Source organism: Salinimicrobium sp. WS361 (assembly GCF_050750585.1).
Lineage (GTDB): Bacteria > Bacteroidota > Bacteroidia > Flavobacteriales > Flavobacteriaceae > Salinimicrobium.
Genome location: NZ_JBOJLM010000002.1, coordinates 1 through 115,343 on the forward strand (window position 1 = coordinate 1; position 115,343 = coordinate 115,343).

Genomic DNA, 115,343 nt, shown 5'->3' on the forward strand with positions numbered 1-115,343 from the left:
TAAAGGAGAATCATTAAGAAAGGGAGTTCTGAAAAACGAGTAACATTATTTTTTTATATAATTGCATGATCTTTCAAAGTGGCACTGTTTGAACCGAAATAGGTGGCACGGTCACTCCGAAATAGCCAGTATTAAACAGAATTATCTTTCTGTAGGATTTAAAGCGGACTTGACTTCAAAGATGTAGATGGGAATGGAGTTTGACCGCTTCCCGATTTTTCTCGGGAAAGGGCGGACAAGTGGAATGGAAATCGGAAGCTTTGGAGTTGGGTTCAAGACCTTTGTAATGAAGCGCTTTTCCCGGAATGTAGCTTTTCGCGAAATGCAGGGGAATGTGCTAAATGGATAATGACTCGATTAATTCACTTCAATTAGAATTACGCCATAAATCAAATATGTCTACCGAAATTTATCCTTGGGATTTTAACAAACCATCTGTAACATTTCTCCATTTGTCAGGAAAATAAGGTGTATGAAAATAGAAATGTGCCAAATCTTTCAGAAAAGCATATCCTGCTTTATCAGTACGATATTCATAGATAAATTCATCTTTTCTTTTCTTTATCTTTTCCTTAAACTCTTCAAAAGGCAATTCGTCTATTAAATTTTTTGTAAGTCTTGTATCCACTTGATATCCATCTCGCAGAGGTTTCGAAAATAACTGTTCTTCGAGGTCGTTTTCTTTATCCTCAATGAGGTTTTCAGACACTGAATTTTTGCTGTGATGAGGAATAAAAAGTCCCAAAGTGATATCGTGTTTTTTGACGAAAATTCTCAATTGGTTATATTCTTCCTCCAAACCAAAAAGAGCAATATACTCTAATAAAACTGCCAACAAAGGCGAGGTGGAATCCGAATAATAAACTGGTTTAGTTCCTGTAACCGTATATTTAATAACATTTTGAATACTATTGTTGGCATCCGGTAGCATTCCAGATTTTTCCTTTCTATATTTTATTGTAGCAAGTATACTTTTAAGATATGCTTTCGCTGCATCAACATCATCTGTCTGTATAAAAAGTTCTATGGTATTGACGATGACCAATGAGTGAATATCCAGCAAAGGTCGCTTAGAAACCGAGTTGTGCTGAACAACATTGTAAACTCCAGTTCTAGCATCTAGTAAGTCGTAGTCTGGGAAACAAGCTTTCTCCATATTTATTAGAATCAACAAATAAGCCAAGTAGTCGAAAGTTCTTTGGGTATAACCCACCTGTTCAGACATACCACCATTTTCTGCGTAAAGTCCATCTTTTGTTTGTACTATGGAAAGAGTCCTATCAAAATACTGTTGCAATACTTCATAGAAAAACAGCATTACCTGATTAAAGTGCTTGAGCACCTTTTTATTATTTTCCAGGTTATTCTTCAAAACCCAGTACCAATATCGTAATACCAAATGAGTAAGGTAGCGTTTTGCAATGTCAAGGTTGTTATATTCTTTAGACTCCGTGTAAATTATGAATGAAATTAGTTTTAAGGATTCAAAAAGTAATTGCCATTTTCTTGGAATTTTAGTTTTATAGCCTTTCCATTCAATCTTTTCAAATAATGAATCGATAAGTTTTATAAAGTCTCGTGAAACCCCATCGGATGTATCCAAATTAACCAAAACTCTATTGAAAAGTTTTGTGGTGGAAGAATCAGTAAGTAGGTATGCCCCGAAAAGGTTTTCAGAGAACATAGCGGTTAAACGTGCAATATCCCAACGTTCAAAAACCGTGTTATCTACAGGTTTACTTATTTTGACCAAAAAGTTTTCGAAGGTTTTTTGCAGGCCGCCTTCAATAACCCCATTGTGCACAATTACAACTTTTAAGGGTAGTTCTTGGAATTTTGGGTACGCCGATACAAATGGCGTATAAGTTGCTTCGGTAATTGATTCCTGTATTCCATCTTTACCGTAAAAGTTCCTCGTAGTGATATTTCTGTCCGCTCCACCCTTTAGTTCAAAATAGAATCGCTTTTTAACTTTATCTTCGTCAATCCCAACAGCCACAATGTCTTTGCCATATTCTTGCAAACCCAAATATTCGGTCGGTTTAGACAAAATCTCAAATCCCATACTTTCCAATAAAAGAGGGAAAATACGATTTAGCTCGTCTTTCTCTGTTAAAGATTCCAGATAGTCCTTAACCACTAGTTGCTTAATATTCATCTCTTATCGTAGGTATTTAAAATATACTCTTGCAGGTCGGGATTTTTGAACAATCTGGCGTCAAGTATAAAACTGGATTCTACTTTCCCTAATGGCATCACTTTATCTTCAAGTTCTTGCTTCCAACTGTTGCCCCTAACTATTATTGTACTCCTCCCCACAGCCGCAAGAATACCATTGGGATTCTCATTAATATCTTGCATCATTTTGGCTCTATTCTCGTGTTCTAGACTATAATACAAATCCATTAAATCCCGTTCATTTTCATAGGGGTTTAGGTCATTTATAGATTTCTTTTTTGATACAATAGATTCATAATTTTTATAGGCTTCCCTTAACGGTCGTACAAATGCTTTATCTTCTTTAGATTCATCTAATAGGTTTTCTATGTCGTCCAGTAAAGACCTATGGTAGGCATCATATATCAGTTCAGAGAGTTTTATCTGAAGAAACTTTACAACTTCCGGATAAGGCGAACGTCTTAATGGAAGAACTATTGGAAGTAATTTGTCAAAAGTATGTGGAAACAAGGTAATAGCTTCAATCGCCTTTGCCTGCTCCTGTTTTGTGTCCAATTTCAGCAAATCTATTGGAAGTGCCCCAAAACTTCCAGTCATTATAATTTCTACCGGAAGCAAACCAAACTTGTCCTCAGGCTTAAAAAGTTCAAGGATATGTTTTTCTGTTTCTTGTATATTATTACTCCAAAAATGGAAAATGGAACTTTCAAATCGGTTGATGGAACCTCTTTGCCATCCAGCTAGGTAAAACATTTTCATTAGGTGAAATAAATGCTCGGGATGCTCATAGTTATAGAAAAAGCTTTCTATAACGGAAATATCCTGCGTATTTTCAAAATAAATGTGGAGCAATTTGTATTTCTCAGCCTCAAAAGACTTAAGATTATAGATTATTCTGTGAAAGGCAATTTTAACAAGTTCCTTATTTTCTTTTTGAAGATAGGTGGTAATTAAATTAAAACAACCCTTCCGCAGTTCTTCACTTACTTTTGGATTGTCGATTAAACCGCAAATAACTTGAGTTTTACTACCAATAGATTCTGGTAAATAATCATTATGGACTAATTCGAATATCGAATTATTTTGCTCGTCTGAAAGGTTTTGTAACGAATTTAAAACGTGATAGCCCTGTTGCGGATGCTTGTTTTGTAGCTCAAATGCCTTTTCAAATACCCCTTCAAATCCATTATTGTGAAGTCCTATTAAAAGGCTAGCTATGAAAAATGTATCATTGGGTTGTTCTGACCTGATGGCAATAGAATAAATATTTTTTGCTAAATCAAAATTGTTGAACGGTAGCTTACGGGCAAATTCATCCACGTAATATCGGTCGTCAAAAGCAAGTGTTCGCTGACATATCTCCCAAATATCTTTTGCTGAATATTTTGAATATGGAAGGAATCTATAAAGGTGCTGTTCAAATAAGAAGAGTTCCTTCTCTCTTTCTCCTTTAGGCTTCAATTTGTCTAAAAAATATCCTTTGACATCAAATCCATCTGAATGCAGTCTATGTAAAATATAACCTTGTAATCCCTTAATCAAACTGCCGTAACCATTGATTACATTTTTGGCAATTCCATTTTCCTCTTTTAATTTTTCCTGAAAATCTTCTACAAAACCAAAAGCTCCCACAATATTCTTAGGCATTTCTCTTTCAAGTTTAACTTCAGCTTCTTTAAGTAGGGCTTCGTTAAATTCAATAGAATTTGGGTTGAGCTTAATAAATTCAGGATTTGATTCCATTTGTAGGACGATTTCTTTTTTCAACAGTAGGCCACAATTAGCTGTTTCCACTTTAGGAAATTCTATTTTTTTTGTGTTTATACACTTTTGGATTAAAGTGTTAATCTGTCTATCAATCTTGACCATCGGATTAAATGTTTACTTAAAAAAGTTCAATCATCTCAAACTCTGAATATAAGCCCGTAAAAGTTGATTTTCATTTTAGCTTAATGATACCAAATGAAATCATTTTTAATGAGTTCATTAAATATACTTAAATGTTGTACCTATGTTGTACCTGAGCATAAAAAAAGCCGAGATTTTCATCTCAGCTCTTTTTCGTACCGAAGGCGGGAATCGAACCCGCACGCCTTATCAGCAATGGATTTTGAATCCATCGTGTCTACCAATTCCACCACTTCGGCCTAACATTTTACGCTCTTTTAAGTTTGGATTTTGAATCCAGCGCGTCTACCAATTCCGCCACCAAGGCTTCATTTTAATTTATATTACTTCTAAAGTTTCCTTAGCTTTTCTTTTCCTATGCCAGATTTCCAGTACTTTTCCCGAATTCTGGCCTCTGTTCGAGAACTGCAAATTTCGGAAAAAATTAGCTTAAATGGTCTAAATTTTCTCGTTGTCCTTTCTTTTCCAGAATTATGTTGTTCAAATCTTCTGTTTAAATCTGAAGTCAAACTTACATAAATATAATTCTCTTTAAGACTAGAGAGAGCATAAACATAAAACATTTAAAGAACTTTTCCAGCGCGCCTGCCTGCCGGCAGGCAGGTCTACCAATTCCGCCACCAAGGCAAACGGGAGGCAAAAGTAATAATTTTTGGTTTAAGTAAATAGATTTCTGGTAAAAAAGTTGCAGGCAAAAAACTGTATTGGTGAAAATTGAACAGCCAGGTACTCTAAAATGCCATTTTGAGAGCAGGTTTTTTAGTTTTTCAGAAAGAATTCGCGAGAACAACCGCGAAAATATGCTCTTAAAATTGTGACCAAGGAATTTTTTTTGAAAATAATACGCAACCTTTTAGAAAATGAAGGTCATAAGGGTAAATAACAATTAAAAACACAAAACATGAAAAAATTTCTTTTCTTATTCATTGCAGCTTTATCGTTAACCGCTTGTGAAATTGATGACGACGGTCCCGGAACTGTACAGGTTATTGCTGAAGTAGTTGACACCACGCTTCCCGAGTCTTTTGAAGAAGGCAAACTCTATGATTTCAAGATAACCTATCTACTTCCAGATGCCTGCCATACAGGAATTGGTGTTCAGGCAATGAGAGAAGGGAGCGGAGAAGTTGAAAGAAGGAAAATTTACGTGGCAGGTGTGGCCTCGCGCCCTGCAAATCAAACTACCTGTAACCTCGAAGATGATGATCTTGAAGTAGAAGGTTCCTTTTCCATGAGAATTGAAGGTGATGAACCTTATACTTTTTATCTTTGGACAGGGGTTGATGTAGACGGTAAAAGCGTATATAATGAGGTAGTTGTGCCTGTTGGCGAAGAAGAGCCTACCACTCCCGAGGAATAAATTTGAGCATTAAAGAACCAACATAAATCTCCTGTGGGTCTAAAGGAACTAGTTCGGCTTTGTAAACAACAGGATAGAAAGGCGCAGGAGGAGCTTTACCGTACTTACTCGGAACAGCTCTTCGTGCTCTGCCTTAAATATTCCGGGAATTACGAGCAGGCAAAAGACCTGCTGCAGGATAGCTTTGTGAAAATTTTCCAGAAAATCGACCAGTTTAGTGGGAGGGGCAGTTTTGAAGGCTGGATGACGCGACTGGTCATTAACACTGCCATCAAAAAGAGCAAAAAAAACGGGGTGCATCTAAGTATAACGGGTGAAATTTCTGAAGAAGTTGAAGAAGAACTTGATGACCAAAACCTGTCACTGGATTTCCTGATCAAAATAATCCAGGAACTGCCCGAAGCATACCGGCTTGTCTTTAACCTTTACGTCATGGAAGAACATTCTCACAAGGAGATCGCTAAAATGTTGGGGATTTCTGAAGGAACTTCAAAATCGAACCTTGCGCGTGCCCGCTACAAATTGAGAGAGAGTATTAAGCGCCACAATCGAATGAACTTCCTTAAATCAATATGAAAATGGAAAAGGACATCGACAAAATTTACCGGCGTCGCTTTGAGGGGGCAAAAATGCCTCCGCCCGAAGATTCTTGGGAAAATATTCTATCACAGCTCCCGCCAAAAAAGGCAAAAAGAAGGCTGGTTCCCATTTGGGTGCAGCTTGGCGGAGTGGCAGCGGCGGTAGCACTCCTTTTGACCCTTTATTCGAAAAGTTCCTTTTTTACTGAAGAAGAAAAAAGCGTGCAGGTTGTTTTTGAATCCGGGAAATTCAATTTTGAACCTGAAGATGCTTCAGTAACATTTCAGGAGGTCATGAAGGAATCTCAAATCCTTTTGCAGGCCTTGATCTTACAGCATGAGCTTCAGGATAAACAGAAGAATATTGCTGAAATAAATTCTGAAGTTAAAGCTGAAATAAAAAAAGAAGCTTCAGGAAAAAACGCAATTCCTGGTCCGCAGTTACGGAAGATGGAAAAGGCTGAAATTGTTGAAAGAACCGGTAGTGAAGAAAGTTCTGATGATAATATTTCCGAAGAAATTTCAGGCTCTGGTACATCTGAAGAATTAGCTTCGGCGCTGGCTTTAGCTCAAAAAGAAGAACCTGCTGCACCTCCCAAAAGTGAAGATTTTCAGCAGAAATTTAAGCTGAGCACGAGGATAGCACCTGTATATTTCAACAACTTTGGGAATGGCAATGTGGTGAACAAAGGCTTTTCAGAAAAAGAGGCCTCGGGGGAAGTTACCTTTTCTTACGGGGTAAGTGTGGCTTATGCGGTCACCAAAAATATCAACCTAAGGGGCGGAATCAATAAGGTGAACCTTGAATACAATACCCGGCAGGTTTCTTTTAATGAGGTAGCAGGAATTTCTTCTTATGGCATGAAAATGATGAATGCCACAACGCTTGCTTCGCCATCAGACGGAACGCTGCAGCAAAAAATGGGCTTTTTGGAGGTTCCCCTGGAGCTTGAATATCTTTTGGTAGATAAGGATTTTTCGCTAGGCATTATTGGCGGTGGAAGTGTGCTTTTTCTTGAAGAAAATGACCTTTCATTAGCACTTCCGGGTGAAGAAGCCGATCTTGGAGGGGCAAACCGAATGAATAAACTCAGCTACACCACAAATATTGGCCTGGGCTTGGGATATAACCTGTCTAAGCAGCTTCAACTGAGCGTAGAGCCCGTAGTTAAATTTCAAATGAACACTTTTAAAGACAGTGGCGGGCAAAAACCTTACTTTTTAGGATTGTATGCTGGTTTCAGTTATAGATTCTAATCGGTCCTTAATAGTTGTCTGCTCAAAAACTTCCCTTCAAAAATGCCATTTTTGAAGGGAAGTTTTTTTTCAATCTTTCCCTCGTGAAAACCTTCTTCAATATTTCTCAAAAAGTAATTTTGCTGGTTCTCACCCACGAATTAATTTCTAAATTTGCAAGGCAACAACAAACAACACAACATGCCTGAAGTTTCTACCGCAGTAAAAATCTTTTCCTGTAATCAAAGCCGTGATTTGGCTGAAAAAATAGCCGAATCCTACGGCTCTAAATTAGGGAATGTTATCACTTCAACTTACAGTGATGGCGAATTTCAACCTTCTTTTGAAGAATCTGTAAGAGGATCAAGAGTTTTTATTATCGGGTCTACTCACCCGGGGTCTGATCACCTTATGGAGCTTTTACTTATGCTCGATGCTGCCAAAAGAGCATCTGCAAGGCATATTACAGCAGTTATTCCTTATTACGGATGGGCCAGGCAGGATAGAAAAGATAAGCCGCGGGTGCCTATTGCGGCAAAACTTATTGCCAAAATGCTGGAAACTGCCGGAGCTACGAGAATTATCACCATGGATCTTCATGCCGATCAAATTCAGGGATTTTTTGAAAAACCTGTAGATCATCTGTTTGCATCTACCGTGTTTTTGCCTTACCTGCGTAGCCTTAACCTTGACAACCTTACTATTGCCTCACCCGATATGGGAGGCTCCAAGAGAGCTTATGCCTATTCCAAGACCATGGAGAGCGATGTAGTGATTTGTTACAAACAAAGGGTAAAAGCCAATGTTATTTCCCACATGGAATTGATTGGAAATGTTGAAGGGCGTAATGTGGTACTCGTAGATGATATGGTAGATACCGCAGGTACATTGAGCAAAGCGGCCGATTTAATGATGGAAAGAGGGGCACTTAGTGTAAGAGCCATTTGTACACATCCTGTACTTTCTGGAGAAGCCTATGAACGCATTGAGAATTCAAAACTGCTCGAACTCATTGTTACTGATTCAATTCCGCTAAAGAAAAAAAGCGATAAGATACGTGTAGTTACCTGTGCCGATTTGTTTGCAGATGTAATGAATCGTGTACACAACAACAGGTCCATCAGTTCAAAATTCATTATGTAAGCGGAAGTTAGATTTTAGAAGGTAGAAGTGCGAACGTTTTTTTGGAGGTTCAAAAGTCTTGACTCTTGTCTTAACTCCCAACTCCCAACTTCTGTCTATTGACATCCGGCTTTTGCTGCCAAAAATCTGTCGCTATAAATAATTAGGACCTAAGCTTTTATTAGCTGAAAAAAAAGATTTACTTTTGCAGCCTAAAATTTTTAACAATGAAATCAATTACGATCAACGGATCTAAAAGAGAAAGCGTAGGCAAGAAAGCTACAAAAGCCTTACGTAATGCTGGACAGGTTCCTTGCGTATTATACGGGGGAGACGAGCCATTACATTTTTCAGCAGAAGAGATTGCCTTTAAAGACCTGGTTTACACCCCAGATGTTCACACTGTAGAGATTAAGCTAAAGGGAGGTGATGTATTTAATGCTGTATTGCAGGATATCCAGTTTCACCCAGTAACCGATGCAATTTTGCATATCGATTTCTACCAGATCTTTGAAGACAAAGAAATTACTATGGAAATTCCTGTACATGCTACAGGTGTTGCACGTGGTGTGAAGAATGGTGGGGTGTTGAGATTTAACCTTCGCCGCATGAGAGTAAAAGGTCTTCCAGGAAATCTTCCAGATTTTATCGAAGCCGATATTACTTCACTTAAAATTGGTAACAAATTATATGTTACTGCTTTACAAAGTGATGAGTTCAAGATCATGCACCCAGATAACACAGTAGTTTGCCAGGTTAGAACTTCTCGTAATGTCATCGCAGATACCGATGATGAAGAAGAAGAAACTGCAGCAGATGAAGTGCCTGCAACCGAAGTTAACGAAACTGAATAAGCTTCAGGATTTCTTATCCAAATATAAAGCATCCCAAATCGGGATGCTTTTTTTATTTTTACCAAAAAGTCACGCATGCTATCTTTTTTTGGAAGATTGTTAGCTAAAACACCTAAAGAAGAAATTTCTCCTATGAAAAAATTTCTCATTGTGGGTCTGGGAAATATTGGCCCCAAGTACCACAATACCCGCCATAACATTGGGTTTAAGATACTCGATTTCCTGGCAGAAAAAGAAGACCTTACTTTCGAATCCCAAAAGCTGGGCGATGTAGCTACCTATAAATTTAAGGGCCGCACCTTTATACTGCTCAAGCCTTCAACTTTTATGAACCTTAGCGGGAAAGCTGTAAATTACTGGTTGCAGAAAGAAAAGGTGCCCTTAGAGCACTTAATGGTAATTACAGATGATCTCAATCTTGCTTTTGGCACCATAAGGGTAAAGACCAAGGGCAGCGATGGCGGCCATAATGGTTTAAAAGATATCCAGGCCCAATTGGGAACAACAAATTATAATCGCTTTCGCTTCGGAATAAGTGACTCATTTTCTCATGGCAGGCAGGTAGATTACGTGCTGGGCGAATGGGATGAAGAGGAAAATAAAAAGTTGCCCGAGAGACTTGAAAAATCGGCTGAAGTGATAAGATCCTTCGGTACGGCGGGCATAAATAATACAATGAATACCTTTAACGGGAAATAGCAGTAGTCTTGAAAGAACACAAAGGAGCACATGCTTTCAACAGCAACCATCATACGGTAGTCACTATAGGTACTTTTGACGGGGTGCATATTGGGCATCAAAAAATTATTCAAAGGCTGGTAAATACAGCAAAGGCCGGCAATCTGGAATCGGCCATTCTCACTTTTTTTCCGCATCCAAGGATGGTGCTTCAAAAAGATGCCGATATAAAGCTTATCAATACAATTGAAGAGCGTAAGAATATCCTGGAGCAAAGCGGGATCGACCATCTTATTATCCATCCGTTCACGCAGCAGTTTTCCAGGCTTTCGGCCCGGGAATTTGTGAGAGACGTGCTCGTAAATAAACTCAAAGCCAAAAAGGTGATTATTGGGTATGACCATCGGTTTGGACGCAACAGGACAGCAGATATTAATGATCTGAGAGCCTTTGGGGAAGAATATGACTTTGAGGTAGAAGAAATATCAAAACAGGATGTTGAAGATGTAGCTGTAAGTTCTACTAAAATAAGGAATGCCTTGCGGGAAGGTAGGGTAGAAAAGGCCAATCGTTACCTTAGCTATCCATTTTCCCTGGCAGGAACTGTGGTGAGAGGGAAAGGCCTTGGAAAAGAATTTTCTTTTCCTACTGCCAATCTTGAAGTTAAAGAAGGCTACAAGCTTATTCCTAAAAATGGGGTTTATGTAGTAAGATCTGTGATTGATGGAGAAATGGTGTACGGGATGATGAGCATTGGCACCAATCCTACTGTAGGCGGTACCGAAAAAACCATTGAGACCAACTTTTTCAACTTTGATAAAGACCTGTATGGGCAACAGCTTTCTATAGAAATGCTTATGCGCATTAGGGATGAAAAGAAATTTGAGTCGGTAGAGGCATTAAAGCTGGCTATGAAACAGGACGAAGCGATAAGCTTCCAATTTATACGTGATAATTATGCTCAATAAATGGCTTTTTACCCGCATAGATAATTCTGCACTTATTGTTTTTAGAATACTCTTTGGGGTATTGCTTGCTATGGAGGCTTTTGGTGCAATCTTTACTGGTTGGGTAAAAAGGGTGTTTATTGAACCCGCTTTCACTTTTAATTTTATTGGTTTCGAATTTTTGCAGCCTTTGCCGGGTAATGGTATGCTCTGGTATTACGCTGTTATGGGCTTGTTTGGCATCTTCGTGATGCTGGGTTTTAAATACAGGTTCAGCATTTTTATGTACACGATAATGTGGGCTGCTGTTTACCTGATGCAGAAATCTTCCTATAACAATCACTACTACCTCTTAATGCTGCTGTGCTTTCTCATGATCCTTCTTCCGGCGCACAGGTACGCCTCGGTTGACGCCTGGAAGAACCCCGGGTTAAAGAAGCTGAGTATGCCACGGTGGGTTTGGGTCTTGCTTGTTGTGCAAATGTTTATCGTTTATACCTATGCCGCCGTTGCCAAAATTTACCCCGACTGGTTTGATGCCACGCTCCCGGGAATATTAATGGATGCCCGAAAAGACTACTGGTTGGTAGGAGATTTTCTTCAGCAGCCCTGGGTGCACCATACCATCGCCTGGTTCGGATTCTTTTTTGACCTGTTGATCATTCCTTTACTGCTCTGGAAACGCACCCGGATTTTCGCATTTTTGGCTGCCGTATTTTTCCATCTCTTCAACAGCTTCATTTTCCATATAGGGATTTTCCCCTATCTGGCTCTTGCTTTCACCATCTTCTTTTTTTCTACGGAAAATATCAACAGGTATTTTTTGTGGAAAAAGCCACATTATTCCGCAGCTGAAGTAGAAGTTCCCAAAAACCGGAATTTGATTATAGGTTTTATGGCAATTTGGCTGCTGGTGCAGGCGGCGCTGCCTGTAAGGCACTGGTTCTTCAAAGATGATGTACTGTGGACCGAAGAAGGTCATCGTCTTAGCTGGCGTATGATGTTGAGGTCAAAGGCTGGACATATCCGCTACAAGGTGGTAGACAAAGCCAATCCCAGCGATACCACTTACGTACAAACCAATAAATACCTTTCTTCAAAGCAACAGCGGGCTTTAGCCTCAAAACCCGATATGATCTGGCAGTTTGCCCAGCGGCTCGAAAAAAAATATGAACTTGAAGGGAAAGAGGTGGAGATCTATGTAGATAGTAAGGTGAGCGTAAACAGAAGGCCTTATAAACAATTTATTGATCCCACTGTCGACCTTGCAGCCGAAGAATGGAATCACTTTGGGCATCATGACTGGATATTGCCTTTTGTTGATGATAAAGAGTAAGGTGCTTTCCTGCGCAGGTAATTAAAATAAAATTTGATCTGCCATTAAAATAACCGGAGCTCACAAGGTGAACTCAGTGGCTCCGGTAAATATTTCAGATTTATTTTATATTAAGCAGATACAGATTCTCTGATCAAGGCAGCTAGTTCTTTCTGAATTTCCAGACCTTTGTTAGAGTTGTACCACTGCTGAATTTCCTCTTTTATTTTATCTGCTTCGGCGTTTTCAGCTTTTAACCTTTCAAACAATTTTACGCATTCCACGGGTCGTGGGCCCCAGATGTTAAGATCTTCGCCATGCTCATCTTTAATGATAAGCTTAGGGATAGAGAGCGTGCCGTTGGTGCGGTAATTTTCAATCCTGTGAGGCGCACTGTCCCTTAGTTCGTACGAGACGCTTACAAGAGGATTTTCACGGCCTGCTAGTTCAAGAAACGGGGTGATGTGTGCCGCGTCTCCACACCAGGGTTCAGTGATAACAATCCATTGCTGGGGCTCATAGATTTGCTGAAGTGCATTCCTCAACTCTTCTGTTATTTCTCCCGTTTTTAACCATCGGTTCATGCGAGACCAGTTCAGTTTAGTGTAATTGAGATAATCGGGGTTATCGTAAGGCGCATTCTGCTGCTCTAAAGGCGTATTTTTTATAGTTTCAAAATAACTGCGGTATTGCTTAAAGTCCATATTTTCAGGCGTATATTAAGATGATTTCAATTTAATTTACAGGTCGATTCCCGTGACTAAAAGATACTAAAATTAATAGGTGGGTTTGTAAAAGAACGGGGAATGATTTAAACAGAATTGCATTTTTTTCCAGGCCTGGCAGGGGCTCCATTTATTTCTGTGGAGACAGCGAACATTTTTGTCATCTCTCTGGCGGGAAGATCAATTGTTTACAGGGCTTTTGTTACTTTTGCTTTTATGGCGGAAGAAATACACTTGCGCAAATCCAAATATTAGATCTATGTTACAGGTAGCCAATATCAGGGCCAACAAGGAGGCATATGTAAAAGCCTTGAAAAAGAGAAATTTTGATGCTGAAGAAGTTTTTTCTGAAGTGCTTGAACTGGACGAGACCCGCCGTTCCACTCAGGCAGAGCTGGATGAGAAGTTAGCCGAATCGAACAGGCTTTCAAAGGAAATTGGAATGCTTTTCAAGACCGGTGAACATCTGAAGGCAAACCAGCTGAAGCAACAAACTTCAGATTTGAAGGAGACTACTAAAGAACTTTCCGAAAAGCTGGCGGCTACCACCATGGCCCTCAACAAACAGCTGTATAATATTCCCAATATTCCGAATGAACTCGTGCCGGCTGGTGCTTCCGAAGAAGATAATGTTGAGGTCTTTAAAGAAGGAGAAGTGCCGCAGCTTGATTCAGATGCTTTGCCGCACTGGGAACTGGCAAAAAAATATGACATCATAGATTTTGAACTTGGTAACAAAATTACCGGCGCCGGATTTCCTGTGTACAAAGGAAAAGGTGCACGCCTGCAACGGGCATTAATCGCGTACTTTTTAGACAAAAACGTGGCGGCAGGATATACCGAGTACCAAATGCCGCTTATGGTAAATGAAGCTTCGGGATATGGCACAGGTCAGCTGCCCGATAAAGAAGGGCAAATGTACCATGTCACAGAAGATAATCTATACCTTATTCCAACGGCCGAAGTTCCTATTACGAATATGTTTAGGGATGAAATGCTTTCAGAAAATGATCTTCCCATTGCCTGTACGGGTTATACGCCGTGCTTTAGAAGGGAAGCAGGTTCTTACGGGGCACACGTGCGCGGTCTTAACCGCCTGCACCAGTTCGATAAAGTGGAGATTGTAAGGATCGAAAAACCTGAAAATTCTTTTGCTGCACTAGATCAAATGGTAGAGCAGATCAAGGATATCCTAAGGGATCTAAAGTTGCCTTACCGCATTCTTAGGTTGTGTGGTGGCGATCTTGGGTTTACATCGGTGCTGACTTACGACTTTGAAGTATTTTCAACCGCACAGGATCGCTGGCTGGAGATAAGCTCTTGTTCAAATTTTGAGACTTTCCAGGCCAACCGGTTAAAGTTGAGGTATAAATCGGCCGATGGCTCCAAGCGACTGGCGCATACCCTTAACGGTAGTGCCCTTGCCTTACCTCGTGTACTGGCGGGAATTCTTGAAAACTATCAGACCCCTGCAGGAATAAAGGTGCCCGATGTATTGGTGCCTTATACCGGTTTTGACATGATTAATTAAAAGAAGTGTTCATAATATTATGAGACCTCACAGGTTTTTGAAACCTGTGAGGTCTTTGCTTTTAATAGAATAAATCCCTCACTTTCAGGTGCTAAAAAAGGCATTTTCTTATCTTTACTCAAAACAGTTGCGGATGCGTTTCCTTTATTTTCTTCTCATCCTTCTTTGCGCCCATTTTTCAGGTTTTGCACAATCTGAGCAGTTGGCGCGCAATTATTTTGACAGGGGCGAATTTGAAAAAGCAGAGAATATCTATGAGAAACTCCTCGATTTGGAGCCGCAAAATGCATCCTTTTTCTACGGACTCATTGCCACATATCAGCAACTTGAAAAATATTCAGAAGCAGAAAGGCTGCTGAAAGAAAAGGTGAACAACACGGCCAATGCGCCTCATTATCTTGTGGAGCTGGGCCACAATCTTGAATTGCAGGGAAAATCATCTCAAGCCCTTAAATTCTATGAAGAAGCTTTAAGAGCTATTGAGTCGAGACCTAACTATGCTTTTCCTATTGCCCGTGCTTTTGAAAAGTACAGCAAACTCGATAAGGCTGTCACAGCTTATGAGCTTGGCATGAAGATGAATCCCAATGCCGAATACAACATCCAGCTCGCCCGACTTTACGGCGAACAGGGTGAGATTGAAAAGATGTTTAGTAACTATATTGATGTACTGGGCAACAACCCCGATTTGCTGCCGGGTGTGAGCCGTATTTACGGGGAGTTCATTACCGATGATCCCGCTAATGTGGCCAACATCACCTTCAGGAAATTACTGCTGAAAAAACTTCAGGAAGATCAGAATATCCTTTTCAACAACATGTTGAGCTGGTTGTTCATTCAGCAAAAAGAGTATCAGAAGGCTTTTCAGCAGGAGAAAGCCATCTATCGCAGGTCAAATGAAGGTTTAGGGGCTATCTTAAGGCTTACAGTGATGGCCAGGGAAGAAGGAGAACTCGAAACAGCACTTGAAGTACTCGATTTTATTATTGCTGAAGCCCCAAACCAGGACTTAAAACTTCAGGCGTATCAACTGCGGTTAAACATTCTTCAGGAGACACTTCCGAAGAAAAGATATTCCGAAATAGATGAGGCTTATAATGCCCTTTTTGACACCTATGGGAGTGGACCGGCAATGTTGTCGCTGTTCATAGATTACGCTAATTTTCTTGCATTTAAACAGGCTGAGGTCGCAAAAGCAGAAAAGGTACTCCGGGATTTTCTAGATAGTGACCTGAAGAAGTTTGAAGAAGCCGCCTTAAAAATGGCCCTGGCCGATATTCTCGTGCTCGATGAGAAGTTTAATCAGGCTTTGATCTATTACTCACAGGTTCAAAACCTGATAGAAAATGATGTCATTGCACAAATGGCAAGGTTTAAAGTGGCAAAAACCAGCTACTACAAAGGAGATTTTGAATGGGCTACCATTCAGCTGGATGTTCTAAAATCGGCTACTTCGCAATTAATTGCAAATGACGCTATGGAACTTAGCCTTTTAATTAGTGAAAACTCACTGGAAGATTCTACACAGGCTGCACTCAAAAAATATGCCCGGGCCGATTTACTGGCTTATCAGGAACGGGAAGAAAAGGCCATTCAGTTGTTAGACACTGTTTTAATCGGTCATAAAGGCGAGGATATAGAAGATGATGCCCTTTTAAAGCAGGCGAAATTGTATGAACAAACGGCACAGTACCAAAAAGCCGAAGAAAATTACCTTAACCTTATAGCGCATTACCAGAATGGGGTTTTGGGGGATAATGCCCATTACTACCTGGCCGAACTCTACGCCCAAAAGCTGGACCAGCCCGAAAAGGCGCAGGAGTTTTATGAAAAAATTATCTTTAATTACGCCGATAGTATTTACTTTGTAGATGCCCGAAAAAAATTCAGGCAACTTCGGGGAGATGAAATTGAATAAGGCTTTTATTAAGGCCACAATCCTCCCTTTTTTCTAAAGAAGCTACAGTATATGTATATCTACAATGTCACAATAAATGTTCAGGAAGATGTTCACCAGCAGTGGGTAAAATGGATGAAAGAAGAACACATCCCCGAAATGCTCAACACCGGTAAATTCACAAAAGCGCTTATGACCAGGGTGTTGGTGAACGAAGAAATGGGAGGCATCACTTATTCAGTTCAGTTTACCGCTCAAACCCGGAAAATGCTACAGCGTTATTACGAAGAAGATGCCGAAAGATTGAGAAGAAAATCTGCCATTTTTGAAGGGAAATTTGTCGTCTTCAGGACCGAGCTCGAGGTAATAAGCGAGCAGTAGAAACCACAGTATCCATGAAAAAGAATTATAGTAAGAAAGGTGGAAACCGCCACAATACCTCTTTGCCCGGCCATCAGGAAGGCGATGTAAAGGCTAAAAAACACCTGGGGCAGCATTTTTTGACCGATGAAAGTGTGGCCGAAAGAATTGCAGATACCCTTAGTTATACCGGTTATCCCCATGTGCTGGAGATAGGCCCGGGGATGGGTGTGCTCACAAAATATCTCCTGAAAAAAGACACAGACCTTCACGTAATAGAGATAGACACCGAGAGTGTTGCGTATTTAAATGAACACTATCCTGCTCTTGAAGGTAAGGTGCATGAAAAGGACTTTTTGAGGTACGATATTGGTGAGGTCTTTAAGCAGGAGCAGTTTGCCATAATAGGCAATTTCCCATACAACATCTCCACCCAGATCGTTTTTAAAATGCTCGAACTACGGGATTTTATTCCTGAATTTTCGGGTATGTTCCAAAAAGAAGTAGCACAACGTATTTGCGAAAAGGAAGGTAACAAGACCTACGGAATACTTTCCGTGCTGGTCCAGGCTTTTTATGAAGCCGAGTATCTCTTTACCGTGCCGCCTTCAGTGTTTAATCCGCCGCCAAAAGTAGACAGCGGCGTGCTGAGATTTACCCGAAAAGAAGATTTTTCCCTGCCCGTAGACGAGAAGTTGTTTTTTAGGGTGGTAAAGACAGCTTTTCAGCAGCGAAGAAAGACACTGAGAAACAGTCTTAAGATCTTTGACCTGCCCGAAAATATTAAAGAAGATGCTATCTTTGGGCTACGTCCCGAGCAGCTAAGTACAGCCAGGTTTATTGAACTTACACAAAAGATCCAGCCTTATGCAATTTGAGGTAACCGAAGAATATATTGAGCACATTCAGCTTCTTATTGAAGAGCATCGGGATACCGAGCTCTTGCAGCTGCTGGAAGAGGTTCACCCTGCCGATATTGCCGAGATTATCCACGAGCTGGAACTCGATGAGGCTACCTATATCATAAAGCTGCTTGACAGTACCAAAACTTCCGAAGCTCTTATGGAGCTTGAAGAAGACCTGAGGGAACGCATTCTCGATAATCTTTCGGCCAAAGAAATCGCCGAGGAGCTCGAGAATATGGATACCGATGATGCTGCCGACATCATGTCTGAACTTTCTGAAGAACGAAAGCAGGAAGTTATCCAGGAGATCTCTGATGAAGAACACGCCGAGCATATTGTAGAGCTGTTGCGTTATGATGAGAATTCTGCCGGTGGTCTTATGGCTAAAGAGCTTGTTAAGGTAAATGAGAACTGGAGTGTAACCGGCTCTCTCGCCGAAATGAAGGCCCAGGGCGAGAACGTGACCCGTGTGCATTCCATTTATGTAGTGGATGATAAGGGGAAACTAAAGGGGAGATTGTCTCTAAAAGATCTTCTTACAGCTTCCAGCAAGGCAAATATCAGCGACGTTTATATAGATAAAGTAGATTACGTTACAGTTCATACCAAAGGCGAGGAAGTAGCCCGAATCATGCAGAAGTATGACCTCGAGGCCATACCCGTTGTTGATGAGATGGGCCGGCTCGTGGGGCGGGTAACCATTGATGATATTGTAGATTTTATAAGAGACGAAGCCGAAAGGGATTACCAGCTGGCAGCCGGTATTTCTGAAGATGTTGAGGCCGATGATTCCATCCTGCGGCTCACCCGGGCGAGATTGCCCTGGCTCATCCTCGCACTTTTTGGCGGTTTTGTTTCTGTAACAGTTTTGGGCACTTTCGATGCTGCGATGCAAGAGCACGCTGCCCTGTTCTTTTTTGTGCCGCTTATAGCGGCAATGGCAGGTAACGTGGGCGTACAATCGTCGGCCATTGTGTTACAGGGTCTGGCAAATCAAAGCCTTAGCGGGTCGTTGTTAAACCGCCTTATTAAAGAAATTCTTTTAAGCCTTTTAAACGGTACCGCCCTTGCACTTCTACTTATCATTGGGGGTATCTTTCTGCTGGGCTTCGACTTCTGGTTTGGGGTTACCGTGGGCATTTCCTTGATCTCGGTAATTGTCATTGCTTCCCTCATAGGAACCTTTGTACCCATTATCCTGGACAAATTCGGTATAGATCCCGCAATGGCCACAGGGCCTTTCATCACTACCAGTAATGACATTTTTGGGATACTTATCTATTTTACCATCGCAAAACTTATCCTGGGCTTTTAAAGTCAGCTCCAATAGTTCCAGGGTTGAAATTTAAAAATTGATTTTTGGAATTGTTTTTGGTGCTTGGGATTTGAATTTTGGTACTTGTAATTTTAATTATGGGTGCTGCTGCGCACCGGGCCTGCCTGCCGGTAGGCAGGCTTTCCGCTGTATTTTTTTACCCTCCAAAAAAGGTAAAAAAGATGCCGCTTCAATCCCTGCCCCTGCTTAATTTATTAATTTAGATGCTTCAGAAAAAAAGTTGTTCAAATGGCAATTATAAAAGCAATTGATCCCCGGGAAAAGTTGACCCGCTTCAGTAATCACTGGCATCCGCGGCAAATAGGTGTTGTAAATGATATGCAGGTGCTCGTGGCAAAGGTCAAAGACGAGTTTGTGTGGCACCAGCATGATGACGAAGATGAACTCTTCCAGATCATAAAAGGGACTTTATATCTTCAGTTTGAAGATCGTACCGAAACCGTAAATGAAGGTGAGATCATTATAGTTCCAAAAGGAGTAAAACACTGCCCCATGACCAAAAACGGGGAGGAAGTGCATATCATGCTTTTTGAAAAGCTAACTACAAAACACACCGGAAATGTAGAAGACAGCCTCACCCAATCTGACTATCCTAAAATCTGATCTTTAATGACCATTCTTCACGCCGACTCCAATCACCCTGTTCTTTTACAGCAACTCGAAGCAGCAGGACACCAGAATATTGAAGCCTATAACCAAAGTGAGCAGGAGATCCTGGAAAATCAGCATCTATATGATGGAATCGTCATAAGAAGCCGGTTTAAAATAGACAAAGCCTTTCTCGATGCCGCTCCCAATCTCAAGTTCATTGCCCGTGTGGGCGCAGGGCTCGAGAGCATTGATGTGGAATATGCTGAAAAACGCGGAGTAAAACTTTTTTCTGCCCCCGAAGGAAATAGAAATGCCGTGGGAGAACATGCACTTGGAATGCTGCTGTCGCTGTTCAATAAGCTCAATCAGGCAGACCGCCAGGTGCGGGAAGGTTTGTGGTATCGCGAAGCCAACCGCGGAGTGGAGTTGGAAGGAAAAACTGTCGGGATCATTGGCTACGGAAATATGGGTAAATCTTTTGCGAAAAAACTTCAGGGTTTTGATGTAAAGGTGCTCTGTTTTGACATTTTAGAGGGGGTAGGTGATGAATATGCACAGCAGGTGGGCATAGAGGAATTCCGAAGGAAATGTGACGTGGTGAGTCTGCACACACCCTGGACCCCCGAAACCAACCAAATGATCGATACTGCTTTTATTGAAGCCTTTAAAAAGCCATTTTGGCTGCTCAACACCGCCCGCGGAAAAAGTGTCGTGACCGAAGATCTGGTTGCAGCCTTACATAACAAAAAGATCCTGGGTGCAGGGCTGGATGTACTGGAGTACGAAAAAGGCTCTTTTGAAAGCCTTTTTTCTGAAGCTACAGAAATGCCAAAAGCCCTGCAGGAATTACTGGTGATGCCAAATGTGATGCTTAGCCCGCATGTGGCAGGCTGGACGGTAGAATCTCACAAAAAGCTCGCAGATACAATAGCACATAAGATCATAGATCATTTCAAGGATCTATGATCGTACAGACAACCTATGGGTTGTCTTCATAATTCACATTAAGAGACATCTTATGGAAAAAAGAGTAACAGGCATAGGCGGGATCTTCTTCAAAAGTAAGGACCCAAAAGCAACAAAAGACTGGTACAACAAACATCTCGGACTCAATACAGATCAATGGGGCTCCACTTTTTGGTGGAAAGATAAGGAAGGTAACGACTGCTCCACCCAATGGAGTCCCATGGATGAGAAGAGTGGACATTTTAAGCCTTCAGAAAAACAATTCATGATCAACTACCGGGTTGAGAACCTGGAAGAGCTATTAAAATTGCTTAAAGAAGAAGGCGTGGAAGTGCTTGATGAGATCCAGGTAGCTGAAGAAGGTAAATTCGGTTGGATCATGGATTCCGACGGTAATAAGATCGAGTTGTGGGAACCAAATGACAAAGCTTTTTTGTAGAGATAACCTCAAGGCAGATTAATAAATGGTTTCTTGAATTTAATGGCCAACTCTGCAGACTTTAAATTGCGAAAACCTTTTATTTTAAAAATTTCCTAAAGAGCAGCTAACTTTTTCCCTACGGGAATAAGGCCTTACCTTTGCAGGCTCAAAAAAGGCATTTTGAAAGACTATTTTTATTTCCTTAAAGGTAATTTTAGAACCGTAGGCTTCGGCTGGGTGCTCACGTTGTTGTCAGGCTTTGGGCAAACCTTCCTGATTTCCCTCTACGTGCCCGAGATCATCAGGTCTTTTCAGATTTCTGAAGGTGCTTTTGGAGCTATCTATGCAGGCTGCACCATCGCAGCCTCTTTCATCATGCTGTCAGTGGGGCATACTGTAGATCATAAACCGGTAAAGAAGGTCACGGCTTATACCGTTGCGGGGCTCGCCATATCCAATATCCTACTGGGGCTTTCCCAGAATATCCTTTTACTTATAGTAGCAATAACAGGGCTGCGACTGGCGGGGCAGGGGCTGCTTACCCATATTAGCATGACCATCATGTCCAAACAATTTGTAGCCGATCGTGGCAAGGCCCTGAGTTTTTCATCTCTGGGTTTTTCCGTAGGGGAAGCTATTTTCCCGCTGATCATAGCTTTCCTAATCAGCTGGTTCGACTGGCGCATCGCAGCAATTGCAAGTGGAGGGGCATTACTGCTCTATCTCATCCGACTAAGATTCAACCGGCTCGAAAATTTTGATGAGAAGCTTTCCCGGGAGGGAAGTCCTTCCCCCTGGTCACTTTTAAAGGATTACAAAACTGTGGTTTTTGACAGGAGATTTGGTGTTATGATGCCGGCGAGTTTTATCCTCAGTTTCTCGGCAACAGCCATTTTCTTTTATCAATACGTGTTCGTTGAGAACAAAGGCTGGTCTGTGCAGCTTTATGCTACTTTTTTTACGGTATATGCTATTACCCGCTTTCTCTTCTCTTTATTTGGAGGGGTTTGGGTAGATAAATTTACTGCCCGAAAGCTCTTCCGGTATTACCTCATTCCGGTTAATATCGGTCTTCTTCCTTTTGCCTTTATGGATGGTATCCTGGGCGCACTAATATTCCTGATCACCGCCGGAATCACCATGGGTGTTTCGGGAACGGTAAAGACCGCCCTCATAGCCGAGCTATATGGCACCGGAAAAATGGGGGTGATAAGAAGTGTCTTTACAATGTTCTCGGTAATTAGCACCGCTTTAGGGCCACTGGTAGTGGGACTGCTTATGGATGCAGGGGTAAGCTTTGAAAACATTATGGCCGGAATTTTTGTCTTAATGGCTTTGATCATCCTGAATTCGCAGCGCATCAAAACCTACCAGAACCAACCCTCTAAATAACAGTTCACTGTTAATTGATAATTGTTTATTGCTCTTAGAGAATTAAGCGAGAGTATCCTCGATCTTCTGAACTCTACCTACTTCGCCGGTTTCGAGCCTCACTTTAATTCCGTGAGGGTGTATGGGAGATTTTGTGAGTATATCAGCCACGTAGCCATAGGTCAGCCTGCCCGATCGTTGATCCTGCTTCTGAACTATGGCTACCCGGCTTCCGGGAGTAATATCCTTTCTTGGAGGTTTCATATTTTTAATTAAGATTGCCCGGAGTATCTTTATACAAAGACTTGTTTTTCACCTCCTGCATCAAATGCTGATTTCGTACTTCTAAAATAGTACTTCTAACTCCCTAATTTCCCTGACTTAATTCTATCATAGCCGATTTAATTGGCTCTTTTCCTTCAATAGCTTCAAAGGTCATATTTTTCACAAGAGGATCTGCAAGAGACATGATGAGCAGAAAAGCCACATCATCCCGTGGTATTTCACCCTGGCCATCAAGTTTCTGGGACAGTTCAACTTTTCCTGTCCCCAGGTCATCTGTAAGTGCACCCGGTCTTAAAATGGTGTAATCGAGTCCGCTGTCGCGTAGGTGTTTGTCTGCTGTTGCTTTCGCATTTAGGTAGTGTTCCAGTTTTGGGTGTTTTGAAGGTTCATCGGCACCCATTGAACTAAGCATGATGAATTTTTTTACTTTGCCATTTTTAGCGGCATCAATGATCTTTATCGCTCCTTCTTCATCCACTTCTGTGGTCTTCTCAGGGCCTGTGTCCCCGCCAGAACCTGCGGCGAAAATTACCTTGTCAATGCCTTTCATCACCGGGTGAAGATCGTCCTGCTCCAGGTCGCCATGTACCCACTGCACCTCCATATCTTCAAAAATGCTCTTTTGCTCTTCCTTCCTTATCATGGCTACGGGTTCAAAACTCTGACTGTTATTCAGAATTTCAATGATCCTTTTTCCGGTACTTCCGGTAGCTCCAACTATTAAAATCTTTTCCATTTTTCGTTTTTTGTTTCTCAAACAGCAAGGTAAGCATCAAAAAAGCCAATTCCAACCGGCTTCGGGCATTTAGGCTATTCCTGGTTACGCTGCTGTTCCTTTTTTCGCATTTCGGTAACCTTGCGTTCCAGCTCCTGTTGAAATTCTTCCATCACCGGCCGCACGGTACTTTCCGGCAGGTCGGCTATGCGAATATACATGAGTCCGTCAACTGCGTCATTAAACAACGGGTCTACATTAAACGCCACAACTTTTGCATTTTGCTTGATGTACTTTTTAATAAGTACCGGAAGTCTAAGGCTTCCCGGCTCTACTTCGTCTATGATCTTGTCAAACTTGTTGAGGTCGGCCTGGGTTTCGTCAAAGACAAAATCTTTGTCCGCATCTTTTAATTTCACCCTAAATTCCTTCTTCGGCCTAATGTACTGCGCTACATAAGGATCGTAATAATGCGACCTCATGAATTCGATCATCAGCGATTTTGAGAAATTCGAGAACTTATTGCTTATGCTTACGCCGCCAATCAGGTACTTGTGCTTCGGAAATCGCAGAGTGCAGTGTACAATACCTTTCCATAAGAGGAATAACGGCATGGGCCGCTGTTGATATTCCGCAGTAATGAACGCCCGACCCATTTCAATAGATTCGCTCATCATTTTATGCAGTTCGGGTTCAAACCTAAAAAGGTCCTGCAGGTAAAACCCCGAAATTCCGTGTTCTTCATAGATCTCGGCCCCCATTCCCATTCGATAGGCACCTGCAATCTTGTTGGCCTCGTGATCCCATAAGAACATGTGGTAGTAATAATCGTCAAACTTGTCAAGATCTGTAGACATGTTTGTGCCTTCCCCAATAGCTCTAAAGGTGATTTCCCGCAACCGCCCTATTTCCTTCAGGATGTTTGGGATGATCTCCTTTTTTGCCAGAAAAACCTCATAATTCTTGCTTTCCAGCAAACGCTTGTCGAGTTTCCGGCAGGTCTCCACTTCAGCCATCATCAAATCCAGTTGCGTCTCTTCCACAATTTTTTTTGGAGGCTTCTGAATTTTAAAATTCTTCGGAATACCTTTCAAAAATGGCTTTTTTTCGAAGGCATTCGCCAGCATGTAAGTTTTCCGGCGTAAAAAGGCTGTAAGGGATTCAACGCTTGAGATCTCCTGTATATCCTGCGGCTGAATGGCATTACCAATCCTCACCTTTATTTTTCGCTTCTTTTGAGATAGCATCTCGCTAGGCAGCTTGGCGGTTCTAAGAATATCACTTATTGATGCAAGCCTGTAAAAGAAAGTGCTGTTCTTCGCATGAAAATATATGGGGATCACCGGGACTTTGGCTTTTTGTATAAGCTTCATGGCAGCAGGATCCCACGGCCGGTCTACAATCATCCTGTGGTCGCGATAGGTAGAAACCTCGCCCGCAGGAAAAATTCCCAGTGGCTTCCCGTCCCGCAGGTGCAAAATAGCCTCTTTGATGCCTTTTGTGCTGCTCTGTGCTTCCTTGTGTTCTTCAAAAGGGTTCACAGGCATGATGTAAGGCTGTAATGGATCAATGCGCTGCAACAGGAAATTGGCAATTACCTTAAAATCCTCCCGCTTTGAAAGCAATAGCTTCAGAAGTATCATTCCGTCTATACCTCCCAGGGGATGATTGGAAATGGTAATAAAAGGACCCGATTTTGGAATACGCTTCAGGTCTTCTTCGGGAATCTCAAAGTTAATCTCGAATGCCTTCAGAAGGGAATCAATGAATTGCGGTGCGGTCATATCTTTCCGCTTGTCGTATTCTTTATTGATCACCGAGAGCTTGGTGGTTTTAAGAACTATCCATCCCATAGAAGTTCCCAAAAATCCGAATTTTTCTAAATTCATCACTTTGGCAACTTCTTTTGCACTTACAATTCCCATTTAATTTTTATTAAAAGTTAAAAAACTAGGGTATGGCTACAAGCTGAACCGTTTCCCGGGTAATTTGCTTAAGAAGCACTTTTTTGTCTTTCTCCAGCCCGGCCACTGCTTTCTCATCAAAATGCCGGATGGTATAAAGCGAGACACCCGTGTTATAATTCACCCTAAAGGTTGCCTTTAAATGGCTTAACAACTTTTCTAAGTTATTAAATTTATTGTCAATACAAACCGAAAAGCTGATGGCAGAATTCTGAATAAGATCAACTTTGATCTGATATTTATGGAAAAGGCTGAAGATCTCACTGATATTTTTTTCCAGGATAAATGAAAAATCGAGAGAAGATAAAGAGATAAGCACCTGATTCTTTTTGACGATAAAACAGGGTATCTTCGGAAGGATTGGCTGGCCTTTCTTTACTGCGGTTCCGGGATTTACGGGATTCAGAAATGACTTCACGTAGAGCGGAATTTCCTTGCGCTGCAATGGCTGAAGTGTTTTTGGATGGATCACCGAAGCCCCGTAAAATGCCAGTTCAATAGCTTCTTCATAAGAGATGTGTTCCAGCAGCTGCGCATTCTCAAACACCCGCGGATCGGCATTGAGCACCCCCGGCACATCTTTCCAGATGGTCACACTTTCGGCATTAAGGCAGTAGGCGAAAATTCCGGCTGTGTAATCACTGCCTTCACGCCCAAGCGTGGTTGAGAAATTATTGGGATCGGCCCCAATAAAACCCTGGGTGATAGAAAGGTTTTCCCGGCGCACCAGCGAAGTAATTTGTGCCTGAGTTTCTTCCCACTGCACCTGTGCATCGCGGTAAGTATTGTCTGTACAAATACAGTTCCTGGCATCGAGCAGGTCGTTCTTAATTCCGCAGGAAGAAAGGTATGAGCTCACAATGGTAGTAGAAAGCAGCTCCCCGTAGATCACCACCTGGTCATACACAAAATCGTAGTTGGTAGAGCGGTTGTGACGGAGAAAATTCTCGAGCGCCTCAAATAATTGTCGTACTGCAACAAAAGCAGGATGTTCCCTGTTCTCGAACAGTCCCAGCATAATTTCCCGGTGGAATTCCTTTACAGGCTGAAGCGCATCATTAAAATCCCCTTTTTGAAGGTAATCATTTACAACAACTTCAAGTGCATTGGTCATCTTTCCCATGGCCGAAATTACCACGAGTTTTTCAGCGGTTCCTTCGGCTTCTAATACCTGCAGCACATTTTTTACTCCGCCGGCATCCTTTACAGATGCACCTCCAAATTTGAAAACTTTCATGCGTTGGTCTCTACATATTTAGTAATTCCGTTCTCATCCATCTGCACGGTATACCAGTCCTTCAATATATTGGCGCCGCTGCGGGCGTAAAAATCTATCGCATGCTGGTTCCAGTCCAACACCACCCATTCAACCCGCTTTAGGCCCTGGGCTTTTGCATACTCGATCACCTTTTTGTACAAGGCATTTCCCAGGCCTGTACCGCGTTTTTCTTCACGAACAACAAGGTCTTCGAGATGCAGGGTACGGCCTTTCCAGGTAGAGAAACGGTAGTACACCAAAGCCATTCCTTCAATTGTGCCATCTACTTCGGCTACAAAAACATGAAAGAGCGGATGCTCTCCAAAACCTTCGTTTTCAAGAGTTTCTACTGTGGTGATTACCGCATCGGGTTCTTTTTCAAAGGCTGCAAGTTCCTTGATCAACTCCAGCACTGCCGGCATATCTTCTTTTCTTGCGTCTCGAATAATGGTGTTCATAGTTGCAGTTTGATTGCAAAAGTAGAGATTTGATTTTAAGATTAAATTACGAAAACGTTGTAGTGACTTAAAATTATTTACTTTAGTTTTGTTTGATAAAGCACATTTTCTACTTCAATGGTCAAGAAAAATCAGACGTTAGGCGAATTCATAATTGAAAATCAGGCAGAATTTCCCTTTTCTTCGGGAGAACTTTCAAGATTGATTAACTCTATCAGGCTTGCCGCAAAAGTGGTGAATCACGAGGTGAATAAAGCCGGACTCGTAGATATTACCGGGGCAGCAGGAGAGACCAACGTGCAGGGGGAAGATCAGCAAAAACTGGATGTTTATGCCAACGAGAAATTCATCCAAACCCTTACTAACAGGGAGATCGTCTGCGGAATTGCTTCCGAAGAATCTGAAGATTTCATCACCATTTCAGGCCAGAACAATGATCATAAGAACAAATATGTGGTGTTGATGGATCCGTTAGATGGCAGTTCGAATATTAATGTGAATGTTTCCGTAGGAACAATATTTTCCATTTACCGGCGCATTAGCCCAATTGGGACGCCCGTGCAGATGGAAGATTTCTTACAGCCGGGCAATAAACAGGTGGCTGCGGGTTATATCGTTTATGGAACTTCTACCATGCTTGTGTATACCACAGGCCACGGCGTGAATGGCTTTACCCTCAACCCGGCCCTGGGGTCATGGTATCTTTCTCATCCCGATATGAAATTTCCCGAAAAAGGCAGTATCTATTCAGTGAATGAGGGGAATTACGTACATTTCCCAAAAGGGGTGAAGAACTACATCAAATATTGCCAGGAAGAAAAGGAGGACAGGCCTTACACCTCCAGGTATATAGGTTCGCTGGTGTCCGATTTTCACCGCAATATGATCAAAGGCGGAATTTACTTTTATCCCACTACTTCCCATGCGCCTCAGGGAAAATTGAGGTTGCTTTATGAGTGCAACCCTATGGCTTTTATCGCTGAACAGGCCGGTGGTAAAGCCAGCAACGGCTTTAGCCGGGTTATGGATGTGGAACCTACAGAGTTACACCAAAGGGTTCCCTTCTTCTGCGGAAACAAAGAAATGGTTGAAAAAGTGGAAGAATTCATGGCCAAAAATCCCGAATAACAGCAGCCTCAAAAATGCCATTTTTAAGGGGGCTTTTCCAGAACCAAGAGTCTTGCCTTTAAATTATTTCTCCCTGTTAAGCAGGTAGCGGTAGTCGTCAAAGCTCATCCCGCTAAAGATCTCCATAGAGCGTTTAATGATGTCTTGAGCCGCTTTTTGGGAGAAACCTATGCCAATGGCATATTTTTTCAGAAGGTCCACTTCCTGCTCTTCAATATCATGATCGGAATATATGATTTTAAATAGGTCATAAAGTCGCTCCAGCCGTCCTTCAACCGAGTTATTGGGGTGAATGGGAAAAGCGTTTGGGTTTTGCAGCACCTTCATGTATTCCTCTTCCGCAATATCCAGTTTGGTCGCAAAACGCTTTAACTGCGCCTCTTCTTTGGCATTAATTGGCCCATCGGCGGCAGCAAGGTTGACAATAGCGGCAAAATGCCCAAGATTCCTGAGGTGTTCCCCGGTTCCAAAAAGATCTGAAAATGACATAGCACAATATTTTACTCAAATATAGCAATTTACTCTTATTCTTATCATTAGGGGTTTCCCCGCCTAAAAGGGCGGGGGCCACGCCTGCCTGCCGGCAGGCTTTCCGCTCATAGTCCCTCGCCTTTGCAGGCTTCGGGAGCTATCCGCCGCAATTGCTAACCCTTCAAAAATGGCATTTTCAGTTCTAATTTTTTCCTAATGCCACAGCTGCCCTGCACAAAAAATCCTAACTTGAATTCATGCCGCTTAAAAATCAGAAAAAACCGCTGCTTTGTTTTGATAAAAAAGGGATCTACTGCGAACCTGCAGGGGTATATCTCGATCCGTGGAAGCCGGTAGACAAGGCGATCATCACCCACGGCCACGCCGATCATTCCCGGTGGGGGCATAAGCAGTATATCACCCACCACACCAATGTTCCCATTATAAAACACCGACTTGGAGAAATAGAGGTTTCCGGAAAGGAATACGGGGAGACATTCGTCATTAACAACGTGAAATTTTCGCTTTTTCCGGCCGGTCATATTATTGGCTCTTCCCAGGTGAGGGTAGAACATAAAGGGGAAGTGTGGGTGTTTAGCGGCGATTACAAAACCGAAGACGATGGTCTCGCAGTTCCATATGAGCCGGTGAAGTGCGATGCTTTTATCACCGAATGCACTTTCGGACTTCCGGCTTTCAAATGGCTGCCACAGGAGCAGGTGATGAATGATATTAATACCTGGTGGCAACAAAATCAAAGTGAAGGAAAGACTTCGGTGCTGTTTGGCTATTCCCTCGGAAAAGCACAGCGATTGCTGAAGTTTTTGGATCCGTCTATAGGAAGGATCTTCACCCATGGCGCCATTGAAAATATGACTGAAGTAGTGCGACCCTTCGCCCATCTTCCTGAAACCATCAGGATCACGAGGGAGACAAAAAAGGAAGAGCTAAGAGGCGGAATGGTGCTGGCACCGCCCAGCACTCACGGTAGTACGTGGATAAGGAAGATGGTACCCTTTGAAACCGGAATGGCCAGTGGCTGGATGGCCTTTAGGGGTGCACGCCGCCGGAGAGCCGTCGACCGCGGATTCGTACTTTCTGACCATTGCGACTGGCAGGGATTGTTGGCTTCAATTAAAGCTACAGGTTGCGATCGGGTGATCTGCACCCACGGCTACTCCGAGATCTTTAGCCGATTTTTAAATGAGCAGGGCTACGACGCCCGCACCGCCGAAACTCAATATGAAGGGGAGTTGGCAGAGATGAACTCTAAATCAGAAGAAAATGATGAAAATTAAACTAGACCTCAAAGGTTTTCAAAACCTGTGAGGTCTTGGATTGGGTTACCGGATAATGGATATTTTAAAAGAAGTGATTAGTGGTCGGTAGTCAGTAGTCAGAAAATAGACAGGAAAAATAATCAATTAGCAGTAAATAGTAAACAGTAAAGAACAAACAATAAACAATTTTCCAATTAACCAATCACCAATCACTAACGTGAACGAATTCGCAGCACTTATAAGGGAACTTGACAGCACCAACAAAACAACGGTGAAGGTGGCGGCATTGACACGCTATTTTCAGCGGGTGCAGAATAAAGATAAGGTGTGGGCGATAGCAATTCTCTCGCACCGCCGTCCGCCGCGACCCGTGAACACCACTTTGCTGCGGACATTTGCTGCCGAGCTAGCTAATATTCCGTTATGGCTCTTTGAAGAATCTTACCATATCGTGGGAGATTTAGCTGAAACTATAGCGCTGGTAATTCCCCCGGCAGAAGAATCCAGCGAGAAAAGCCTCACACAATACCTTCAGGAAATAATTGACCTCAAAGCAGCCACTGAATCAGATAAGAAAGCATACCTGCATGAGAACTGGGTCGCTCTCAATTATTACGAGCGTTTCGTTTTCACGAAGCTCATTACCGGAAGTTTCAGGATTGGCGTGAGTCAGAAGCTCATGACCCGTGCCCTCTCAAAAGCTACAGAAATAGATGAAGATGTGCTGGCATATAAGCTGATGGGCGATTGGGATCCTCAAAAAATCACTTTTCAAAAGCTCATTTTAGAGGAGAATGAAGAAGATTTTCTTTCCAAGCCATACCCGTTCTACCTGGCATACGCTATTGAAGGAGCTCCCGAAGATCTTGGTGATCCTTCCGACTGGTCGGCTGAACATAAATGGGACGGAATAAGGTCGCAGGTAGTGATTCGCAATAGAGAGATCTTTGTGTGGAGCCGGGGAGAGGAACTGGTAACCGATAAATACCCTGAGTTTTCTGTATTTTTGAAAGTCATACCGGACGGGACTGTAATAGATGGTGAAATTTTGCCCTTTCCTGAAGGTGGCATTGGCACATTCAATGACTTGCAAACCCGCATTGGCCGAAAAACTGTTTCCAAAGCCCTGCTGAAAAAGACCCCGGTGATCCTGAAAGCCTACGATTTGCTGGAATGGGAGGGAAAAGACATCCGGAATTTGCCATTTTTGGAACGCAGGCAGATCCTCGAGAAACTCCATTCCACGGTGAAAACTGAAGCACTGCCTTTTCATCTTTCAGAAACCATTTCCTTTAACAAATGGGAAGAAGCAACTGCCGAACGGGAGCGGGCCAGGGAGGTGAAGAGCGAAGGCCTTATGCTCAAACGTTGGGATTCGCCTTACCTGGTGGGGCGCAAAAAGGGAGATTGGTGGAAGTGGAAAGTAGCACCTTTAACCGTTGATGCCGTGCTCACCTACGCCATGCGCGGCCACGGGCGCCGTTCCAATCTCTTTACCGATTACACTTTCGCCCTGTGGCAGGATGATGAGCTGGTAACTTTCGCCAAAGCCTATTCCGGACTCACAGATGCTGAATTCCGCCAGGTGGATGCCTGGATAAAAAAGAACACCCTGGAACGTTTTGGACCAGTGCGTTCAGTAAAACCTGAACTGGTTTTCGAAATAGCTTTCGAGGGTATAGCCGAATCTAAAAGACATAAAAGCGGAGTCGCCACAAGGTTCCCGCGAATTTTAAGATGGAGACAGGACAAAAAAATAGAAGAAGCGAATACCATAGAAGAATTGAAGCAGTTGATCCCGAAGTGAGATTGTGGTGCGATGGACCACCCCGTCTCCGCTCCCGCGGATCCACCCCTCCTTAAAAAAAGGAGGGGAGCCTTTAGGAATAGCTTTGCTGTTCTGCGTGAGAAATTGGGGTTAGAAAATTATGAAGTGTAGTAGAATCAAAAATAGTAGCACAAATAGCTCCTTCCCTTGCTAAGGGAAGGTGGATCCGGCGAATAGCCGGAGACGGAAGGGTCCCCTGGGAACACGAATCACTCTTTGAACCACTGAAAACCAAAGACGCAAAGCTCCAACCACGCAGAATCATGAATAAGAGAGAACTCATAAAACTCGCCAACGACTGGTTCAAATCCCAATCCTGGAAATCCTTTGCCTTTCAAAAGGAATCCTGGAACTCATTTTTAGACGGGAAGCACGGACTCCTCAACGCCCCCACCGGAAGTGGAAAGACCTACGCCCTCTGGATTCCTATCGTGCTAGATTACATCAGGCAAAATCCAGATTATAGAACCAAACATAAACCCGGACTGAAAGCTATCTGGATCACACCGCTGCGGGCACTATCGGTGGAAATAGAGCAGGCGGCAAATCGCTTTGCGCAGGACATTGGCAGCGGACTCACAGTTGGAATCCGAACTGGTGATACTTCCCAGAAACTGAGGGCGGCCCAGAAGAAGCAAATGCCCGACCTCCTTATCACTACACCCGAGAGTCTGCAGCTGTTGTTGTCCTCCAAAGGCTATGAAAAAACATTTAAAGATCTCAATGCCATCGTAATTGATGAGTGGCATGAACTGTTGGGCACCAAACGTGGAGTCCAGATTGAGCTGGCGCTTTCCAGACTCAAAACTGTGGCTCCAAAAATGAAGATATGGGGGATCTCTGCCACTATTGGAAATTTACAGGAGGCAAGGGAAGTGCTTCTAGGACCGGAGTCAGAAGCTTTCGAAAATTCTGTTTTGATACGCGCTGATATTAAGAAAAAGATCACGGTAAAGTCCATTATTCCGGAGAAGATGGAGACTTTTCCCTGGCGGGGACACCTGGGATTACATCTTATTGATGAGGTGGTGCCGATTATTAGGAATTCAAGAACCACTTTACTTTTTACCAACACACGATCCCAGTGCGAGATCTGGTTCCAGCGGATACTTCAGAAGTACCCTGAATTTGCGGGAGAACTGGCCATGCATCACGGTAGTATAAATAAAGATACACGGCTGTGGGTCGAGCAGGCGATAAGGGATGAGCAGCTTAAGGCGGTGGTGGCAACTTCCAGTCTTGACCTCGGAGTGGATTTTGCGCCGGTTGAGACCATCATCCAGATCGGCGGACCAAAAGGAGTGGCGCGATTTCTTCAGCGGGCGGGACGAAGCGGACACCAGCCGGGCAAGGAAAGTGTGATCTACTTTTTACCTACCCATGCGATGGAGCTTATTGAGGCTTCAGCTTTACAAAAAGCTGTAAAAAATACTGTGGTGGAAGATCGGATCCCTTATTTGAATTCATTCGATGTTTTAGTTCAGTATTTAACCACTTTGGCAGTGTCTGACGGATTTTTTCCGCAGGAGATCTGGCCCGAAGTCAAATCAACTTTCTGCTATCAGGCGCTTTCCGAAGAGCAGTGGGAATGGCTGCTCAACTTCATCACTCAGGGGAGTCAGACGCTGCAGGCCTACGATGAATACAAAAAGGTGGAGATCGAGGAAAATGGTTTATTTAAAGTCAATAACCGGGCTATTGCTATGCGGCACCGGCTGCAGATAGGTACGATCGTGAGTGATGCTGTATTGGCAGTGAAATATTTGGGCGGCGGCTACATTGGGACTATTGAAGAGTGGTTCATTTCCAAATTAAATCCGGGAGACGTCTTCACCTTCGCAGGTAAGAACCTGGAGCTGTACCAGATCAAGAACATGCAGGTGATCGTGAAGAAGTCAAAGGTGAAAAATTCCCGTTTCCCGAGTTGGGCAGGGGGGAGAATGTCATTTTCTGCACAAATGAGTGAGCTGCTGCGGGAGGAAATGTTTGTGGCTTCTGAACTCGATGTCACCCCGAGCGAAGTCGAGGGGTCTCTCGCCGCGAAGAATCAAACTTCTATTGAGCTTGAGGCGATGCACAACATTTTTCAGAGGCAAAAGAGAGAATCCATTATTCCGAAAAAAGATGAATTCCTGATTGAAACCTTCAAAACCCGCGAAGGTTACCATGCTATTTTTTACCCTTTTGAAGGCCGCTTCGTTCATGAAGCCATGGCCAGTCTGCTCGCCTACAGGATTAGTTTGCTATCGCCCATCACTTTCTCCCTTGCCTTCAATGACTACGGCTTTGAGCTGTTGTCTGACCAGCAAATTGATATGCAGCAGGTCTTTGATAACGACCTTTTTTCTGCGGAATACCTCATGGATGACCTGCAAACAAGTTTAAATGCCACCGAGATGGCAAGAAGAAAATTCAGGGACATTGCAGTAATCGCCGGAATGGTGTTTACGGGCTTTCCGAATAAGATGATCAAGACAAAGCATCTTCAGTCAAATTCGCAGCTGTTTTTCAGTGTTTTTAGGGATTACGAGCCGGACAATTTATTGTTTCAGCAGGCGTTTAGGGAAACATTCGAGCATCAGTTGGAAGAGGGCAGGTTGAGAATGGCTATGGAGCGCATTTCGGAACAAAAATTGGTTTGGAAACAATGCGAAAAACCCACACCTTTCGCATTTCCGATCATCACCGACAGGATGCGCGAGAAATTGTCTTCAGAAAAACTGGAGGATCGAATTAAAAAAATGATGGCACAATGGGGTGACCTGTAGCTTCAAAAATGACAAAAACGCTTAGTCTTTATAATCAGAATTTTACTTTACATCCATCCGGAGCCATGTTCTGGGAGGAGGAAGACCTGCTGGTGATAAGTGATGTGCACCTGGGGAAGGTGTCGCATTTCCGGAAGTTTGGTAGCGCAGTACCCCAAAATGCAATTGCAGGGAACTTTCAGAAAATGAATGAGGTCATTGCCTTTTTTAAACCCTCAAAAATAGCATTTTTGGGAGATCTTTTCCACAGCTCCCTGAATAAGGAATGGCTGTTATTTGAGCACTGGCTCGAAAATATGTCTGCTGAAGTTATTCTGGTGGAAGGAAACCACGATATTATTTCACCGCTTAAATATGAGGCACTGGGAGTTTTTGTCACCCCAGAAATTGTGCTGAAAAACTTCCTCTTCACCCATCATCCCGAAGAAAGACCCGGATTCTTCAACTTTTCGGGACACATTCACCCCGGAGTCAAAATTAGAGGTCGCGGCAGGCAGCAGCTTAAACTGTCCTGCTTCTTTAAATCTAAAGATCAATTGATCCTGCCCGCCTTCGGCGAATTCACAGGAAAGCACATCCTCATTCCGCAGGGTGATGATGAGGTTTACGTGGTGACGAAGGAGGAAGTGATTTGTCTCAATGATTAAGGATTAATAGAATACAGAATCAAAGCCAGATTAGATTTTTCAGGTGCTCAAACCAAAAAGAATGGCACCGGAATGAAAAGCCAATTTTTCACCCCAACCCTAAAGGGAGAAATTGGCTTTTCATTCCAATTAAAATTTCAAAGGCTTTTTTGCCACCCTTTAGTCCCGATAGGTATCGGGAGGGGTAAAGCAAAAAAGAAATCAGAAAGGGATATTGGTATCTTGAAATTAAATTACCTGAAAATGCTGAACAAGGAAAAAGTAAAAGCGCAAATTGAGAATTTTCCTAATGAATTTTCTATAGATGATCTTATGGAGAGGTTGATCTTTATGGAAAAGATGGAAAAGGGAATTCTCCAGTCGGAGGGGGGTGAGGTGATTCCAGATACCGAGTTGGAAAAGGAGATGGGAACCTGGTGAAAAGCCAATTTTTTACCCCAACCCTAAAGGGAGAAATTGGCTTTTCATTTCCAACAAAAAAATGGAAATACTTTTTTGCCAATCTTTAAGGCAGGGGAAGGCAAAAAAGAGTATGATCTAATCTGCAAAATCAGCGAAATCAGCGGGGAATATTACTGAACTAACGCCTAATAGCCAACGGCCAATAGATTAAACTCATAACTCTGAACTTTCTAACTCATAACTGTATTTTAACTTCTGTTTAAAACTCACCTCCTTTAGCCTTTGAGCATTAAGCTTTATCTTTGCAAAAAATAAATTTTTTGAGTAAAAATTCTATTGCCCAAAGCTTTGCACAGTCGGCTCAACAGCTTGAACTGGGGAAAGCGCTTGCCCTGCCGCGAACTCACGTGCAGTTAAAAGGCCTCGTAGGCTCTGCACTATCTTTTGTCATTGCCAATGCTTTTGAAGAAGCTGAAAAGCCTTTTTTGCTGATCTTCAATGACAAGGAAGAAGCTGCCTACTACCTGAATGACTTTGAGCAACTACTGGGTGATAAGAATGTACTGTTCTACCCCGGAAGTTACCGCAGACCTTACCAGCTGGAAGAAACCGACAACGCCAATGTGCTGCTTAGGGCAGAGGTGCTCAACCGCATCAATTCCAGGAAGAAACCTGCAATAATAATTACCTACCCGGATGCCCTTTTTGAGAAGGTAGTAACGCGGAAGGAACTTGAAAAAAATACGCTGAAGATCAAGGTCAGCGATGAACTTTCTATAGATTTCGTGAATGAGATCATGTTCGAATACAAGTTCAAAAGAGTGGATTTTGTCACCGAACCCGGAGAGTTTTCAGTTCGAGGGGGAATCCTGGATGTGTTTTCTTTCAGTAATGATGAGCCGTACAGGATTGAATTCTTTGGCGATGAGGTGGAAAGCATCAGGACCTTTGATGTGGAGGCCCAGCTATCTACAGATCAGGTGAAGAAGATTACTGTAATCCCGAATGTGGAGCATAAGCGGCTTCAGGAGGTGCGGGAAAGTTTTTTAAAGTACATTTCAGATCAAACGGTGATCTTCAGTCAGGATCCTGACTTGCTGTATGATCGAATTGACAAGCTCTTCAGCAAAGCCAAAGAAGCTTTCAAGAACCTTTCCGAAGAAATAAAACATAACGAACCGGAAGAATTGTTCTGTAATTCGGCACTGTTGAAGGGGCAGATGCAGGAATATTCGCTGGTGGTGACCAATTCCCATCAACCAGAGGATATTGCTGAAACAATTACCTTCAACACCAAACCCCAGCCATCGTTCAACAAGAATTTTGAACTGCTTATTCAGAATTTTAGGGAGAACAGCGAAGACGGTTTTACCAATTATATTTTTTGCGTAAGTGAACAGCAGGCGAAGCGTTTTCATGACATTTTTGATGATGTTGACCAGGAGGTGAAATATAAAACTGTGGTGCTTTCAATGTACCAGGGTTTTGTTGCTGAAGGCCAAAAAATGGTGTGCTACACAGATCACCAGATCTTTGAACGTTACCACAAATTCCATTTAAAAAATGGGTACGCCAAGAAACAGGCGATTACTCTAAAGGAGCTTACAAATCTTGAAGTCGGCGATTATGTGACGCATATTGACCACGGAATTGGGAAATTCGGCGGACTCCAAAAAATCGATGTGGAGGGCAAAAAGCAGGAAGCGATCAAGCTCATCTATGGCGAGCGCGACATCCTGTACCTGAGTATACATTCGCTGCACAAGATCTCAAAATACAACGGTAAGGATGGAAAGCCACCAAAGATCTATAAACTAGGCAGCAACGCCTGGAAAAACCTGAAACAAAAGACCAAAGCACGTGTCAAGCACATTGCCTTTAATCTTATTGAACTATATGCCAAGCGCAGGCTGCAGAAAGGCTTTGCCTATGGTCCCGATTCCTATTTACAGCACGAGCTGGAGGCCTCATTCCTCTACGAAGACACGCCCGATCAAAGCACCGCAACATCTGATGTTAAAGCCGATATGGAGAACGAGCGTCCCATGGACCGACTCGTGTGCGGGGACGTGGGCTTCGGAAAGACGGAAGTTGCCATTAGAGCTGCTTTTAAAGCAGTAGACAATGGAAAACAGGTTGCAGTGCTGGTGCCCACGACAATTCTCGCATTTCAGCATTACAAGACTTTTACTGAGCGCCTGAAGGATTTTCCCGTGACTGTGGATTACCTGAACCGTTTCAGGACAGCGAAGGAAAGAAAAACCACCCTGGAAGAGCTGGAGAACGGAAAGGTGGATATTGTTATTGGAACCCATCAGCTGGTGAACAAGGCGGTGAAGTTTAAAGATCTCGGTCTCCTGGTTGTGGATGAGGAGCAGAAATTCGGAGTAGCTGTAAAAGATAAGCTGAAGACCATCAAGGAAAATGTCGATACGCTTACTCTCACGGCAACACCGATACCGCGTACGCTGCAATTCAGTTTAATGGCGGCACGGGATCTTTCTACGATAACTACTGCTCCGCCAAACAGATATCCGATTGAGTCGCACGTGATAAGATTTTCAGAAGAGACCATTCGTGATGCAGTATCTTATGAGATTCAGCGGGGTGGGCAGGTATTCTTTATTCACAACCGGGTAGAGAACATTAAAGAAGTCGCCGGAATGATACAGAGGCTGGTGCCTGATGCGAAGATCGGTATCGGTCATGGGCAAATGGAAGGTAAAAAGCTGGAACAGCTTATGCTGAAGTTCATGAACGGGGAATTCGATGTGCTGGTTTCTACCACCATAGTGGAAAGTGGACTTGACGTGCCGAATGCCAACACAATCTTTATCAACAATGCAAATAACTTCGGACTTTCAGACCTGCACCAGATGCGCGGGCGTGTAGGCCGAAGCAACAAAAAAGCATTTTGTTATTTCATCACTCCGCCATATTCTGCCATGACCGATGATGCCCGGAAAAGAATCACTGCCCTGGAGCAGTTCAGTGAACTCGGCAGCGGCTTTAATATTGCAATGAAGGATCTGGAAATTCGTGGTGCAGGTGACCTTTTAGGAGGGGAACAAAGCGGGTTCATCAACGAAATTGGTTTTGATACTTACCAGAAGATCCTGAACGAAGCTATAGAGGAACTGAAGGAAAATGAATTCAGGGATCTTTACCAGGAGCAGGAGAAAGAGGACAAGGAGTATGTGAAGGACACGCAGATCGATACAGATTTCGAATTGCTGTTCCCCGATGATTATATCAACAACATTTCTGAAAGACTTAATCTTTACACCCAACTCAACAACCTGAAAACGGAAGAAGAACTTCAAAAATTTGAAGCCGAACTGGTAGACCGATTTGGAGAACTACCAACTCAGGCCGAAGATCTCCTGAACAGCGTCCGCATCAAATGGATTGCCTCAAAAATTGGAGTCGAGAAAATAATAATGAAGCAGGGGAAACTGATAGGCTATTTCATTGCCGACCAGCAGTCGCGTTTCTACCAGAGCAAAGCCTTTACAAGAGTACTGCAATACGTGCAAACGCATCCGCAGAGCTGTACGATGAAAGAAAAGAAAACCCGCAGCGGGTTGAGGTTATTACTTACGTTTGAGAAAGTGACTTCGGTAGACAAAGCTTTAAAAGTACTGCAGCCGCTGGATGTGAAGACAATGGTTGAGGTGGAGGAAGAATAAAACCTCTCAAAAATGACATTTTTGAGAGGTGGTGTTCTAATTATAGTACACTGGAATTAGGACATTGATAAGCCTTTAGAGTCCACAATAGTCCATTTATCACTAATCCTCCGAAAAAAATATATTGCTGTAAAGGAGGCCAATCTACTTGTTCCTACACTGGCGATGACAGCCGCTTCATTTCCTGCTTCATTAAAAGAGATTCTGGAAAAGGATAGTAATTTATTTATTTGATAATAATCTGCTGAGAATTCTCTTAGATGCTGTTCTCCAAATTCTACGACAGAATCGCTTCTTAATGTTCTTAATTCTGCAATATTCAGAGGTTTTTGATCTTGCAAAGAATTGAGGCGGTGAATTAATTCTCTCTTACTAAAATTAAAATCCATAATATCCAACCTGGATTCTAAGGGTTGCATGTTTGGGATTATACCCACTATCTGCTTGCCAGCCTTCAATGAATCTATGATGGAAGTGTACTGGTTTAAAATTCTTAAGGAATCTTTTTTGTCCATGCCTTGAAAATTTGGCGGTGGGGGCGGTATTTTTTTTGCCAGGGAATCATATAACACGGATATAATTTCCTGCTCCGCCAAATTTTTATTCTTAGTTAAATTATCTTGACAAGCCGCCAGGAAGGTTAAAAGAATAAGGAGCAGGTAAATTTTCTTCATGACTTAATTTTTAGAAGTTTATTTAAAAACCTGCATTTAAGGTAGCGAGGCAGTGTCCTGCTGCGACAAAAATGCAATGCTCCAAATTAAGAAGTTTTTTTTTGTATTTTCTATTAAACAAACTTCTTCGTGAGGAGCTGCAATATGTGCAAACGCATTCGCAGAGCTGCACGATGAAAGAAAAGAAAACCCGTAGCGGTTGAGGTTGTTGCTGACATTTGAAAAAGTGACACGGTAGATAAAGCTTTAAAAGTGCTGCAGAAGGCGAAAGTGGAAATGGAGGGAAAATAAAACCTCTCAAAAAATGATTTTTTGGAGAGGTTGTTCAATAACTAAGGAAGAAATTTTTATTCAATTAATAAGGTAGAGCCAAAATAAAATTCCCAGCCTGCCGGTAGCTTTTTGTATACCTCTAAACCTTCAAATCCAGGCATAGTTACAAAAATAATTGCCAATTGGTGGTCTTTTGTGAAAATAGGAATTGAAGCTTTAATGGCCTTTTTTGACTTGGTAAGATGGAGCGGCGTTAAAGCTATCTTCTTCCATTTAATATTTTTTTGTTCTATTTGGGATAACATATAATACCTATCATCTTCTGTAAATAATTTTTCAGTGTTGATTTTAAATTTTTCATTAATTATAGTGACAGCACTATCTCTTTTGTGAGATGCAACAAGATTGGTTAATGAATCGATTTTTTTCAACCATCGTTGCATATAATTCTCACTATAATTATCAATAATCAAACTCCCTGGTTTTTCAATAAATTTTTTTCGAGATATATCAGGGTTATTAGGACTTATGTTGACCGATTTAAAATAAAGTCCTGATGGTATTGAGTGCTTTTCATTAAAGGCTTTCAAAACATTAGTAATTTCTCCGGAATTCTTGATACTTCTTACTGTGCTGCAAGAAAGAAATAAGATTCCTAATAATATTGTTAATTTTATTCTATTCATATTTAAGGACATTTCTCACCTTTTGCATTGGTTGTTGCTTTATTTATTGCATCTCCCTCAGCTTTATTAGCTTCTTTAATTAATTCTTGAAAATCCTCATCCAATTTGTCAAAGGCGGTAGTTTTTAACATATCACCAGACCAACCTAATGCTTCATAATAATTTAAAATGTGGTCCAAGGAATGATTGTCCCATGATGCCAAAGAAGCGCCTATGGCTTCTGTAAATTGTGTCATAAACTCATGTTCACCTAATTTACTTTTTTCTGTTCGATATCTATTTAGTTTTTGCATGAAAGTTGTCGTGGGATCATCTTGGTATAAATAACCTAGATAAGCATGAAGACTTTCATGAATGATCGTACGTGCAATGGCAAGTTGACTAGCGTTTTCAATATAACCTTGGTCTAAAGTTATGGTAAACGTAAATTCTCCTAAACGATTGGAGCTTGGAGAAGTATATGCATTACGCGCATGCCCATTAGCGTTAGTTGCATCTCCAATTTTAAAATTTAAATGATATTCATTAGATGTTTTGAAAAGATCTAGAATAATTTGTGAAAGATGGCTTACTTCAGTACCTAAGTCAGGAATAACTGACAATTGAGAGTCTTTCACCTGTAATTTTTCTATAATACCTTCTACACAATCATTATTCAAATTGTCTGTATTGATTTTATCCTCTTCCTCTGTGGGCTTCTCTATTTCTCCAAAACAGTTTCCATTACTATCCATAATACATTCTGTGTTGGTTGGGTCCTCCTCCTTTTCTTCCAGTATAGGGCTTGTGGTAGTACCTCCACTGCTTGTACCTCCACCTCCACCAGAGTATGATCCCTCACTACCATCATCAATTGACTCATTTGTTCTTTCTTCTGGTGTGTAAGTTGTTGTGCAGCTTTCGGAATAAGTAATAAGACATCTTTCTGTAGAACCTGAACCTGAACAAATCTCATTTCCAAATGTATATGTGCAGGTGGTAGAAAAACCTTTTTGAATTGATTTTGTATGAATTTGTTTCCCGTTTTCTAATTCCATTTCCCCGATTTTTTCTCCCTCAATAGTATAAAATTCGATTAATCCTGAATAGGGTAGAAGTTTATCTTTTGAAAGGAGCCATTTTGGATCGGGTTTATATCTTAAAATTCTCATGGTGAATTCCTTACTATTTAATTCATTAATCACCAGGTTATCAAAATAGGTCTCATTTATTATCTCTGTTGAGACCTTGCTTAATGGAACGGTATAGCTAAAAAATCCATAATTATTTTTTATTTTTTTACTAGGCACATTGGTTTTGGCACTCCCGAAACCTGTATGGGAATCAGATTTTTTAGTTGCTGTTTTTCCCTTAATATTTAAAAAGCTCTTGTGGACGTATGAAGGTAATTCTTTATAGTCTATTTCTTCAACACTATAGTTGATTTCGTCGTTTGATGCGGTTAGAATTTCTTCTTTCTCACAGCTAATTAATATTACAATCGATAAGAGCAGGTAAATTTTCTTCATTTCATAATTTTTAGAAGATTATTTAAAACCTGCATTTAAGGTAGGGGGGCAGAGTCGTGCTGCGACAAAAATGCAATAGATAGGGCAATCTCTCTTTTTTTTTGAATTAGGCAAGAAAAATTTTATAAAAGTGGTCTTTGTGATTTTTTCATTCTAAAAGCTGCGCACCATGAAAGAAAAGAAAACCCGCAGCGGGTTGAGGTTATTACTGACGTTTGAGAAAGTAACTTCGGTAGACAAAGCGCTGAAAGTATTACAGCCCCTGGATGTGAAGGCGACCGTGGAAGCCTCCTAACCCTGAAGGGAAAGTAATATGGAGCAGACCTCACAGGTTTTCAAAACCTGTGAGGTCTTATAAATTATAAAAAAACTACTCTTTATAAGCTTCGGCATAAGGAGACCAGATCTCATAGATAGGGTCGCCTTTAGAGCTTTTACCGCTGTGATGCCATTCTCCATCTTTCACTTTGTAATCAAAATTCAGGCTGGCGCCAACGCGGTTGTCATCTCTTGAGAAGAATTCAATATTTTCTGTGTATTTGCCGTCTTCAGCTGTGTATGTGCCGCCTCCGGTTCCCGAGAAATCTCCCGTTTCGGAATTAAATGCCACCCATTGAAAGCGGTCGCCGCCAAGTATCTTTATGGTTCTCCTGGCGCCGGGCGTACTGCGGTTAAGTTCCCCGTCGCGTTGTCTGCCTGTGATCACCCAGTTTCCGGAGAGGTCGTTGGTGTCGTCTGATATTCTTCTCCAGGTATAGGTAGTGCCATCTTCAGCCGTAAGGTTGAGCAGGTTCTTCTGAATTTCAACCGGTTCATACTGTCGGGTTTCTCCTAAAGTCGTGATATCTTCGGTATTGAAATCGTAGGTTTCGGTATAGAGGTCGTCTAAGGTATATTCCCCGCCCGCAGCGCTAATGAATTTATTTGTACCGGCTTCTTTGGTGCCCTGTGCAAAATAATTGTCCATATAGATCCTTACCGTCTCCCGGTCATTAACAGGCTGATGATCTCTTTCTACAAGAACCCATGAACCCTCCAGGTTCTGGGCAGTTGCCATACTGAAAAACATCAGCAAGGGCAGGAATAGTAATTTTTTCATGTTCAGAGAATTAGCTCCTCTAAAATACTGAATTTTTCAGAAATTATTCCTCTTCGTCTGTATAGGTATCGTATTCAGGATAAAGGAAATTGTTGTAAGGAAAACGGGTGATGTGAATCTCTCTTACTGCCTCATAAACCTTTTTCCTGAACTCTTCCATATTCTCCTTGTTGAGGGCCGAAATGAACAGCACATTATCGCCAAGACGGTTCATCCAGGTGTTTTCCCATTCTGCCAAAGTGTAGTGGGAGCTTGTTTTTTCGGTCATCAGGTCATCTTCCTCGATCTTTTCGGCTTCATAAGCATCAATTTTATTGAAGACCATCAAAGTCGGTTTTTCACCACTTTTGATCTCGGCCATAATCTGGTTAACCGAAGCAATATGATCCTCGAACTGCGGATGGGAAATATCTACCACATGCAGCAAAAGATCGGCTTCGCGTACCTCATCAAGCGTAGATTTAAATGATTCTACCAACTGTGTCGGTAATTTTCTAATGAACCCAACAGTATCTGTCAGTAAAAAAGGGAGATTGCGGATTACCACTTTTCGAACCGTAGTATCGAGGGTGGCAAAAAGCTTGTTTTCAGCAAAGACCTTACTCTTGCTAATCACATTCATCAATGTAGATTTTCCAACGTTGGTGTAACCTACCAAAGCCACTCTCACCAGTTGTCCGCGGTTTCCACGCTGCACTTCCATTTGTTTGTCAATGGTCTCCAGCTTTTTCTTGAGAAGGGCGATCTTGTCACGTACAATTCGGCGGTCAGTTTCAATCTCGGTTTCCCCGGGACCTCTCATTCCAATACCCCCACGCTGGCGTTCCAGGTGAGTCCACATCCCGGCAAGTCTTGGAAGAAGATATTGGTACTGCGCAAGCTCTACCTGTGTGCGGGCGTAGCTTGTTGTGGCTCTCTGGGCAAAAATGTCAAGAATAAGGTTCGTTCTGTCCAGCACCTTGCAGTTAAGTATCTTTTCGATATTTTTTTGCTGCGCAGGAGAGAGTTCGTCGTCAAAAATGGCAGTTCCTATCTCATTTTCAGAAACAAAGAGACGCACTTCTTCCATCTTCCCCGTACCTATAAAGGTTTTTGGGTTGGGCATGTCCATTTTCTGCGTAAAACGCTTTTTGACCTCGCCTCCCGCAGTGTAAGTCAGGAATGCAAGTTCGTCAAGGTATTCTTCGAGTTTTTCTTCGTTCTGCTCGCGGGTGACGATCCCAATGAGCACAACTTTTTCGTATTCTAAATCGTTTTTTTCTAACATACAAGCTGAGCTATGGAAACAAAGTTACACAAATGATTTTTACAAGCCGAAGCCGCGAACTGCGAGAGCTCTTAAACATTAGCTAAATTTAAGGCTGAAAAATTTCTTCTGAAAATGCCTTTTTTAGAAGGTATAGGTGAATCCTGCTCCAAAAACTTCCCTTACCTGAAATGCGCCTACAATATTATCATCGTAAATGGCCTGAAAGATCAAGTTAGCCGAAAGATATTTGTTGATCCCCATATCGAGGTTGAGTAGGTAATCAATATCAATATTTTCGGGTTGGTCGAGATAATTGGAGTACAGGCTAAGATTATGCTCCATGGTAACATTGGTCATCACCTCATATTTGAAATAAGAACTTACCGAAGCCCCCAGTTCAAAGCGGCTACTTTTGTTGGTATCAACACCGTAGTAGGAGCCGTCAACATATCCGGGAGTTGAAGTAAAATCTGGGTCTACAAAGATAAACCTTGCTGTGGCAGGTGCCAGGTTAAACCAAAAATCCTCACTTTTTTTCCACATCATACCTGGCCCAAACTGAAGGTAGGCTGGAGAAATGAAATGCGTGGTTTCACGGCGGACAGGCAGCCCGGTTTCCTGATCCTGAGAATACACATAACCTTTGCTGAACTGCGTTCTAAAATTGGTGAAAAAGGAGTAATACCAGTTGGAGTTTTCCATTTGTTTCCCCAAGATACTGTTGATCTCGAGACGGTCGCTGGTTTTGCGGGTAAATTCATCCCCCTTCAGTTTTGTAAGACCGTAGTTGGCAAGGAATTTATTGTCCCAGGTCAAATTCCCTTTTCTATAATTCAGGCTGTAATCAAGCACCAGGTTTGCAGCCATACTCGAAGTTCCGCCGCCGGTCCATTCCGCATTAAAAGCCGACTGGTTAAAGAGTAGCTGGAATTTTCCTTCGGAAGACCAACCATCAGGCGGAGTGTCATTCTTGTCGTTATTTTCGTCCTGGGCGTTTGCCACAAATCCGAATAAAATAAAAGTATAAAGTAAAAATTTCTTCATGTACTACTTTTTAAACAGCGGTACAGATGAACAGGCTTCGCCATACATGATGCTTTTTGCTACCGGCTGAAGTTTATTAATAAGTTGCAGATATGCATTTTGAGGTACAGGGCGGCGCGAGCAGCCTTTTATAATTACCGGCAGCCCTTCATATTTAGAAACATCAAGGTTTTGCAGGATCTCTGTATAAAGTACTGTTTCGAGCATTGACAGGTCTCCCGTAACCACTTTTTTGGCATATGGAGCAAGGTAGGTACTGAGCAGCATATAAGCCCAGCCCGGAATAATGGCATCACTGGAACAGGTAAGGGCAACGTACTTATTGCTGTACTGCGACCAGTCGTGTTCTTTTGCAGTAGCCCTAAAGTCTTTTTCCCTAAGCACAAAACCTTCCAGAAGCCAGTCTTTTATGTCAAAGATTACCCGCTCGCCTGCAGGATAAAGTTCCTCCAGGTCAACAGTTACAAGTTTGCTGTTTGCTACGCGGTTTATAATTTCTTCAGCCATAAAAATTTAAAAGATAGTTCTGTTTATTAAAGCATTCCCAGTTCAAGCTTTGCTTCTTCGCTCATGAGGTCCTGGTTCCATGGCGGGTCAAAAGTGATCTCTACTTCACAGTCTTTTACCTCGTCCATAGATTTTACCTTCTCTTCTACTTCCATAGGAAGAGATTCGGCTACAGGGCAGTTGGGAGTAGTTAGGGTCATAAGGATCTTGATCTCGTTGTCTTCATTGACCATTACGTCATAGATCAACCCCAGTTCATATATATCTACCGGAATTTCGGGATCGTAAATGGTTTTCAAAACCCTTACGATCTTTTCTCCTAAAACTTCGGAATTTTGTGCGTGTTCCATCTTAATTTAATTGGGTTTGATATGCTACTGCATACATTTTTAACTGCTTTATCATGCTCACAAGACCATTGGCCCGGGTAGGGGACAAATGTTCTTTTAAGCCAATCTCATCGATAAAAGCAGTATCAGCTTCTATAATATCTTTGGGATGCTGGTTAGAATAGGCGCGAATGAGAATAGCGATGATGCCTTTGGTAATAATGGCATCACTATCGGCTGTAAAAACAAGCCTGTCTCCTTCCAGTTCGGCATGAACCCACACTTTACTCTGGCAGCCTTTAATAAGGTTGTCTTCTGTCTTGTACTTTTCTTCTATGAGCGGCAGAGACTTTCCAAGCTCGATCATGTGTTCGTAGCGTTGCATCCAGTCATCAAACATCTCGAATTCATCTACAATCTCGTCCTGTATTTCTTTTATGTTGCTCACTACTGTTCTATTTTAATTAAAGTCATTAAAGGTACATCATTGTTGGAATAAATAACAAATTCATTGCCAGTGTGATCCAGTTTTGAGACCTTCTCGAAGGAAGACAGAATTTGTCTTTCTACCTCCATTTTTCCCTTGCAGTACTTTCTTGTATTCATAGGGGTGGAAAATTCCAGATTGTTCCCCTGCTGATTGTAATGCGCTGAAAAATCATTACAACCCGTATTTCCCGAAAGTTTACTTGCCATAGGATTAAAGTTGAAAACAATATCTCGGGGCAGAGATTCGTGGCCGGGAATTGTTATCACCCTGTAATTGCCATCAAGAATTTCTTCTGTAACAGTGTCTATGGTATTAGCACATGAAAGGGAAATTACAGAAAGTATTAAAAGCAGTATTTTCTTCATTTACCGTAATTTAAGACAGCATTTGTTTTGCTTTTTTTACTGCTTCAACAAATGTATCTATTTCTTCTTTAGTGTTATAAAAAGAGAAAGAAGCTCTTACTGTACCGGGTATCCTGAAGAAATCCATTACCGGTTGAGCGCAATGATGGCCTGTTCTTACGGCAATTCCCAATTTGTCTATAATGGTGCCAATGTCGTAAGGATGGATCTCTCCAATGTTGAAAGAGATGACCGCTGTTTTGTCTGAAGAAGTTCCGTAAATTTTCAAATCTTCTATTTCCAGCAGCTTTTGGGTAGCGTATTCCAGGAGCTCATGTTCATAGGCAGCAATCTTTTCAAAACCTATATTGTTCATGTAGTCAAGGGCCGCTCCAAAGGCTATCCCGCCGCAAATATCGGGTGTTCCGGCTTCGAATTTGTGTGGCAAATCGGCATAGGTGGTTTTTTCAAAGGTCACCGTGGCAATCATTTCGCCTCCTCCCTGGTAAGGCGGAAGTTTTTTAAGCCATTCCTCTTTTCCGTAGAGCATACCTACTCCCGTGGGGCCGCACATTTTATGAGCAGAAACTACGTAAAAATCCACATCGAGCTTCTGTACATCTGCTTTGATGTGAGGTGCCGCCTGTGCGCCATCTAAAAGCACTGCTGCACCTACAGCATGAGCCTTCTGGATGATCTCTTCAACCGGGTTCACAGTTCCCAAAGCATTAGAAACATGATTGACAAATACCAGCTTCGTTTTTTCAGAAAGCAGTTTTTTGTACTCCTCCATTTTAAGCATCCCTTCATCATTCATAGGGATTACCTTCAGCTTTGCACCGGTTTTCTCACATAACATTTGCCAGGGTACAATATTGCTGTGATGTTCTAAAGCTGAAACGATGACCTCATCGTCTTTCTTTAGAAGGGAAGCAAATCCACTTGCCACAAGGTTTATAGCGTGGGTAGTACCCGAAGTGAGAATTATTTCGTGGGCCTTAGCTGCATTAAAATGCTCCTGAATTTTTATCCGTGCCTGCTCATAAGCATCAGTAGCTTCCTGAGACAGGGTGTGAACTCCGCGGTGAATGTTCGCATTGTATCGCGTGTAATAGTCAACAATAGCATCAATTACCTGCTGCGGAGTTTGGGAAGTTGCCGCATTGTCAAAATAAACCAGCGGTTTTCCATTCACCTCCCGGGAGAGGATGGGAAAATCTTTTCTTATGGCTTCCACATCAAAGTGGGTTTTGGTAGAGGCAACTTTCATGAGTAAGTTTTTTGTTTCGGGTTACAGGCTGTAGCCCACATTCACCCCAAGTTTCAGGGCAATGATATTGGTGATCCTTGCTTTAAGCTCCGGAATTTTTACACTTTCAAGTACATTATTGGCAAAGGCGTACATTAAAAGTGCTCTTGCTTCTTTTAGCGGAATTCCGCGTGAGCGCAGGTAAAATAAAGCTTCATCGTCTAATTGACCAATAGTACAGCCGTGGCTACATTTTACGTCATCGGCAAAGATCTCCAGCTGTGGCTTGGAATTAATTGTCGCTTTATCGTCCAGCAATATGTTATTATTCGCCTGAAAAGCATTTGTTTTCTGAGCCTCTTTATTAACCACGATCTTTCCATTAAAGACACCTGTAGAAGACTCGGCGAATACGCCTTTGTAATCCTGATGGCTCTCACAGTTTGGTTCGGTGTGATGCACTAAGGTATTATGGTCTACGTGTTGCTTGCCGCCAATTACCGTAATCCCTTTTAAAGTGGAGTCTATGCGCTCTCCTTTTTGGTAGTAATTAAGGTTGTTTCGGGTAAGGTTTCCACCAAAAGAAAAGGTATGTACAGAACAGTGGCTTTCCCTGTGCTGTTCAATAAAAGTATTGTCAATTAAAGAAGCATTGTGATTGTCGTTCTGAATTTTGTAATAGTCAACAATCGCTCTTTTATCGGCAAAGATCTCAGTAACCGAGTTGGTTAACACAGGTTGATCTGTAAGACTTTGATGCCTTTCAATAATTTGCACATGCGAATTCTCCCCAACAACAATAAGGTTTCTTGGCTGCACCAGTAAGGCCGATTCATTACCGGTAGAGAAATTCAGCACCTGTATGGGCTTATCGGCCATTGTATTCTTCGGAATATTGATGAAAGCACCTTCTCTCGAAAAAGCAGTGTTTAAAGAGGTAAGACTTTCTTTTGGGGCCACCGTATTGAAGTAGTTATCAATAATTGGCTTGTATTTCGAATTGTTCAATGCCGAAGACATCAGGCAGGCATCGATTTTTTCGTGTGTTGTAGCCGAAAGGTGTGAAGAATAGATCCCATCGATGAACACGATCTTATAGGTATCAATGTCATCTATGAAATACTGCTCAACATCGCGGTAATCAATGGTGTCATGTTTTTTTGGAAATACGGTGTAATCGTGCTTCAAAACCTTGTTCAGGGAAGTGTATTTCCAGGCTTCCTGTTTTCTTGTGGGGAAGCCCATCTCTTCAAAATCCTTAATGGCCCGGCTTCTTATGTCGTGAATATCACTATTCATGTTCACGTTCTCTTCAAAAGCCAGAAATGAGGATAATAATTTATCTTTTAGCTCCATTGTTCTTTTTTCTTACTCCCCAAAAAGGGGAAAATTAAAGGGCCTTCTGGCGCCTTACGCTCCTACTTCTTCCTTAACCCAGTCGTAACCTTTTTCTTCCAGCTCGTAAGCAAGTTCTTTTCCTCCAGATTTTACGATCTTTCCGTCAAGCATCACGTGTACATAGTCTGGGATGATATAATCGAGCAATCTCTGGTAGTGAGTGATCACAAGTGTAGCATTATCTGGTCTTCTCAGCTTGTTAACACCGTTAGCCACGATACGCAGGGCATCAATATCCAATCCTGAATCTGTCTCATCGAGAATAGCCAGTTTTGGTTCCAGCATAGCCATCTGGAAAATTTCATTTCGCTTCTTTTCTCCTCCCGAAAAGCCTTCGTTAAGGGAACGGGAAAGGAATTTACGGTCTATTTCAAGTAGTTCAGACTTATCACGGATCATCTTCAGCATTTCATTAGCCGGCATGTCTTTAAGGCCTTTCGCCTGCCTGTTCGCATTGATCACTGTTCGCATGAAGTTGGTCACGGTAACCCCGGGAATTTCCACCGGATACTGGAAAGATAGAAATACGCCTTTATGCGCCCTTTCTTCAGCATCAAACTCTGTAAGCTCTTCTCCTTCAAAATTGATCTCTCCGCGGGTTACTTCATACTCTTCTTTTCCGGCAATTACCGAAGAAAGTGTACTTTTTCCTGAACCGTTGGGCCCCATAATAGCATGGATCTCTCCTGCATTTATAGTGAGGTCTATGCCTTTTAATATTTTAAGGCCTTCTACTTTGGCGTGTAAATTCTTTATTTTAAGCATAATTTCAATATTTCCTGAATCCTCAGGGTTTTTCGATGTCTTTTTTAATTCTTGGCGCAGCTGAAGTATCGGTCTCTTTAGTCGAGATTTCTAGGATCTCTTTTATCTCTACCAGTTCTTCCCAACCTTCCTGTCGCGGATTTTTAATGATGCGGGCTTTAACTGTAACCGGCACCATGTCAAAATCATCTTGTTTGAAGTTCGCAACACTGTCGGCCAGTTCGCGACTCAATGAATCTATTTGTACTCCATAAATGAAATCTTTACCCTTAAGCACTGCAGCATCTGCAAGAAAGATAAATTCTCCTTTTATGGTTGGTATGCTGTCTTTTGCTACTACAACCTGTGGCTCAACCTCTGTGGGTTCAGAATCTTCCCCGCAGCTATTGAGCATGAACAGCCCTGCCAGTAATGCAAAATATATTTTTTTCATAATTGTTATCCTACAGATCCTTCCAGGGAGATCTCCAGTAATTTTTGAGCTTCAACCGCAAATTCCATTGGAAGTTTGTTTAGTACTTCTTTGCTAAACCCGTTTACAATAAGGGCTATCGCTTTTTCGGTATCAATTCCTCTCTGGTTACAGTAGAAAATCTGGTCTTCCCCTATTTTGCTTGTTGTAGCCTCGTGTTCAACTTTTGCTGTCTTGTTCTTCGCTTCAATATATGGGAAGGTGTGGGCTCCACATTTATTCCCCATTAGCAAAGAGTCACACTGAGAGAAATTTCGGGCATTTTCAGCCTTACTGTTTATTTGCACGAGTCCGCGGTAGCTGTTCTGGCTTCTTCCGGCCGAGATCCCTTTAGAAATAATTGTACTCCTGGTATTCTTTCCAATATGGATCATTTTAGTTCCTGTATCGGCCTGCTGAAAATCATTGGTAACCGCGATAGAGTAGAATTCTCCTACCGAATTATCTCCCTTCAATATACAACTTGGATATTTCCAGGTCACAGCCGAACCGGTTTCTACCTGCGTCCAGCTTATCTTGGCGTTCTTTTCACAAATTCCGCGTTTGGTCACGAAGTTATAAACTCCACCTTTTCCTTCTTTATCCCCTGGATACCAGTTCTGTACGGTTGAGTACTTGATTTCGGCATCATCTAAAGCGATAAGCTCCACAACTGCAGCGTGCAATTGATTCTCATCCCTTGATGGCGCAGTACAACCTTCCAGATAACTCACATAACTACCTTCATCGGCAACCACAAGAGTTCTTTCAAACTGCCCTGTTCCGGCCTGGTTTATTCTGAAATAGGTAGACAACTCCATAGGGCAACGCACTCCTTTTGGAATATAACAGAAAGAACCATCACTAAATACTGCGGAATTCAATGCAGCATAGAAATTGTCTTTTTGAGGCACTACAGTACCAAGGTATTTTTTTACTAATTCGGGATGCTCCTGAATGGCTTCACTTATAGAACAAAATATGATCCCTTTTTCTGCCAGGGTTTTTTTGAAGGTCGTGGTTACAGAAACAGAATCCATTACCACATCTACTGCTACCCCTGCAAGTTTTTTCTGCTCATCAAGAGAGATTCCCAGTCTTTTAAAGGTATCCAGCAATTCGGGGTCAACTTCATCAAGACTGTCATATTTTGGCTTTTTTGAAGGCGCAGAATAATAAGAAATGTCCTGAAAGTTGGGTTTTTTATAATGCACATTTGCCCATTCTGGCTCGATCATTTCCTGCCAGGCCCTAAAAGCTTCAAGGCGCCAGTTGGTCATCCATTCCGGCTCATTTTTCTTGAGGGAGATTGCCCGCACAATGTCTTCATTGAGTCCCACAGGAAAAGTTTCAGATTCAATGTCGGTGTAGAATCCGTACTTATACTCTTTATTGTCGAGCTCCTTTTTTAAATCATCTTCTGTATATGCCATCTTTCTGAGTTCCTGGTTTAAGGTTTAAAGTTCAAGGTTCTACCCTTTGAACTTTGTTCCTTTTAATTCGCTTTTTTGCAGATAGTTAATAAAAGAGCTTATCTGCTTGCTCAATAAAATCAATTTAGTGTAGAGGAGGTCGAATTCCTCTTTGGGAAGGTAATTTCTGTCAAGTGCACGATGTAATTGAGATCGTGTTTCTCCACAAGAAGCTTTCGCTATGGCCAGAAATTGAATAAATTCCCTATTACCATTCCTTTCAAATCCTTCAGCAATATTATCCATAACAGATCCTGAAGAGCCGTTCATTTGGTCGTAAAGTTTATAATCAGATTTCAGGTCGGAATTTTGTCTGATCTTAAAGATATCATTGCATATACCACGTGCACTTTTCCAAATCTCCAGATCTTCAAAATTACTTACTGTGCCCATCAACCTTAAACTTTAAACCTTGAACTATGAACCTACAGCGAGAATGATTCTCCACATCCGCAAGTACGCTGGGCATTGGGATTGTTGAATACAAATCCTTTACCGTTGAGGCCGCCCGAATATTCAAGGATGGTTCCCGCCAGGTATAAGACGCTCTTTTTATCGACAACAATTTTAATATCGTTGTCTTCAAAAAGCTTGTCGCCTTCTGCCTTTGAATGATCAAATTTAAGGTCATAGGACAGGCCCGAACATCCACCGCTCTTCACGCCCACCCGAACAAAATCCTGCATGGCATCAAAACCATCTTCCTGCATAAGGGAGGTTATTCTCTTTTTGGCGTTTTCACTTACCTTTATCATCGCTATAAAGATTAATTCTAAATTAAATGCAAATATAATACAAACAATAGGTTTTACCATGGTAAAAGCTATCAGAAAAAAGAATTCGGGCATTGGCATCGGCTATTTACCAGACTTCACTAATTTCTTCGGATTATTTGTGTAACTTTTTCATTTTCAGAATTAAAGAAAAATATTTTTAATTCTTCTCCTTCCAAAAATGGCTTTTTGAAGACATCTTTCTTTAAATGAACATTTAAGCCTTAATTTTGCCAAAACTCATGTAACAGGATTATGTTTGAAAACAGTAACGAAAGCAGAACAAGCCTTTCAGAATATGGTGAATTTGGACTTATTGATCACCTAACCCGTAACTTCGGGATCACCCCCGAAAATACTATTAAAGGCATTGGGGATGATGCGGCAGTGCTAGATTTTAAAGATGAGAAAGTAGTGGTTACTACCGATTTTCTGGTGGAAGGTGTGCATTTTGACCTTGCTTACATGCCGCTGAAGCATTTGGGTTACAAGGCGGTAATGGTCAATTTGTCTGACTTGTATGCGATGAATGCAAAAGCCCGTCAAATAACCATTTCTATTGCTGTTTCTAATCGTTTTCCTGTAGAAGCTCTTGAAGAACTTTATTCGGGCATTGAGCTCGCTGCAAAACTATATAAAGTAGACGTGGTAGGAGGCGATACTACTTCTTCAAATTCGGGGATGGTGATTAGCGTTACTGCACTGGGTGCCGCAAAGGAAGAAGAGGTGGTGTACAGGAGTGGAGCCAAAGAGAATGACCTTTTGGTGGTTACAGGAGATCTTGGTGCCGCATATATGGGCTTGCAGGTGCTCGAAAGGGAAAAGCAGGTCTTTAAGGTGAACCCTAATTCACAGCCCGATCTTGATCCTTATACTTACCTTATTGAACGCCAGCTTAAACCTGAAGCCCGACAGGACATCCCGCCTTTGTTCAAAGCGCTTGACCTTCAGCCGACTTCAATGATAGATATTAGCGATGGTCTTTCTTCTGAAACCATTCATTTGTGTAAAAACTCCGGAACAGGAGTTAATTTATTTGAAGAGAAAATTCCGTTAGATCCGGCGGTGATTTCTGTGTGTGAAGAATTTCAGCTAGACAGTACCACCATTGCTTTAAGTGGTGGCGAAGATTATGAGCTGCTGTTTACTATAGATCAAAAAGACTACGACAAGATCAAGGGGAATCCTAATTTTACAGTGATTGGGCATATGACCCAACAAAGTGAAGGAATGCATCTGGTCACCCGTGCCAACCAGAAGATCGAGTTGATTGCCCGGGGCTGGAATGCCATGGATAAGAAGGACTAAGAAGCCCTGGAAAGGTCTTTTTCAGTAAAAATTTTTCTCGAACACCTACGCTTGTGGATCTTTGCGATGTAAGCATTGGTTTCCCGGAATTTAGGAGTGAGTTTAGCGATAAAGCCGTGGGCGGTATCGGTCATTTCCTGTCCGCAACGGGTGCATTTGTACTCTTTGATATGGTCGGTTATTCTTTGTGAAACCGTGAAGTTATGGCTAAAGACAGCACATATTCAGGCGTTGGGAGAAAACAAACGAGGGATTTTATTTTCCATTTATAGGGTTTATCAGGGTAATTTCAAAGTAGGAATGTAATAAAACTTTCCTAAAAATCAGTTAAATACCTCATTTTTTCGATGAAATGCACAATTTCCTGAATTGCTCTTTATTCTCGATGTAAGAAAGATGGCCTCCCGAAAACAGGAAAAATTTGCAGCCACAGTCTTCCGCAAGATTTCTTAATTCAGAAATGTCAACCAGGGGGTCTTCGCTGCCGGCTACTATTATTTTTTGTCCGCTGTAATTTTTAAGAACTTCAATTTTTTCTGAACGTATTTTCATGCCTTTTAGAGCTGCAGTGATTCCTTCTGTTGGAAAACTCATAGCTTTATCTTTGAGTTCGTCAATTTCTTCGGAAAATGATGCAGTGTTGAGAGGGGATAACAGGTTGTTGATAGCCATGCTGATGTACGCATGTTTATTTCGCTGTACCAGTTCAACAGAGCGATCCCTGATCTCTTTTTTCTCTTCGCTGTCGGACTGCGGGGTAGAATTGAGCAGCATAAGATCCTGAACCATTTCAGGATGTTGCTCCAGGAACGCCAAAGCCACATAGCCGCCCATAGAATGACCTATAAAATTGCCCTTTTTGACACCTGTGGCTTGCAGTACGGCATAAACGGCCTGAGCCATTAATTCCATGCTGTGGACTTCAGAAATTACACCCGATTTCCCATGTCCCGGGAGATCAATCGTAATGATCTTTCCATACCGTGAAAAATCCGGCAGGAATTCCTCCCAAATATTTGAAGATTCCAAAAAGCCGTGAAGCAGGACCGTGGTTTCTCCTTCCCCAACTACCGAGTAATGGATTTCTGCTCCCTGAAAGTTAATTTGCATACTTCAATTTTAAATAACCTATTGGTTAGTGGCAAATTGTTGATAGTCAATTTGGTGATAAAAAAGAGCCGCGAATGCATAAAATATTTAGGCAGTCGCGGCATAACTCATAATTCTAAACTCATAACTTATTTAGCTGTTCATGATCTCTTCAATCTCATCGGCTTCTATCGGGATGTTGCCCATAAGGTTGAAAGGTTCTCCTTTTTCCTGGATCACCACATCGTCTTCAAGACGTATTCCGAAGCCTTCATCTGGGATATAAATTCCGGGTTCTACGGTAAAGACCATGTTTGCTTGCATGGGCTCATAAAGTAATCCGTAGTCATGCGTGTCAAGACCGATATTATGAGAAGTACCGTGCATGAAATATTTCTTGTATGCCGGCCATTCAGGATCTTCATTTTGAACATCGGCTTTATCAAGTAACCCTAGGCCAAGTAATTCAGATGTCATGAGCTTACCAACTTCTTTGTGGTATTCGGCCCAATCGGCGCCGGGAACAAGCATTTTTGTGGCGTCGTTCTTAACGCGGTTTACGGCGTTGTAAACTTCTTTTTGGCGTTTTGTATACCTTCCAGAAACAGGAATGGTCCTGGTAAGGTCGCTTGCATAATTCGCGTATTCGGCACCTGTGTCCAGAAGAATCAGTTCCCCTTCCTTACACTGCTGGTTGTTCTCGATGTAGTGGAGCACATTGGCGTTATTTCCGCTGGCAATAATTGGGGTGTAGGCGAAACCTTTAGAGCGGTTGCGAATCATCTCGTGCCAGTATTCGGCTTCAATCTCATATTCCCAAACCCCCGGTTTTACGAAATTAAGCACCCTGCGGAAGGCTTTTTCAGTAATATCACAGGCCGTTTGCATCAGTTCAAGCTCAATAGGATCTTTAACCGAACGCAGCCGTTGCAGGATAGGGTTACTTTTTGCCACCTGGTGAGCAGGAAATTGCTGCTTGCACCACTTTATAAACCTGGCTTCGCGGGTTTCTGTCTCCACATTAGCCCGGTAATGTTCGTTGGTATTGAAATACACAGTGTCACATTGGGTCATTACTTCAAAGAATACTTTTTCAAAATCTTTGAGCCAAAAGACATTTTTGATACCTGATACTTCAAAAGCCTTTTCTTTGGTAAGTTTCTCGCCTTCCCACACTGCAATGTGATCATTGGTTTCGGTGAGGAAGAGCATTTCCCGGTGCTTTTCTGAAGGCGCATCGGGAAAAATCACAAGTATGCTTTTGTCCTGGTCTACCCCGCTAAGGTAGAAAAGGTCTCTGGCCTGCTGAAAGGGCATGGTGCTGTCTGCCCCAATTGGGTAAATGTCGTTGGAGTTGAAAACAGCAAGGCTTTTAGGTTGCATCTTTTCAGCAAAATTCTTCCTGTTTTTTATGAATAGTTTGCGGTCTATTTGGTGATATTTCATGGGTATTATTTAGTGTGTGCAACAAATTTAAAAAATTTAAACCGAGCAGCGGTGGAAAACACGGCCGACTCGTTGATTTGATCAATTCATTTTAGGGCAAAATTGCTTATAGTTTTAAAAAAACGTTTGAGCTCCTGTCGCTGTAGTAGGGTTTTAGGTATTCATTCCTTTAAATAACAGCCTTTTGCAGCTTCTTTATATTTGTTCTAAATAAAGCGTAATTGGAGGTGAATGTTTGCTAATGAAGTGAAAGAGCGTATTTTTGCTTTTACTTTATTAAAAATAATCACAAATTTTATGGCAAAATCTGCGCTATTAAAGTCATCGCTTGCTAAAAAGTACTGGATGGCTTTCACAGGCCTGTTTCTATGTTTATTCCTGGTAGGCCACCTTGCGGGAAACCTGCAGCTGTTGGCTACGGGAGAGGGTGCGAGAGATCAATTCAATGAATACGCGCTTTTCATGACCACCAATCCTATCGTTAGGGTGCTGTCTATAGTAACTTTTGCGAGTATACTTTTTCACGTCATTGATGGGATCGTTCTTACAGTGAATAACCGCAAAGCACGCCCTCAGGGTTACGCGAGCTTTAAACCGGCTACAAACTCAAAATGGTCTTCAAGAAACATGGGAGTTCTTGGAACAGTGATCCTTGCGTTCATCGTGATCCACTTAATCAACTTTTGGGGAGAAATGAAATTTGGAGGTTTGGATGACACTGTTTATCAAACTGCCAATGGGGAGACTGTGAAAGACCTTTACACGCTTACGATCATGACCTTTCAGGATGCTGAAATGGGTCTTATCTGGGCTATTATTTACCTTATTTCCATGATTGCTATCGGTTTCCACCTGTATCACGGGTTTGGCAGCGGATTCCAGTCTTTGGGAGTAAATCACCCCAAGTACAATAATTTTGTACGGAAGACCGGAGTGGCCTTTTCTGTTATAGTGCCACTGTTGTTCGCTATCATTCCGTTTTACATCTATTTTGTACTCGAAAAAATATAAGCTATGGGAGTATTAGATTCTAAAGTACCACAGGGGCCGTTGGCCGATAAGTGGGTCAATCATAAAAATAAGATCAATCTTGTCAATCCCGCCAACAAACGGAATATTGACATCATTGTAGTTGGTACAGGTCTTGCCGGGGGTAGCGCAGCCGCTACTTTAGCAGAGCTGGGATATAACGTAAAGACATTCTGCTATCAGGATTCTCCACGCCGTGCGCACTCTATTGCCGCACAGGGAGGAATTAACGCAGCAAAGAACTATCAGGGAGACGGGGATTCAGATTACCGTCTTTTCTACGATACTGTTAAAGGAGGAGATTACCGTGCCCGGGAATCGAACGTTTATCGTTTGGCTGAAGTTTCCGGTAACATTATCGACCAGTGTGTAGCTCAAGGGGTTCCCTTTGCACGTGAATACGGTGGATTGCTCGATAACCGCTCTTTTGGGGGGGTACTGGTTTCCCGTACTTTTTACGCAAAAGGTCAAACCGGGCAGCAGTTACTTTTAGGGTGTTATTCGGCCATGAACCGCCAAATTAACCGCGGAAAAATTCAATCTTACACCCGTCATGAAATGCTTGATGTGGTGCTTGTAGGTGGAAAAGCCCGTGGTATCATTGCCCGTGACCTGGTGACCGGCGAAATTGAAAGACACAGTGCACATGCTGTGGTAATTGCTTCAGGAGGATACGGTAACGTGTTTTACCTTTCTACCAATGCGATGGGAAGTAACGTTACTGCCGCCTGGAAAGTGCACAAAAAAGGAGCTTTCTTTGCCAACCCTTGTTTCACGCAAATCCACCCAACCTGTATTCCGGTTTCCGGAGATCATCAGTCTAAATTAACCCTGATGTCTGAATCCCTTCGGAATGATGGTAGGATATGGGTTCCGAAAAAACTGGAAGATGCAAAGGCCATTAGGGAAGGAAGGCTGAAGCCCACCCAACTGGCCGAAGAAGACAGAGATTACTACCTGGAAAGACGTTATCCTGCGTTTGGTAACCTGGTACCTCGAGATGTGGCTTCAAGAGCTGCAAAAGAGCGTTGTGATGCCGGTTTCGGAGTAAATAAAACAGGAGAAGCTGTTTATCTTGACTTTAGCGCTGCTTTTATGCGCTACGGAAGAGAGGCGGTTTCTACACAAAAAATAGAGAATGCTTCCGAAGAGCAGATTCGGGAGCTTGGAAAAGCTGTGGTTGAAGCTAAATACGGAAACCTTTTCCAAATGTACGAGAAGATCGTAGATGAGAATCCGTACGAAACCCCAATGAAGATCTATCCTGCCGTTCACTATACAATGGGAGGTCTTTGGGTAGATTATAACTTACAAACTACAGTTCCCGGACTTTATGCTGCAGGGGAAGCAAACTTCTCCGATCACGGTGCTAACCGACTTGGAGCTTCGGCTTTGATGCAGGGGCTTGCAGATGGATATTTTGTACTTCCATACACCATGGGAGATTATCTCGCCAACGACATTAGAACCGGAAGAATTCCAACCGATTCTCCCGAGTTTGATGAAGCCGAGAGAAAGATCCGTGAGCAACTTGAGCGTTTTGTGAATACCAAAGGAACAAAGTCGGTTGACTATTTCCACAAGCGTCTTGGAAAGATCATGTGGGATAAAGTTGGTATGTCTAGAAATGCTACCGGATTGAAAGAAGCTATTTCAGAAATTAAAGCTTTGAGAGAAGAATTCTGGAAAGATGTACGTGTTCCGGGAATCGTTGACGGCATGAACCCCGAGCTTGAAAAAGCCGGAAGGGTAGCCGATTTCCTTGAACTGGGAGAACTTTTCGCCAAAGATGCACTTCACAGGGAAGAGTCTTGTGGAGGCCACTTTAGGGAAGAATTCCAGACCGAAGAGGGGGAAGCCCTTCGTGACGATGAGAACTTTATGTATGTAGCCGCCTGGGAATACACGGGAGAGCCTGCAGATGCAGTTTTACATAAAGAAGACCTGGTCTACGAAAATATTGAAGTTAAAACGAGAAGCTATAAATAATTTGAAAATTTGAAAATGAGGGAATTTGAAAATTAACTCATCATCAAATCTTCAAATCTTCAAATTAAAAATATGAATCTTACACTAAAAATATGGCGTCAAAAAGATGCCACTTCAAAAGGGGCAATCCAAACCTACCAATTGGGAGGGGTTGAACCCGATATGTCTTTTCTGGAGATGCTCGATGTTCTAAATCAGGAGTTGATTGACAAAGGAGAAGAGCCGGTGGTCTTTGATCACGATTGCCGTGAAGGGATCTGCGGAACCTGTAGCTTGCAAATCAATGGAGAGCCTCATGGGCCAGACAGGGGTGTTACTACCTGCCAGTTGCACATGAGAATGTTCAAAGATGGAGATACCATCACTATTGAACCTTTCCGTGCAAAGGCCTTTCCTGTGATCAAAGATTTGGTTGTAGACCGCACTTCTTTTGAAAGAATTCAGCAGGCAGGAGGATATATTTCAGTAAATACCTCCGGAAATACGCAGGATGCGAACTCTATTCCAATTGCAAAAGATAAAGCAGATGCAGCATTTTATGCGGCTACCTGTATTGGATGCGGGGCCTGTGTGGCAGCATGTAAAAATGCCAGCGCCATGTTATTCACTTCGGCCAAGGTAAGCCAGATGGCTTTATTGCCTCAGGGAGAAGTAGAGGCCGATCGTCGTGTGCTCGCTATGGTGGAGCAAATGGACAAAGAAGGATTTGGTAACTGTACCAACACCGGGGCTTGTGAAATAGAATGCCCTAAAGGAATATCTCTTGAGAACATTGCCCGTATGAACAGGGAGTACTTAAGAGCCAGCGTAAAATAGCGTTTTTGACAACTTATATTTCTGAAGATCCCGGACTTTGCAGTTCGGGATTTTTTTTGGAACTTATTGAAAAAACTAATGGCAGGAGTCAGCAATATATCTTCCAAACTTCCGAAGCATAAAACCAGTATTTTTTCTGTGATGTCAAAAATGGCATTTGAACATGATGCTGTCAACCTCTCGCAGGGTTACCCCAATTTTGAAACCGACAGGCAGCTCAAAGAGCTTGTTTATAATGCCATGCTCGATGGGTATAACCAATATGCGCCGCTTGCAGGAATTACGCCACTCCGGGAGCAGATTGCCGATAAGATCGAGAGCCTGCACGGTAAAAAGTATGATAAAAATACAGAGATTACGGTAACCGATGGGGCTACCCAGGCTTTATTCCTGGCTATTACAGCCTTTGTGAACCCCGGCGATGAAGTTATAGTGCTTAAACCGGCTTATGATTCTTACGAACCCGCTATTAAGCTGAATGGAGGTATTCCGGTACTGGTACAGCTCGAAGGAAAAGGGTATAAGCTCAATGTTGATGAGATCAAACAGAAGATCACTCCAAAGACCCGGATGCTCATTATCAACACGCCTCACAATCCCAGCGGAAATGTCTTCAGCAAAGAAGAAATGCAACAGTTGGAAGCTCTTTTAGAGGGTACAGATATTATTATTCTGAGTGATGAGGTCTATGAGCATATCATTTTTGATGAAGCTAAACATTACAGCGCCTCGGCTTTTCCTAACCTCTCAAAAAGGGCAATTGTGTGTGCCTCTTTTGGAAAGACTTTTCACAACACCGGCTGGAAGATGGGTTATTGTGTAGCGCCCGAAGAACTTATGGCCGAAATATGGAAGGTGATGGAAGTTAACGTCTTCTGCGTACATCATCCTACCCAGAGAGCGTTCGCCGAATACCTCAAAACACCCCAGCATTACCTCGGGCTCAGAGATTTTTATCAGGAGAAAAGGGATAAATTTCTGCACCTCATTAAAGACACTGCTTTTAAAGCTGTTCCTTCAAAAGGAACTTACTTTCAGCTTCTGGATTATTCAGAAATAACAAATGAGCCCGACGTGGATTTCTCCCGCAGGCTCATTAAGGAATTTGGTGTTGCAAGTATCCCGGTTTCAGTTTTTAACAAAGGGAAAGAAGATCACCGGCAGTTGAGATTCTGCTTTGCCAAGACCGATGACACCCTGGTAAAGGCAGCAGAAATCCTCAAAAAGGTCAAATAGGGTCTATTCTTCCTGGTGTTTTCTAAGGCTGTCATTGATATAAGACCGCACAATTTCTGTAGTTACCCCAAAAACCACATGGGCAATTAGCTCATGTGCCTGTGTCTTAAAAGGTACTTTTTCGGGACTCTCGTCAAGGCCCATAAGCGGTAAGCTTGTTTCGTGGGTTGACGCCCATGTGGTAGCACCTAAAATTGCACCGTCAAGCATGTTCATCTGGTCTTTGTCCCTTTTTCCGTAGCCATAAATGGCACCTACAGTGGCTCCCAGGGGCAGGTTGACCAGTTGTTCCACAATACCTTCATTTTCGAGCTTTATAGGAGAGCCTATCAGTTTTGTCGAGAACTTATCCATCACCTTGATCTGGGCCGAACGTTGATCGATCTTTCGTACCTCCAGGAAGCGTTCTACGCCTGCTTTTACAGCAGTTCCTACAAGTCCGGCCACGAAACCGGCAAGGATTCCGCGTGAGGTGTTCGATGGAAATGAATCTTTTTCAAAAAATGATTGTAAACTCATAGCTTTAATTTTTTCTTTTTAAAACTATTCAACTTCACCCGTCAATGCAACCATTTAACATGCATTTAGCAGGGGAAAAAGCATTTTTTATACCTTTACATATGGCAGAAATTTTAAACACCGCACTCCTTCAGGCGAACCTGGAATGGGAGAAAATCGAAGACAATAAAGCCCTTTTTGAGAGGAAAATAAAAGAACTTCCGCAGGAAACCGATCTTATTATCCTGCCCGAAATGTTCTCTACCGGCTTCTCTATGAATGCCGAAAACCTTGCTGAACCCGACAAGGGGCCCACCTTTAAATGGATGCAAAAAATGGCTTCAGAAAAAGATGCAGCTGTTACCGGTAGCCTTATCATTTCTGACGGAGGCAATTTCTACAACCGCCTGTATTTTGTTTATCCTGATGGTGCTTCTCAAAAATATGATAAGCGGCATACCTTCACCCTGGCCAAAGAGGACGAAACTTATGCGTTTGGGCGTGAAAGGCTTATTGTTGAGTACAAGGGTTGGAAGATTTGTCCGCTGGTGTGCTATGATCTTCGCTTTCCTGTGTGGGCTCGCAATACCGAAGATTATGACTTACTTATTTACGTTGCTAACTGGCCTGCAGCCCGGGTTGTAGCCTGGGATGCTCTTTTAAAAGCCCGGGCCATTGAAAATATGAGCTACTGCATTGGTCTTAACCGCGTAGGCCGGGATGGGAGCGACCTCAATTACGTGGGGCACTCGGCTGTTTACGATTGCCTCGGAAAACAGATCTCTTCAAACCTGCAGGAAACTGAATTCACCGAGCTCGTAAAGCTCAATAAGCAGGATTTAATAGAGACCCGTTCCCAGCTGAAGTTCTTACAGGATCGCGACCGGTTTACTATTACAGATCTGGAGGAGGAATAATTGCTACAGGACTGGCATCAAAGGTATAGTTGTCATCCCAGTTTGCCCTTACGTTTATAGGCTCGGGGTAATACACTACAGTTTCGGGCTGCTTCCTTTTTAAGAAACTTCCTGTATCCCAAATATTATTTTCATTGCGGTCGTAGATGAGCCTTAACAGGTAATTCCCGGGTTTAAGGTTGTTGAAGTTGATTACATTAGTGCCGGTAGAATACTTTTCGGCAATGACTTCTCCTTTTTCTGTCGTGACCTGCACGATAACCGGAAAAGCTTCAACTCCTGTGAGGTTGACAATAAGATTTCCGCGATCGGCCAGGGCAGGAGTTCCCGTCTGGGCCGTAATGGTGTCGTTCTGCCTTCCGAAGAAATCTGTGAAAGCACCGGGCAGCGCTGTGAGTTGGTATTTTTGTTTTTCAGCTTTTTCAAAAGAAAGTCTGTAGACATTATTCCACTTGTCGTAGGTGCCGGTAAAGGGAACGGGAATAGTATCGCTCCTGGTAAGGTTTATAAGGGAGTCCTTTACCTCTTCGAGGGGCACCGTGGGAATTATTTTTAGATCTTCCTGAAAACCGAGCGTCGACTGGGGTTCTACACTAAAAAGTAGGGTATCCCTTTTTGCATTTCTCAGGCGGGCAATAATTGTATCGCTCACCCGTGGGGTCTCTACAAGGAATTTAAGCGTGTCGCGTTCTGCAAAAGGTTTGTACCAATAATGCAGCGTGTCAGTCACAGGATCTTTTGTGATCCTGTCTTCAAAATCGGCAGGTACATCAAATGGTGTAATTGAGATACTGTCGGCCACTACTAATCCTGTATATCCAAAAATGAGGTGCTGTTGTGCCTTTACCTGGGGTCTTTCAAATTTTCCTTCGAGTATTTCGGAAAACAGCGTGAGGTCGAATTCCTCATCTGTGGGAATCGTGATGTATTCATCTGCAAATGCAACCTTGTCTGTACGCGGTTCAAAAGTGTAATTGTTGTTCACATCACGCATGGCCACCAGTTGATAAGTGCCCTGCTTAAGATTGTTTAGTTGAAAAGTGGTGGCACTGTCAAGGGTATTGGTAACATATCGTGGCACCCGGGTGTAGATCACAGAATCTGAATAAGTCGAATCTACTTCATAAAGCATCACCGAGATAAATGGATCGGGCGCCCGAAGAATTGCATCCTTCACGCTGCCTCGAAGGGAAAGGGAATCAATATAAGGGCCCGTAGAAAAGGCGTAGGTGAAAAAACTGAGGGGGTTAGACTCATTGTTGTCTGTAATGCTTCTTCCGAAGTTAATAGTATAGGTAGTGCGTGGTTCTAAAGTGTCATTAATTTTTATGCGGATAGATTTGCTGGCCGTTCCCAAAGGAGTGATCTCGGGCCGCGGATCCATTGGCGGCGAAATAATTATTTGTTGCTGTGGGTTTGACAGCTTGATGTATTCGTTGAAATATATCCTGATTTCATCAGAATTAAAACTGGTGGTAAAATTCTCCGGCTTTGCCCTCACATATCTGGGAGGCTCCATATCACGCGGGCCGCCATCGGGCGTACCTCTTTTAGCACAGGCCGCAAAGGCGATAATAATAGTAAGGATGAGCAGGAAGTTTACACCGGCACGTTTCATAAAACGAAATTTGTTACAAAGAAACAATTTATTCTTTTAATCCTGAAGCCGCTAATGTGTAACGGCCATAGTGGCTATGCTAATTCTCAAGTTGGGAACCTGGAGCAGTTTATGAGCACAGGCCTCAAGAGTGGCACCGGTGGTGACAAGGTCATCTACCAGCAGCACGTGAGCATTTTGTAGTGAAGATGGGTTTTGCACAACCAAGGTTTCATCTATTGTGCCCCAGCGGGCAATCCTCTTTTTTATGGTTTGTGTTTCTGTAGAGGTGATCTTTAGTAACAGGTCATCACGATAAGGAATATCAAGTGCTTTGGCGATTTCCCGGCCAAATCCCTCTACCTGATTAAATCCTCTTATTTTAAGTTTTTTGCGGTGGAGTGGTACAGGAATGACCATGCTGGTTTGCTGCCATTGCGGTAATTCTTTGAGCTCATTCCCCAGCCAGGCACCCAAATAGGGGCCTATTTCTTCATGGCCGCGATATTTCAGGTTGTGAATAAGCTTTTGCACCACTCCTTTCTTTTCAAATAACAGGAGGGAAGTGGCATTTTCAACAGGAATCCTTCCGTAGAAAATCTTTTCAACCACATTGTCTTTTTCCAGGTGATGATTGGTCACCGGTAAGCCGTGAAGGCAGGACGTACAGAGGATATACTCATTAGCCCGCAGGCCAGATTCACATCCATAACAGAGTTTGGGATAAAGAAGGTTAAGGAAATCGTGAAACATTTGTTAACAAATTGGTCTTGGCCTGATTAAAACTCCTAAATTTACAAAACTAAACCGTTAAAAATCATTTGTTATGTCAGACCAGAAGAGTAATAATGCCTTAAAGATCCTTACCGGGGTTTTGGCAGTCGCTTTGGTTGCACTGGGTATTTATACCATTAAATTTTATAATGACGAAAAGGAGAACCAGGAATTACTACAGCAGGAAAAAGCTGTGATAGAAGGAGAGCTTAACGATTTAATTGTGAAATACGATGAGGCGATCGCTGAAAATGAAGGTCTTGATTCTGAGTTAAATGCAGCGAGAAACAGGATATTAGCCCTGCGCGATTCTGTACAGGTTATGGAAGCCAACCTGGCTCTTATCTCACGCTACCGTCGTGAAGTGAGCAATCTTAAAGCCGAAAAGGAACAATTGTTTAGAGTGGTAGACAGTTTGAGTAATCAAAACCAAAGGCTTATTACTGAAATTGACAGTACCAACAATATGCTGCTGGAGAGAACAAGAATTTCTGATTCGCTTCAGGTTCAAACTCAGACTATGGCCTCAAAGATCGATAAGGCTGCTCAACTGAAGTTAAGTAATCTAAGAGGGGAAGGTGTTATTGAAAGAAACAGCGGCAGGCTGGTAGAAAATGACCGCACCCGAAGAGTAGATAAAATTAGAACCTGTTTCACCATTACGCCAAACACGCTGGCTGCGGCAGGAGATAAGAATATTTATGTGCAGGTATACAATCCCAACAATGAACTGGTAGGAGATCAAATTGCCGTGCAGCATGACGGCGGGGTGATGGTCTATAGTGCTGCCACTAAAGTCTACTATGAAAATGAAGAACTTGATGTGTGTCTTTTAGCCAATACAAGTTCAGATCGCCTTATTGAAGGTGCTTATAAAGTGCTGGTTTATGAAGGCGCTAATTTGATAGGCGCTACAGGATTTAGTCTCAGGTAAAACAAAAAATTAATTAATCCTACCGCCCTGGCCTGAATCGGGGCGGTTTTTTTATTTTTGCTTTATGGCAAAACAAGAAGACCTTTTTAAAAATGTAATATCCCATGCCAAAGAGTATGGGTATATTTTTGCATCATCCGAGATTTACGACGGCCTTAGCGCAGTCTATGACTACGGTCAAAACGGAGCAGAACTAAAAAAGAATATCAGGGAATACTGGTGGAAAAGCATGGTGCAGCTGCACCAGGAAATAGTAGGCATAGATGCCGCGATTCTCATGCATCCTACTACCTGGAAGGCATCAGGCCACGTTGATGCTTTTAATGATCCTCTTATTGACAATAAAGATTCTAAGAAGCGATACCGGGCCGATGTTCTGGTTGAAGATCATGCTGAAAAAATTCTTCAGAAGGCACAAAAGGAGATCGAAAAAGCGCGCAAACGCTTTGGGGAAGCTTTTGATGAAGAGCAATTTGTCAATACAAACGACCGGGTACAGCGGTATTTGAACGAAAGAAAGGAAATCCTGGAACGCCTTGGCCGCTCCCTTACCAATGAAGATCTAAAGGATGTAAAAGCTTTAATTGAAGAGCTGGACATTGCCGATCCTGAAACCGGATCCAGGAACTGGACCGATGTTAGGCAATTCAACCTTATGTTTGGTACCAAACTGGGAGCTTCTTCTGAAACGGCATCAAACCTCTACCTGAGACCTGAAACCGCGCAGGGAATTTTCGTGAACTTTTCTAATGTTCAGAAAACCGGAAGGATGAAAGTTCCTTTTGGAATAGCACAAACAGGAAAAGCCTTTAGAAATGAGATCGTGGCGAGACAGTTCATTTTTAGAATGAGGGAGTTCGAACAAATGGAGATGCAGTATTTTGTAAGGCCGGGAGAAGAACTCAAGTGGTATGAGCACTGGAAAGAAGTGCGTCAAAAATGGCATTTTTCACTAGGCCTTGGGGAAGAGAACTATCGTTTCCACGATCATGAAAAACTGGCTCATTATGCCAACGCCGCAACAGATATTGAGTTTAATTTCCCGTTTGGTTTCAAGGAACTTGAAGGTATACATTCCCGTACAGATTTTGACCTGAAAGCGCATGAAGAATTCTCTGGGCGCAAGCTTCGGTTTTACGATCCAGAACTTAAGGAAAATTATGTGCCTTATGTAATAGAAACTTCAATAGGGCTGGACAGGATGTTCCTGGCTGTACTTTCAGCCTCCCTAAAAGAAGAAGAACTTAAAGATGGCAGTTCGCGTACTGTTCTTAAACTACCAGCAATACTTGCGCCTGTCAAGGCAGCTGTGTTGCCACTGGTGAAAAAAGACGGTTTGCCCGAGCTGGCACAGGAGATCATTGAAGACCTGAAGTGGGATTTCAATGTGCAATATGACGAAAAAGATGCTATTGGGCGTAGGTACAGGAGGCAGGATGCTTCGGGTACGCCGCTGTGTATTACCGTAGATCACGATTCTCTTGAAGATCGCACGGTGACAGTGAGGTACAGAGATAGCATGGAGCAAAAAAGGATCCCTATTGCTGAGATCTCCAAATTGATCTCAGAAGAGACCGACTTTAAACACTGGATGAAAAAGTAGCTTTTTTCCTATCTAAATATGAGTTAAAAAAAAGAGCAATTCTCTCCGAATTGTTCTTTTTTTTGTTTCTGCTCATCCTAAATCATTACATTTATTGGTCAAAGCTTGCTTTATGGTGAAGAACTATTTTCTTTTTTTTCTGGTCCTGTTCCTGAGTTTAGATGTTTCTGCCCAGGAGAAAGAGCTATTGGGGCCCGTTTCACAGGGAGTGGCAAAACCATCTGTTTCTGCACCTCTCTCTGCCAAAGAATTGATCCCGGCCATAAGTGAAAGAAAAGAAGTAAATCCCAAGAACCGCACCGCCAACAGGGTAGTGCCGGGAAAAGGATATCCTAAAGGTGCAGACGCAGCTTTGCAGGAAAAGAAGGGAACTATTCCCGTGAAACAGGCCATTCTCTCTTTTGATGCCGCCAACCTTTTTCATACGCCTACAGATCCTACCGGAGCTGCCGGGCCAAATCACTACGTTAACGCTTATAATTCGGGTTTTTCAGTTTTTGACAAGCAGGGAAATGTGCTTCTGCCGCCTACCGATATAGCTTCCCTGGGAGGGGAATTTTCAGGAGAAAGGCTGGGAGATCCCATTGTGCTTTATGATCAATTTGCCGATAGGTTCATCATCACACAATTTGCCGGTTGCCCTTATAATCCTACCCAGGGTTGCCCGAATAAAGTTGATCCAACCAATGCACTGCTCGTAGCTATTTCGAGAGGTCCCGATCCCGTTAATGACGGATGGTACACTTACAGGTTTGCTACAGGTACTTTTCCCGATTATCCAAAATTCTTTGTTTGGAGTGATGGTTATTATGTCACTACAAATCAGGATTTGGATGACCCGGAAATCAGTGAAGTAGTATTTGTGTTGGAAAGGGAGAAAATGATAAGAGGAGAGGTAGCCAGGCATGTGGGCTTTCCACTTCCGGGGGTGAGGAACAACGGCTTTTACAGTCCGGCAGCTTTTAATGCAACCGGTAGTGAACCGCCGCCACCGGGAAATATGCCGGTAATTTATTTTCAGGATGATTCCTGGATGGGGATTAACGTAGATCATCTTAAAATATGGCTTGTCAATGTAGACTGGAATAACATAGGAAATTCAACCATAAGGGAAGCACAGGAAATAACACCTTCGGAAGGGCTCACTCCTTTTAAAAGCACTTTTGACGGGGGAGGCTTTTCCAATTTATCTCAACCTTTTAGTAAACCCGAACTTGATGCCTTGCAGGGCGCCCTGATGTATCCAACTTCATACAGAAGGTTTGCCACTCATAATTCTGTAGTCTTCAATTTTGTGGTAGATGTAGATCCCGGCATTGCAGAACACGCAGGGATAAGGTGGTACGAACTTAGGCAGGATGGAGAAAACCAGGCGTGGCAGATACATCAGGAGGGAACTTATGCGCCCGATGATAGCGACCGCTGGTGTGGAAGCATGAACATCGATAAACATGGAAATATTGGAATGGGATTTACTTTGGTGAACGACAGTCCCGAATCGCCCATACTACCCACTTTAAAATTTACAGGAAGATATTTTAACGATCCGCTCAACAAAATGACGCTACAGGAGGTGACCCTTGTGGAAAGTACTTCAGCTAGTGAAAGTAACCGGTATGGAGACTATGCCCATACCAGTATTGACCCTGTTGATAATGAAACATTTTGGTACAATGCAGAATATTTTCAGCCAGGCTCGCGTCTAAACAGGGTGGGTGTCTTTAAACTGGCACCTCAATTTGCAAAAGATGTGGGGATAACTGCAATCACGTCTCCTGTCTCTTCAAGCCTTTCCGCTAGCGAAGACCTCACTGTTACCATAAGGAATTTTGGTACTGAAGCTCAATCAAATTTTCCTGTGATTTTCCAGGTGAACGATGACGAGGTAGTGACAGAAACCTTCAGCGGTACCATTCCTTCAACAGAGCAGGTGGAATTCACTTTTTCAGAAAAAATAGACTTTTCCATTTCCGGAGAAACATATGAGCTTTTTGTAAGTACAGCTCTGGAAGGGGATATGAACCCCGAAAATGATTCTTTAAAAGTTGAAATTACTAACCTGCCGCCCAATGATATTGGGATCACACAAATTGTACATCCCGAAACCGGCTCAAACCTTGCCACTGAAAATATTACTGTAGTAATTGAGAATTTTGGAGGAGAAGCGCAAACCGGTTTTGAAGTTGGTTATACGGTAAACGGCGGAACTCCAGTGACCGAAACTATAAACGAAACTTTGGAAGTAGATTCTCAAATCACGTATTCTTTCAATAATCCGTACGATTTTTCAGCAAACGGGAGGTACACTATAGTAGCGTCTACTTTTCTCGAAAACGACAGTGATACTGCCAATGATGCGACTGTGGAGACCATTGCTCAACTCGATTGTATTCCCCAGGGTTCTTCCTGCGCTTTTGGAGATGGTATTAACAGCTTCTATTTGGAAGAGATCGTCAATGAAAATATCTATTGTGACGACGGTTACAACAACTTTTTGGGTATTTCTACCAGACTGGACATCACCCGGGAGGTGCACCAGGTAGGAGTGGTGTCTAATAGCAGTAATGAATTCTCTATGTGGATAGATTTTAATGACAACGCCGTTTTTGAGCCTGAAGAGCAACTGGTGAGATCTGGTGACATAATTTCCTCTTCGGCTCCTACAGTATTTGAATTCTCACTTCCCGAAAATGCCACTTTGGGAGAGCATATTCTAAGGGCAAGAGCAGGAGACGTTAGCCCCGGTTACGATGGAAATCTTAATGACTCCTGTAATGTGATGCAATATGGTACTACCGAAGATTATACTGTGGTGCTGGTAGACGGGATCAAAGAATCTGAAATACAGCAGGGCGAATTTGTGATCACTTCTTCCGAAGAAGATATGTTCAGCCTCAATTTTACCACGCCATACCAACGCCCGCTGTGGGTAACCGTGCACGATATGTTGGGGCAAAAACTGGTGGAGGCCATGGTGAAAAAAGGGGCCACAGCCTATTCTTATTCTCTTGATATGTCTTACGCTGCATCGGGAGTTTATCTTGTGCGTATGGGAACGCGAGACGAGGGTAAAGTGAAACGTATTATTGTACAGTAGTTAAAAAAGTCTGACTTCATTCTTTCTAAAGGCCCTTTAAAAATGCTATTTTTGACAGCATAAAATGTAAAGAATGAAAATAATTTCCTACAACGTAAACGGAATTAGAGCTGCCATTAAAAAAGGGTTTATTGACTGGCTGGAATCAACTAACGCCGATGTGGTTTGCCTGCAGGAAATAAAGGCTACCCCAGAGCAGTTTGACCATGAACCTTTTGAGAATTTGGGGTACAAGTACAATTCCTGGTATCCGGCTGTAAAAAAAGGCTATAGCGGGGTTGCTATCTTGAGCAAGGAAGAGCCTAAAAATGTGGTTTTTGGCACCGGGATAGATTACATGGATTTTGAAGGTCGCAATGTGAGGGTAGATTTTGATGATGTTTCGGTAATGAGCCTGTATTTGCCATCGGGAACTAATATTGCCCGCCTCGACCATAAACTGCAGTATATGGCCGATTTTCAGAAGTATATTAATGAATTAAAGCAGGAAATTCCGAATCTCGTGATTTGTGGAGATTACAATATTTGTCATGAAGAAATAGATATTCACGATCCTGTACGGCTTAAAAATACCTCCGGATTTTTACCGGTAGAAAGGGAATGGATAGGCAATTTTATAAAGAGTGGGTTTGTAGATTCTTTCAGGCATTTTAATTCTGAACCCGGGCATTACTCCTGGTGGAGCTACCGTGCCGGTGCCCGTGGAAACAACAAAGGATGGAGAATTGACTATAACATGGTGAGCGAGCCGCTAAAGGACAGGTTGAAGCGAGCCGTTATTTTACCCGATGCACAACATAGCGACCACTGTCCCGTTCTTCTTGAATTAGATTAAACCAAACCCCTATTTTATGAAAAAAAATATCTTATTCGCTCTTTTGAGCAGCTCGGTTTTACTTTCTTCCTGTGTTTCTTCAAAAGTGTACAAAGACCTCGAAGACAGGCATGCGCAATTGCAGGAAGATAACAGTGAACTTTCCAGGGAATTTGATGATCTGGAAGCAAAATATCGCCAAAACGAAAATGATCTTGCAGCTTTACAGGCACAATATGAACAAACCAAAGCTGAAAGAGACAGGTTACAGGAGGAGTACAATAGCACCAAAACAAGCTATGAGAAACTTAAAGCCTCTTATGATGCTCTTGAAGCAAACAGCTCGTCGGCCCTCGCCGAAAACTCCCGAAGAAATCGTGAGCTTTTAGCCGAGCTTGATGCTAAAGAAGAAGCTTTGCTTCAGGAAAAGAACAGGTTAGAAAAACTGCAGAAAGATCTTGCGGCCCGCTCTAAGCGTGTGGATGAACTGGAGAGTATGATCGCTGCAAAAGACGCCAAAATGAATGCCCTCAAAAATGCCATTTCTAAGGCCCTTGTAAATTTTGAAGGAAAAGGCCTTACCGTAGAACAGAGAGATGGAAAAGTTTATGTTTCTATGGAAAATAAGCTCCTGTTCAACTCAGGTAGCTGGGCAGTGGGAGCAGAGGGAAGAAAGGCGGTACAACAACTGGCTTCTGTACTGGCTGAAAATCCAGATATCGCTGTTCTTATTGAAGGGCACACAGATAATGTTCCTTACAAAGGGAGTGGCCAGCTTACCAATAACTGGGACCTTTCCACAAAGCGTGCTACGGCTATAGTTGAGCTTTTACTGGAGAATTCCGGGATCAATGCTGAAAACCTTACCGCAGCCGGAAGGGGAGAATACGCACCTGTAGCTTCAAACGACACTGCCGAAGGCCGTGCAAAAAATCGCAGGATCGAGGTGATCCTCACTCCAAAGCTTGATGAAATTAACAGGCTGCTCCAGGAGCCGGAATTCGAATAGTTTAAACTTTTTACAATGGTGACGCCAGGCTTTTATGGATGAAGAAATTTTCATCTTTAAGCCTGGTGTGATACCAGTCGGTCGTTTCTCCAAGAAACTGTAGCGTGTCGTTTGTGTTGGCGCGGCTGCCAATTTCAGCTTTAGTTGAAGGCCCTTTTCTCAGGTTAGCCGTACCGGTTGCACGCAGGAATGCCTTATTAAACTTCGGAATAAATTCGTTGGGAGGCGAGGGTTTGAAAACGTAGGGCAGGGGATCCTGTGCGCCTCTATAGCCTTTATACACGCCGAAATGCAGGTGCGGCGGAGTGGTGCGTGCATTACCCGTATTTCCTACAAGCCCCAGGGTGTCACCCACTTTTACCCGCATTCCGGGACGGGCTATAATGCTGTCCAAATGTGCATAATACAGGGAATTTCCCCGCTTGCTGTCGCGCAGCCAGACTTGTTTTCCGCCCAGGCCTTTGTTCCCGGTTGAAGATACTCTGCCAGAAGTGGCTGCAACCACGGGCGTGCCTCTGGGGGCAAAAATGTCAATTCCTTCATGGCTTCTTCGGCCTCCGTCTCTCGTGGCGCCCCACATACTCTGTACCGCGGTGTTGCCTTTATCGGCTACCGGAAAGGAATAAACAGGCTCTGTAAATATCTTCATTGAAAATGCTGAAGTGGAATTGATTTCCGGCTGAAGGAGGATCTTATATATTCCGGGATGTTCTGTTTCATACTGAATTTCAGTGTCTCCAAAATTGACCGATTTCACGTGCTCGTAGCTTACAACTGAATCTGTTTTCTGCCGGTATAGATCTATAAAGACAAGTGTATTCAGGGAATCTGTTTGTACCTGTGTGCGCAGCCGCTCTCCTGGATTGAGGGAAATTTTGTAGGTGTAGATATGATTTTGCGGGGCTGTAAACTTGCCTGCTTCAAAATAAGGAGGCGTAACAGTTATACTGTCAAAAAGGGTATTTTCGAAAGTCTTTTTCCACTGAACAAAAGCCGCCGGGTCACTGTCAAAATCCCGCTCATACTGTTCTCTTGCTGTTGGTGTGGTAAAGAAATCCCGGGCTTTGTTCATTTTTGAACAGGAGATTACCACAGAAAATAAAACCAATAGCGCTGTAAAATGTGTTACAAAGTTCTTCACGCCCTTAAAATGCAGAAACTATGCCAGGTAAAAGTCTAAAAAGCCGGGGTTAAAATGCCATTTTTGACACCTCAGATTTTCAGAAGAAAAGCTTCATGATTTTATCTGTCTGCCGGTCGTTCCCCACCATGTAGGGATGACTTCCGGTAACTTCAAACTTATTTTTCAGGTAGAAATTGATGCCGCGAGGGTTATGCTCCCAGACTCCCAGCCACAAATACTTCATTTTTCGCTGTACGGCCATTTCTATAACGGTATCCAGGATCTTCTGTCCTATTTTTTGATTCTGAAACTCCTTCCTTATATAAATTCGCTCCAGTTCCATGGCGTCTTCGTCCTTAAATTCGGTTTGAGCATCGCCTAAATTGATCTTGAAGTAACCGGCGGTTTCGCCCTCCAGTTTTGCAAAGTAAAATTCTGAACGCGGGTTGAGTAGTTCGGTTTTGAGCTGTTCTTCGTTAAAAGCACGATCGAGATAGCCCTGGAGATCTTCAGCATTATTCTGGTCTCCAAAGGCATCGGTAAAAGTGCTTTGGCTTAACTCTTTCAGCTCTTGAAGATGGGCTGAAGAAAGCTTCTCAAAAATGACATTTTTGGATGGCATAATAGATTTTTTCAGCAAAAGATAAGGCTTTTTTATCCGAAGAGAAAGCTCACGACATCTTCCACTTTTGAAGCTTTTTGAATTTTTATTCCGAAGTTACTTTTAGGAAATTTATTCTGAGAAGAAACAACAATGCTGCTGAAGCCAAGTTTTTCGGCTTCAAGAATGCGTTGCTCGACCCTGGTTACCGGCCTAACTTCGCCTGCCAGACCAATTTCGGCTGCAAAGCTGATGTCTTTGGGCACGGCAATATCTTCGTTTGAAGAGAGAATGGCAGCAACCACAGCGAGGTCAAGGGCGGGATCATCAACAGAAATTCCGCCGGTAATATTTAAGAAAACGTCTTTGGCGCCCAGCCTGAAACCTGCTCTTTTCTCGAGTACCGCCAGCAGCATATTGAGCCGCTTGGCATTGTAGCCTGTTGCTGAGCGTTGCGGAGTGCCATATACCGCCGAACTCACCAGCGCCTGCACTTCTATCATCAAAGGCCGCATGCCTTCAAGAGTGGCAGCAATAGCGGTACCGCTAAGGTCTTCCTCATTTTTGGAAATAAGGATTTCTGAAGGATTACTCACTTCCCTAAGACCATTCCCCTGCATTTCATAGATCCCCAGTTCATTGGTGGAGCCAAAACGATTTTTATGCGCTCTTAAAATCCTGTAAACGTGATTGCGATCGCCTTCAAACTGTAGCACCGTGTCAACCATGTGCTCAAGGACTTTAGGCCCCGCAATGCTTCCTTCTTTGGTGATATGGCCAATAAGAATAACCGGAGTAGCCGTTTCTTTCGCAAATTTTATGAGCTCGGCGGTGCATTCGCGAATTTGGGAAATGCTACCGGGGCCGCTTTCAATGTAATCGGTTTGAAGGGTTTGAATGGAATCAATGATGACGATTTCGGGCTGCAGCTTTTCTATTTGCTGAAAAATGTTCTGGGTTTTTGTTTCTGTGAGAATGAAGCAATTGTCGGAATCTGGGTTGATACGTTGCGCCCGAAGCTTAATTTGCTGCTGACTCTCTTCGCCTGAAACGTACAGGGTTTTGTAAGATAAATTAAGGGAGATTTGAAGCAGAAGCGTACTTTTTCCTATTCCGGGTTCCCCACCCAAAAGGGTGAGAGATCCGGGAACTATGCCGCCGCCGAGCACCCTGTCCAGTTCCTGATTATTGGTTTTGAGCCGTTCTTCTTTAGAAATCTCAATTTCAGAAATTCGCAGCGGTTTTGCTATTTTTCGAACCCCCGGCGCAGCTTCACTACTCCAGGATTTTTTTTCGGTTTTTTGTACTACTTCTTCAACCAGTGTATTCCACTCGCGACAGGAATTGCACTGGCCCTGCCACTTGCTGTGTTGTGCGCCACAGTTTTGGCAGTAATACAGGGTCTTCGATTTAGCCATTGATGAGTTGCTTCAAATGAGCTGCTAATAACCGAAATCTTGTTTAATTAGGTCGGCTTTTTTCAGCATAAAATCAACCGTAATAAAGGCTACTTCTTCTTTCCCATAAGCACTTTGGTAAGTTTTCATAGCTTTTTTAGGTCGGCCATTGGCTTCATAAGAGCGGGCGAGGTAATAATTGGCTAGCGCCATGTTTGGATATTGTTTTTGGGCAAGTTCGCCAAGTTTTTCCAGTTCATCCCATTGCTCACGGTACTCTAAAGCCTTACCTATAGCGAGATAATCATTTATTCTTACGGGCTTTTGAATACCAAAATTTCCTTCAATGAGGCTGTATTTTTCAAGGAGATATTCGAAAGCTGAACCTTCAAGGGCGATTACTTTATCGTAGTCTTCGAGGCTTATAGGTTTATATGTTTGAAAAATGTGCTCCAGGGCCCGTGGTAGTGCATTTGCAATTAGTGTGTAATGATTGGCAGCTTCAAAACTCTCAAAATCGTAATGCAGATACTTATTTTCTATCACAGCCAGTTGTTGATCAAAGGCGGTCACCTGCTTTTTGAGATCGGGGACGTCATTGGAGCCTGTTGCTAGGTAGTACCAGCAAGGCGCTTCGGCCTTTGAAAGAGATTGTGCTATCCTGTTGCTCATTTCGGGAGCCAAATCAGGGCTTAAATTGATGTAAGCCTTAAAGATAGGATTTGGTTTGAAGAGGTAGTAGTTGATGAAATTTGAAGTAATGTCGTGTCCTGCAATAGCCGTAAACCTCGAAGTGCGGTAGTTGTTGTCAATAAAAGGGAGTAGTTCCATGCCTAAAAATTCAAAGAAGTCGGCACCTTTTTTCTCGGGGAGAAAATTCTTGGGGTCATAGGAGCAGTCATCATGCCTGCTTCGCAACTGGTTTACGCCTACTACAATGGTTTCGGGAATTTCATCCCAGTAAGAATAGTAATCGACGTTCCCTGCCATAGGTTCGAAAAGGTAGTCTCCATCCAGGACTATGATCACCGGGTAAATTTTATCGGTATTCTGGTCGTAATTGCGGGGTAACTGAATTTTAAGTTCCCGTTGTTCTCCAAGTTTTGAAGAATTTATAGTCTTGTAAATGGTTTGTGAAAAACTTAACTGGACTATTAAAAACAGGCAGGCTAAAATGTATAATTTCTTCATATGCAGTAGGTTTATTTCCTAAAGCAATATAAAATTTTATTTCTTCTGATTGTAAATTGGTAGAAATAAGAAGGAAAGTCCGCCGAGAATAACTACCATAAGGGTTTGTGATCCCCACATGATCCATCCAAAGGCTTCCCCGGCCTGTTGATTGATCCCAAAAAGAAGCAGTACGGCACCCATTGCTATAGGATAAACTCCTATTCCTCCATTAGTTGTGGTAATAGCAAAAGAACCGGCAATAAAGGCAGCCATGAAGCCGGCCAGAGATAGCGAATTAGTTTCGGGGATAGCGTATTTGATGACGTAGAACATCAACAGGTACATGGTCCAGATAAAAAGGGTGTGAAAAAGGAATTCCTTTTTCTTTTTCATCCTTACAATACTTCGCATTCCTTCAAGCAGTCCCCGTGCAAAATCTCTTATCTTGATCATTAAAGGGTGATTTGAGCGCCGCACCAGGTTGAGAAAAATTACGCCAATGATGATAAGTACAAGCAGTATCCCCATAGAGAGGAAAGGGTTGATGTTGTTGTTTTCGAAGTAATTGATAAGGTTTTCGGTTTGAATGAGGAAGCCGAAGGTGGTGATGAGCAGCACCATTGCCAAATCGGCTATTCTTTCTGAAACTATGGTTCCAAAAGCTTTATCAAACGGAACATTCTCATAGGTAGAAATAGTTGCCCCACGCAATACTTCACCAGATCGTGGTACACCCAGATTGGCGAGATAACCTCCCATTACAGCCATAAAACTGTTGGCAAGCCGGGGCTTGTATCCTAAAGGTTCCAGAAGATACTTCCAGCGATAGGCACGGGAAAGGTGAGATAGTATTCCGCAGAAAACACTTAGAAAAACCCATTTTAGGTCGGCAAGGAGAATGTTGTTCCATAGTTCCTGCCGCTCCAGGGGAGTTGCACTGCTAAGGGAATACCATATCAAAAAGATTCCCAGTAATAGTGGAAGAAAAGTTTTCGAAAACCTGAAAATTTTTTTCTTCAAGAGTTAATTGAGGAGATTGGTTTCTTCGTTAGGGAACACAAGAGAGGGCTTAAAACTCTTAGCTTCTTCAATATCCATAATAGCATAGGTGATAAGAATAAGGATATCTCCTTTTGCCACTTTGCGAGCGGCAGCACCGTTAAGGGTGATCTCGCCACTGTTACGAGGTCCCGGAATTGCGTAGGTTTCAAGTCTTTCACCGTTGTTATTGTTCACAATTTGCACTTTTTCACCTTCAATGATATTGGCTGCGTCCATAAGATCTTCATCAATAGTAATACTGCCAATGTAGTTAAGATCTGCACCGGTGACTTTTACGCGATGAATTTTTGATTTTACAACGTGGATTTGCATACTGCTAATTTAAAGCTATATTATCAATTAACCTGATGTCGCCAGAATAGGCGGCAATAAAGGCGCGATACTTCTTTGTCATATCTTCTTCCTGTGCACTCAACAGGTTGTCTGCATTGGCTATTTCAAAATATTCCAGAAGCAGACCAGGTTGAGATTCAAACTGGTTAGACACCCAGGTGGTAATCTCTTTAGCACTTTTTGTGCCAAAATCCTCCTTCACTTTTTGCAGAATCTCGTAAATGAATGCAGCCTTTTGTCGTTCACCGGGGCTTAACCTTTCATTGCGGGAACTTCGGGCCAATCCGTTCTTCTCCCGGTAGATAGGGCAGCCTATCACTTCAACATTCAATCCCTGTTTTTCTACCAGCTTCTTTATTATTTGTAATTGCTGATAGTCTTTTTCTCCAAAAAAGGCTTTATCGGGCTCTACCATTTCAAATAACCTTCTAACGATGGTTCCTACCCCGTTAAAATGGCCACTCCTGTACTTCCCTTCCATTTGATGTTCCAGCCCATCAAAGGAAAATTCTTCCGAAGAAATGCTGTCGCCATACATTTCTGATGCTGCAGGGGAAAAGACAATTACATCATCGCTCACCTGTTTTATGAGCTCCACATCCTTCTCGAATGTGCGCGGATATTTTTGAAGATCTTCGGGGTTATTAAATTGCGTAGGATTGACAAAAATACTTACAACTACCTTATCACAAGTAGAAAGGGCCTGTTCAATTAGCGAGAGGTGACCCTCATGTAATGCTCCCATGGTAGGAACAAAACCTATACTGTGCCGGTCATTTTTTAAGGCTCTAACCTGCTTCTTGAGAGCTTCTTTCTCCGTTAAAATCTGCATCTTATTCCAAAATTAAGGGCCTGCAAACTTAATATAATACTGGCAATCTGCATAAAATTTTGTATTTTTGCGTGTTTTTATTTTACAACAGCATTAAAGTGATCCTATGAAAGATAAGAGGATATTGTACGTATCATCTGAAGTTATTCCCTACTTGCCCGAAACCGAAATTTCATCTATGTCTTTTGAAGCCCCCCGAATGGTTAACAACCAGGGAGGCCAAATTCGCATATTTATGCCCCGGTTTGGGAACATCAATGAGAGAAGGCATCAGCTTCATGAGGTCATTAGACTTTCTGGAATGAACCTGGTTATCAACGACCTTGATATGCCACTAATTATTAAAGTAGCATCTATTCCCAAAGAGAGAATGCAGGTGTACTTTATAGATAACGAAGATTATTTTAAAAGAAAGGCCACACTTACAGATGAAGAGGGGAATCTTTTCCCCGATAATGATGAAAGAGCCATTTTCTTCGCGAAAGGGGTGATTGAAACTGTTAAAAAACTCAACTGGTCACCAGATGTTATACATGTGAATGGATGGTTGTCTTCACTGCTGCCACTGTACCTTCGTAACTATTATGGCAATGAGCCTTTGTTCAACGAAGCAAAAATTGTGACCTCTGTATACAATCAGGACTTTGATGGAACGTTAGATAATCAAATGTATAAGAAAGTTTTATTTGATGGTCTTGAAAACGAACAGGTGAAACACCTTAAGAAACCGTCTTATGTGAATATAATGAAAACAGCCGTAGATAATTCTGATGCTGTTGTTATCGCAGGAGATAATATTCCCGATGAGTTAAAGAAATATTTGAGTAAACTTGACAAGCCGGTATTAGGTTATAAGAACCGGGAAGAATTTGCCCAGGCTTATCAGGAATTTTATACCACAAAGGTGCTATCATAATTAGAAAAAAATCAATGAATTTAAAGAATATAATGTTGAAAACAACAACAGTTTTGGCTGTTGTTTTTTTGTTAGGAGCTTGTGAAGATGACTTTCAAACTCTTGGAAGTGATGTAATTGGAGAGCCCGGCTTTGATGCCAGTGTTTATGATGAAACGTTTATCTCTGCACATTCTTACGATCTTCCTCCTGTACAAACCAACAGTTTGCCTCTTAACCTTCTTGGGGTTTATACCGATAATGTTTTTGGGACACAGGAAGCAAGCGTGCTGTCTAACCTTGAGCTTAGCTCGTTCGATCCTTCTTTTGGAACCGATCCTGTGGTTGACAGTGTGGTACTTACTATTCCATATCTTTCTCATGAAGTACTTAAGAATGACGAGGTGAGATATGTACTTGATTCTGTTTACGGAAGCGCGCCTATCAAGCTTTCAGTTTATGAATCTGGTTATTTTCTGAATAATTACGATCCCGACACAAATTTTGAGCAAACTCAGAAGTATTATTCCAATCTGGAGCCAAAGATCATGAACAACATCAATCCAGAGCCAATTTACGAGAGGGATAATTTCATTCCTTCTCCCAAAGGTTATTTGGAGTATAGTGTAGATGCCATGGGAGTTGCAGATACAGTAGCTATGGCTCCGGCTTTAAGGTTGAAGCTGAAAAACGATTTCTTTCAGAAGAAGATTCTTGACAAAGCAGGTAGTTCAGTTTTGCTTAATCAGGAAAACTTCAGGAACTACTTTAGAGGATTGTATTTAAAAGCTGATAAAGTAGGCGCCGGTGGCACAATGATGCTGCTTAATTTGCTTGATTCAGATGCCGGAATTACTATTTACTACAAGACAAAAATAGTTGACGGGAATGATTCTGACGATGATGGAGACAGAGAAGAACTTATTGAAGGAAGAAGAGCCTTTAGTTTAGACTTTGGTGGTGTGCGGGTAAATACTTTTGAACAGGAAGCGCCACAGTATGACGACCAGAATCTCTACCTTAAAGGTGGGGAAGGTTCTATGGCCGTAATAGATCTTTTCTCTGGTCCCGATGCAAATAATGATGGGGTTTCTGATGAACTTGAAGCCCTAAGAGAAAATAACTGGCTCATAAATGAAGCACATCTCGAGTTCTTTGTGAACAGAGATTACATTAGCGATGTAGATGAGGCTGAGAGGGTTTATCTCTATGATTTGAAGAATAATACTATATTGGCCGATTATATTTTGGATGCAAATGGGCAGCCAAATACCATGGCTTCAGTTTCAAACCGTCGCCATCTCGAACCATTAGAAAGAGATGAAGATGGGAAGGGAATAAGTTTTAAGATTAGAATTACCCGTTATGTAGATCAGCTTTTAAATAAGGATTCTACCAATGTTAAGCTGGGGCTGGTGGTAACACAAAATGTAAATTTAATTTCGACATACAAAGTATTGCCTGCGGCTAATCCTGAAGTGGATAGAGTTCCCGGGGGTGCTTTAATAACACCAGAGGCCACTGTTCTTTATGGCCCAGATGCACAGAATGAGGATAAGCGCCTCAAACTGAAGATTTATTATACAGAACCAAAGAATTAGAATATGTGTGGGATAGTAGGATATATTGGTCACAGAGAAGCATATCCAATTGTATTGAAAGGACTTCAAAGACTGGAGTACAGGGGGTATGATAGTGCGGGGATAGCACTGTATGATGACAAAAATTTAAAAGTAAGTAAGACCAAAGGAAAGGTAGCCGATCTTAAGGCGAAGATGGAGAGTGAACTCGATAGTACTTCGGGCACACTTGGCATTGGTCACACCAGGTGGGCAACTCACGGTGTACCTAATGATGTCAATTCCCATCCTCATCTTTCAAATTCCGGAGATCTTGTGATCATCCATAACGGGATTATTGAAAATTATGAGAGTCTTAAAAAAGAATTGACCAAACGCGGATACAAATTCGAGTCTGATACCGATACCGAAGTTTTGGTAAATCTTATTGAAGATGTTATTGCCAAAGAAGGCGTCAAGCTTGGTAAAGCTGTGCAAATTGCACTTAACCAAACTGTGGGGGCTTATGCCATTGCTGTTTTTGACAAGAAAAAGCCAAATGAAATTGTGGTGGCTCGTTTAGGAAGTCCGCTTGCGATTGGCGTTGGGAAAGATGAGTATTTCATAGCTTCAGATGCCTCTCCGTTTATTGAATTTACCAATAATGCAATTTACCTTGAAGATGGTGAAATGGCTGTGGTAAGACGCGACAAAGGAGTAAAGGTGAGAAAGATCCATGATGATTCCCTGGTCGATCCTTATATTCAGGAGTTGCAGCTCAACCTGGAGCAGATCGAAAAGAACAATTTTGATCACTTTATGCTCAAGGAGATCTATGAGCAACCCAGTGCAATAAAAGATACTTACCGTGGAAGATTAAATGCCGAAGAAGGTATTATTCGCATGGCCGGGATAGATGATAATCTTGAGCGTTTTCTAAACGCACGCCGAATTATTATTGTGGCTTGTGGTACCTCGTGGCATGCCGGGCTCGTAGCCGAATACATTTTTGAAGATCTGGCGCGCATTCCTGTTGAAGTAGAATATGCTTCAGAATTCCGATACCGTAATCCCATTATCAATTCAGATGATGTAGTGATCGCTATTTCCCAAAGTGGGGAAACAGCCGATACCATGGCGGCTATTAAGCTTGCCAAAGAAAAAGGAGCTTTTGTGTTTGGGGTTTGTAACGTGGTTGGATCTTCCATTTCAAGAGAGACCAACGCGGGTGCTTATACCCACGCAGGTCCCGAAATTGGGGTGGCTTCAACAAAGGCCTTTACTACGCAAATCACTGTACTTACCTTGATAGCTTTAAAGCTTGCTAAGGCAAAAGGAAGTATGTCGAATACAGATTTTCATATGCACCTGCAGGAACTCGAAACTATTCCTCAAAAAATAGAGATTGCGCTACAGGGAAATGATCATATAAAAGAAGTAGCTTTCAAATACAAAGATGCACGCAACTGCCTGTATCTTGGACGTGGATTTAACTTCCCGGTTGCTTTGGAAGGAGCTTTAAAACTGAAGGAGATATCCTATATTCATGCTGAAGGTTATCCTGCTGCCGAAATGAAGCACGGTCCTATTGCCCTTATTGATGAAGAGATGCCCGTAGTGGTGATCGCTACCCGAAAAGGACATTATGAAAAGGTGGTAAGTAATATTCAGGAAATAAAATCCAGACAGGGTAAAATAATTGGGATAGTTACTGAAGGAGATACCAGTGTACGTGATCTTGCCGATTACGTCATCGAAGTACCCGATACTATCGAATCGCTTACACCGCTTATTACCACGATTCCGTTGCAGTTGCTTTCTTATCACATCGCAGTAATGCTTGGTAAGAACGTAGACCAGCCAAGGAACCTTGCAAAATCGGTTACAGTAGAATAAAATTTTATTGCTGAAGTTTTTCTGAAAGTCCGCAACTCCTGCGGACTTTCTTTCTTTAACACCTTCCAAAAATGTCATTTTTGGAAGGTGTTTTTCAATTTGGGAGATCCAGATTGCGCTTTAGTGAAAAAGTTATTATTTCTCTTAGAGACTTTTATACAAAAAAACTATCTTTGCAGCCTGAAAAAGACAACGGCTTTTTATGAAGGTTTAAAAGTTGTTACTGGTTCTTTTTTAGGTATTTATAAAAACTCAATATTAAAGGAATAGATAATGTCTAAAGTTACAGGTAAAGTTGCACAGGTTATCGGCCCTGTTGTTGACGTTAAGTTCGACACAGAGAATGCTGAATTGCCAAGGATCTATGATTCACTTGAAATTACCAGGAAAGATGGATCTGTATTGGTTCTTGAGGTTCAATCTCACATTGGAGAAGAAACAGTAAGAACAGTTTCTATGGATTCTACCGATGGTTTGAGCCGGGGGGTTGAGGTGCTTGCAACTGGAGCGCCTATCCAGATGCCAATTGGTAAGGAAGTTTTTGGTCGTTTGTTCAACGTGATTGGTGATGCTATTGACGGACTCGGGAATATACCTAAAGCCGCAGAGAATGGATTGCCAATTCACAGAGAGGCTCCAAAATTTGAAGATCTATCTGTTTCTACTGAAGTTTTATTTACCGGGATCAAGGTTATTGACCTTATTGAACCTTATGCAAAAGGAGGTAAAATTGGCCTTTTTGGAGGTGCAGGGGTTGGTAAGACAGTACTTATCCAGGAGTTGATCAACAACATTGCAAAAGGTCACGGAGGTCTTTCTGTATTCGCAGGAGTTGGAGAAAGAACACGTGAAGGAAATGACCTTTTGAGAGAGATGCTTGAATCTGGAATTATTAGATATGGAGAAGACTTTATGCATTCTATGGAAGAAGGCGGATGGGATCTTCAAAAAGTAGATAAGAATGCTCTTTTAGAGTCTAAAGCTACCTTCGTGTTCGGGCAAATGAACGAACCTCCAGGAGCACGTGCTCGTGTGGCTCTTTCTGGTCTTACCATTGCTGAATACTTCCGTGATGGAGCAGGAGAAGGACAGGGGAAAGACGTACTTTTCTTCGTAGATAACATTTTCCGATTCACCCAGGCAGGTTCTGAGGTGTCTGCACTTCTTGGACGTATGCCATCTGCGGTAGGATATCAGCCTACACTTGCAACAGAGATGGGTGCGATGCAGGAGCGTATTACTTCTACCAAAAATGGATCTATTACATCTGTACAGGCGGTTTATGTACCTGCAGATGACTTGACTGACCCGGCACCGGCTACGACCTTTGCCCACCTTGATGCAACAACTGTACTTTCACGTAAGATTGCCGAGCTTGGTATCTACCCTGCGGTAGATCCTCTTGACTCTACTTCACGTATCCTTACAGCTGATATTCTTGGTGCAGATCATTATGATTGTGCTCAGAGAGTAAAAGAGTTACTACAGAGATATAAAGAACTTCAGGATATCATCGCCATCCTTGGTATGGAAGAACTTTCTGAAGAAGATAAACTGGCCGTGTCACGCGCAAGAAGGGTGCAACGTTTCCTTTCTCAGCCGTTCCACGTAGCCGAGCAGTTTACAGGTCTTAAAGGAGTACTTGTAGATATCAAAGAAACCATCAAAGGATTTAATATGATCATGGATGGAGAACTTGATCACCTGCCCGAAGCTGCCTTTAACCTTAAAGGTACTATCGAAGAGGCTATCGAAGCCGGTGAGAAAATGTTAGCTGAAGCATAAGCGGAGAAATCCCAATACACAAATTCCAAATTCCAAAAGAACAAGCTCTTGGAATTGGGATTTGAAATTTGTAATTTAGATAATTATGTATTTAGAAATAGTTACTCCTGAAGCGGTTTTGCTTAGTGCAGAAGTTGATTCTGTGAGTGTGCCGGGAGTTGAAGGGCAGTTCCAGATGTTGAACAACCACGCTCCCATAGTTTCGGTGCTTTCCAAAGGAGAGATCAAAGTATATACGCATTCTCATCCGGTAAATTCTGAAGATCTTGCCAAAAGCTTCAAAAGAGATGCAACTGACAGTAAGATTCTAATCCTTTCAGTGGAAGGTGGAGTGGTTGAGATGAAAGACAATAAAGTCATTGTCCTGGCTGATTAAGCTGAAATAAAATATATTAAAAACCCGTTGTGAAAGCAATGGGTTTTTTGTTTGTAAAAAAATAAAAACTCTGCTAGAGTATGCCGCTCCTCTGGAGCTTAGGAGAATGGTATGCCGTTCCTCTGAAGTTCCTTTTTTAAAGGATGATTCTTCTAGGAATATTTCGCTCCTCCGGAGCTTTTTCTGAGCCTTGGAGAGGCGGCATATTTATAGGAGAAGAGCAATGCGCTAAAAAATGAGCTCCAGAGGAGCGAAATATTGTCTTGAAAGACAATGATCACCTGAATTCCCACGGGCTTCAGCCCGTGGTCAAAAAATCATGAAAAAGTCGGGCTTTAGCCCAATTTAGAAGGAATGCAATTATTAAATACCTCTAGTCTTCGCTGATATACTCCAGAATATCTCCTGGCTGGCATTCAAGTTCCCTGCAAATGGCCTCCAGGGTTGAAAATCTAACAGCTTTGGCTTTTCCTGTTTTAAGTATGGAGAGGTTTGCAGTGGTGATGTTAATTCTCTCAGCCAATTCATTACTTTTTATATTCCGCTTTTCGAGCATGGAGTCGAGATTCACAATTATCGCCATGGGTTATACTGTGAGTTCGTTTTCTTCTTTATAGAATCTGCCCCTGGCAAAAACCTCTCCTAATATGAGAAGAAAACTTCCAAATCCGCAGAACAATAAGATGTCTGCAAAAGAGAATTCCATATTAATTCCTTCAAAAATTAAGGCGAGAACAGAAGCAAAGAAATTTTCTATAATGGTCAGGAGTATCAGTAGGCGACCGGCCTGTTTAAACTTCTTGACCTGATCTTGCGTAAATAATTTTCCGCCCATGCTCTGGGCCAGTTGGCGGAGAAGATTAAAGAAGTAAAGATATCCACCTGTTATTACCATAAAATAGCATAGTAGACTTGTAAGAGAAGCATGGGATTTCGCTAGGATTTCACCGGTGACTTCATAAGGATAGGTTATGCTGCCGCCAGCCAGAACATAAATCAGGAATAGAGAAGCCAAAAAGAGGAGAATCACAAGAGACAAATGTGCCAGTGCAAGTACGGTTCGAAAAATTTAAAAGCATTCATTAGATAGGATTGTTGTTTATCAATAACAAATATAGATTAATTATTGATAAACAATAATTTTTAAAGTTTTGATTTAATGAAAATTTTAAAAATTCCAGATTTATTGCCACGGGCTTCAGCCCGTGGAAAAGAGAGTTCTAAAAAATTTGGCTTTAGCCCAAGCATTTTTCAGCAGCGCCAAAGCCAAAGGTTAATAGCTAAAAGCCCACGACTTTTCCTATTTCCCCGATAACCAGGCCTTTCTGGCTTTTACAGCTTTTGAAGAAGCATTCTTATCTATTGAGATCTCAAAGCCAGGATCAGCTTCTAAAGTGACAGTTTTATGCATCTTTTTTCCGAAGCGTTCAATTTCCAGTTTTAGCTGCTCTCCCGGTTTATACTGCCCGAATTCATTTTTCCAGGAGCTATCTGCTTTGGGAGTGGTGCCGTTTACAGATAAAATCCTGTCGCCAATATCGAGTCCGGCCTTGTAGGCGGGTGCATTCTTCTTCGGATTGCTGCTTATGTAAAATCCTTCATCATCCTTTTGAACTGAAGCTCCAAAAAAGGCATTTTTGGAATCTCTTTTTAGAAGGAGTCCAACTTCAGCAAGTAGTTGTTCATAATTTGGCATTTCACTGTTGTAGATGTACTTTCCGAAGTAATCTTCAGCAAAATCACTTCCTGCGTATGCGGCAAGAACATCCTGTAGATCTTCCAGCTCATACGGAATTTCGGGTTCGCCGTATTTTTCCCAAACCAGTTGGATAAAAGCATCAAGATTTTGCCCTTTTTGACGCAGCTGTAAATCTAGTGCCAGGCCGAGCATGCTTCCGTAGGAATAGTAGGAGATAAAAGTATTTTCACGATTTACGGGATCAATGGAAGCAGCTGCATCTACAAACGGCGCCTGATAGCTCATCTCTACCGGGTTAAAATATGCTCGTGCAGGAGAATTCCAAACGTAATTGAAGGTGCCGTTGAGGCCTTTGGCATAAGCTTTAGGAGTAATTATTCCTGCGCGGGTAAGGGTGAGACCGGTGTAGTAACTGGTGAATCCTTCGGCAAACCATAGGAGGCCGCTCATGTTAGCTTCAGTAAAATCGAAAGGTTCAAGAGATTCGGGCCGTATCCTTTCCACATTCCATGCGTGAAAGAACTCGTGTGAAACGGTGCCAATATTGCCATCCATACCGCCTTCGGCCAGGCTTGATGTACTGGTTAAGACGGTGCTGTTCCTGTGTTCCATGCCGTCGCCAGAAACCTGTGGCATATAGCAGGCCAGGAAAGTATATTTTTTGAAGTCAAATTCTGGTAACTCTCCAAAAATGGCTTTTTGCTGTCTTACTATTTCTTTGGTCTTTTCCCAATAATCATCAAATTCCTGAGAAGTGCCGGGGTGGTGCAGCACGAATTTTATCACCTGCCCGTCAATTTCAAATTCCCTGCTGTCAAAATTGCTGATTTCGGTAGGGCTGTCCATGAAGTAATAAAGATCTGGGGCGTAATATGTGTTGCTGTCAATTTGCTTCAGCTGGGTGGCGATCTTCCAATCTGGGAATTGTTGGGTGTCAAAAATGACTTCTACAGGCCTTTGCTTCAGGGATTCTGAATACATAAAAGTGGCGGGAATGTTAAGGTGCGCATGGGTTTGGTCAATTTGGGTATAAGTTCCATCGGCGCGGTTTCCGAAGAGAATATATTCAAGGTTTACCTGTCCGTCATGACCTGTAATAATCCAGGAGTAGGGATCGGGTCTTAAAATCTCCAGTTGTTCCCCTTTAGAGTTTGTTGCCTTTACCTCGTAGACATTTTTTGCGAACTCGTGTAGGGCGTAACGGCCCGGAGAGGTACGGCTCATTCGCACGGTAAGGCTATCCTGCTCAAGATCGGGAAATGAAATTTTAATGTTGGCCTCGTGGTGTTCTGCATTTTCAAATGAAATACGGTAGGTGTTTTTCTGAGCAAAACAAACGGAAGTTGCAAGGAGAAAAAGGATAAAGATACGCATAGAAAAAATTTTGTCTGAAAATAGAAAAATTTGGGGAGACTGCTGCTCCTGAAGGAATTATCTGTAGCTTGAGAAGCAGCAGATCTTTTGTAGTTTGAAAGTACCTGAGTTTCAGAATGAAAAATTCTGCTGCAGAAGCTGTTTTAGTTCCCGGAATTAAATAAAAGACAACTTCGTCCACATTTTTTGTGCATAAATCTCACAATTTTTTGAAATTCGGTACTCGTAAAAAGCGTCAATGGGTTTAAATCCTCAGTTTTTCCTGCTATATTTGTCTTTCCAGTTATTTGAACGTTCCCTATGCTTTCAGCTATACTTTTAGGTTTTATCTTTTCCATTTTTCTGGTCTTTGCCGGAAAATATTTCAAAGGTAAACTTGCTGTACTTTCATCACTCGTTCCGCTGGTGTTGTTCCTGTACTTTCTTTCTTTTATCCCACAGGTAGCCAATGGCGAGGTGATAAGGGCCAATTACGAGTGGGTGCCAAGTTTGGGGCTCAATCTTGACTTTGCTCTCGATGGGCTTTCCCTGCTGTTTTCACTATTAATTACAGGAATTGGTTTCCTGGTTTTTGCCTATACCGCGGCCTATTTAAAGGGGCATGATTACCTGGACAGGTTTTACGGATATCTTGGTATGTTTATGGGTGCCATGCTGGGCCTTGTTTTGAGCGACAACCTGCTCTCAATGTTTATCTTTTGGGAGTTGACAAGTATAAGTTCCTTTTTTCTTATTGGGTTTAACAATACAAGTGAAGCCTCCCGAAAGTCGGCTGTGCTTGCTCTTGCCATAACAGGATCTGGAGGGTTTCTTTTACTTGCCGGGGCGCTATTGCTGGGAGGCGTGGCAGGAACTTACAGTATAAGTGAGATGGTGGGGCTTAGCGACAGCATTGTTCAAAGCGAATCTTACCTCTGGATTGTCCTTCTCATTTTTGGCGCAGCTTTCACAAAATCGGCGCAGTTTCCATTCCATTTTTGGCTACCGGGAGCAATGAAAGCGCCAACTCCGGTATCTACTTACCTGCATTCGGCTACCATGGTCAAGGCAGGGATTTATCTTTTGTTGAGATTTACACCTGTATTGGGAGGAGAGGATATTTGGAATACCACGCTTATTACCGTGGGAGGAATTACTATGTTCTATGCTGCCGTGCATACTCTTTTCAGGACCGATCTCAAAGGGGTTTTGGCCTATTCTACCATTGCGGTTCTGGGGCTCCTGGTCTTTCTTATTGGGTTGGGAACGGAATATGCTTTGACGGCTGCGACTGTTTATATCATTGTTCATGCACTCTATAAAGCCACTTTATTCCTGGTAACAGGTATTATTGATCACGAAACAGGAACGCGAGATGTCACACGTCTTGCCGGATTGCGTAAAGTGATGTTCCCTGTTGCAATCGCAGGTTTTCTGGCTGCACTGTCCAGTGCCGGAATGCCGCCTTTTGTTGGGTTTATAGGAAAAGACCTGGTTTACGAATCTACTTTACATATGGGCTCCTGGGCCATTGTGCTTACTGTTTTAGCTATAGCGACAAATATCTTGGTGCTTTATGCAGGCTTTGTTGCTGGAATAAAACCTTTTACGGGTAAACTTCCTGAAAGTTTTTCAAAAGTGCACCTGCCAAGCTTTCTTATGTGGCTTCCGCCGGTGATCCTTGCTGTGCTTGGATTGGTTGTGGGTATTTTTCCCGGCCTCATAGACGGGCCACTGGTTCAGCCCCTAGTAAATGCAGTGGGAATAGATGACTCTGAGCTACATCTCAAGTTGTGGCACGGTTTCAACACAGTATTGGGATTAAGTGCTCTTACCCTGGGTGTCGGTTTTCTTTTGTACTTTCTTGTAAAGCCATCTAAAAAGAAAGAAAAAGGTGTAGCACGATTTGACTTTATTGCACCTCTTACTCTGGTAAACAACTTCGGAAATAGTTTCAGGACTTTTTCCAACTGGTGGACGCGCATCTTCCAAAATGGTTTTCTGCGGAATTATGTTTCCACAATCATACTGTTTTTGGTGGTGCTGGTAGGATATTCTCTTTTTTCTGACCATGACGGGATACCTATAGATTTCTCTTCCTTCTCAAGAATGACTTATTATGAAATGATCATCATGGGAATCATGTTCATGGCAATCCTTTTTGTGGTAGGCGCGAGATCAAGATTAACAGCCGTGGTAGCTATGGGGGTTGTGGGCTATGCTATATGCCTCATGTTTGTGATATACAGTGCGCCCGACCTGGCAATGACGCAGTTCTCTATTGATACCCTTACGGTGATATTATTTGTTTTGGTACTTTCGAGCCTGCCAAAGTATCTTTCAATCTCCGATTATAAGATGAAAGCCATAGATGGGGTACTCTCTGTTTCTTTTGGTATTCTTATTACACTCATCGCTCTTGAAGTCCTGGGAGAACCGGTGAACAAAGAAGTGAGTAATTTCTATGCAGATAATGCTTATGTCATGGCCAAAGGGAAGAATGTGGTCAACGTTATCCTGGTAGATTTTAGAGGGGTTGATACGTTAATGGAAATATCGGTGCTTACCATAGCAGCCATAGGAGTATTCAGCCTGCTTAAGCTCAGGTTGAGAAGAGATGACAGGGAACTAAAAGATTAAAACAATGAAGACAATTATACTACGTACTGCTTCCAATTATATGTTGCCGTTGCTTCTTGTGTTCTCGGTATTCATACTGCTTAGAGGTCATTACCTGCCGGGTGGAGGCTTTGTGGGTGGTTTGATTGCTTCTATTGCCTTTGTACTGCATGCTTTTGCAAACGGGCTTGGAGATACACGACAGTTGATAAGATTTCATCCCGGGTTTTTAATGCCTACAGGATTGACCGTATCTTTTTTAAGTGGTGTTTCTCCCATCATCTTTGCAGGAAAACCTCTTATGACCGGTTTATGGTATCCTCATCATTTACCCATAGTGGGAAATTTAGGATCGGCCCTGTTTTTTGATATTGGAGTTTACCTGGTAGTACTGGGAGTGACCTTAACCATTATATTCACTATATCTGAATCTGTATAACCTATGGAAGTACTTTTAGCGATCATGGTGGGTACGCTGTACGCTTCGGGCATCTATATGATTCTTAGGCGCAGTTTAGTGAAGCTCATTATTGGCATCATCCTTTTAGGAAATGGAGCAAACCTCCTTATTTTCCTGCTTGGGCGCATAGCCAAAGGTTCACCGCCAATCATCCCCGGAGATTCAAAAGTTTTTCTTGAAGCCTATTCCGATCCGCTTCCGCAGGCACTTATACTTACAGCTATTGTCATCAGTTTTGGTTTGCAGTCATTTGCTATTGTGCTTGTAAAAAGAGCCCATAAAGTGGTGAAGACCGATGATCTTGATGAAATGAACGCAACAGACGAATACTCATGATCGAACAGTTAGTTATTTATCCTCTTATTACACAAATGCTCCTGGCGATTGTGCTCATGTTCCTGTGGAGCCGAATTAGCTCGCAACGGGTTATAAGCATCATTGGGAGTCTTTTGAACCTGGGAGTGGCAGTGTGGCTTTTTGTTACGGTGTGGCAGGAGGGAACACTTTCTATACAGGCAGGAAACTGGGAGGCGCCATTCGGTATAACCTTTGTAGCTGATACTTTTGCAGCAACCCTTGTCTTGCTTACTGCTATTGCAGGTGTTGCAGTGTCCAGCTTCTCGGCCGGCTCTGTCATCCCGGCCCGTTTAAAATTCGGGTTTTTTCCTATTTTTCATTTTCTGTTGCTGGGGCTTAACGGTGCTTTTCTTACGGGTGATATCTTTAACCTCTATGTTTGGTTTGAGATCATCATTATCACCTCCTTTGTCTTGCTCACCATTGGGGGAGAAAAGGCGCAGCTTGAAGGTGCTGTAAAATATTTTACGCTTAACATACTGGCTTCAATTGTCTTTCTTACTGCTATAGCAGTTCTGTACGGACTCACAGGAAGCCTTAATATGGCCGATCTTGCCTCGAAGGTGGCAGCAGTAGAGAATCGTACTCTTGTGCAGGTAAATGCCCTACTGTTCTTAGTTGGCTTCGGAATTAAATCGGCACTGTTTCCGCTTTATTTCTGGCTGCCGGCCTCTTATCACACCCCACCATCGGCTGTTTCTGCCATTTTTGGAGGCTTACTAACCAAAGTGGGAGTATACGCTTTGATAAGGGTGTTTACGCTCATTTTTGAAGTAGATCCATTCCTGCAGAACGTTCTGCTCGCTGTGGCCGTTCTTACGCTCTTTAGTGGCGCTGTAGGTGCAATTGTTCAGAATAACATCCGGAAGATATTTTCTTACCTGGTGATTTGCCATATAGGTTATATGATAGCCGGTCTGGGAATGATGACCGAAATGGCCATAGCAGGTGCTATTTTTTACCTTATTCACGATATTATGGTGAAGACGAACCTGTTTATGGTGAGTGGTGTGATCTACAAGATCAAGGCAAACCATAACATCAAAAAGCTTGGTGATTTCTATGCCGATCATCCAAAGCTGAGCCTGCTGTTTGCTATTCCCCTGTTTTCCCTGGTGGGAATTCCGCCGCTATCGGGTTTCTGGCCAAAGCTTTCTTTAATTTCTGAAGGTTGGTTTACAGACAATTTCATAGTGATAGGAGCCATTATTTTTGCCAGTTTTATAACCCTGGTTGTAATTATCAAGCTGTGGGGAGAAGTGTTTTGGAAGACGGGAGAGAAGTTGCCTGAAGTGCGGAATTTTCCGTACTTTAATAAGTTGACAAATATTAAAAAGACTCAAATGCTGGCGCCAATTATTTTCCTGTCTATTGTAAGTCTTTATCTTGGATTTGGGGCAGGGAATATTCAGAATCTGGCTGAAAGGATCGCATTTGAACTTATGGACAATCAGGAATATATTAATACGGTACTAAGAAAATAAAAGAAGATGAAAAACCGGTTTTTAGCAAATTTACTCCTCACATTTATCTGGGTGGCGCTTACCGGAAGCTTTACTGTTGCCAATATTTTATTCGGATTTATCCTCAGTTATTTTGTGCTTTTTATCATCACCCGGGGAACCGGCCGCGCCAGGTATTTTAAGCTGGTGCCAAAACTTATAGGCTTTTTCTTTTACTTTCTTTACCAGCTGGTAAAGGCAAATGTACAGGTGGCCTGGGAAGTAGGCACGCCAAAGCTGCACATGACGCCCGGTATTGTAGGAGTGCCTCTTGACGTACGGTCTGATGCCCAAATTACCTTATTGGCCAATATGATCACGCTTACACCGGGAACGCTTAGCCTTGATGTTTCCGAAGATAAAAAGGTGCTGTACGTTTATTCCATGTACATCACGAACAGGGAAGAATTCATCAGGGAAATCAAGAACGGATTTGAAAAACGCATTTTAGAGATCTCTTCATGACATTAGACGATTATTTATACTATATAATCCTTCCGGCACTATCTATAGCGATCTTGCTGGTTTTCTTCAGGTTCTTTAAAGGGCCCACAATCTCAGACAGGGTAGTGGCAGTAGACCTGCTGGTAACTATGGGAATTGGTGTTATAGCCGTGTACAGCATCCTATCTCATCAACCCACTTTTTTAGATATCGCACTGATATTGGCCCTCATTGGATTTTTGGCTACGGTGGCGTACTCTTTTTATATTCAAAAACGTAAGGACAGGGACAAATGATAGTAGATACAATTATAGGAATTATAGCAACCCTTGGAACTCTTTTCGTACTGCTGGCCGGTGTGGGAATTCTGCGAATGCCCGATACCTACCTTAGAATGGCAGTGACCACCAAAGCAGCAACTTTAGGAATTGGGTTGATCTTACTGGCGGCAGCTGTCTACTTTAATGATCTCTCTACAACGACCCGCGTTTTGGCAGTTATAATTTTTATCCTTTTAACTGCTCCTGTTGGGGCGCATCTTATAGGTAAGGCTTCTTACATTAAAGGGAATAAACTGTGGGAAAAGACGATTATGGATGACCTTGAAGGCAAGTATAGAAAAAGGGGCAAGAACATTAGCCTTCCACGAAATATGGACCATGACAATGAAAAGCACTAATCATCTACTTTTTCTTCATCTTTATGCCCAAATAACTTCGAGATATATTTATCGACGGGGTTGAAGACCACATTGACAAATACAATTACTGCAACCAGTAAAAAAAGTTCTTTATACTTTCCAATAGCGGCAAGGCAACCCGCACCGGCACTACACCAAACTGTTGCTGCCGTAGTCAACCCGCGTACTATAGTGCCTTTATGCAAAATTACCCCGGCACCAATAAAGCCTATCCCGGTCACTACCTGTCCCAGTACCCTTGTGGTGTCAACATAATCATCTCCCGCAAAAGATAGAGAGGTGAGTACAAAAACTGCGGCCCCCAGGGAAACCAAGGAATTGGTTTTTAAACCTGCATTCTTGTTGTGTATTTCCCGCTCAATACCAATAAATAGACCTGCGAGCAAGGCCGCACCAATTCTTAAACCGAAATCCAGTAGCTCCATTTTATATTGTTAACTTAGCTTCTAATGCCGAAGTTAATATTAAAAATACACAGTTTCAATTTCAAAAGAAGATATTTCAGGCTTAACAGAGGTTCTAAAAATGGTATTATGAGAGAAGAATTTTCAAATGTTGCTGTTTTTCAATATTCGGCGGAAGCCCAGATCCTTAAAGGTAGGTTAGAGGCTGAAGGTGTTAGGACTTTCATGGTAGATAACCATACTATAGACACAGATCCTCTGGTGAGCAATGCAATTGGCGGGGTAAAGCTGAAGGTGCGTAAAGAAGATGAAGAAAAGGCACTTCAGGTGCTTGCTGCTGTCACAAAATATTCTGTTGATGATGAAGGTGAGGAAATTACCTGTCCCTCCTGTAAAAGCCCAAAAGTTGAGATCTTTACCAGTGTAAAAAGTGCAAAATCCCTTTTCTTTTTTTGCCTCTCCTTTTTAATAAATGCTCTGCCGCTCTACATAAAAAGAAATTACCACTGCACAAATTGTAAACACGAATTTAAGCTAAGGTGAACCTGGGGCAGCCAGGTAAGTATTTTTCCTAAGTGTGATTTTTCAGGTTAAACTTAAAATAGACCACATTTGCAGACTCAAAAAACATTGTTGTCCGGGGAAAGAGGCAAGATCGCTTCGCTGCAAGAACCAAGAGCCAGGACTTTATCCAACAAGTTTGATTATCAGCGATCTTAAATTCTATTTTACAAAATAAGTTCACTATTTATTCAGAAACTGAAAATTCACCTTCTATACTTTTAAATGGGCTGTTTTATTAGTGCATTCGTGGCCTTACCTCCTGTATAATTTATTTATCGGACAATACTGACTCAAAAATGCCTTTTGGACTTCATATTTCTGTCAAAACTTTGATGAAATTTTCCGTAGAAGACTGGCAAATAGTGAAGGTTCTTAAAATATTTCTGAAGCTGAAAAATTTTCTAAACGACAATGCAATTTTTGTACTTTAGAAAGAAAATCAGTTGTTTATGATGCATCCAGATACAGAAGTGCGTTTTATTAATGAGATCATTGGCTATGGGGTAGTGGCTAAAAAATTTATTCCAAAAGGAACAATCACCTGGGTGCAGGATCCGCTAGATCGGGTGCTTACTAGCGGCGAGGTAGAGCGTATGCACCCAGGCGTACAGGAGCAGGTGGATAAATATTCCTTCCGAAATAATAAAGGGGAATTCGTGCTTTGCTGGGATCTTGCCAAGTATGTGAACCATAGCTTCAACGCCAATTGTCTTTCTTCGGCTTATGATTTTGAGGTTGCGGTTCGGGATATTCAGCCGGGAGAACAATTGACCGATGATTACGGATATCTAAACATTTCTGAACCCTTTAAAGCGGTAGATGAAGGCACCGGTCGCGATACTGTTTATCCCGATGATCTTTTGAAGTACCACGAAGAATGGGACCGGCAGCTGCAGGATGCTTTTGAGAATTTTGAACAGGTTGAGCAGCCACTGAAACAATTAATTTCTTCTAATGTGCTTGAAAAGCTCAAGACGAAGCTTTCACAAAATGAGCCTCTCGATTCTATTCTGAACTTGTACTACAGGGAAAAATAGGTGGCTGAGGTTCCGGTAATTTGGGTTTGGCCAGTAATGTTGATCTCAAATATTACAAGGATAGCTTTCATTAGAAATGAGAGAAAGTTCTTTATTTTGACCTCTTAAACAGGGGCTTTTGATTATTTTTGATTCGAATAACTATGTCATGGCAACTAAACATAACCTGACTAGGGAGGAGTTCCTTGAGATGGATGATTAAGGCCGGGACATGTTATAGAGCGAAATCTTGCTGCCCGGCAGAAGACGAATAAGCCTGAAGTGTAGGTCCTTCAATTAAACAGAAAAGAGGGAAAATGAAAGAGAGACTGGAATTAGCTGAGATCCCAAGAGAAAAAAAGATCTCCAAAAAGGACTTTTTAGAGAGGTATGTGAAACCGCAAAAGCCGGTGGTTATAGAGCAGTTAATTGAAGACTGGCCTGCTTATACCAAATGGAATCTAGAATACATCAGGGAGGTGGCAGGAGATAAAACAGTGCCTCTTTTTGATGGTACAAAGACTATTTCTTCAAAATATAAGTTTAATGAGCCGCATCTTCATATGAAGATGAGCGAGTACATTGATCTTATCAAAAAAGGCCCCACCAGCTATCGGATTTTTCTTTACCATTTGTTGCGTGAAGTTCCGGAGCTTCAGAAGGATTTTAGTTTTCCAAAAATAGGGCTGCGCATCCTCAAGCAGATCCCTATGCTGTTCTTTGGCGGAGAGAATTCCAAAGTCTTTATGCATTACGACATAGACTATGCTAACATTCTGCATTTCCATTTTCATGGCAGGAAACGCTGTATTCTCTTTCCCCCTTCAGAAACAAAATATCTTTATAAAGTGCCTCATGCACTTATTACGCGTGAAGATATCGACTTCATGGACCCCGATTTTGATCAATTTCCTGCACTTCGAAAAGCGAAAGGAATGGTAACCGAGCTTGGGCATGGGGAAACGCTTTATATGCCCGAAGGTTACTGGCATCAAATGACCTATCTCACCGCGGGCTTTTCCATGAGTCTGCGGGCAGCACCAAGAAATATTGAAAACCTGAGTAAAGCCATGTATAATCTCTTTTTCATGAGGCATTTTGATAATGCAATGCGCAGGTGGAAAGGCCAGAAGTGGATAGATTATAAGAATAAGCAGGCCGTTAAAAAAACCAATAGTAAAAATGAAACTTTCTGATTTTGAATGCTTTTAGTCTTCCTTTTAAACTTATCCTAATTGGCAAAAATTAGTTTTTTGATCGTCTAATATTCTTGATATTAAGGTAAATCAAAAAAAAAGAATGAAAAGAGAGGAAAACAAAAAGGCACAGGAACAATTTGGAGAAGCAGTAAACAGTGGGAATCTTGAGAAATTAAGGGATCTCGTTGCGCATGATGTCAAAGACCATGATCCTGCACCCAACCAGGGACCCGGTCCTCAGGGCTATATTGATTTCTTTACCATGATGCGAAATGCTTTACCCGATATGAAGATAGAAGTTAAAAAGCTGGTTGCAGATGAAGATGATGTGGCATTCGCTTACACCCTTACCGGAACTCATAAAGGAGATTTTATGGGAGTAGAAGGAACAAACAAGTCAGTTAAAGTGAGGGGGATGCAAATTAGCCGTTTTAAGGACGGTAAAATGGTAGAGAGATGGGGGTAGCAGTGACGAACTGGGAATCCTAAAGCAAATAGGAGCCGATGTGCTGATTAAGAAATAACATCTTCTATTACCTCAATTATAAGAAAAGATTCATATCCTTTTGAAGAGAGAAAATCATGTAATTTTTTCTTCTTTTTGAAAGGATTTGTCTCTTTAATAAGCGGTATTTTTTTTTCGGTCAATGAATAGAGAGTGGTTTTATAATCTGCCTCATTTATCTCGGTCATGGCTAGTTTTATGATGGGAGAGGAGATGTCCCTTGCTTTTAGCTCTTGCTTAATCTTATATCGCCCCCATTTTTTGATCCGGAATTTACCCCGTACAAAACTGCGGGCAAAGCGCTCTTCATTGAGAAAATCCTCCTGCATCAGTTTAATGATGATCTCTTCGCGGGCAGCAGGGATCATGCGCATTTCAAGAAGCTTATCTTCAACCTCTTTCTGTGACCTGTCGCGATAGGCGCAGTATTGCATAAGCTTTAGAGTGGCTTCTTTTACAGTGTATGATTTTCCAGCTTCTTTGTTCAAGATCTATAATTCAAAATTGGGGATCAAAAATACAATTTTAAGCCTGCAGTAACTTCAGGCAATTGGATAAAATGTCTTGTTTTTTACGCTTAAATCTTAAAGCGAAGCGGTCTAAAATATGTAATCCTCATCTCACTACTCATATCTAAAATCTCATATCTATGAATAAAAAAAACGCCTCCCAAATAAATGAAAGGCGTTTCTTTTTGTTATTGAATCACTTCCCCGGCAGTGTCGTGAAAGTGGTATTCAAGATACGTGTAAGCATCTCTTGGTACTATTTTAACCCACTTTTTATGGTCGAAGAACCATTTGGAGCGGGGTGATGGAAAACCTTTGGTTAAAAAGGCTGCTATAAAAGGATGTGCACTAAGAGTGATCTTTTTATAGTCTTTCTTTAGAAGCTTTTGCAAATCCTGGTTGATCCTGTTGACCAAAACAATGGGAGCTTCGATTTCTTCCCCGTTTTTATTGGGGTTCTCCTCCCTGGTTTTGATGTTCATTTCGGGTCTAACCCGTTGTCTTGTAATTTGTACAAGTCCAAACTTACTGGGGGGCAAAATCTTATGTTTTGCGCGGTCGTCACTCATCTCCTCTTTAAGATGATCGTACAAAGCTTTTCTATTCTCAGCCTTGTTCATGTCTATGAAGTCAACTACAATGATCCCTCCCATGTCGCGAAGGCGCAGTTGTCGGGCTATTTCGGTAGCACTAATAAGGTTTACCTCAAGTGCGGTGTCTTCCTGGTTTTTTGATTTGTTGGAGCGGTTTCCGCTATTCACGTCAATAACGTGCATGGCTTCAGTGTGCTCAATGACCAGGTATGCCCCTTTGTTCATAGAAACGGTGCGGCCAAAAGTAGTTTTGATTTGTCTTTCGATCCCAAATTTTTCGAAGATGGGAATATTTGAGTCGTACAATTTTACAATGGATTCTTTCTTTGGAGCAATTTCGCTCACATAATCTTTAATTTGGGTGTACAAGGTTTCATCGTCTACACAAATAGAGGTAAATGAATCATTAAAGACATCTCTCAAAATAGAAGATGCCCTGTTTAATTCACCCAATACTTTTGAGGGATGAGGTGCTTTGTACAACTTTTTACACATTCCTGTCCAACGACTCATTAAATTCTGAAGGTCGTTGTCCAGTTCTGCTACTTTTCTGCCTTCTGCTACGGTACGTACAATAATTCCAAAGCCTTTTGGTCTAATACTTTTTACAAGTCGTTTTAGGCGGTCCTTTTCCTCTTTACTTTCTATTTTTTGAGAAACAGAAACGCGATTGGAAAAAGGAACCAGTACGATGTAACGGCCCGGAAGGGAAAGTTCAGAACTTATTCTCGGGCCTTTGGTTGATATGGGCTCTTTTACTACCTGTACCAGTAGCGATTGATTTGATTTTAAGACATCTGCAATGCTTCCGTCCTTATCAATATCTTTTTCTAAAGGAAAATCCTTAAGGGAGTAATCCTTTAATTTACCTGTGCTTACACGTTTTATGAACTTCAGCAAAGAAAGTATTTGCGGGCCAAGGTCGTGATAATGCAAAAATGCATCTTTAGTATAGCCTACATTTACGAAGCCGGCGTTTAAGCCGGGGACAGTTTTTCGCACTTTTGCGAGAAATATATCTCCTACTGCAAAATTACTGTCGTCTTCTTCCTTGTTGAGTTCTATTAGTTTTCCATCTTTTAATAAGGCAAAATCTACAGCAGAGGAACCGGTTCTAATAATTAACTCTTTGTTCACTCTAAATTGATTTTATTCCGCATGTGGCGGATGGATTAAACAATAAAATTCACAGGGTTTTTAAATTCCTGAGGAAATTCAAGCTCAGAGAACCTAAATTTGAATTTCGATTTCAAAGAACGTTTTAAACAAAAAAAGTAGTATGAAAACTACTTCTTTTTCTTGTGGCGGTTAGCTCTTGCTCTTTTTTTACGCTTGTGCGTAGCTACCTTATGTCTTTTTCTCTTTTTACCACTTGGCATAGTGTGACTTTTTAATTAATTAAATTTATTTTGTTTCTGCCTACGGGCAGGGAATTACTTTACCTCAACGTTAGATTTCACGCCTTCAACAAATACTTTGGCAGGTTTAAAAGCCGGAATATTATGTGCAGGAATCTTTATAGTGGTATTCTTGGAAATGTTTCTTCCGGTTTTTTCGGCTCTTGTTTTGATGATAAAGCTTCCAAATCCTCTTAGGTAAACGTTGTCACCAGCCTCTAGTGAAGTTTTTACCTCCTCCATAAAGGTTTCCACAGTAGCCTGAACATCTCCTTTCTCCATTCCTAGTTTCTCGGAGATTTTTGCCACGATATCTGCTTTCGTCATTTTCGTATAATTTATTAATAGGGTTTGTAAATTTTCGAGGGGCAAATATATGAATTAAATCCGCAACTTTTTAATCCTAACCCATTAAATAGTAAGAGAATAAAGAATTATTATTGCACTTAAGAAAATTGATTGATGTCTTTCGATAAGGAGTTGATAAACTGGTATTTAGAGAATAAAAGGGATCTGCCATGGCGCAGAACTAAAGACCCTTATCAAATATGGCTTAGTGAAATAATTCTTCAGCAAACCCGGGTTGAACAGGGAAAACCATACTATTTTAAGTTCTTAAAAGCTTATCCCAACGTTTTGGCTTTAGCTAATGCTTCGGAAGAAGAAGTGCTAAAACTTTGGCAGGGGCTTGGCTATTACTCCCGGGCCAGGAATTTACATTTTACTGCAAAATATATAGTTTTCGATCTCGGCGGAAGGTTTCCTGCTTCCTATAAAGAACTGGTAAAATTAAAAGGAGTGGGTGATTATACCGCGGCTGCAATAGCTTCAATTTGTTATGAAGAACCACAGGCAGCAGTAGACGGTAATGTTTACAGGGTTTTGGCGCGCATCTTCGGTATAGATACTCCAACAAATTCGAGCCAGGGGATCAAAGAATTCCGGCAGCTCGCTCAAAAGCTTATTAATAAGGACGAGCCTGCAAATTTCAATCAGGCGTTAATAGAATTTGGATCAGAACAATGTAAGCCGCGCAGGCCACTTTGTGGTTCCTGCCCATTTGTTAAAACATGTGTGGCTTTCAATCAGGATCGAATAGGTGAACTGCCCGTAAACCTGAAGAAGCAGAAGATCAAAAAAAGGCATTTTAATTACCTCGTCTATATTTCAGAAGAAGGAAAAACTATCATGAACCGGCGTCACGGAAAGGGAATTTGGGAAGGGCTTTACGAATTCCCGCTGGTGGAGACTGCTTCCGAAGTGCAACTTGAAAATCTTGTGGCCGATATCCCTGCGGAATATTCAGCAATAGATAAGAATGCCGTGCTGTACAACGATCTCCCTGTAGTACATAAGCTCACCCATCAACATATCTACACCAAATTCTGGATAGTAAAATGTGATGAGCTGCCTGAAGAAGCGCTCTCTATGGCCGAAGTAAATAAATTACCCGTCCCGGTTTTAATAGAAAATTTTATTGATACCTTTGATTTTTAAGCTCTTTAAAAAAGAACTTCTCAAAAATGACATTTTTGGAAGGTGATTGAAGAGTAATTTGCTATTTTTAAATTGTAACTTAAACTACAAACCATGACCGGAACCTTAAATAAAGTAATGCTTATTGGCCACACGGGAGACGATGTGAAAATGCACTATTTTGAAGGAGGTGGATCTATTGGGCGTTTTCCTTTGGCAACCAATGAGGTCTATACCAATAAAACTACAGGTCAAAAGGTTGAAAATACCGAATGGCACAATGTTGTGGTGCGAAATAAAGCTGCCGAGATCTGTGAGAAGTACCTTAAGAAAGGCGATAAGGTCTATATTGAGGGAAGGATCAAGACCAGAAAATGGCAGGACGATAAAGGAATTGAAAGGTACTCTACCGAAATACAGTGTACAGATTTCACCTTTTTGACACCCAAAGATGCTGCAGCACCTGGCGCTGGAGGTAACCAGGGTGGCGGTTATGGGCAGTCGCAGTCTCAACAACAGCAGGGGCAACAGTACAGCCAGCCGCGCCAGAATGCGCCTTCAACCAATCAATCGCAGAGTTTTACACAGGAGGACGAGGATGATCTTCCGTTCTAAGTCTAATTAAAAGTTACACATTTGGATCCCGATCCTGACAGTTTTATACCTCTTTTTGTTGATAACCTTCCGCAGCTATTAGGTGTTGTCACGGCAATGCTTTTGCTGGTTTGCTCTGCACTTATTTCGGGTGCCGAGGTGGCAATGTTCTCACTTACCCCGCCCGACTTTGAGGTGGAAGAGTCTAAGAGGAGCGTAAAAGAACAGATTGTTATAAGCCTGCTCGATAAACCGAAGAAATTACTGGCCACCATCCTGGTTGCTAACAACATGATTAATATTGCTATTATCCTGTTGTTTGATAACCTTACCGATGCAGCCTTTGAGAATATTGAAACGGTCTTTATGGGAGTAGATCTTCAGTTTCTCCTGGAAGTGGTAGTAGTGACTTTTCTTATCCTTCTTTTTGGAGAAATTTTGCCCAAGGTATACGCCAGCCGCAACAAAGTAGCCTTTTCGCACTTTATGGCTTACCCTCTTAACGTTCTCGATAAGTTATTTTCACCCCTGAGTATTCCCATGAGGGCAGTTACTATTGGCATACATCAAAGACTGGGGAATAAGAGCCATGGTCTCAGCGTTGATCAGTTATCACAGGCCCTGGAGCTAACAAGTCAGCACGACACCACCAAGGAGGAGCAAAAGATCTTACGTGGAATTGTCTCTTTTGGAAATACCGATACCAAACAGGTAATGCGGCCGCGCATGGATATTTTTGCGCTTAACGAAACTCAGGATTATAGTGAGATCATTCCGGAGATCATAGAAAATGGATATTCCCGTATTCCTGTATATAAGGAGAACATAGATAACGTTACGGGTATTCTATATGTGAAGGACCTTCTGCCTTTTCTTGAAGAGGATCACTACGAATGGACTTCCCTGCTAAGAGAACCTTATTTTGTCCCTGAAAATAAAAAGCTGGATGACCTTTTAAACGATTTCAAAATTAAAAAGAATCACCTGGCCATTGTGGTTGATGAATATGGCGGTACAAGCGGACTCATTTCTCTTGAAGATATTATTGAAGAAATTGTAGGAGATATTAGTGATGAGTTTGATGATGAAGATCTTATCTTTTCAAAATTAGATGAGAATAACTACGTTTTTGAAGGAAAGACTCCGCTGAAGGATTTTTATAGGGTAATAAAACTAGATAATCCGGAATTATTTGAAGAGAATAAAGGTGAGGCCGAAACACTTGCCGGCTTCCTGCTTGAAATTTCAGGAAGTTTTCCCCGAAAGAACGATGTAATACTTTTTGACGGTTATAGTTTTACGGTTGAAGCTGTAGACAAGAAGCGGATTAAACAAATTAAAGTGAGTATCACCGGAGAATGAAAAGGATGATTTTTTTGACATTTTTGGCAGGTTTGGTCTCATGTGGCAATGAAGTACAGCCAAAACCTAATGCGTATCTGGCGTTGGAGTATCCCGCGGCTGAGTATGTTTTCTATTCAAACGACGGATGTCCTTACGGATTTGAAAAAAATTCCAGGGCTGTAGTGCAGCCTTCCCGGGTAGGGAGGGAGTGTTGGTTAAACCTGGAATATCCGCGTTTAAAAGGTACTATTTTCATTACTTATCAGCCGGTAGAGAACAATCTCGATTCCCTGCTTACCGATGCTCAAAAACTACCTTTGCAGCATACAATTAAAGCCGATGCAATCGAGGGATCGGTATATAGTAACAATTATCACAACACCTACGGCATGTTCTATCAGGTTTTGGGAGATGCAGCATCGCAGGCCCAGTTCTACCTTACCGATAGTACCAGCCATTTTCTTACAGGCTCAGTGTATTTTGAGGCACAGCCTAACTTTGATTCTATCTTACCAGCCGCAGCTTACCTTAAGAAGGATATAAGGCACCTTATGGAAACTGTGAAATGGCAACCTAATAGCAGTGACTAATTTCTTGCTGTAGTTTCTTACTTTTGGCAGCTTAAAATTTGATATGCCCAAAAGTAGCCTTAAATGGATTTATCTTTGCCTGCTTGCCCTGGTTTGGGGCAGCTCTTTTATTCTCATCAAAAAAGGACTGGTGGGTCTTACTGCCTTACAGGTTGGTTCCCTGCGTACAGTCTTTGCGGCACTATTTCTTACCCTTATCGGGCTTGGGTCACTTAAACACATAAAGGGAAAGCAGTGGATGTGGATTGGTATTTCGGGCTTTTTCGGAACTTTTTTTCCTGCGTATCTGTTTTCTTTTGCTGAAACTGAAATAGACAGTGCCATTGTTTCAATTCTAAATTCCACAACTCCGTTGCTCTCCATGCTGGTTGGTATCGTGCTCTTTGAAGCCGCTTTTGTAAAAAAGAAGTTTCTAGGGGTAATGGTGGGGCTGGCGGGAACCACAGCTTTAATTTGGAGTGGTGCCACTGTTAATCCCGATCAAAATTACTGGTATTCCCTGCTGGTGATTCTGGCGTCATTGTTCTACGGATTCAATGCCAACATCATTAAAAAGCACCTGCAAAATCTACCTGCCCTGGCCATTACAACAGGTAACTTTATGGTTATTGCCATACCCGCTCTCATTGTTCTCGCCAGTACAGGATTCTTTTCTGCAGAAACCCTTTCTGCACCAAATGTGCCTATGAGTTTGATGTATATAGGTATACTCGGGGTAGTGGGTACAGGTGCTGCTTTAATAGTTTTCAATAAGCTTATTCAAATCTCAGATCCGGTTTTCTCAACCTCGGTAACTTATCTCGTGCCCATAGTGGCTGTGGGTTGGGGCGTACTTGACGGGGAGGAATTTAGCTTAGTTCAGATCTTCTCGGGGGTGGTTATCATAATAGGAGTTCTTATCGTAAATAGCAGGAAAAAAAATAGTTAAGATGTATTTGGAGATTTTTTAACTATTTCTTAACTTTACATTGCTATTGAATTTCTAATCCCTATATGAAATGAAAAAGAGAATGTTTTTTGGTTTTGCATGCTTTGTTGGGTTTTCTCTTTTGATTGCCTGGCAGTTTGCAGCCGCCGAACTTGCTGATCTTCAGAAAAAAGATGATATGATCAAAAAGGAGAAGACAGAATTTGTTTCGTCTCAACCTGAGACGCCATTATTCGTCTAACTCACCTCTCCATCTTTCTTAGACTTAAAAAGGATTGTTAAAAATGCCCTTTTTGGAGCAGGTTTATCTTTATGTTTGTTAAAAAAATAAAGCCGGTGCTATTAGTACCGGCTTTTAGGTTTGATCTTGTGTTTTTTTATTCGAAGTCAGCGTCAGTGACGTCTTCATTGACTTTAACATCACTTACCTGGAAGATAAGAGTCATTGCTCCCATGGTTTGAGATAGCTGAAAAGGAAATTTAACCCCTTCTACTTCCCTGTAATCACTATAGGTGATAGGAATGGTCATTGTTTGTGGTCCCTGCTTCATGGTTTTCACTTGCTTGACCTTTAACCCGCTGTCTTTACTGTAGTAGTTAGTGGTGGTTTCATCCATTTTAACTGCATAGGCTTCTTCTCCATCAACGTCTTCTATCCCCTCTAAAGTGGCATTTTCGGCGATCAATTCAGGGAAGGGATGAGCTTCAGCTTTTGCGGCAACTACCTGCTCTTCGGTGTAAGGTATCTTTTGTCCCTGCGCAGCAACAAAACCTGTAGCTCCATTAAATATCTGTTTTTGTACCACATTTCCTCCCATAGAGATCACAGTAGATGATTTTCCGGAAGAAGTAACTTTTGTCTCAAGATCCATTTTTTGACCCTGAATCTCGGCTTGTGCGATCATGTAAACAGATTCAATATCATTAACGGCATCTTTTCCACCAACAGCCTGAATGTATTTATCAAATACTTTTGCAGCTGTCATTGACGGATCTACTTTTTTGTTGTAGTCTGGTTTTTCGATGGCATTGGCATACTTGTCAAAATACTTTACAGGAATATCTTTTCCATTGTAAGTGAGGTTTTCAAGAGGTTCGGCTACTTCGCTCCCTTTACCAACAACTACGATCCTTGCATTATCTGCCAGGTAGTATTTTTTAGCTACTCTCTGGATATCTTCGGCAGTTACAGCGTTTATCTTTTTTAGGTATGTCTGGTAGAAATCCTGCGGAAGGTTATCTGTTTCGATGTTTAAGGCGTACTGGGCTATTGTAGAGGGTCTCTCAAGAGCAAGAACAAAGTCTCCGGTGTATTTTGCCTTAGCGTTTTCCAATTCTTCAGCAGAAACTTTTTCGTTCCTTATTCTGTGTAGTTCATCAAGGAAAGCAACAACGGCAGAATCTGTTACTGCATTACGCACACTTGCGCTTGCAACAAAACGAGCCACATATTTGTCATCTCCTGTGCTGGAGTATGCTCCATAAGTGTAGCCTTTGTCTTCTCTAAGGTTAAGGAAAAGCCTGGCTTCTCCACCGCCACCAAGAATCTTATTGGCGATAAGGACAGGGAAATAGTCTGGATCTCCTTTTTGTAGCTGGATGGTATTGGTTACCTGCACTTCACTTTGAACCGCATTTGGGAAATCGACAAAATTCACCTGAGTTTCAGGAACGTTTTTCACATTCTGCAGGGTGTTTTTTGGAAGTTCGCTTTTCTTCCAGCTGCCAAAGTTCTTTTCAACAAGCTTTTTAACTTCAGGAGTCTTTACATCTCCAATTACCACCAGGTAAGCATTCTGTGGTACATAATAGTTCTTGTAGTAGTTCTGGATATCTGCAAGAGTCAAAGCTTCAATAGATTCTTTGGTAGAGAACTCTCCGTAAGGGTGGTTCTTTCCGTAGCTAAGGGCAGAACTAATTCTGCGGGCATTTGAGGCTACATCTTTTTCTGAAGCTTTAATGTTCTCAAGAGCTCTTTCTTTTTCAGTTTCAAATTGCTCCTGTGTAAAGTTCGGGTTCAGGGCTCCTTTAGACATCAACTCCAATACTCTTGGGAAGTATTTTGAAAGCGTATTGGCTGAAGCACCACGAGAAAAGAAATTCACGCTTGCTCCCAGGTAGTCGATCTCCTCGTTAAATTTGTCTTTTGGGATATCTTTTGTTCCTTCTCCCAGTACAGACCCCATGAGTCCAGAAACTCCTGCTTTGTCTCCTTCAGCATGTGGAGGGTTATCCATAGTGAGGGTCATAGAGACACGTGGCAATTTGTGGTTTTCAACAACCAGTACTTTTAATCCATTCTTGAGAGTAAAAGTTTCAGGTTTGCCCAGGTTGATCTCTGGTGCAGGTCCTGCTTTGGGTTGTTGACTTCTGTCAATTTGTTGAGCCTGAATCCCTGTTGTAGCAAGGAATAATACTGCTAAGGCTAATATTTTGTTCTTCATCTTGTGATTAAATTTTATTGTTCAGATTCCTTCGGAAGGTATTCCAATTTCAATCTTTGATTCTCGTTGAGGTACTTTTTGGCTACGTCTCTAATTTCTTCACGGGTAATAGATCTATAGATGTCTATCTCCTCATTAATAAGGTCGGTATTTCCATAAAGTTGCTGGTAAGTGGCCAGGGAGCTGGCAATACCAGCTACACTGCTGTTTGAGTTCACATATCTGTTCTCAAATTTATTCTGAAGTTTTTCATACTCTCTCTGGCTGATCAATTCTGTCTGAAGTTTTTCAATTTCTTCATCAACTTCAGCAACAAGGGTATCAAGTTTAGTTTCTCCAAGAGGAAGACCAAAAACAACATACTGCCCGTAATCTTCCTGGGCAATGTTGAAGGCTCCAATTTGGAGGGCTTGTTTTTGATCGTCTACCAGTTTTTTGTAAAGGCGGGAAGATTTTCCGTCAGAAAGCACAGAAGAGATCATATCGAGTACATAAGCATCGCGCTCTTTCATAGAAGGCGTTCTCCAGGCAAGTACAATAGCCGGGATCTGGATGTTTGGATCGTGATATTTGGCTTCGATTTCCTGGGTAATGGGCTCTTCAACAAAGTTTTCTTTTACTACAGGCTCTCCTTTTTCAATAGGACCAAAATAGTCTTTGATCATTTCTTTTGTCTTTTCGATCTCTATATCCCCTGCAACTACAAGAGTAGCATTGTTAGGTATATAGAATTTTTCATTGAATGCGCGAAACTCTTCAAGAGTAGCAGCATCAAGATGATCCATAGAGCCTATTGTAGCCCAGCGGTAAGGGTGTTTCTCATAAAGATTTTCCTTTACTGCAGCCAGAATGTTTCCGTAAGGTGCATTGTCTACCCTAAGTCTTTTTTCTTCTTTCACTACTTCGTTTTGGGTATCTACTCCGTCCTGGTTAATTACCGGGTGCATCATTCTTTCAGATTCCATCCAAAGCCCCAGCTCCAGCTGGTTAGAAGGGAATATTTCATAGTAGTAAGTACGGTCATCGGAGGTATTCGCATTGTTTGACCCTCCATTTGAGCTAACAATTTTGAACCATTCCCCTTTTGGGATGTTTTTGGTGCCTTCAAAAAGAAGGTGTTCAAAAAAGTGTGCAAAACCGGTTCTTTCAGGATTTTCATCTTTGGCGCCTACGTGGTACATTACTGAGGTAGTGACTACCGGGGCCGAGTTGTCTTTGTGCAATATCACATCAAGACCGTTATCGAGAGTGTACTCGATGAATTCAACTTCCTGAGCCGTTCCCGTTACTCCAAGGAAAAGGCCAAGGGCAGCTAACTTAAGTTTGTTGATCATTATAGTATGGTTTTTATTAAATACAGTTTATAAGTAATATGAAGTGGGAATTTGTTACACAAATTCTTTTGCTTAGGGTTGAAATGTACAGAAAATTCTAAATTAACAAGCTCTTAAGGCATATTTCCTCTTATTTTTTGGAAATTTATAAAAATCACAAAACCCAACTCATGAAAAGATCATCTGTTCCATTGATATATGGAATTTATATCGCTATTGCATTAATAGGCTACTTCTTGTTGTTATCTCTCTTTGATTTACACCAGAACCCCGCTTACAGTGTTTTTAACATGGTCATTACAGGAGGGGGAATCTTTCTAGCCATAAAAAAGTACCGGGATAAAAAGCTGGGAAAATTTAAATATCAAAAAGGCTTTATGGCAGGTATTACGGCTGGCTTTGTAGCAACCGTTATTTTTACTGGTTTTTTTGCTGTATATACCAGTGAACTTAACCCAGGGTTTCAAGAAGAATTGATTACCATGTGGGAAACCGATTGGTTTGTAAATATTGGAATGTTGGTGTTCACCGTTGCGCTTATGGGCTTTGCTACTTCCCTGGTGGTTACCCTTGCCATTATGCAGCTGTATAAACCTACATGGAATACCTCTGAGGGTAAGAAACATACATATTAAATAAAGCCTTTGCAAATTAATTAATTAGGAGTATATTTGCACCCGCCTTGAAAAATCTCAGGGCGAGAACGTAAACCCTTAATTAAAGACGCTATGTACGCAATTGTAGAGATAGCAGGGCAGCAATTTAAAGTTGCAAAAGACCAGAAGGTATTTGTTCACAGGCTTGCAGGAGAAGAAGGAGACAGTGTTTCTTTCGATAAAGTTCTTCTTACAGGTGACGGTGACAACATCACTTTAGGCGCCCCAGCTATAGAAGGAGCTTTGGTTGATGCTAAAATCACCAGGCACCTAAAAGGAGACAAGGTAATTGTCTTCAAAAAGAAAAGAAGAAAAGGTTACCGTGTAAAGAATGGACACCGCCAGGCTCTTACCGAAATTTCTATTGAAGGAATTTCTGTAAACGGTAAAAAAGCAACTTCAGCTAAGAAAGAAGAAGCAAAATCAACTAAAGAAGATAAAGCTTCCAATAACGACCTTAGCAACAACACAGTTGCCGAACTTCGTGAAATGGCTAAAGAAAAAGGAGTTGAAGGATATTCTTCAATGAAAAAAGCCGAATTGATAGCTGCTTTAAGCTAAACGTTTAACAGTAAAAAGTAAAAAGAAATGGCTCACAAAAAAGGAGTTGGTAGTTCCAAGAACGGTAGGGAATCTGAATCGAAACGCTTAGGTGTGAAGATCTTTGGAGGACAGGCTGCCATTGCTGGGAACATCATCGTTAGACAAAGAGGTACTGCGCACAATCCAGGTGAGAATGTGTATGCCGGAAAAGACCATACTTTACATGCCAAAGTAGACGGTCTTGTAAAATTTACTAAAAAGAAAGATAACAAGTCTTACGTTTCTATAGAACCGTTCCAGGCTTAAGATCTTAATTTTTAAGATATTGTGACCCTTCTGAATTTATTCAGGAGGGTTTTTTTTATCTTTATAGGAAACCCTAAAATTCAGGATGATGAAGTACTTCACAATTTACTCTACAAAAGACGAAAATGAAGTTGCAGTTCTGAAAAGGGTATATAGCGAGGAAGGGATCGACTACCGGATCACCGAAGCAGATGAAAAAGCAGAGGTGAAAAGAGTGCAGGTTACTGAGGAGGATAAAGGTAAGGCCAGGGAGCTTCTTGATCAAACAGGCTTTCTTACGGCCAGTCAGGCACATGCTCCGGTTCGGAGAAGGACTGCTGGCAGGAAATGGATCTTCATCTTTCTCGCCGTATTCATCATTATCATAGTAGCAGTGGCTATCCTCATGTTTATGAATGTGGAGTAAAAACTTTTTGCCAACCAAGAAATTATGAGCTATTCTACCATTTTTGAGACTTCAGCACAAAACCAGATCATCCTGCTTAAGAATATTTTTGAGCAAAATAATGTGAGATATAAAATGTTTGATGAGACCGGGAACACTAATTTTGCTTTGGGAGTCAGATTTCAGGTGCACAATAATGACTTGAAAAGTGCTGAAGCATTACTGCGGGAAAACGGCTTTTTAGAGGACCCTGCTCCCGGGCAGAGTTCTGTATCTATGTCGAAATTCTGGCTGTGGTTGGTGATTGCGCTGGTCTGCCTCATTTTCGCCGCTTTTCTGATCAATTTATTGATGCAGGAATAATAGAATTAGAATATAATCCTTCAGATATCTACAAAAAAAATAATTCCCTTCAAAAATGTCATTTTTGAAGGGAATTTCTATTTAGAGCTTTCTTATCTAAAGACTACCGTCTACAGCCTATCGACTAAATTAGTATCTGTAGTATTCAGGTTTAAAAGGACCTTCAACAGTTACACCAATATATTGGGCCTGTTCTTCAGAAAGTTTTGTTAGTTCCACACCAATCTTTTCAAGGTGAAGAGCAGCTACTTTCTCATCTAAATGCTTAGGAAGCATATAAACTTTGTTCTCGTACTGGTCTGTATTCTTCCAAAGTTCGATCTGGGCCAGGGTCTGGTTTGTAAATGAGTTACTCATTACAAAACTTGGGTGGCCTGTAGCGCATCCAAGGTTTACAAGACGACCTTCAGCAAGAAGGATGATATCTTTCCCGTCAATAGTGTATTTATCAACCTGTGGCTTGATCTCAGATTTTGTGCTTCCGTAGTTTTCATTCAGCCACGCAACCTGGATCTCGTTATCAAAGTGCCCGATATTACAAACGATGGTTTTGTCTTTCATCGACTTGAAGTGCTCTCCACGCACAATGTCTTTATTCCCGGTGGTGGTAATAACGATATCAGCTTTTGGCAGTACAGTTTCAAGTTTCTTTACTTCAAATCCGTCCATTGCAGCCTGTAGGGCACAAATTGGATCGATTTCTGTAACGGTAACTATTGAACCTGCACCTCTAAAAGAAGCGGCAGTACCTTTACCAACGTCGCCATATCCACAAACCACAACTCTTTTACCTGCAAGCATCACATCTGTAGCACGACGAATAGCATCTACTGCACTTTCTCTACATCCATACTTGTTGTCGAATTTTGACTTGGTTACAGAGTCGTTAACATTGATGGCAGGCATAGGAAGCGTTCCGTTCTTCATGCGCTCGTAAAGCCTGTGAACACCGGTAGTAGTTTCTTCAGAAAGGCCTTTAATTCCTTCAGCAAGTTCTGGATATTTGTCCAGTACCATGTTGGTAAGGTCGCCTCCGTCATCAAGGATCATGTTTAGTGGCTTACGATCTTCACCAAAGAAAAGCGTTTGCTCGATACACCAGTCAAATTCTTCAGCATTCATCCCTTTCCAGGCATAAACGGGAATTCCGGCAGCGGCAATTGCAGCGGCAGCCTGGTCTTGTGTTGAAAATATATTACATGAACTCCAGGTTACTTCGGCACCAAGGGCTACAAGAGTCTCTATAAGCACAGCAGTCTGGATGGTCATGTGAAGGCAACCGGCAATGCGCGCACCCTTCAAAGGCTGCTCTTTTCCATACTCCTCACGCAGGGACATAAGACCCGGCATTTCGGCTTCGGCAAGTTCTATCTCTTTTCTTCCCCATTCTGCCAGGGAAATATCTTTCACTTTATACTGGGTATAAGGCTCTGTTTTAGTTGACATATTATTATATTTGATTTAGCATATTCAGAAATGCAAAAATACAGAATATCTAAGAGTTATATATGCCCCTTTACAAAAGAATAACAATAAATAAAGCTACTAATGTGCTCATTTGGAAGATCGAAGAGTCTTTTGAAGAGTTAAGTAAAGGCATAACCCTCACCCCCTTATGCAGCGAAAGGGTGCAGGGGATGAAAAGTGATATTCACCGCCGCGGTTTTATGAGCGTACGGCATTTACTTGCCGAAGCTGGTTATGAAGACAGCGACCTCTTTTATGATGAAGCGGGGAAACCCCACCTGCGCGATGGCAAATACATTTCTATCACCCATTCCTTTAATTTCTCGGGAATTATTGTGAGTGACAGGGAAGTTGGGATCGATATTGAGAAACAGCGGGAAAAAATCCTCTTAATTGCACCAAAATTCACTCCTATAGAAGAATACAGGACCCTCGCAAACACCGATGCACTTATTAGAAAGCTCACTATTGTTTGGGGCGCCAAAGAAGCTGTGTACAAACTCTACGCCCAGCCAAAAGTGAGTTTTTTGCAGCACATTAATATTACCGATTTCGATTTTGATGAGCAGAAGACCACCGGGAAGATTACTTTTAACGGCCAAACCAGCTGGTATGAATTCGAATTTACCGAATTTGAAGGTTTCACCTGTGTCTATACCCTTCGAAAAGTCTCTTAATGCCAAAGGTACTGGAGGGAATCATTACTGCGGAAAAAGCCGGCACAAAAATGCTGGCGGTATTAATAGATCCTGAAAAATTCGACTGCAGCACTGCTCAAAAATTCCTTCGGAAAATGCCATTTTTGACTACCCATATTTTTATTGGAGGCAGTACCTGTACGCCTGAAGCGGTAGAAGAATGTACAAAAGCCATTAAAGCCGAAACCCATCTACCCGTAGTGCTTTTCCCGGGTGACCACCA

General features: G+C 42.1%; 114 protein-coding genes and 1 tRNA gene (1 of these 115 running past the window's edge). 65 read left to right on the forward strand and 50 right to left on the reverse strand.

Annotated elements, in window-relative coordinates; all coding sequences use genetic code 11:
* Positions 1-409: 409 nt before the first annotated feature.
* From ACQ93I_RS01845 to ACQ93I_RS01860, 4 genes are all read right to left on the reverse strand, one after another.
* Entirely contained in the window at positions 410-2,158 is a 1,749-nt protein-coding gene (locus ACQ93I_RS01845; protein ID WP_168025951.1) for a hypothetical protein, read from the reverse strand.
* Positions 2,155-4,047 carry a hypothetical protein gene (locus ACQ93I_RS01850; protein WP_168025950.1) on the reverse strand — a complete coding sequence of 631 codons (1,893 nt, stop codon included), beginning with the start codon at positions 4,045-4,047 and terminating at the stop codon, positions 2,155-2,157. Before ACQ93I_RS01850 ends, ACQ93I_RS01845 begins: the two co-directional genes overlap by 4 nt.
* Positions 4,048-4,242: 195 nt before the next feature.
* A tRNA-Leu gene (locus tag ACQ93I_RS01855) sits at positions 4,243-4,325 on the reverse strand.
* A gap of 90 nt (positions 4,326-4,415) precedes the next feature.
* Positions 4,416-4,649 carry a GIY-YIG nuclease family protein gene (locus ACQ93I_RS01860; protein WP_431696896.1) on the reverse strand — a complete coding sequence of 78 codons (234 nt, stop codon included), beginning with the start codon at positions 4,647-4,649 and terminating at the stop codon, positions 4,416-4,418.
* Between the two features lie 338 nt (positions 4,650-4,987).
* On the opposite strand from ACQ93I_RS01860, the gene ACQ93I_RS01865 reads away from it, so the two are divergent.
* The 8 genes from ACQ93I_RS01865 to ACQ93I_RS01900 all read left to right on the forward strand — a co-directional run bounded on the left by ACQ93I_RS01865 (position 4,988) and on the right by ACQ93I_RS01900 (position 12,197).
* Positions 4,988-5,446: a hypothetical protein gene (locus ACQ93I_RS01865; protein ID WP_266070089.1), complete on the forward strand. Its 459-nt coding sequence runs from the start codon at positions 4,988-4,990 to the stop codon at positions 5,444-5,446.
* A 33-nt stretch (positions 5,447-5,479) separates the two neighbouring features.
* On the forward strand, positions 5,480-6,022 hold the full coding sequence (locus tag ACQ93I_RS01870; protein ID WP_431696897.1) for an RNA polymerase sigma factor: 543 nt from the start codon (positions 5,480-5,482) through the stop codon (positions 6,020-6,022).
* 2 nt (positions 6,023-6,024) lie between these two features.
* The gene (locus ACQ93I_RS01875) at positions 6,025-7,281 is read left to right on the forward strand and encodes an outer membrane beta-barrel protein (protein ID WP_431696898.1); all 1,257 of its coding nucleotides are present in this window, start codon (positions 6,025-6,027) and stop codon (positions 7,279-7,281) included.
* A 180-nt stretch (positions 7,282-7,461) separates the two neighbouring features.
* Positions 7,462-8,403 (forward strand): ribose-phosphate pyrophosphokinase, encoded by a 942-nt coding sequence (locus tag ACQ93I_RS01880; RefSeq protein WP_431696899.1) that lies wholly within the window; start codon positions 7,462-7,464, stop codon positions 8,401-8,403.
* Between the two features lie 206 nt (positions 8,404-8,609).
* Positions 8,610-9,236, forward strand: coding sequence for a 50S ribosomal protein L25/general stress protein Ctc (locus ACQ93I_RS01885; protein WP_431696900.1), 627 nt, complete (start codon positions 8,610-8,612; stop codon positions 9,234-9,236).
* A 75-nt stretch (positions 9,237-9,311) separates the two neighbouring features.
* Positions 9,312-9,935, forward strand: a complete 624-nt coding sequence (gene pth, locus ACQ93I_RS01890) for an aminoacyl-tRNA hydrolase (protein ID WP_431696901.1) — start codon at positions 9,312-9,314, stop codon at positions 9,933-9,935.
* 8 nt (positions 9,936-9,943) lie between these two features.
* The gene (locus tag ACQ93I_RS01895; RefSeq protein ID WP_431696902.1) at positions 9,944-10,882 is read left to right on the forward strand and encodes a bifunctional riboflavin kinase/FAD synthetase; all 939 of its coding nucleotides are present in this window, start codon (positions 9,944-9,946) and stop codon (positions 10,880-10,882) included.
* Positions 10,872-12,197 carry an HTTM domain-containing protein gene (locus ACQ93I_RS01900; protein ID WP_431696903.1) on the forward strand — a complete coding sequence of 442 codons (1,326 nt, stop codon included), beginning with the start codon at positions 10,872-10,874 and terminating at the stop codon, positions 12,195-12,197. The genes ACQ93I_RS01895 and ACQ93I_RS01900 overlap by 11 nt, the downstream gene beginning before the upstream one ends.
* Before the next feature lie 110 nt (positions 12,198-12,307).
* Here ACQ93I_RS01900 and ACQ93I_RS01905 read toward each other — a convergent pair whose 3' ends face one another.
* Positions 12,308-12,880: a thioredoxin family protein gene (locus tag ACQ93I_RS01905; protein ID WP_431696904.1), complete on the reverse strand. Its 573-nt coding sequence runs from the start codon at positions 12,878-12,880 to the stop codon at positions 12,308-12,310.
* 280 nt (positions 12,881-13,160) lie between these two features.
* Between ACQ93I_RS01905 and serS the strand changes: the two genes are divergently transcribed.
* From serS to ACQ93I_RS01950, 9 genes are all read left to right on the forward strand, one after another.
* Positions 13,161-14,432: a serine--tRNA ligase gene (gene serS, locus ACQ93I_RS01910; RefSeq protein WP_431696905.1), complete on the forward strand. Its 1,272-nt coding sequence runs from the start codon at positions 13,161-13,163 to the stop codon at positions 14,430-14,432.
* A 133-nt stretch (positions 14,433-14,565) separates the two neighbouring features.
* Positions 14,566-16,350 carry a tetratricopeptide repeat protein gene (locus tag ACQ93I_RS01915; protein WP_431696906.1) on the forward strand — a complete coding sequence of 595 codons (1,785 nt, stop codon included), beginning with the start codon at positions 14,566-14,568 and terminating at the stop codon, positions 16,348-16,350.
* 51 nt (positions 16,351-16,401) lie between these two features.
* Complete coding sequence (locus ACQ93I_RS01920) at positions 16,402-16,710, forward strand: DUF4286 family protein (protein WP_266070075.1); 309 nt, start codon at positions 16,402-16,404, stop codon at positions 16,708-16,710.
* A 14-nt stretch (positions 16,711-16,724) separates the two neighbouring features.
* Positions 16,725-17,567, forward strand: a complete 843-nt coding sequence (gene rsmA / locus ACQ93I_RS01925) for a 16S rRNA (adenine(1518)-N(6)/adenine(1519)-N(6))-dimethyltransferase RsmA (RefSeq protein WP_431696907.1) — start codon at positions 16,725-16,727, stop codon at positions 17,565-17,567.
* Entirely contained in the window at positions 17,557-18,909 is a 1,353-nt protein-coding gene (gene mgtE / locus ACQ93I_RS01930) for a magnesium transporter (RefSeq protein ID WP_431696908.1), read from the forward strand. The genes rsmA and mgtE overlap by 11 nt, the downstream gene beginning before the upstream one ends.
* A gap of 249 nt (positions 18,910-19,158) precedes the next feature.
* Positions 19,159-19,533: a cupin domain-containing protein gene (locus ACQ93I_RS01935; protein ID WP_431696909.1), complete on the forward strand. Its 375-nt coding sequence runs from the start codon at positions 19,159-19,161 to the stop codon at positions 19,531-19,533.
* Between the two features lie 6 nt (positions 19,534-19,539).
* A complete protein-coding gene (locus ACQ93I_RS01940) occupies positions 19,540-20,487 on the forward strand; it encodes a 2-hydroxyacid dehydrogenase (RefSeq protein ID WP_431696910.1) in 948 nt (315 codons plus the stop codon).
* Between the two features lie 52 nt (positions 20,488-20,539).
* A complete protein-coding gene (locus tag ACQ93I_RS01945) occupies positions 20,540-20,926 on the forward strand; it encodes a VOC family protein (RefSeq protein ID WP_431696911.1) in 387 nt (128 codons plus the stop codon).
* A gap of 162 nt (positions 20,927-21,088) precedes the next feature.
* Positions 21,089-22,300 carry an MFS transporter gene (locus ACQ93I_RS01950; protein WP_431696912.1) on the forward strand — a complete coding sequence of 404 codons (1,212 nt, stop codon included), beginning with the start codon at positions 21,089-21,091 and terminating at the stop codon, positions 22,298-22,300.
* Positions 22,301-22,342: 42 nt separating this feature from the next.
* Here the strand turns inward: ACQ93I_RS01950 and ACQ93I_RS01955 are convergent, their stop codons facing one another.
* From ACQ93I_RS01955 to ACQ93I_RS01975, 5 genes are all read right to left on the reverse strand, one after another.
* The gene (locus ACQ93I_RS01955; RefSeq protein ID WP_431696913.1) at positions 22,343-22,543 is read right to left on the reverse strand and encodes a YwbE family protein; all 201 of its coding nucleotides are present in this window, start codon (positions 22,541-22,543) and stop codon (positions 22,343-22,345) included.
* 103 nt (positions 22,544-22,646) lie between these two features.
* Positions 22,647-23,300, reverse strand: a complete 654-nt coding sequence (locus tag ACQ93I_RS01960; RefSeq protein ID WP_431696914.1) for an SDR family oxidoreductase — start codon at positions 23,298-23,300, stop codon at positions 22,647-22,649.
* A gap of 74 nt (positions 23,301-23,374) precedes the next feature.
* A complete protein-coding gene (locus tag ACQ93I_RS01965; protein ID WP_431696915.1) occupies positions 23,375-25,204 on the reverse strand; it encodes a lysophospholipid acyltransferase family protein in 1,830 nt (609 codons plus the stop codon).
* A gap of 25 nt (positions 25,205-25,229) precedes the next feature.
* Positions 25,230-26,480 (reverse strand): aspartate kinase, encoded by a 1,251-nt coding sequence (locus ACQ93I_RS01970; protein ID WP_431696916.1) that lies wholly within the window; start codon positions 26,478-26,480, stop codon positions 25,230-25,232.
* A complete protein-coding gene (locus ACQ93I_RS01975; RefSeq protein WP_431696917.1) occupies positions 26,477-26,959 on the reverse strand; it encodes an N-acetyltransferase family protein in 483 nt (160 codons plus the stop codon). Before ACQ93I_RS01975 ends, ACQ93I_RS01970 begins: the two co-directional genes overlap by 4 nt.
* A 117-nt stretch (positions 26,960-27,076) precedes the next feature.
* On the opposite strand from ACQ93I_RS01975, the gene fbp reads away from it, so the two are divergent.
* A complete protein-coding gene (gene fbp, locus ACQ93I_RS01980) occupies positions 27,077-28,087 on the forward strand; it encodes a class 1 fructose-bisphosphatase (RefSeq protein WP_431696918.1) in 1,011 nt (336 codons plus the stop codon).
* A 63-nt stretch (positions 28,088-28,150) separates the two neighbouring features.
* Here fbp and ACQ93I_RS01985 read toward each other — a convergent pair whose 3' ends face one another.
* Complete coding sequence (locus tag ACQ93I_RS01985) at positions 28,151-28,576, reverse strand: TerB family tellurite resistance protein (RefSeq protein ID WP_431696919.1); 426 nt, start codon at positions 28,574-28,576, stop codon at positions 28,151-28,153.
* Between the two features lie 239 nt (positions 28,577-28,815).
* Here ACQ93I_RS01985 and ACQ93I_RS01990 point away from each other — a divergent pair, with 239 nt between their 5' ends.
* From ACQ93I_RS01990 to mfd, 6 genes are all read left to right on the forward strand, one after another.
* Complete coding sequence (locus ACQ93I_RS01990; RefSeq protein ID WP_431696920.1) at positions 28,816-29,856, forward strand: ligase-associated DNA damage response exonuclease; 1,041 nt, start codon at positions 28,816-28,818, stop codon at positions 29,854-29,856.
* A gap of 199 nt (positions 29,857-30,055) precedes the next feature.
* On the forward strand, positions 30,056-31,645 hold the full coding sequence (locus tag ACQ93I_RS01995; RefSeq protein ID WP_431696921.1) for an ATP-dependent DNA ligase: 1,590 nt from the start codon (positions 30,056-30,058) through the stop codon (positions 31,643-31,645).
* A 284-nt stretch (positions 31,646-31,929) separates the two neighbouring features.
* Positions 31,930-34,434: a ligase-associated DNA damage response DEXH box helicase gene (locus ACQ93I_RS02000; protein WP_431696922.1), complete on the forward strand. Its 2,505-nt coding sequence runs from the start codon at positions 31,930-31,932 to the stop codon at positions 34,432-34,434.
* Positions 34,435-34,442: 8 nt separating this feature from the next.
* The gene (pdeM, locus tag ACQ93I_RS02005; protein ID WP_431696923.1) at positions 34,443-35,081 is read left to right on the forward strand and encodes a ligase-associated DNA damage response endonuclease PdeM; all 639 of its coding nucleotides are present in this window, start codon (positions 34,443-34,445) and stop codon (positions 35,079-35,081) included.
* Positions 35,082-35,324: 243 nt separating this feature from the next.
* Entirely contained in the window at positions 35,325-35,501 is a 177-nt protein-coding gene (locus ACQ93I_RS02010) for a hypothetical protein (protein WP_431696924.1), read from the forward strand.
* A gap of 302 nt (positions 35,502-35,803) precedes the next feature.
* Positions 35,804-39,172, forward strand: coding sequence for a transcription-repair coupling factor (mfd, locus tag ACQ93I_RS02015; RefSeq protein WP_431696925.1), 3,369 nt, complete (start codon positions 35,804-35,806; stop codon positions 39,170-39,172).
* A gap of 56 nt (positions 39,173-39,228) precedes the next feature.
* On the opposite strand, the gene ACQ93I_RS02020 is transcribed toward mfd, so the two are convergent.
* The 3 genes from ACQ93I_RS02020 to ACQ93I_RS02030 all read right to left on the reverse strand — a co-directional run bounded on the left by ACQ93I_RS02020 (position 39,229) and on the right by ACQ93I_RS02030 (position 42,313).
* Entirely contained in the window at positions 39,229-39,846 is a 618-nt protein-coding gene (locus ACQ93I_RS02020; RefSeq protein ID WP_431696926.1) for a hypothetical protein, read from the reverse strand.
* A gap of 347 nt (positions 39,847-40,193) precedes the next feature.
* On the reverse strand, positions 40,194-40,805 hold the full coding sequence (locus ACQ93I_RS02025; RefSeq protein ID WP_431696927.1) for a hypothetical protein: 612 nt from the start codon (positions 40,803-40,805) through the stop codon (positions 40,194-40,196).
* Positions 40,806-40,807: 2 nt separating this feature from the next.
* Positions 40,808-42,313: a hypothetical protein gene (locus ACQ93I_RS02030; RefSeq protein WP_431696928.1), complete on the reverse strand. Its 1,506-nt coding sequence runs from the start codon at positions 42,311-42,313 to the stop codon at positions 40,808-40,810.
* Between the two features lie 169 nt (positions 42,314-42,482).
* On the opposite strand from ACQ93I_RS02030, the gene ACQ93I_RS02035 reads away from it, so the two are divergent.
* Positions 42,483-42,608: a hypothetical protein gene (locus ACQ93I_RS02035; RefSeq protein WP_431696929.1), complete on the forward strand. Its 126-nt coding sequence runs from the start codon at positions 42,483-42,485 to the stop codon at positions 42,606-42,608.
* Between the two features lie 75 nt (positions 42,609-42,683).
* On the opposite strand, the gene ACQ93I_RS02040 is transcribed toward ACQ93I_RS02035, so the two are convergent.
* The 14 genes from ACQ93I_RS02040 to ACQ93I_RS02105 form a co-directional block, all read right to left on the reverse strand.
* The gene (locus ACQ93I_RS02040) at positions 42,684-43,412 is read right to left on the reverse strand and encodes a hypothetical protein (protein WP_431696930.1); all 729 of its coding nucleotides are present in this window, start codon (positions 43,410-43,412) and stop codon (positions 42,684-42,686) included.
* A 43-nt stretch (positions 43,413-43,455) separates the two neighbouring features.
* Positions 43,456-44,679 (reverse strand): GTPase HflX, encoded by a 1,224-nt coding sequence (gene hflX / locus ACQ93I_RS02045; protein ID WP_266070053.1) that lies wholly within the window; start codon positions 44,677-44,679, stop codon positions 43,456-43,458.
* 123 nt (positions 44,680-44,802) lie between these two features.
* Positions 44,803-45,705, reverse strand: a complete 903-nt coding sequence (locus tag ACQ93I_RS02050) for a DUF3078 domain-containing protein (protein WP_431696931.1) — start codon at positions 45,703-45,705, stop codon at positions 44,803-44,805.
* 3 nt (positions 45,706-45,708) lie between these two features.
* Positions 45,709-46,212: a DUF2480 family protein gene (locus ACQ93I_RS02055; RefSeq protein WP_431696932.1), complete on the reverse strand. Its 504-nt coding sequence runs from the start codon at positions 46,210-46,212 to the stop codon at positions 45,709-45,711.
* A gap of 26 nt (positions 46,213-46,238) precedes the next feature.
* Positions 46,239-46,562 (reverse strand): SUF system Fe-S cluster assembly protein, encoded by a 324-nt coding sequence (locus tag ACQ93I_RS02060; RefSeq protein ID WP_266070050.1) that lies wholly within the window; start codon positions 46,560-46,562, stop codon positions 46,239-46,241.
* 1 nt (position 46,563) lies between these two features.
* Positions 46,564-46,941 carry a SufE family protein gene (locus tag ACQ93I_RS02065; RefSeq protein ID WP_266070096.1) on the reverse strand — a complete coding sequence of 126 codons (378 nt, stop codon included), beginning with the start codon at positions 46,939-46,941 and terminating at the stop codon, positions 46,564-46,566.
* 47 nt (positions 46,942-46,988) lie between these two features.
* A complete protein-coding gene (locus ACQ93I_RS02070; RefSeq protein WP_431696933.1) occupies positions 46,989-47,396 on the reverse strand; it encodes an META domain-containing protein in 408 nt (135 codons plus the stop codon).
* A gap of 10 nt (positions 47,397-47,406) precedes the next feature.
* The gene (locus ACQ93I_RS02075; RefSeq protein ID WP_431696934.1) at positions 47,407-48,645 is read right to left on the reverse strand and encodes an aminotransferase class V-fold PLP-dependent enzyme; all 1,239 of its coding nucleotides are present in this window, start codon (positions 48,643-48,645) and stop codon (positions 47,407-47,409) included.
* A 21-nt stretch (positions 48,646-48,666) separates the two neighbouring features.
* Positions 48,667-49,980 (reverse strand): Fe-S cluster assembly protein SufD, encoded by a 1,314-nt coding sequence (sufD, locus tag ACQ93I_RS02080; protein WP_431696935.1) that lies wholly within the window; start codon positions 49,978-49,980, stop codon positions 48,667-48,669.
* A gap of 54 nt (positions 49,981-50,034) precedes the next feature.
* Complete coding sequence (gene sufC / locus ACQ93I_RS02085) at positions 50,035-50,787, reverse strand: Fe-S cluster assembly ATPase SufC (RefSeq protein ID WP_431696936.1); 753 nt, start codon at positions 50,785-50,787, stop codon at positions 50,035-50,037.
* 22 nt (positions 50,788-50,809) lie between these two features.
* Positions 50,810-51,220, reverse strand: coding sequence for a hypothetical protein (locus ACQ93I_RS02090; protein WP_431696937.1), 411 nt, complete (start codon positions 51,218-51,220; stop codon positions 50,810-50,812).
* A gap of 5 nt (positions 51,221-51,225) precedes the next feature.
* Positions 51,226-52,671, reverse strand: coding sequence for a Fe-S cluster assembly protein SufB (gene sufB, locus ACQ93I_RS02095; protein WP_266070044.1), 1,446 nt, complete (start codon positions 52,669-52,671; stop codon positions 51,226-51,228).
* 39 nt (positions 52,672-52,710) lie between these two features.
* On the reverse strand, positions 52,711-53,103 hold the full coding sequence (locus ACQ93I_RS02100; protein ID WP_431696938.1) for a four helix bundle protein: 393 nt from the start codon (positions 53,101-53,103) through the stop codon (positions 52,711-52,713).
* 32 nt (positions 53,104-53,135) lie between these two features.
* Positions 53,136-53,465, reverse strand: a complete 330-nt coding sequence (locus ACQ93I_RS02105) for a HesB/IscA family protein (RefSeq protein ID WP_431696939.1) — start codon at positions 53,463-53,465, stop codon at positions 53,136-53,138.
* Between the two features lie 273 nt (positions 53,466-53,738).
* Here ACQ93I_RS02105 and thiL point away from each other — a divergent pair, with 273 nt between their 5' ends.
* Positions 53,739-54,791: a thiamine-phosphate kinase gene (gene thiL / locus ACQ93I_RS02110; RefSeq protein WP_431696940.1), complete on the forward strand. Its 1,053-nt coding sequence runs from the start codon at positions 53,739-53,741 to the stop codon at positions 54,789-54,791.
* 336 nt (positions 54,792-55,127) lie between these two features.
* Here thiL and ACQ93I_RS02115 read toward each other — a convergent pair whose 3' ends face one another.
* Entirely contained in the window at positions 55,128-55,901 is a 774-nt protein-coding gene (locus ACQ93I_RS02115; RefSeq protein ID WP_431696941.1) for an alpha/beta fold hydrolase, read from the reverse strand.
* Positions 55,902-56,033: 132 nt separating this feature from the next.
* On the reverse strand, positions 56,034-57,326 hold the full coding sequence (locus ACQ93I_RS02120) for an aminopeptidase P N-terminal domain-containing protein (protein WP_431696942.1): 1,293 nt from the start codon (positions 57,324-57,326) through the stop codon (positions 56,034-56,036).
* A gap of 297 nt (positions 57,327-57,623) precedes the next feature.
* Between ACQ93I_RS02120 and ACQ93I_RS02125 the strand changes: the two genes are divergently transcribed.
* From ACQ93I_RS02125 to ACQ93I_RS02140, 4 genes are all read left to right on the forward strand, one after another.
* Positions 57,624-58,337, forward strand: a complete 714-nt coding sequence (locus tag ACQ93I_RS02125; protein ID WP_423820082.1) for a succinate dehydrogenase cytochrome b subunit — start codon at positions 57,624-57,626, stop codon at positions 58,335-58,337.
* A gap of 3 nt (positions 58,338-58,340) precedes the next feature.
* Positions 58,341-60,344: a fumarate reductase/succinate dehydrogenase flavoprotein subunit gene (locus ACQ93I_RS02130; RefSeq protein ID WP_431696943.1), complete on the forward strand. Its 2,004-nt coding sequence runs from the start codon at positions 58,341-58,343 to the stop codon at positions 60,342-60,344.
* 72 nt (positions 60,345-60,416) lie between these two features.
* On the forward strand, positions 60,417-61,160 hold the full coding sequence (locus tag ACQ93I_RS02135) for a succinate dehydrogenase/fumarate reductase iron-sulfur subunit (protein ID WP_431696944.1): 744 nt from the start codon (positions 60,417-60,419) through the stop codon (positions 61,158-61,160).
* Between the two features lie 78 nt (positions 61,161-61,238).
* Positions 61,239-62,396, forward strand: coding sequence for a methionine aminotransferase (locus tag ACQ93I_RS02140; protein ID WP_431696945.1), 1,158 nt, complete (start codon positions 61,239-61,241; stop codon positions 62,394-62,396).
* Between the two features lie 3 nt (positions 62,397-62,399).
* Here ACQ93I_RS02140 and ACQ93I_RS02145 read toward each other — a convergent pair whose 3' ends face one another.
* Positions 62,400-62,915, reverse strand: a complete 516-nt coding sequence (locus ACQ93I_RS02145; RefSeq protein ID WP_266070034.1) for a DUF1440 domain-containing protein — start codon at positions 62,913-62,915, stop codon at positions 62,400-62,402.
* A gap of 101 nt (positions 62,916-63,016) precedes the next feature.
* Here ACQ93I_RS02145 and ACQ93I_RS02150 point away from each other — a divergent pair, with 101 nt between their 5' ends.
* On the forward strand, positions 63,017-63,811 hold the full coding sequence (locus tag ACQ93I_RS02150; RefSeq protein WP_431696946.1) for an amidohydrolase: 795 nt from the start codon (positions 63,017-63,019) through the stop codon (positions 63,809-63,811).
* Here the strand turns inward: ACQ93I_RS02150 and ACQ93I_RS02155 are convergent.
* Together ACQ93I_RS02155 and ACQ93I_RS02160 are read right to left on the reverse strand one after the other, a co-directional pair.
* Complete coding sequence (locus ACQ93I_RS02155; RefSeq protein ID WP_431696947.1) at positions 63,789-65,429, reverse strand: Ig-like domain-containing protein; 1,641 nt, start codon at positions 65,427-65,429, stop codon at positions 63,789-63,791. The genes ACQ93I_RS02150 and ACQ93I_RS02155 overlap by 23 nt on opposite strands.
* 51 nt (positions 65,430-65,480) lie before the next feature.
* On the reverse strand, positions 65,481-66,161 hold the full coding sequence (locus ACQ93I_RS02160) for a ComF family protein (protein ID WP_431696948.1): 681 nt from the start codon (positions 66,159-66,161) through the stop codon (positions 65,481-65,483).
* A 73-nt stretch (positions 66,162-66,234) separates the two neighbouring features.
* Here ACQ93I_RS02160 and ACQ93I_RS02165 point away from each other — a divergent pair, with 73 nt between their 5' ends.
* The 5 genes from ACQ93I_RS02165 to ACQ93I_RS02185 all read left to right on the forward strand — a co-directional run bounded on the left by ACQ93I_RS02165 (position 66,235) and on the right by ACQ93I_RS02185 (position 73,639).
* Entirely contained in the window at positions 66,235-67,116 is an 882-nt protein-coding gene (locus ACQ93I_RS02165) for a hypothetical protein (protein ID WP_431696949.1), read from the forward strand.
* A 64-nt stretch (positions 67,117-67,180) separates the two neighbouring features.
* Positions 67,181-68,719 (forward strand): glycine--tRNA ligase, encoded by a 1,539-nt coding sequence (locus ACQ93I_RS02170; RefSeq protein ID WP_431696950.1) that lies wholly within the window; start codon positions 67,181-67,183, stop codon positions 68,717-68,719.
* Positions 68,720-68,831: 112 nt separating this feature from the next.
* On the forward strand, positions 68,832-71,816 hold the full coding sequence (locus ACQ93I_RS02175) for a GEVED domain-containing protein (RefSeq protein WP_431696951.1): 2,985 nt from the start codon (positions 68,832-68,834) through the stop codon (positions 71,814-71,816).
* Between the two features lie 73 nt (positions 71,817-71,889).
* On the forward strand, positions 71,890-72,651 hold the full coding sequence (locus tag ACQ93I_RS02180) for an exodeoxyribonuclease III (RefSeq protein ID WP_266070027.1): 762 nt from the start codon (positions 71,890-71,892) through the stop codon (positions 72,649-72,651).
* Positions 72,652-72,667: 16 nt separating this feature from the next.
* Positions 72,668-73,639 (forward strand): OmpA family protein, encoded by a 972-nt coding sequence (locus ACQ93I_RS02185; RefSeq protein WP_431696952.1) that lies wholly within the window; start codon positions 72,668-72,670, stop codon positions 73,637-73,639.
* 10 nt (positions 73,640-73,649) lie between these two features.
* Here the strand turns inward: ACQ93I_RS02185 and ACQ93I_RS02190 are convergent, their stop codons facing one another.
* The 7 genes from ACQ93I_RS02190 to panC form a co-directional block, all read right to left on the reverse strand.
* Positions 73,650-74,711, reverse strand: coding sequence for a peptidoglycan DD-metalloendopeptidase family protein (locus ACQ93I_RS02190; protein ID WP_431696953.1), 1,062 nt, complete (start codon positions 74,709-74,711; stop codon positions 73,650-73,652).
* Between the two features lie 148 nt (positions 74,712-74,859).
* Entirely contained in the window at positions 74,860-75,384 is a 525-nt protein-coding gene (locus ACQ93I_RS02195) for a GNAT family N-acetyltransferase (protein ID WP_431696954.1), read from the reverse strand.
* Positions 75,385-75,416: 32 nt separating this feature from the next.
* Positions 75,417-76,781: a DNA repair protein RadA gene (radA, locus tag ACQ93I_RS02200; RefSeq protein ID WP_431696955.1), complete on the reverse strand. Its 1,365-nt coding sequence runs from the start codon at positions 76,779-76,781 to the stop codon at positions 75,417-75,419.
* Positions 76,782-76,805: 24 nt separating this feature from the next.
* The gene (locus ACQ93I_RS02205; protein ID WP_431696956.1) at positions 76,806-77,951 is read right to left on the reverse strand and encodes an alpha/beta hydrolase-fold protein; all 1,146 of its coding nucleotides are present in this window, start codon (positions 77,949-77,951) and stop codon (positions 76,806-76,808) included.
* 36 nt (positions 77,952-77,987) lie between these two features.
* Positions 77,988-78,953, reverse strand: coding sequence for a lysylphosphatidylglycerol synthase transmembrane domain-containing protein (locus ACQ93I_RS02210; RefSeq protein WP_431696957.1), 966 nt, complete (start codon positions 78,951-78,953; stop codon positions 77,988-77,990).
* A gap of 3 nt (positions 78,954-78,956) precedes the next feature.
* Positions 78,957-79,307: an aspartate 1-decarboxylase gene (gene panD, locus ACQ93I_RS02215; RefSeq protein WP_266070019.1), complete on the reverse strand. Its 351-nt coding sequence runs from the start codon at positions 79,305-79,307 to the stop codon at positions 78,957-78,959.
* A 4-nt stretch (positions 79,308-79,311) separates the two neighbouring features.
* On the reverse strand, positions 79,312-80,160 hold the full coding sequence (gene panC / locus ACQ93I_RS02220) for a pantoate--beta-alanine ligase (protein WP_431696958.1): 849 nt from the start codon (positions 80,158-80,160) through the stop codon (positions 79,312-79,314).
* A 106-nt stretch (positions 80,161-80,266) separates the two neighbouring features.
* Here panC and ACQ93I_RS02225 point away from each other — a divergent pair, with 106 nt between their 5' ends.
* From ACQ93I_RS02225 to ACQ93I_RS02245, 5 genes are all read left to right on the forward strand, one after another.
* On the forward strand, positions 80,267-81,076 hold the full coding sequence (locus ACQ93I_RS02225; RefSeq protein ID WP_265164961.1) for a glycogen/starch synthase: 810 nt from the start codon (positions 80,267-80,269) through the stop codon (positions 81,074-81,076).
* A 32-nt stretch (positions 81,077-81,108) separates the two neighbouring features.
* Positions 81,109-82,656 (forward strand): DUF4270 domain-containing protein, encoded by a 1,548-nt coding sequence (locus ACQ93I_RS02230; protein WP_431696959.1) that lies wholly within the window; start codon positions 81,109-81,111, stop codon positions 82,654-82,656.
* A 3-nt stretch (positions 82,657-82,659) separates the two neighbouring features.
* Positions 82,660-84,510 (forward strand): glutamine--fructose-6-phosphate transaminase (isomerizing), encoded by a 1,851-nt coding sequence (gene glmS / locus ACQ93I_RS02235; protein ID WP_431696960.1) that lies wholly within the window; start codon positions 82,660-82,662, stop codon positions 84,508-84,510.
* Between the two features lie 273 nt (positions 84,511-84,783).
* Positions 84,784-86,295: a F0F1 ATP synthase subunit beta gene (atpD, locus tag ACQ93I_RS02240; protein WP_431696961.1), complete on the forward strand. Its 1,512-nt coding sequence runs from the start codon at positions 84,784-84,786 to the stop codon at positions 86,293-86,295.
* An 85-nt stretch (positions 86,296-86,380) separates the two neighbouring features.
* A complete protein-coding gene (locus ACQ93I_RS02245) occupies positions 86,381-86,671 on the forward strand; it encodes a FoF1 ATP synthase subunit delta/epsilon (protein WP_431696962.1) in 291 nt (96 codons plus the stop codon).
* 373 nt (positions 86,672-87,044) lie between these two features.
* On the opposite strand, the gene ACQ93I_RS02250 is transcribed toward ACQ93I_RS02245, so the two are convergent.
* From ACQ93I_RS02250 to ACQ93I_RS02260, 3 genes are all read right to left on the reverse strand, one after another.
* Positions 87,045-87,254: a helix-turn-helix domain-containing protein gene (locus tag ACQ93I_RS02250; protein ID WP_431696963.1), complete on the reverse strand. Its 210-nt coding sequence runs from the start codon at positions 87,252-87,254 to the stop codon at positions 87,045-87,047.
* A gap of 3 nt (positions 87,255-87,257) precedes the next feature.
* A complete protein-coding gene (locus tag ACQ93I_RS02255) occupies positions 87,258-87,701 on the reverse strand; it encodes a DUF2975 domain-containing protein (RefSeq protein ID WP_431696964.1) in 444 nt (147 codons plus the stop codon).
* 270 nt (positions 87,702-87,971) lie between these two features.
* Positions 87,972-89,744, reverse strand: coding sequence for a M61 family metallopeptidase (locus ACQ93I_RS02260; RefSeq protein ID WP_431696965.1), 1,773 nt, complete (start codon positions 89,742-89,744; stop codon positions 87,972-87,974).
* 300 nt (positions 89,745-90,044) lie between these two features.
* Between ACQ93I_RS02260 and ACQ93I_RS02265 the strand changes: the two genes are divergently transcribed.
* From ACQ93I_RS02265 to mnhG, 7 genes are read left to right on the forward strand one after another with little or no spacing between them, the layout of a single operon-like run.
* On the forward strand, positions 90,045-92,363 hold the full coding sequence (locus tag ACQ93I_RS02265) for a putative monovalent cation/H+ antiporter subunit A (protein ID WP_431696966.1): 2,319 nt from the start codon (positions 90,045-90,047) through the stop codon (positions 92,361-92,363).
* 4 nt (positions 92,364-92,367) lie between these two features.
* Complete coding sequence (locus ACQ93I_RS02270) at positions 92,368-92,781, forward strand: Na+/H+ antiporter subunit B (protein ID WP_266070009.1); 414 nt, start codon at positions 92,368-92,370, stop codon at positions 92,779-92,781.
* 3 nt (positions 92,782-92,784) lie between these two features.
* A complete protein-coding gene (locus tag ACQ93I_RS02275; protein WP_266070008.1) occupies positions 92,785-93,138 on the forward strand; it encodes a Na+/H+ antiporter subunit C in 354 nt (117 codons plus the stop codon).
* A complete protein-coding gene (locus tag ACQ93I_RS02280) occupies positions 93,135-94,643 on the forward strand; it encodes a proton-conducting transporter membrane subunit (RefSeq protein ID WP_431696967.1) in 1,509 nt (502 codons plus the stop codon). Before ACQ93I_RS02275 ends, ACQ93I_RS02280 begins: the two co-directional genes overlap by 4 nt.
* Positions 94,644-94,649: 6 nt before the next feature.
* Entirely contained in the window at positions 94,650-95,126 is a 477-nt protein-coding gene (locus tag ACQ93I_RS02285; RefSeq protein ID WP_431696968.1) for a Na+/H+ antiporter subunit E, read from the forward strand.
* On the forward strand, positions 95,123-95,401 hold the full coding sequence (locus ACQ93I_RS02290; RefSeq protein WP_266070005.1) for a cation:proton antiporter: 279 nt from the start codon (positions 95,123-95,125) through the stop codon (positions 95,399-95,401). The genes ACQ93I_RS02285 and ACQ93I_RS02290 overlap by 4 nt, the downstream gene beginning before the upstream one ends.
* Positions 95,398-95,784, forward strand: coding sequence for a monovalent cation/H(+) antiporter subunit G (gene mnhG, locus ACQ93I_RS02295; RefSeq protein ID WP_431696969.1), 387 nt, complete (start codon positions 95,398-95,400; stop codon positions 95,782-95,784). Before ACQ93I_RS02290 ends, mnhG begins: the two co-directional genes overlap by 4 nt.
* Here mnhG and ACQ93I_RS02300 read toward each other — a convergent pair.
* The gene (locus tag ACQ93I_RS02300) at positions 95,781-96,230 is read right to left on the reverse strand and encodes an MgtC/SapB family protein (RefSeq protein WP_431696970.1); all 450 of its coding nucleotides are present in this window, start codon (positions 96,228-96,230) and stop codon (positions 95,781-95,783) included. The two genes, mnhG and ACQ93I_RS02300, sit on opposite strands and share 4 nt — an antisense overlap.
* Positions 96,231-96,338: 108 nt before the next feature.
* Here ACQ93I_RS02300 and ACQ93I_RS02305 point away from each other — a divergent pair, with 108 nt between their 5' ends.
* The 4 genes from ACQ93I_RS02305 to ACQ93I_RS02320 all read left to right on the forward strand — a co-directional run bounded on the left by ACQ93I_RS02305 (position 96,339) and on the right by ACQ93I_RS02320 (position 99,454).
* On the forward strand, positions 96,339-96,752 hold the full coding sequence (locus ACQ93I_RS02305) for a putative signal transducing protein (RefSeq protein WP_431696971.1): 414 nt from the start codon (positions 96,339-96,341) through the stop codon (positions 96,750-96,752).
* 470 nt (positions 96,753-97,222) lie between these two features.
* On the forward strand, positions 97,223-97,810 hold the full coding sequence (locus ACQ93I_RS02310; RefSeq protein ID WP_431696972.1) for an SET domain-containing protein: 588 nt from the start codon (positions 97,223-97,225) through the stop codon (positions 97,808-97,810).
* Between the two features lie 296 nt (positions 97,811-98,106).
* Complete coding sequence (locus tag ACQ93I_RS02315) at positions 98,107-98,985, forward strand: cupin-like domain-containing protein (protein WP_431696973.1); 879 nt, start codon at positions 98,107-98,109, stop codon at positions 98,983-98,985.
* A gap of 103 nt (positions 98,986-99,088) precedes the next feature.
* Positions 99,089-99,454 carry an ester cyclase gene (locus ACQ93I_RS02320; RefSeq protein WP_431696974.1) on the forward strand — a complete coding sequence of 122 codons (366 nt, stop codon included), beginning with the start codon at positions 99,089-99,091 and terminating at the stop codon, positions 99,452-99,454.
* A gap of 47 nt (positions 99,455-99,501) precedes the next feature.
* On the opposite strand, the gene ACQ93I_RS02325 is transcribed toward ACQ93I_RS02320, so the two are convergent.
* The 3 genes from ACQ93I_RS02325 to ACQ93I_RS02335 all read right to left on the reverse strand — a co-directional run bounded on the left by ACQ93I_RS02325 (position 99,502) and on the right by ACQ93I_RS02335 (position 102,334).
* Positions 99,502-99,981, reverse strand: coding sequence for a regulatory protein RecX (locus ACQ93I_RS02325; protein WP_431696975.1), 480 nt, complete (start codon positions 99,979-99,981; stop codon positions 99,502-99,504).
* Between the two features lie 209 nt (positions 99,982-100,190).
* Complete coding sequence (locus tag ACQ93I_RS02330) at positions 100,191-101,732, reverse strand: Rne/Rng family ribonuclease (RefSeq protein WP_431696976.1); 1,542 nt, start codon at positions 101,730-101,732, stop codon at positions 100,191-100,193.
* Positions 101,733-102,028: 296 nt separating this feature from the next.
* Positions 102,029-102,334, reverse strand: a complete 306-nt coding sequence (locus tag ACQ93I_RS02335; protein ID WP_262507439.1) for an HU family DNA-binding protein — start codon at positions 102,332-102,334, stop codon at positions 102,029-102,031.
* Positions 102,335-102,454: 120 nt separating this feature from the next.
* On the opposite strand from ACQ93I_RS02335, the gene mutY reads away from it, so the two are divergent.
* From mutY to ACQ93I_RS02365, 6 genes are all read left to right on the forward strand, one after another.
* Complete coding sequence (mutY, locus tag ACQ93I_RS02340; protein ID WP_431696977.1) at positions 102,455-103,489, forward strand: A/G-specific adenine glycosylase; 1,035 nt, start codon at positions 102,455-102,457, stop codon at positions 103,487-103,489.
* A 93-nt stretch (positions 103,490-103,582) separates the two neighbouring features.
* Entirely contained in the window at positions 103,583-104,083 is a 501-nt protein-coding gene (locus ACQ93I_RS02345; RefSeq protein ID WP_431696978.1) for a single-stranded DNA-binding protein, read from the forward strand.
* A gap of 21 nt (positions 104,084-104,104) precedes the next feature.
* Positions 104,105-105,424, forward strand: a complete 1,320-nt coding sequence (locus ACQ93I_RS02350) for a gliding motility-associated protein GldE (protein ID WP_431696979.1) — start codon at positions 104,105-104,107, stop codon at positions 105,422-105,424.
* Positions 105,421-105,996: a gliding motility lipoprotein GldD gene (gene gldD / locus ACQ93I_RS02355; RefSeq protein ID WP_431696980.1), complete on the forward strand. Its 576-nt coding sequence runs from the start codon at positions 105,421-105,423 to the stop codon at positions 105,994-105,996. The genes ACQ93I_RS02350 and gldD overlap by 4 nt, the downstream gene beginning before the upstream one ends.
* Positions 105,997-106,039: 43 nt before the next feature.
* A complete protein-coding gene (locus ACQ93I_RS02360) occupies positions 106,040-106,924 on the forward strand; it encodes a DMT family transporter (protein ID WP_431696981.1) in 885 nt (294 codons plus the stop codon).
* A 70-nt stretch (positions 106,925-106,994) separates the two neighbouring features.
* Positions 106,995-107,165, forward strand: coding sequence for a hypothetical protein (locus ACQ93I_RS02365; RefSeq protein WP_431696982.1), 171 nt, complete (start codon positions 106,995-106,997; stop codon positions 107,163-107,165).
* A 136-nt stretch (positions 107,166-107,301) separates the two neighbouring features.
* Here ACQ93I_RS02365 and ACQ93I_RS02370 read toward each other — a convergent pair whose 3' ends face one another.
* Both ACQ93I_RS02370 and ACQ93I_RS02375 read right to left on the reverse strand, forming a co-directional pair.
* Positions 107,302-109,368 (reverse strand): M16 family metallopeptidase, encoded by a 2,067-nt coding sequence (locus ACQ93I_RS02370; protein WP_431696983.1) that lies wholly within the window; start codon positions 109,366-109,368, stop codon positions 107,302-107,304.
* Between the two features lie 14 nt (positions 109,369-109,382).
* Positions 109,383-110,702, reverse strand: coding sequence for a M16 family metallopeptidase (locus ACQ93I_RS02375; RefSeq protein ID WP_431696984.1), 1,320 nt, complete (start codon positions 110,700-110,702; stop codon positions 109,383-109,385).
* Positions 110,703-110,872: 170 nt separating this feature from the next.
* On the opposite strand from ACQ93I_RS02375, the gene ACQ93I_RS02380 reads away from it, so the two are divergent.
* The 5 genes from ACQ93I_RS02380 to ACQ93I_RS02400 all read left to right on the forward strand — a co-directional run bounded on the left by ACQ93I_RS02380 (position 110,873) and on the right by ACQ93I_RS02400 (position 112,955).
* The gene (locus ACQ93I_RS02380) at positions 110,873-111,337 is read left to right on the forward strand and encodes a DUF4199 domain-containing protein (protein ID WP_431696985.1); all 465 of its coding nucleotides are present in this window, start codon (positions 110,873-110,875) and stop codon (positions 111,335-111,337) included.
* Positions 111,338-111,430: 93 nt separating this feature from the next.
* A complete protein-coding gene (rplU, locus tag ACQ93I_RS02385) occupies positions 111,431-111,919 on the forward strand; it encodes a 50S ribosomal protein L21 (RefSeq protein WP_266071161.1) in 489 nt (162 codons plus the stop codon).
* Positions 111,920-111,946: 27 nt separating this feature from the next.
* The gene (gene rpmA, locus ACQ93I_RS02390) at positions 111,947-112,207 is read left to right on the forward strand and encodes a 50S ribosomal protein L27 (protein ID WP_189605378.1); all 261 of its coding nucleotides are present in this window, start codon (positions 111,947-111,949) and stop codon (positions 112,205-112,207) included.
* A gap of 88 nt (positions 112,208-112,295) precedes the next feature.
* Positions 112,296-112,613, forward strand: coding sequence for a hypothetical protein (locus tag ACQ93I_RS02395; protein WP_431696986.1), 318 nt, complete (start codon positions 112,296-112,298; stop codon positions 112,611-112,613).
* A gap of 24 nt (positions 112,614-112,637) precedes the next feature.
* Positions 112,638-112,955 (forward strand): hypothetical protein, encoded by a 318-nt coding sequence (locus ACQ93I_RS02400; protein WP_431696987.1) that lies wholly within the window; start codon positions 112,638-112,640, stop codon positions 112,953-112,955.
* A gap of 129 nt (positions 112,956-113,084) precedes the next feature.
* On the opposite strand, the gene ahcY is transcribed toward ACQ93I_RS02400, so the two are convergent.
* Positions 113,085-114,401, reverse strand: coding sequence for an adenosylhomocysteinase (gene ahcY, locus ACQ93I_RS02405; protein WP_431696988.1), 1,317 nt, complete (start codon positions 114,399-114,401; stop codon positions 113,085-113,087).
* Between the two features lie 62 nt (positions 114,402-114,463).
* On the opposite strand from ahcY, the gene ACQ93I_RS02410 reads away from it, so the two are divergent.
* The gene (locus ACQ93I_RS02410) at positions 114,464-115,099 is read left to right on the forward strand and encodes a 4'-phosphopantetheinyl transferase family protein (RefSeq protein ID WP_345599471.1); all 636 of its coding nucleotides are present in this window, start codon (positions 114,464-114,466) and stop codon (positions 115,097-115,099) included.
* Positions 115,099-115,343, forward strand: the start of a protein-coding gene (locus ACQ93I_RS02415; protein ID WP_431696989.1) for a geranylgeranylglyceryl/heptaprenylglyceryl phosphate synthase. It continues 463 nt past the right edge of the window; 245 of the gene's 708 nt are visible here — the first part of the coding sequence; it begins with the start codon at positions 115,099-115,101; its stop codon lies beyond the right edge, outside the window. Before ACQ93I_RS02410 ends, ACQ93I_RS02415 begins: the two co-directional genes overlap by 1 nt.

Bases quoted from the DNA above. Each gene is read 5' to 3' on its own strand.
- ACQ93I_RS01845 (WP_168025951.1), bottom strand. From the start codon at position 2,158: ATGAATATTAAGCAACTAGTGGTTAAGGACTATCTGGAATCTTTAACA.
- ACQ93I_RS01850 (WP_168025950.1), bottom strand. From the start codon at position 4,047: ATGGTCAAGATTGATAGACAGATTAACACTTTAATCCAAAAGTGTATA.
- ACQ93I_RS01860 (WP_431696896.1), bottom strand. From the start codon at position 4,649: ATGTTTTATGTTTATGCTCTCTCTAGTCTTAAAGAGAATTATATTTAT.
- ACQ93I_RS01865 (WP_266070089.1), top strand. From the start codon at position 4,988: ATGAAAAAATTTCTTTTCTTATTCATTGCAGCTTTATCGTTAACCGCT.
- ACQ93I_RS01875 (WP_431696898.1), top strand. From the start codon at position 6,025: ATGGAAAAGGACATCGACAAAATTTACCGGCGTCGCTTTGAGGGGGCA.
- ACQ93I_RS01880 (WP_431696899.1), top strand. From the start codon at position 7,462: ATGCCTGAAGTTTCTACCGCAGTAAAAATCTTTTCCTGTAATCAAAGC.
- ACQ93I_RS01885 (WP_431696900.1), top strand. From the start codon at position 8,610: ATGAAATCAATTACGATCAACGGATCTAAAAGAGAAAGCGTAGGCAAG.
- pth (WP_431696901.1), top strand. From the start codon at position 9,312: ATGCTATCTTTTTTTGGAAGATTGTTAGCTAAAACACCTAAAGAAGAA.
- ACQ93I_RS01900 (WP_431696903.1), top strand. From the start codon at position 10,872: ATGCTCAATAAATGGCTTTTTACCCGCATAGATAATTCTGCACTTATT.
- ACQ93I_RS01905 (WP_431696904.1), bottom strand. From the start codon at position 12,880: ATGGACTTTAAGCAATACCGCAGTTATTTTGAAACTATAAAAAATACG.
- serS (WP_431696905.1), top strand. From the start codon at position 13,161: ATGTTACAGGTAGCCAATATCAGGGCCAACAAGGAGGCATATGTAAAA.
- ACQ93I_RS01915 (WP_431696906.1), top strand. From the start codon at position 14,566: ATGCGTTTCCTTTATTTTCTTCTCATCCTTCTTTGCGCCCATTTTTCA.
- ACQ93I_RS01920 (WP_266070075.1), top strand. From the start codon at position 16,402: ATGTATATCTACAATGTCACAATAAATGTTCAGGAAGATGTTCACCAG.
- rsmA (WP_431696907.1), top strand. From the start codon at position 16,725: ATGAAAAAGAATTATAGTAAGAAAGGTGGAAACCGCCACAATACCTCT.
- mgtE (WP_431696908.1), top strand. From the start codon at position 17,557: ATGCAATTTGAGGTAACCGAAGAATATATTGAGCACATTCAGCTTCTT.
- ACQ93I_RS01935 (WP_431696909.1), top strand. From the start codon at position 19,159: ATGGCAATTATAAAAGCAATTGATCCCCGGGAAAAGTTGACCCGCTTC.
- ACQ93I_RS01940 (WP_431696910.1), top strand. From the start codon at position 19,540: ATGACCATTCTTCACGCCGACTCCAATCACCCTGTTCTTTTACAGCAA.
- ACQ93I_RS01945 (WP_431696911.1), top strand. From the start codon at position 20,540: ATGGAAAAAAGAGTAACAGGCATAGGCGGGATCTTCTTCAAAAGTAAG.
- ACQ93I_RS01955 (WP_431696913.1), bottom strand. From the start codon at position 22,543: ATGAAACCTCCAAGAAAGGATATTACTCCCGGAAGCCGGGTAGCCATA.
- ACQ93I_RS01960 (WP_431696914.1), bottom strand. From the start codon at position 23,300: ATGGAAAAGATTTTAATAGTTGGAGCTACCGGAAGTACCGGAAAAAGG.
- ACQ93I_RS01965 (WP_431696915.1), bottom strand. From the start codon at position 25,204: ATGGGAATTGTAAGTGCAAAAGAAGTTGCCAAAGTGATGAATTTAGAA.
- ACQ93I_RS01970 (WP_431696916.1), bottom strand. From the start codon at position 26,480: ATGAAAGTTTTCAAATTTGGAGGTGCATCTGTAAAGGATGCCGGCGGA.
- ACQ93I_RS01975 (WP_431696917.1), bottom strand. From the start codon at position 26,959: ATGAACACCATTATTCGAGACGCAAGAAAAGAAGATATGCCGGCAGTG.
- fbp (WP_431696918.1), top strand. From the start codon at position 27,077: ATGGTCAAGAAAAATCAGACGTTAGGCGAATTCATAATTGAAAATCAG.
- ACQ93I_RS01985 (WP_431696919.1), bottom strand. From the start codon at position 28,576: ATGTCATTTTCAGATCTTTTTGGAACCGGGGAACACCTCAGGAATCTT.
- ACQ93I_RS01990 (WP_431696920.1), top strand. From the start codon at position 28,816: ATGCCGCTTAAAAATCAGAAAAAACCGCTGCTTTGTTTTGATAAAAAA.
- ACQ93I_RS02000 (WP_431696922.1), top strand. From the start codon at position 31,930: ATGAATAAGAGAGAACTCATAAAACTCGCCAACGACTGGTTCAAATCC.
- pdeM (WP_431696923.1), top strand. From the start codon at position 34,443: ATGACAAAAACGCTTAGTCTTTATAATCAGAATTTTACTTTACATCCA.
- ACQ93I_RS02010 (WP_431696924.1), top strand. From the start codon at position 35,325: ATGCTGAACAAGGAAAAAGTAAAAGCGCAAATTGAGAATTTTCCTAAT.
- ACQ93I_RS02020 (WP_431696926.1), bottom strand. From the start codon at position 39,846: ATGAAGAAAATTTACCTGCTCCTTATTCTTTTAACCTTCCTGGCGGCT.
- ACQ93I_RS02025 (WP_431696927.1), bottom strand. From the start codon at position 40,805: ATGAATAGAATAAAATTAACAATATTATTAGGAATCTTATTTCTTTCT.
- ACQ93I_RS02030 (WP_431696928.1), bottom strand. From the start codon at position 42,313: ATGAAGAAAATTTACCTGCTCTTATCGATTGTAATATTAATTAGCTGT.
- ACQ93I_RS02035 (WP_431696929.1), top strand. From the start codon at position 42,483: ATGAAAGAAAAGAAAACCCGCAGCGGGTTGAGGTTATTACTGACGTTT.
- ACQ93I_RS02040 (WP_431696930.1), bottom strand. From the start codon at position 43,412: ATGAAAAAATTACTATTCCTGCCCTTGCTGATGTTTTTCAGTATGGCA.
- hflX (WP_266070053.1), bottom strand. From the start codon at position 44,679: ATGTTAGAAAAAAACGATTTAGAATACGAAAAAGTTGTGCTCATTGGG.
- ACQ93I_RS02050 (WP_431696931.1), bottom strand. From the start codon at position 45,705: ATGAAGAAATTTTTACTTTATACTTTTATTTTATTCGGATTTGTGGCA.
- ACQ93I_RS02055 (WP_431696932.1), bottom strand. From the start codon at position 46,212: ATGGCTGAAGAAATTATAAACCGCGTAGCAAACAGCAAACTTGTAACT.
- ACQ93I_RS02060 (WP_266070050.1), bottom strand. From the start codon at position 46,562: ATGGAACACGCACAAAATTCCGAAGTTTTAGGAGAAAAGATCGTAAGG.
- ACQ93I_RS02065 (WP_266070096.1), bottom strand. From the start codon at position 46,941: ATGTTTGATGACTGGATGCAACGCTACGAACACATGATCGAGCTTGGA.
- ACQ93I_RS02070 (WP_431696933.1), bottom strand. From the start codon at position 47,396: ATGAAGAAAATACTGCTTTTAATACTTTCTGTAATTTCCCTTTCATGT.
- ACQ93I_RS02075 (WP_431696934.1), bottom strand. From the start codon at position 48,645: ATGAAAGTTGCCTCTACCAAAACCCACTTTGATGTGGAAGCCATAAGA.
- sufD (WP_431696935.1), bottom strand. From the start codon at position 49,980: ATGGAGCTAAAAGATAAATTATTATCCTCATTTCTGGCTTTTGAAGAG.
- sufC (WP_431696936.1), bottom strand. From the start codon at position 50,787: ATGCTTAAAATAAAGAATTTACACGCCAAAGTAGAAGGCCTTAAAATA.
- ACQ93I_RS02090 (WP_431696937.1), bottom strand. From the start codon at position 51,220: ATGAAAAAAATATATTTTGCATTACTGGCAGGGCTGTTCATGCTCAAT.
- sufB (WP_266070044.1), bottom strand. From the start codon at position 52,671: ATGGCATATACAGAAGATGATTTAAAAAAGGAGCTCGACAATAAAGAG.
- ACQ93I_RS02100 (WP_431696938.1), bottom strand. From the start codon at position 53,103: ATGGGCACAGTAAGTAATTTTGAAGATCTGGAGATTTGGAAAAGTGCA.
- ACQ93I_RS02105 (WP_431696939.1), bottom strand. From the start codon at position 53,465: ATGATAAAGGTAAGTGAAAACGCCAAAAAGAGAATAACCTCCCTTATG.
- thiL (WP_431696940.1), top strand. From the start codon at position 53,739: ATGTTTGAAAACAGTAACGAAAGCAGAACAAGCCTTTCAGAATATGGT.
- ACQ93I_RS02115 (WP_431696941.1), bottom strand. From the start codon at position 55,901: ATGCAAATTAACTTTCAGGGAGCAGAAATCCATTACTCGGTAGTTGGG.
- ACQ93I_RS02120 (WP_431696942.1), bottom strand. From the start codon at position 57,326: ATGAAATATCACCAAATAGACCGCAAACTATTCATAAAAAACAGGAAG.
- ACQ93I_RS02125 (WP_423820082.1), top strand. From the start codon at position 57,624: ATGGCAAAATCTGCGCTATTAAAGTCATCGCTTGCTAAAAAGTACTGG.
- ACQ93I_RS02130 (WP_431696943.1), top strand. From the start codon at position 58,341: ATGGGAGTATTAGATTCTAAAGTACCACAGGGGCCGTTGGCCGATAAG.
- ACQ93I_RS02135 (WP_431696944.1), top strand. From the start codon at position 60,417: ATGAATCTTACACTAAAAATATGGCGTCAAAAAGATGCCACTTCAAAA.
- ACQ93I_RS02140 (WP_431696945.1), top strand. From the start codon at position 61,239: ATGGCAGGAGTCAGCAATATATCTTCCAAACTTCCGAAGCATAAAACC.
- ACQ93I_RS02145 (WP_266070034.1), bottom strand. From the start codon at position 62,915: ATGAGTTTACAATCATTTTTTGAAAAAGATTCATTTCCATCGAACACC.
- ACQ93I_RS02150 (WP_431696946.1), top strand. From the start codon at position 63,017: ATGGCAGAAATTTTAAACACCGCACTCCTTCAGGCGAACCTGGAATGG.
- ACQ93I_RS02155 (WP_431696947.1), bottom strand. From the start codon at position 65,429: ATGAAACGTGCCGGTGTAAACTTCCTGCTCATCCTTACTATTATTATC.
- ACQ93I_RS02160 (WP_431696948.1), bottom strand. From the start codon at position 66,161: ATGTTTCACGATTTCCTTAACCTTCTTTATCCCAAACTCTGTTATGGA.
- ACQ93I_RS02165 (WP_431696949.1), top strand. From the start codon at position 66,235: ATGTCAGACCAGAAGAGTAATAATGCCTTAAAGATCCTTACCGGGGTT.
- ACQ93I_RS02170 (WP_431696950.1), top strand. From the start codon at position 67,181: ATGGCAAAACAAGAAGACCTTTTTAAAAATGTAATATCCCATGCCAAA.
- ACQ93I_RS02175 (WP_431696951.1), top strand. From the start codon at position 68,832: ATGGTGAAGAACTATTTTCTTTTTTTTCTGGTCCTGTTCCTGAGTTTA.
- ACQ93I_RS02180 (WP_266070027.1), top strand. From the start codon at position 71,890: ATGAAAATAATTTCCTACAACGTAAACGGAATTAGAGCTGCCATTAAA.
- ACQ93I_RS02185 (WP_431696952.1), top strand. From the start codon at position 72,668: ATGAAAAAAAATATCTTATTCGCTCTTTTGAGCAGCTCGGTTTTACTT.
- ACQ93I_RS02190 (WP_431696953.1), bottom strand. From the start codon at position 74,711: ATGAACAAAGCCCGGGATTTCTTTACCACACCAACAGCAAGAGAACAG.
- ACQ93I_RS02195 (WP_431696954.1), bottom strand. From the start codon at position 75,384: ATGCCATCCAAAAATGTCATTTTTGAGAAGCTTTCTTCAGCCCATCTT.
- radA (WP_431696955.1), bottom strand. From the start codon at position 76,781: ATGGCTAAATCGAAGACCCTGTATTACTGCCAAAACTGTGGCGCACAA.
- ACQ93I_RS02205 (WP_431696956.1), bottom strand. From the start codon at position 77,951: ATGAAGAAATTATACATTTTAGCCTGCCTGTTTTTAATAGTCCAGTTA.
- panD (WP_266070019.1), bottom strand. From the start codon at position 79,307: ATGCAAATCCACGTTGTAAAATCAAAAATTCATCGCGTAAAAGTCACC.
- panC (WP_431696958.1), bottom strand. From the start codon at position 80,160: ATGCAGATTTTAACGGAGAAAGAAGCTCTCAAGAAGCAGGTTAGAGCC.
- ACQ93I_RS02225 (WP_265164961.1), top strand. From the start codon at position 80,267: ATGAAAGATAAGAGGATATTGTACGTATCATCTGAAGTTATTCCCTAC.
- ACQ93I_RS02230 (WP_431696959.1), top strand. From the start codon at position 81,109: ATGTTGAAAACAACAACAGTTTTGGCTGTTGTTTTTTTGTTAGGAGCT.
- glmS (WP_431696960.1), top strand. From the start codon at position 82,660: ATGTGTGGGATAGTAGGATATATTGGTCACAGAGAAGCATATCCAATT.
- atpD (WP_431696961.1), top strand. From the start codon at position 84,784: ATGTCTAAAGTTACAGGTAAAGTTGCACAGGTTATCGGCCCTGTTGTT.
- ACQ93I_RS02245 (WP_431696962.1), top strand. From the start codon at position 86,381: ATGTATTTAGAAATAGTTACTCCTGAAGCGGTTTTGCTTAGTGCAGAA.
- ACQ93I_RS02250 (WP_431696963.1), bottom strand. From the start codon at position 87,254: ATGGCGATAATTGTGAATCTCGACTCCATGCTCGAAAAGCGGAATATA.
- ACQ93I_RS02260 (WP_431696965.1), bottom strand. From the start codon at position 89,744: ATGCGTATCTTTATCCTTTTTCTCCTTGCAACTTCCGTTTGTTTTGCT.
- ACQ93I_RS02265 (WP_431696966.1), top strand. From the start codon at position 90,045: ATGCTTTCAGCTATACTTTTAGGTTTTATCTTTTCCATTTTTCTGGTC.
- ACQ93I_RS02270 (WP_266070009.1), top strand. From the start codon at position 92,368: ATGAAGACAATTATACTACGTACTGCTTCCAATTATATGTTGCCGTTG.
- ACQ93I_RS02275 (WP_266070008.1), top strand. From the start codon at position 92,785: ATGGAAGTACTTTTAGCGATCATGGTGGGTACGCTGTACGCTTCGGGC.
- ACQ93I_RS02280 (WP_431696967.1), top strand. From the start codon at position 93,135: ATGATCGAACAGTTAGTTATTTATCCTCTTATTACACAAATGCTCCTG.
- ACQ93I_RS02285 (WP_431696968.1), top strand. From the start codon at position 94,650: ATGAAAAACCGGTTTTTAGCAAATTTACTCCTCACATTTATCTGGGTG.
- ACQ93I_RS02290 (WP_266070005.1), top strand. From the start codon at position 95,123: ATGACATTAGACGATTATTTATACTATATAATCCTTCCGGCACTATCT.
- mnhG (WP_431696969.1), top strand. From the start codon at position 95,398: ATGATAGTAGATACAATTATAGGAATTATAGCAACCCTTGGAACTCTT.
- ACQ93I_RS02300 (WP_431696970.1), bottom strand. From the start codon at position 96,230: ATGGAGCTACTGGATTTCGGTTTAAGAATTGGTGCGGCCTTGCTCGCA.
- ACQ93I_RS02305 (WP_431696971.1), top strand. From the start codon at position 96,339: ATGAGAGAAGAATTTTCAAATGTTGCTGTTTTTCAATATTCGGCGGAA.
- ACQ93I_RS02310 (WP_431696972.1), top strand. From the start codon at position 97,223: ATGATGCATCCAGATACAGAAGTGCGTTTTATTAATGAGATCATTGGC.
- ACQ93I_RS02315 (WP_431696973.1), top strand. From the start codon at position 98,107: ATGAAAGAGAGACTGGAATTAGCTGAGATCCCAAGAGAAAAAAAGATC.
- ACQ93I_RS02320 (WP_431696974.1), top strand. From the start codon at position 99,089: ATGAAAAGAGAGGAAAACAAAAAGGCACAGGAACAATTTGGAGAAGCA.
- mutY (WP_431696977.1), top strand. From the start codon at position 102,455: ATGTCTTTCGATAAGGAGTTGATAAACTGGTATTTAGAGAATAAAAGG.
- ACQ93I_RS02345 (WP_431696978.1), top strand. From the start codon at position 103,583: ATGACCGGAACCTTAAATAAAGTAATGCTTATTGGCCACACGGGAGAC.
- gldD (WP_431696980.1), top strand. From the start codon at position 105,421: ATGAAAAGGATGATTTTTTTGACATTTTTGGCAGGTTTGGTCTCATGT.
- ACQ93I_RS02360 (WP_431696981.1), top strand. From the start codon at position 106,040: ATGCCCAAAAGTAGCCTTAAATGGATTTATCTTTGCCTGCTTGCCCTG.
- ACQ93I_RS02365 (WP_431696982.1), top strand. From the start codon at position 106,995: ATGAAAAAGAGAATGTTTTTTGGTTTTGCATGCTTTGTTGGGTTTTCT.
- ACQ93I_RS02370 (WP_431696983.1), bottom strand. From the start codon at position 109,368: ATGAAGAACAAAATATTAGCCTTAGCAGTATTATTCCTTGCTACAACA.
- ACQ93I_RS02375 (WP_431696984.1), bottom strand. From the start codon at position 110,702: ATGATCAACAAACTTAAGTTAGCTGCCCTTGGCCTTTTCCTTGGAGTA.
- ACQ93I_RS02380 (WP_431696985.1), top strand. From the start codon at position 110,873: ATGAAAAGATCATCTGTTCCATTGATATATGGAATTTATATCGCTATT.
- rplU (WP_266071161.1), top strand. From the start codon at position 111,431: ATGTACGCAATTGTAGAGATAGCAGGGCAGCAATTTAAAGTTGCAAAA.
- rpmA (WP_189605378.1), top strand. From the start codon at position 111,947: ATGGCTCACAAAAAAGGAGTTGGTAGTTCCAAGAACGGTAGGGAATCT.
- ACQ93I_RS02395 (WP_431696986.1), top strand. From the start codon at position 112,296: ATGAAGTACTTCACAATTTACTCTACAAAAGACGAAAATGAAGTTGCA.
- ACQ93I_RS02400 (WP_431696987.1), top strand. From the start codon at position 112,638: ATGAGCTATTCTACCATTTTTGAGACTTCAGCACAAAACCAGATCATC.
- ahcY (WP_431696988.1), bottom strand. From the start codon at position 114,401: ATGTCAACTAAAACAGAGCCTTATACCCAGTATAAAGTGAAAGATATT.
- ACQ93I_RS02410 (WP_345599471.1), top strand. From the start codon at position 114,464: ATGCCCCTTTACAAAAGAATAACAATAAATAAAGCTACTAATGTGCTC.